The organism is Paraburkholderia sp. SIMBA_030 (genome assembly GCF_046535245.1).
GTDB lineage: Bacteria > Pseudomonadota > Gammaproteobacteria > Burkholderiales > Burkholderiaceae > Paraburkholderia.
In genome coordinates, this window is record NZ_JAWRXB010000024.1 from 1 (window position 1) to 114,660 (window position 114,660).

The 114,660-nt window shown below is 63.4% G+C and carries 104 protein-coding genes, 1 tRNA gene, 1 other RNA gene and 1 riboswitch (1 of these 107 only partly in view); of the genes, 62 read left to right on the plus strand and 44 right to left on the minus strand.

Going from position 1 to position 114,660, the window contains the following annotated elements; genetic code table 11:
* Positions 1-136: 136 nt before the first annotated feature.
* Complete coding sequence (locus tag SB772_RS32410; protein ID WP_410837227.1) at positions 137-763, plus strand: hypothetical protein; 627 nt, start codon at positions 137-139, stop codon at positions 761-763.
* A 770-nt stretch (positions 764-1,533) separates the two neighbouring features.
* Here SB772_RS32410 and SB772_RS32415 read toward each other — a convergent pair.
* The 5 genes from SB772_RS32415 to pepN form a co-directional block, all read right to left on the minus strand.
* Positions 1,534-1,609, minus strand: a tRNA-Thr gene (locus SB772_RS32415).
* A 55-nt stretch (positions 1,610-1,664) separates the two neighbouring features.
* Positions 1,665-2,681: a class 1 fructose-bisphosphatase gene (locus SB772_RS32420; protein WP_410837228.1), complete on the minus strand. Its 1,017-nt coding sequence runs from the start codon at positions 2,679-2,681 to the stop codon at positions 1,665-1,667.
* Between the two features lie 122 nt (positions 2,682-2,803).
* Positions 2,804-3,259, minus strand: a complete 456-nt coding sequence (locus SB772_RS32425; protein ID WP_410837229.1) for a HigA family addiction module antitoxin — start codon at positions 3,257-3,259, stop codon at positions 2,804-2,806.
* 16 nt (positions 3,260-3,275) lie between these two features.
* The gene (locus SB772_RS32430; protein ID WP_410837230.1) at positions 3,276-3,548 is read right to left on the minus strand and encodes a type II toxin-antitoxin system RelE/ParE family toxin; all 273 of its coding nucleotides are present in this window, start codon (positions 3,546-3,548) and stop codon (positions 3,276-3,278) included.
* A 185-nt stretch (positions 3,549-3,733) separates the two neighbouring features.
* The gene (gene pepN / locus SB772_RS32435) at positions 3,734-6,430 is read right to left on the minus strand and encodes an aminopeptidase N (RefSeq protein WP_410837231.1); all 2,697 of its coding nucleotides are present in this window, start codon (positions 6,428-6,430) and stop codon (positions 3,734-3,736) included.
* Positions 6,431-6,677: 247 nt separating this feature from the next.
* Here pepN and SB772_RS32440 point away from each other — a divergent pair, with 247 nt between their 5' ends.
* Entirely contained in the window at positions 6,678-7,370 is a 693-nt protein-coding gene (locus SB772_RS32440; protein WP_410837232.1) for a DUF4136 domain-containing protein, read from the plus strand.
* A gap of 124 nt (positions 7,371-7,494) precedes the next feature.
* Here the strand turns inward: SB772_RS32440 and SB772_RS32445 are convergent, their stop codons facing one another.
* Positions 7,495-8,067, minus strand: coding sequence for a TMEM165/GDT1 family protein (locus tag SB772_RS32445; protein WP_410837233.1), 573 nt, complete (start codon positions 8,065-8,067; stop codon positions 7,495-7,497).
* Between the two features lie 57 nt (positions 8,068-8,124).
* Positions 8,125-8,294, minus strand: a riboswitch (yybP-ykoY riboswitch).
* 166 nt (positions 8,295-8,460) lie between these two features.
* Between SB772_RS32445 and SB772_RS32450 the strand changes: the two genes are divergently transcribed.
* The 17 genes from SB772_RS32450 to SB772_RS32530 all read left to right on the plus strand — a co-directional run bounded on the left by SB772_RS32450 (position 8,461) and on the right by SB772_RS32530 (position 25,258).
* Positions 8,461-8,757 carry a hypothetical protein gene (locus SB772_RS32450; protein ID WP_410837234.1) on the plus strand — a complete coding sequence of 99 codons (297 nt, stop codon included), beginning with the start codon at positions 8,461-8,463 and terminating at the stop codon, positions 8,755-8,757.
* A 129-nt stretch (positions 8,758-8,886) separates the two neighbouring features.
* On the plus strand, positions 8,887-9,639 hold the full coding sequence (locus tag SB772_RS32455; RefSeq protein ID WP_410837235.1) for a beta-ketoacyl synthase chain length factor: 753 nt from the start codon (positions 8,887-8,889) through the stop codon (positions 9,637-9,639).
* The gene (locus SB772_RS32460; RefSeq protein ID WP_410837236.1) at positions 9,623-10,417 is read left to right on the plus strand and encodes a lysophospholipid acyltransferase family protein; all 795 of its coding nucleotides are present in this window, start codon (positions 9,623-9,625) and stop codon (positions 10,415-10,417) included. The genes SB772_RS32455 and SB772_RS32460 overlap by 17 nt, the downstream gene beginning before the upstream one ends.
* Positions 10,392-10,703 carry a phosphopantetheine-binding protein gene (locus tag SB772_RS32465; protein WP_410837237.1) on the plus strand — a complete coding sequence of 104 codons (312 nt, stop codon included), beginning with the start codon at positions 10,392-10,394 and terminating at the stop codon, positions 10,701-10,703. Before SB772_RS32460 ends, SB772_RS32465 begins: the two co-directional genes overlap by 26 nt.
* Before the next feature lie 3 nt (positions 10,704-10,706).
* Positions 10,707-10,958, plus strand: a complete 252-nt coding sequence (locus SB772_RS32470) for an acyl carrier protein (RefSeq protein ID WP_115098760.1) — start codon at positions 10,707-10,709, stop codon at positions 10,956-10,958.
* On the plus strand, positions 10,958-11,620 hold the full coding sequence (locus tag SB772_RS32475; protein ID WP_410837238.1) for a hypothetical protein: 663 nt from the start codon (positions 10,958-10,960) through the stop codon (positions 11,618-11,620). The genes SB772_RS32470 and SB772_RS32475 overlap by 1 nt, the downstream gene beginning before the upstream one ends.
* On the plus strand, positions 11,617-13,326 hold the full coding sequence (locus SB772_RS32480; RefSeq protein WP_410837239.1) for an AMP-binding protein: 1,710 nt from the start codon (positions 11,617-11,619) through the stop codon (positions 13,324-13,326). The genes SB772_RS32475 and SB772_RS32480 overlap by 4 nt, the downstream gene beginning before the upstream one ends.
* Positions 13,326-15,041, plus strand: a complete 1,716-nt coding sequence (locus SB772_RS32485; protein WP_410837339.1) for a glycosyltransferase family 2 protein — start codon at positions 13,326-13,328, stop codon at positions 15,039-15,041. Before SB772_RS32480 ends, SB772_RS32485 begins: the two co-directional genes overlap by 1 nt.
* A complete protein-coding gene (gene hutH / locus SB772_RS32490; RefSeq protein ID WP_410837240.1) occupies positions 15,028-16,626 on the plus strand; it encodes an HAL/PAL/TAL family ammonia-lyase in 1,599 nt (532 codons plus the stop codon). Before SB772_RS32485 ends, hutH begins: the two co-directional genes overlap by 14 nt.
* Complete coding sequence (locus tag SB772_RS32495) at positions 16,623-17,054, plus strand: acyl-CoA thioesterase (protein ID WP_410837241.1); 432 nt, start codon at positions 16,623-16,625, stop codon at positions 17,052-17,054. The genes hutH and SB772_RS32495 overlap by 4 nt, the downstream gene beginning before the upstream one ends.
* Positions 17,042-17,704, plus strand: coding sequence for an outer membrane lipoprotein carrier protein LolA (locus SB772_RS32500; protein WP_410837242.1), 663 nt, complete (start codon positions 17,042-17,044; stop codon positions 17,702-17,704). Before SB772_RS32495 ends, SB772_RS32500 begins: the two co-directional genes overlap by 13 nt.
* Complete coding sequence (locus tag SB772_RS32505) at positions 17,704-20,406, plus strand: MMPL family transporter (protein WP_410837243.1); 2,703 nt, start codon at positions 17,704-17,706, stop codon at positions 20,404-20,406. The genes SB772_RS32500 and SB772_RS32505 overlap by 1 nt, the downstream gene beginning before the upstream one ends.
* Positions 20,403-21,587 (plus strand): beta-ketoacyl-[acyl-carrier-protein] synthase family protein, encoded by a 1,185-nt coding sequence (locus SB772_RS32510; protein WP_410837244.1) that lies wholly within the window; start codon positions 20,403-20,405, stop codon positions 21,585-21,587. Before SB772_RS32505 ends, SB772_RS32510 begins: the two co-directional genes overlap by 4 nt.
* An 8-nt stretch (positions 21,588-21,595) precedes the next feature.
* Positions 21,596-22,081, plus strand: coding sequence for a hotdog family protein (locus SB772_RS32515; protein ID WP_410837245.1), 486 nt, complete (start codon positions 21,596-21,598; stop codon positions 22,079-22,081).
* The gene (locus SB772_RS32520) at positions 22,078-22,803 is read left to right on the plus strand and encodes a 3-ketoacyl-ACP reductase FabG2 (RefSeq protein WP_410837246.1); all 726 of its coding nucleotides are present in this window, start codon (positions 22,078-22,080) and stop codon (positions 22,801-22,803) included. Before SB772_RS32515 ends, SB772_RS32520 begins: the two co-directional genes overlap by 4 nt.
* Positions 22,803-24,029 (plus strand): beta-ketoacyl-ACP synthase, encoded by a 1,227-nt coding sequence (locus tag SB772_RS32525; RefSeq protein WP_410837247.1) that lies wholly within the window; start codon positions 22,803-22,805, stop codon positions 24,027-24,029. The genes SB772_RS32520 and SB772_RS32525 overlap by 1 nt, the downstream gene beginning before the upstream one ends.
* On the plus strand, positions 24,026-25,258 hold the full coding sequence (locus SB772_RS32530) for a beta-ketoacyl-[acyl-carrier-protein] synthase family protein (protein WP_410837248.1): 1,233 nt from the start codon (positions 24,026-24,028) through the stop codon (positions 25,256-25,258). The genes SB772_RS32525 and SB772_RS32530 overlap by 4 nt, the downstream gene beginning before the upstream one ends.
* Here SB772_RS32530 and SB772_RS32535 read toward each other — a convergent pair.
* Positions 25,245-25,973, minus strand: coding sequence for a class I SAM-dependent methyltransferase (locus SB772_RS32535; protein ID WP_410837249.1), 729 nt, complete (start codon positions 25,971-25,973; stop codon positions 25,245-25,247). The genes SB772_RS32530 and SB772_RS32535 overlap by 14 nt on opposite strands.
* A gap of 118 nt (positions 25,974-26,091) precedes the next feature.
* On the opposite strand from SB772_RS32535, the gene SB772_RS32540 reads away from it, so the two are divergent.
* A complete protein-coding gene (locus SB772_RS32540) occupies positions 26,092-27,336 on the plus strand; it encodes an NAD(P)/FAD-dependent oxidoreductase (RefSeq protein ID WP_410837250.1) in 1,245 nt (414 codons plus the stop codon).
* 75 nt (positions 27,337-27,411) lie between these two features.
* On the opposite strand, the gene guaD is transcribed toward SB772_RS32540, so the two are convergent.
* The 10 genes from guaD to SB772_RS32590 all read right to left on the minus strand — a co-directional run bounded on the left by guaD (position 27,412) and on the right by SB772_RS32590 (position 40,277).
* Positions 27,412-28,767 carry a guanine deaminase gene (guaD, locus tag SB772_RS32545; RefSeq protein WP_410837251.1) on the minus strand — a complete coding sequence of 452 codons (1,356 nt, stop codon included), beginning with the start codon at positions 28,765-28,767 and terminating at the stop codon, positions 27,412-27,414.
* 109 nt (positions 28,768-28,876) lie between these two features.
* Entirely contained in the window at positions 28,877-29,923 is a 1,047-nt protein-coding gene (locus tag SB772_RS32550; protein WP_410837252.1) for an adenosine deaminase, read from the minus strand.
* Positions 29,924-30,000: 77 nt separating this feature from the next.
* A complete protein-coding gene (gene xdhC, locus SB772_RS32555; protein ID WP_410837253.1) occupies positions 30,001-31,014 on the minus strand; it encodes a xanthine dehydrogenase accessory protein XdhC in 1,014 nt (337 codons plus the stop codon).
* A 108-nt stretch (positions 31,015-31,122) separates the two neighbouring features.
* On the minus strand, positions 31,123-33,543 hold the full coding sequence (gene xdhB / locus SB772_RS32560; RefSeq protein WP_410837254.1) for a xanthine dehydrogenase molybdopterin binding subunit: 2,421 nt from the start codon (positions 33,541-33,543) through the stop codon (positions 31,123-31,125).
* Positions 33,543-35,090, minus strand: a complete 1,548-nt coding sequence (xdhA, locus tag SB772_RS32565) for a xanthine dehydrogenase small subunit (protein ID WP_410837255.1) — start codon at positions 35,088-35,090, stop codon at positions 33,543-33,545. The genes xdhB and xdhA overlap by 1 nt, the downstream gene beginning before the upstream one ends.
* A gap of 326 nt (positions 35,091-35,416) precedes the next feature.
* On the minus strand, positions 35,417-35,926 hold the full coding sequence (locus SB772_RS32570; RefSeq protein WP_410837256.1) for a disulfide bond formation protein B: 510 nt from the start codon (positions 35,924-35,926) through the stop codon (positions 35,417-35,419).
* 109 nt (positions 35,927-36,035) lie between these two features.
* Positions 36,036-37,415, minus strand: a complete 1,380-nt coding sequence (locus SB772_RS32575) for an amidase (protein WP_410837257.1) — start codon at positions 37,413-37,415, stop codon at positions 36,036-36,038.
* A 28-nt stretch (positions 37,416-37,443) separates the two neighbouring features.
* Positions 37,444-38,124, minus strand: a complete 681-nt coding sequence (locus SB772_RS32580) for a GntR family transcriptional regulator (RefSeq protein WP_410837258.1) — start codon at positions 38,122-38,124, stop codon at positions 37,444-37,446.
* Between the two features lie 106 nt (positions 38,125-38,230).
* Complete coding sequence (locus SB772_RS32585) at positions 38,231-39,583, minus strand: MFS transporter (protein ID WP_410837259.1); 1,353 nt, start codon at positions 39,581-39,583, stop codon at positions 38,231-38,233.
* A gap of 7 nt (positions 39,584-39,590) precedes the next feature.
* Positions 39,591-40,277: a DUF2848 domain-containing protein gene (locus SB772_RS32590; RefSeq protein ID WP_410837260.1), complete on the minus strand. Its 687-nt coding sequence runs from the start codon at positions 40,275-40,277 to the stop codon at positions 39,591-39,593.
* 218 nt (positions 40,278-40,495) lie between these two features.
* Between SB772_RS32590 and SB772_RS32595 the strand changes: the two genes are divergently transcribed.
* The 3 genes from SB772_RS32595 (at position 40,496) to SB772_RS32605 (ending at position 45,108) form a co-directional block, all read left to right on the plus strand.
* Positions 40,496-42,253, plus strand: a complete 1,758-nt coding sequence (locus SB772_RS32595; protein ID WP_410837261.1) for a cation:proton antiporter — start codon at positions 40,496-40,498, stop codon at positions 42,251-42,253.
* A gap of 128 nt (positions 42,254-42,381) precedes the next feature.
* Positions 42,382-43,881: a gamma-glutamyl-gamma-aminobutyrate hydrolase family protein gene (locus SB772_RS32600; RefSeq protein ID WP_410837262.1), complete on the plus strand. Its 1,500-nt coding sequence runs from the start codon at positions 42,382-42,384 to the stop codon at positions 43,879-43,881.
* A 465-nt stretch (positions 43,882-44,346) separates the two neighbouring features.
* The gene (locus SB772_RS32605) at positions 44,347-45,108 is read left to right on the plus strand and encodes a DUF2968 domain-containing protein (protein WP_410837263.1); all 762 of its coding nucleotides are present in this window, start codon (positions 44,347-44,349) and stop codon (positions 45,106-45,108) included.
* 123 nt (positions 45,109-45,231) lie between these two features.
* Here the strand turns inward: SB772_RS32605 and SB772_RS32610 are convergent, their stop codons facing one another.
* Both SB772_RS32610 and SB772_RS32615 read right to left on the minus strand, forming a co-directional pair.
* The gene (locus SB772_RS32610) at positions 45,232-45,756 is read right to left on the minus strand and encodes a GNAT family N-acetyltransferase (protein WP_410837340.1); all 525 of its coding nucleotides are present in this window, start codon (positions 45,754-45,756) and stop codon (positions 45,232-45,234) included.
* Positions 45,757-46,079: 323 nt separating this feature from the next.
* Positions 46,080-47,927, minus strand: a complete 1,848-nt coding sequence (locus SB772_RS32615; RefSeq protein WP_410837264.1) for a tetratricopeptide repeat protein — start codon at positions 47,925-47,927, stop codon at positions 46,080-46,082.
* 160 nt (positions 47,928-48,087) lie between these two features.
* Between SB772_RS32615 and SB772_RS32620 the strand changes: the two genes are divergently transcribed.
* Positions 48,088-49,812 (plus strand): FAD-dependent monooxygenase, encoded by a 1,725-nt coding sequence (locus SB772_RS32620; protein WP_410837265.1) that lies wholly within the window; start codon positions 48,088-48,090, stop codon positions 49,810-49,812.
* A gap of 74 nt (positions 49,813-49,886) precedes the next feature.
* Here the strand turns inward: SB772_RS32620 and SB772_RS32625 are convergent, their stop codons facing one another.
* Genes SB772_RS32625 through SB772_RS32640 form a run of 4 tightly spaced genes read right to left on the minus strand, consistent with a single transcriptional unit; the run spans position 49,887 to position 55,178 of the window.
* Complete coding sequence (locus SB772_RS32625) at positions 49,887-50,144, minus strand: formate dehydrogenase subunit delta (RefSeq protein ID WP_410837266.1); 258 nt, start codon at positions 50,142-50,144, stop codon at positions 49,887-49,889.
* 8 nt (positions 50,145-50,152) lie between these two features.
* Positions 50,153-53,125, minus strand: a complete 2,973-nt coding sequence (fdhF, locus tag SB772_RS32630; RefSeq protein WP_410837267.1) for a formate dehydrogenase subunit alpha — start codon at positions 53,123-53,125, stop codon at positions 50,153-50,155.
* A 14-nt stretch (positions 53,126-53,139) separates the two neighbouring features.
* Positions 53,140-54,696, minus strand: a complete 1,557-nt coding sequence (locus SB772_RS32635; protein ID WP_410837268.1) for a formate dehydrogenase beta subunit — start codon at positions 54,694-54,696, stop codon at positions 53,140-53,142.
* Complete coding sequence (locus SB772_RS32640; protein ID WP_410837269.1) at positions 54,693-55,178, minus strand: NAD(P)H-dependent oxidoreductase subunit E; 486 nt, start codon at positions 55,176-55,178, stop codon at positions 54,693-54,695. The genes SB772_RS32635 and SB772_RS32640 overlap by 4 nt, the downstream gene beginning before the upstream one ends.
* A gap of 134 nt (positions 55,179-55,312) precedes the next feature.
* Between SB772_RS32640 and SB772_RS32645 the strand changes: the two genes are divergently transcribed.
* Positions 55,313-56,392, plus strand: a complete 1,080-nt coding sequence (locus SB772_RS32645; protein ID WP_410837270.1) for a substrate-binding domain-containing protein — start codon at positions 55,313-55,315, stop codon at positions 56,390-56,392.
* A gap of 105 nt (positions 56,393-56,497) precedes the next feature.
* On the plus strand, positions 56,498-56,764 hold the full coding sequence (locus SB772_RS32650; protein WP_410837341.1) for a hypothetical protein: 267 nt from the start codon (positions 56,498-56,500) through the stop codon (positions 56,762-56,764).
* Positions 56,765-56,872: 108 nt separating this feature from the next.
* Here the strand turns inward: SB772_RS32650 and SB772_RS32655 are convergent, their stop codons facing one another.
* Complete coding sequence (locus SB772_RS32655) at positions 56,873-57,241, minus strand: hypothetical protein (protein ID WP_410837271.1); 369 nt, start codon at positions 57,239-57,241, stop codon at positions 56,873-56,875.
* Between the two features lie 410 nt (positions 57,242-57,651).
* Between SB772_RS32655 and SB772_RS32660 the strand changes: the two genes are divergently transcribed.
* Entirely contained in the window at positions 57,652-58,623 is a 972-nt protein-coding gene (locus SB772_RS32660; protein ID WP_410837272.1) for a hypothetical protein, read from the plus strand.
* A 134-nt stretch (positions 58,624-58,757) separates the two neighbouring features.
* Here the strand turns inward: SB772_RS32660 and ssrA are convergent.
* From ssrA to ompA, 4 genes are all read right to left on the minus strand, one after another.
* Positions 58,758-59,127: a transfer-messenger RNA gene (gene ssrA, locus SB772_RS32665) on the minus strand.
* A gap of 123 nt (positions 59,128-59,250) precedes the next feature.
* The gene (gph, locus tag SB772_RS32670) at positions 59,251-59,964 is read right to left on the minus strand and encodes a phosphoglycolate phosphatase (protein ID WP_410837273.1); all 714 of its coding nucleotides are present in this window, start codon (positions 59,962-59,964) and stop codon (positions 59,251-59,253) included.
* A 26-nt stretch (positions 59,965-59,990) separates the two neighbouring features.
* Positions 59,991-60,689: a bifunctional 2-polyprenyl-6-hydroxyphenol methylase/3-demethylubiquinol 3-O-methyltransferase UbiG gene (ubiG, locus tag SB772_RS32675; protein WP_410837274.1), complete on the minus strand. Its 699-nt coding sequence runs from the start codon at positions 60,687-60,689 to the stop codon at positions 59,991-59,993.
* Positions 60,690-60,926: 237 nt separating this feature from the next.
* On the minus strand, positions 60,927-61,574 hold the full coding sequence (ompA, locus tag SB772_RS32680) for an outer membrane protein OmpA (RefSeq protein WP_410837275.1): 648 nt from the start codon (positions 61,572-61,574) through the stop codon (positions 60,927-60,929).
* A 476-nt stretch (positions 61,575-62,050) separates the two neighbouring features.
* Between ompA and gyrA the strand changes: the two genes are divergently transcribed.
* The 17 genes from gyrA to cysM all read left to right on the plus strand — a co-directional run bounded on the left by gyrA (position 62,051) and on the right by cysM (position 81,424).
* The gene (gene gyrA, locus SB772_RS32685; protein ID WP_410837276.1) at positions 62,051-64,687 is read left to right on the plus strand and encodes a DNA gyrase subunit A; all 2,637 of its coding nucleotides are present in this window, start codon (positions 62,051-62,053) and stop codon (positions 64,685-64,687) included.
* A 123-nt stretch (positions 64,688-64,810) separates the two neighbouring features.
* On the plus strand, positions 64,811-65,413 hold the full coding sequence (locus tag SB772_RS32690) for a DUF2059 domain-containing protein (RefSeq protein WP_410837342.1): 603 nt from the start codon (positions 64,811-64,813) through the stop codon (positions 65,411-65,413).
* 270 nt (positions 65,414-65,683) lie between these two features.
* A complete protein-coding gene (gene serC / locus SB772_RS32695) occupies positions 65,684-66,766 on the plus strand; it encodes a 3-phosphoserine/phosphohydroxythreonine transaminase (RefSeq protein ID WP_410837277.1) in 1,083 nt (360 codons plus the stop codon).
* A gap of 64 nt (positions 66,767-66,830) precedes the next feature.
* Positions 66,831-67,913 carry a prephenate dehydratase gene (gene pheA / locus SB772_RS32700; protein ID WP_410837278.1) on the plus strand — a complete coding sequence of 361 codons (1,083 nt, stop codon included), beginning with the start codon at positions 66,831-66,833 and terminating at the stop codon, positions 67,911-67,913.
* Positions 67,914-67,981: 68 nt separating this feature from the next.
* A complete protein-coding gene (hisC, locus tag SB772_RS32705) occupies positions 67,982-69,094 on the plus strand; it encodes a histidinol-phosphate transaminase (RefSeq protein ID WP_410837279.1) in 1,113 nt (370 codons plus the stop codon).
* Positions 69,095-69,147: 53 nt separating this feature from the next.
* A complete protein-coding gene (locus tag SB772_RS32710; protein ID WP_410837343.1) occupies positions 69,148-70,089 on the plus strand; it encodes a prephenate dehydrogenase in 942 nt (313 codons plus the stop codon).
* A gap of 19 nt (positions 70,090-70,108) precedes the next feature.
* The gene (gene aroA, locus SB772_RS32715) at positions 70,109-71,413 is read left to right on the plus strand and encodes a 3-phosphoshikimate 1-carboxyvinyltransferase (protein WP_410837280.1); all 1,305 of its coding nucleotides are present in this window, start codon (positions 70,109-70,111) and stop codon (positions 71,411-71,413) included.
* A gap of 35 nt (positions 71,414-71,448) precedes the next feature.
* Entirely contained in the window at positions 71,449-72,135 is a 687-nt protein-coding gene (cmk, locus tag SB772_RS32720) for a (d)CMP kinase (protein WP_410837281.1), read from the plus strand.
* A gap of 161 nt (positions 72,136-72,296) precedes the next feature.
* Complete coding sequence (rpsA, locus tag SB772_RS32725) at positions 72,297-74,027, plus strand: 30S ribosomal protein S1 (protein ID WP_410837282.1); 1,731 nt, start codon at positions 72,297-72,299, stop codon at positions 74,025-74,027.
* A 22-nt stretch (positions 74,028-74,049) separates the two neighbouring features.
* On the plus strand, positions 74,050-74,373 hold the full coding sequence (locus SB772_RS32730) for an integration host factor subunit beta (RefSeq protein ID WP_007180889.1): 324 nt from the start codon (positions 74,050-74,052) through the stop codon (positions 74,371-74,373).
* A gap of 240 nt (positions 74,374-74,613) precedes the next feature.
* Positions 74,614-74,907, plus strand: a complete 294-nt coding sequence (locus SB772_RS32735) for a lipopolysaccharide assembly LapA domain-containing protein (RefSeq protein ID WP_410837283.1) — start codon at positions 74,614-74,616, stop codon at positions 74,905-74,907.
* A gap of 75 nt (positions 74,908-74,982) precedes the next feature.
* Positions 74,983-76,158, plus strand: a complete 1,176-nt coding sequence (lapB, locus tag SB772_RS32740) for a lipopolysaccharide assembly protein LapB (protein WP_410837284.1) — start codon at positions 74,983-74,985, stop codon at positions 76,156-76,158.
* 144 nt (positions 76,159-76,302) lie between these two features.
* Positions 76,303-77,718, plus strand: a complete 1,416-nt coding sequence (locus tag SB772_RS32745) for a UDP-glucose dehydrogenase family protein (RefSeq protein ID WP_410837285.1) — start codon at positions 76,303-76,305, stop codon at positions 77,716-77,718.
* Positions 77,672-78,679 (plus strand): D-glycero-beta-D-manno-heptose-7-phosphate kinase, encoded by a 1,008-nt coding sequence (gene rfaE1, locus SB772_RS32750; RefSeq protein WP_410837286.1) that lies wholly within the window; start codon positions 77,672-77,674, stop codon positions 78,677-78,679. The genes SB772_RS32745 and rfaE1 overlap by 47 nt, the downstream gene beginning before the upstream one ends.
* Positions 78,680-78,768: 89 nt before the next feature.
* Positions 78,769-79,761, plus strand: coding sequence for an ADP-glyceromanno-heptose 6-epimerase (gene rfaD, locus SB772_RS32755; protein WP_410837287.1), 993 nt, complete (start codon positions 78,769-78,771; stop codon positions 79,759-79,761).
* Between the two features lie 77 nt (positions 79,762-79,838).
* Positions 79,839-80,204: a ComEA family DNA-binding protein gene (locus SB772_RS32760; RefSeq protein WP_410837288.1), complete on the plus strand. Its 366-nt coding sequence runs from the start codon at positions 79,839-79,841 to the stop codon at positions 80,202-80,204.
* 317 nt (positions 80,205-80,521) lie between these two features.
* Positions 80,522-81,424, plus strand: a complete 903-nt coding sequence (gene cysM, locus SB772_RS32765) for a cysteine synthase CysM (RefSeq protein WP_410837289.1) — start codon at positions 80,522-80,524, stop codon at positions 81,422-81,424.
* 95 nt (positions 81,425-81,519) lie between these two features.
* On the opposite strand, the gene mltB is transcribed toward cysM, so the two are convergent.
* A complete protein-coding gene (mltB, locus tag SB772_RS32770; RefSeq protein ID WP_410837290.1) occupies positions 81,520-82,746 on the minus strand; it encodes a lytic murein transglycosylase B in 1,227 nt (408 codons plus the stop codon).
* Between the two features lie 201 nt (positions 82,747-82,947).
* Here mltB and SB772_RS32775 point away from each other — a divergent pair, with 201 nt between their 5' ends.
* The gene (locus SB772_RS32775; RefSeq protein ID WP_410837291.1) at positions 82,948-83,871 is read left to right on the plus strand and encodes a histone deacetylase family protein; all 924 of its coding nucleotides are present in this window, start codon (positions 82,948-82,950) and stop codon (positions 83,869-83,871) included.
* A gap of 38 nt (positions 83,872-83,909) precedes the next feature.
* Positions 83,910-84,710 (plus strand): enoyl-CoA hydratase, encoded by an 801-nt coding sequence (locus SB772_RS32780; protein ID WP_410837292.1) that lies wholly within the window; start codon positions 83,910-83,912, stop codon positions 84,708-84,710.
* 39 nt (positions 84,711-84,749) lie between these two features.
* On the opposite strand, the gene SB772_RS32785 is transcribed toward SB772_RS32780, so the two are convergent.
* Positions 84,750-85,649 carry an alpha/beta hydrolase gene (locus SB772_RS32785; protein WP_410837293.1) on the minus strand — a complete coding sequence of 300 codons (900 nt, stop codon included), beginning with the start codon at positions 85,647-85,649 and terminating at the stop codon, positions 84,750-84,752.
* A gap of 240 nt (positions 85,650-85,889) precedes the next feature.
* Here SB772_RS32785 and SB772_RS32790 point away from each other — a divergent pair, with 240 nt between their 5' ends.
* From SB772_RS32790 to SB772_RS32815, 6 genes are all read left to right on the plus strand, one after another.
* Positions 85,890-86,924, plus strand: a complete 1,035-nt coding sequence (locus SB772_RS32790) for a methionine ABC transporter ATP-binding protein (RefSeq protein ID WP_410837294.1) — start codon at positions 85,890-85,892, stop codon at positions 86,922-86,924.
* Entirely contained in the window at positions 86,914-87,567 is a 654-nt protein-coding gene (locus SB772_RS32795; RefSeq protein WP_410837295.1) for a methionine ABC transporter permease, read from the plus strand. The genes SB772_RS32790 and SB772_RS32795 overlap by 11 nt, the downstream gene beginning before the upstream one ends.
* A 64-nt stretch (positions 87,568-87,631) precedes the next feature.
* Positions 87,632-88,432 carry a MetQ/NlpA family ABC transporter substrate-binding protein gene (locus SB772_RS32800; RefSeq protein WP_410837296.1) on the plus strand — a complete coding sequence of 267 codons (801 nt, stop codon included), beginning with the start codon at positions 87,632-87,634 and terminating at the stop codon, positions 88,430-88,432.
* A gap of 237 nt (positions 88,433-88,669) precedes the next feature.
* Complete coding sequence (locus SB772_RS32805; protein WP_410837297.1) at positions 88,670-89,419, plus strand: electron transfer flavoprotein subunit beta/FixA family protein; 750 nt, start codon at positions 88,670-88,672, stop codon at positions 89,417-89,419.
* A 13-nt stretch (positions 89,420-89,432) separates the two neighbouring features.
* A complete protein-coding gene (locus tag SB772_RS32810; protein ID WP_410837298.1) occupies positions 89,433-90,368 on the plus strand; it encodes an electron transfer flavoprotein subunit alpha/FixB family protein in 936 nt (311 codons plus the stop codon).
* Between the two features lie 101 nt (positions 90,369-90,469).
* On the plus strand, positions 90,470-92,257 hold the full coding sequence (locus SB772_RS32815) for an acyl-CoA dehydrogenase (protein ID WP_410837299.1): 1,788 nt from the start codon (positions 90,470-90,472) through the stop codon (positions 92,255-92,257).
* Between the two features lie 150 nt (positions 92,258-92,407).
* Here SB772_RS32815 and SB772_RS32820 read toward each other — a convergent pair whose 3' ends face one another.
* On the minus strand, positions 92,408-93,694 hold the full coding sequence (locus SB772_RS32820) for a D-amino acid dehydrogenase (protein WP_410837300.1): 1,287 nt from the start codon (positions 93,692-93,694) through the stop codon (positions 92,408-92,410).
* A 158-nt stretch (positions 93,695-93,852) separates the two neighbouring features.
* On the opposite strand from SB772_RS32820, the gene SB772_RS32825 reads away from it, so the two are divergent.
* Together SB772_RS32825 and SB772_RS32830 are read left to right on the plus strand one after the other, a co-directional pair.
* On the plus strand, positions 93,853-94,341 hold the full coding sequence (locus tag SB772_RS32825; protein WP_410837301.1) for an Lrp/AsnC ligand binding domain-containing protein: 489 nt from the start codon (positions 93,853-93,855) through the stop codon (positions 94,339-94,341).
* Positions 94,342-94,450: 109 nt separating this feature from the next.
* On the plus strand, positions 94,451-95,581 hold the full coding sequence (locus SB772_RS32830; RefSeq protein WP_410837302.1) for a PA0069 family radical SAM protein: 1,131 nt from the start codon (positions 94,451-94,453) through the stop codon (positions 95,579-95,581).
* 15 nt (positions 95,582-95,596) lie between these two features.
* Here SB772_RS32830 and SB772_RS32835 read toward each other — a convergent pair whose 3' ends face one another.
* Positions 95,597-96,064: an NINE protein gene (locus SB772_RS32835; protein ID WP_410837303.1), complete on the minus strand. Its 468-nt coding sequence runs from the start codon at positions 96,062-96,064 to the stop codon at positions 95,597-95,599.
* Positions 96,065-96,257: 193 nt separating this feature from the next.
* Positions 96,258-97,358 (minus strand): PQQ-dependent sugar dehydrogenase, encoded by a 1,101-nt coding sequence (locus SB772_RS32840; RefSeq protein ID WP_410837344.1) that lies wholly within the window; start codon positions 97,356-97,358, stop codon positions 96,258-96,260.
* Positions 97,359-97,647: 289 nt separating this feature from the next.
* Here SB772_RS32840 and rpsP point away from each other — a divergent pair, with 289 nt between their 5' ends.
* From rpsP to SB772_RS32870, 6 genes are all read left to right on the plus strand, one after another.
* Positions 97,648-97,902 carry a 30S ribosomal protein S16 gene (gene rpsP / locus SB772_RS32845; RefSeq protein WP_006050280.1) on the plus strand — a complete coding sequence of 85 codons (255 nt, stop codon included), beginning with the start codon at positions 97,648-97,650 and terminating at the stop codon, positions 97,900-97,902.
* Between the two features lie 128 nt (positions 97,903-98,030).
* A complete protein-coding gene (gene rimM, locus SB772_RS32850) occupies positions 98,031-98,756 on the plus strand; it encodes a ribosome maturation factor RimM (RefSeq protein WP_410837304.1) in 726 nt (241 codons plus the stop codon).
* 24 nt (positions 98,757-98,780) lie between these two features.
* The gene (gene trmD / locus SB772_RS32855; protein WP_410837305.1) at positions 98,781-99,548 is read left to right on the plus strand and encodes a tRNA (guanosine(37)-N1)-methyltransferase TrmD; all 768 of its coding nucleotides are present in this window, start codon (positions 98,781-98,783) and stop codon (positions 99,546-99,548) included.
* A 133-nt stretch (positions 99,549-99,681) separates the two neighbouring features.
* Positions 99,682-100,068 (plus strand): 50S ribosomal protein L19, encoded by a 387-nt coding sequence (gene rplS, locus SB772_RS32860; protein ID WP_020069334.1) that lies wholly within the window; start codon positions 99,682-99,684, stop codon positions 100,066-100,068.
* A gap of 92 nt (positions 100,069-100,160) precedes the next feature.
* Positions 100,161-100,868 (plus strand): CoA pyrophosphatase, encoded by a 708-nt coding sequence (locus SB772_RS32865; protein ID WP_410837306.1) that lies wholly within the window; start codon positions 100,161-100,163, stop codon positions 100,866-100,868.
* A gap of 117 nt (positions 100,869-100,985) precedes the next feature.
* A complete protein-coding gene (locus SB772_RS32870; RefSeq protein WP_410837307.1) occupies positions 100,986-101,924 on the plus strand; it encodes a CobD/CbiB family protein in 939 nt (312 codons plus the stop codon).
* An 88-nt stretch (positions 101,925-102,012) separates the two neighbouring features.
* Here SB772_RS32870 and SB772_RS32875 read toward each other — a convergent pair whose 3' ends face one another.
* From SB772_RS32875 to SB772_RS32885, 3 genes are read right to left on the minus strand one after another with little or no spacing between them, the layout of a single operon-like run.
* Positions 102,013-102,333 carry a DUF2007 domain-containing protein gene (locus SB772_RS32875; RefSeq protein ID WP_410837308.1) on the minus strand — a complete coding sequence of 107 codons (321 nt, stop codon included), beginning with the start codon at positions 102,331-102,333 and terminating at the stop codon, positions 102,013-102,015.
* Position 102,334: 1 nt separating this feature from the next.
* On the minus strand, positions 102,335-103,285 hold the full coding sequence (rsgA, locus tag SB772_RS32880; RefSeq protein ID WP_410837309.1) for a ribosome small subunit-dependent GTPase A: 951 nt from the start codon (positions 103,283-103,285) through the stop codon (positions 102,335-102,337).
* The gene (locus SB772_RS32885; protein WP_410837310.1) at positions 103,282-104,541 is read right to left on the minus strand and encodes a M48 family metallopeptidase; all 1,260 of its coding nucleotides are present in this window, start codon (positions 104,539-104,541) and stop codon (positions 103,282-103,284) included. The genes rsgA and SB772_RS32885 overlap by 4 nt, the downstream gene beginning before the upstream one ends.
* Positions 104,542-104,686: 145 nt before the next feature.
* Here SB772_RS32885 and orn point away from each other — a divergent pair, with 145 nt between their 5' ends.
* Positions 104,687-105,304, plus strand: a complete 618-nt coding sequence (orn, locus tag SB772_RS32890) for an oligoribonuclease (RefSeq protein ID WP_410837311.1) — start codon at positions 104,687-104,689, stop codon at positions 105,302-105,304.
* Between the two features lie 19 nt (positions 105,305-105,323).
* Here orn and mog read toward each other — a convergent pair whose 3' ends face one another.
* On the minus strand, positions 105,324-105,965 hold the full coding sequence (mog, locus tag SB772_RS32895) for a molybdopterin adenylyltransferase (protein WP_410837312.1): 642 nt from the start codon (positions 105,963-105,965) through the stop codon (positions 105,324-105,326).
* Positions 105,946-106,557, minus strand: a complete 612-nt coding sequence (gene yjgA / locus SB772_RS32900) for a ribosome biogenesis factor YjgA (RefSeq protein ID WP_410837345.1) — start codon at positions 106,555-106,557, stop codon at positions 105,946-105,948. The genes mog and yjgA overlap by 20 nt, the downstream gene beginning before the upstream one ends.
* A 222-nt stretch (positions 106,558-106,779) precedes the next feature.
* Between yjgA and pmbA the strand changes: the two genes are divergently transcribed.
* A complete protein-coding gene (gene pmbA, locus SB772_RS32905) occupies positions 106,780-108,150 on the plus strand; it encodes a metalloprotease PmbA (RefSeq protein WP_410837313.1) in 1,371 nt (456 codons plus the stop codon).
* Between the two features lie 126 nt (positions 108,151-108,276).
* Here the strand turns inward: pmbA and SB772_RS32910 are convergent, their stop codons facing one another.
* From SB772_RS32910 to SB772_RS32935, 6 genes are all read right to left on the minus strand, one after another.
* A complete protein-coding gene (locus SB772_RS32910) occupies positions 108,277-108,777 on the minus strand; it encodes a dihydrofolate reductase (RefSeq protein WP_410837314.1) in 501 nt (166 codons plus the stop codon).
* Between the two features lie 125 nt (positions 108,778-108,902).
* Complete coding sequence (locus SB772_RS32915) at positions 108,903-110,456, minus strand: sigma 54-interacting transcriptional regulator (RefSeq protein ID WP_410837315.1); 1,554 nt, start codon at positions 110,454-110,456, stop codon at positions 108,903-108,905.
* Between the two features lie 24 nt (positions 110,457-110,480).
* Positions 110,481-111,917, minus strand: a complete 1,437-nt coding sequence (locus tag SB772_RS32920; protein ID WP_410837316.1) for a hypothetical protein — start codon at positions 111,915-111,917, stop codon at positions 110,481-110,483.
* A 102-nt stretch (positions 111,918-112,019) separates the two neighbouring features.
* A complete protein-coding gene (locus SB772_RS32925; protein ID WP_410837317.1) occupies positions 112,020-112,823 on the minus strand; it encodes a peptidase C39 in 804 nt (267 codons plus the stop codon).
* A gap of 7 nt (positions 112,824-112,830) precedes the next feature.
* A complete protein-coding gene (locus tag SB772_RS32930) occupies positions 112,831-113,544 on the minus strand; it encodes a C39 family peptidase (protein ID WP_410837318.1) in 714 nt (237 codons plus the stop codon).
* Between the two features lie 103 nt (positions 113,545-113,647).
* Positions 113,648-114,660, minus strand: the 3' portion of a protein-coding gene (locus SB772_RS32935; protein ID WP_410837319.1) for a hypothetical protein. It continues 571 nt past the right edge of the window; only the last 1,013 of its 1,584 coding nucleotides appear in the window; its start codon lies beyond the right edge, outside the window — the gene reads right to left on this strand; the stop codon is at positions 113,648-113,650.

Sequence of the window (114,660 nt, forward strand, 5' to 3'; positions counted from 1 at the left end):
ACGTCACATCAAAGGGAGGACCCTCACCCGGGCACAATTCAACTACGTAACCGTCCACTGAAGCGGGTCACCCCCAACTCGCCTCAGGAATCGGCGTGGGGCTACGAAACTGAACATTCGAACGGATACTCCGCACATGCGCATATTCATGAAGGCCATAGTTGCTTCAGCGTCGCTGGCATGCCTCGGAAATTACAGCGCGATTGTTCATGCACAAGCGGTGTGCGAGCACTTTGAAATGTCATTGTCCCAGTTGAAACGGCAGCATCCACATGTCGATATTTCGATTTTGGGCTCGCGGGAACTGTGTTTTGATAACTGCACAGCAAAGCAGATTCGGGCTGACCAGTTTTGGGAGAACGCTGCGCCGGGCGCCGCCGACTCCATCCGAACCAAACTGGTTGAATATGCGGATTGGACGGGGTACGTGACTGACATAGCAATCCGCGGAAGAGCTAATCCCATTGTAAGAATCGCCCGTTACGTGGGCACCGCTTCTTGCGTGCGCGATACCTATTTGGACCGCGCTGCGGATGGCTATAGGCTAGTAAGCAATCCAACCCTCGACAGCTTCTCTCAGGAAGCAGGGTACTGCGGGGACGCATTCGTTTACTTCGGGACCTGGCGGGGCGCCACTTATGCAGTCCTCTGGGACCAAGGTGAACGCTACAGGCAAATAGTTGCCTATCGCATGACGCCAATACTAGATGCGGAGAAGGTTTGTGCCGTTCGAAGAACGGGGCAATCGGTGACTGACGAATAGCCGCGAGGAAGGCGTCGGTGGCACGTTTCCGCAGGGCCGCGCAACATTTGGGGCGTCCCTCAGTTTATTCGACGACAACAATCTCTCGTTTCATTCAAGAGGCGCGCGTCCGTTATCGAGGAAGCTGACGGGCCGTAGAGGGTCGGCACGAGACCTTCGCGACGGGTATCGCGTACATCAACGACAATTTCAATCTTCTCCGGTTCGCCCGCCCGTTTGCGACTGAATGACAGTCCGGGACACGCCCGCCGCATAGGGTCACGTCGATCCGTTTGATGAACCCGTTCGGGCATCCTGTACGCCGCATGACCGGATCAGGGAGCAAGGCGCGCCAGTGTGGCCGCCGACTGCGCGGCGCGGGCACGTTCGCCGGGGCGGAGTTTCAACCTGTCGCGTATCGCGTCCGCAGGGAAGCGCGACGTGTCAGGGATGGGCAAGGCAACGTTATGGGGACGCTCGCGTGTCGATGGCGTTGAACCGGCAAGATAGTCGCCGTGGTGCGATGCCTCATGTGACGCAACCAGAACCTCACAGGGCAGGACGGCGGCGCGGGCGATGGTGATCCGGCGTGACTCCGGAAAAGTGAACCACAAGCACGCAGCGCGGCCCCTCGCCAGTCCCTTCCCACAACATGCGAGCGCTTCTTACGATGGAAGACGCGCCTGCTTAGGATGACGCCATGTTGCTCCGCGTGGGTTACATGGCGGTTACATGGCCCGGAAAAACAAAAAGCCCACCTTCGAAAAGGTGGGCTAAGTGCTTGAATCTGTTGGTGCCGGAAAGAGGAATCGAACCCCCGACCTTCGCATTACGAATGCGCTGCTCTACCGTCTGAGCTATTCCGGCATCAGGAGAAACGAGATTATATGGACTTCTTTATGAGCTTGGCAAGTCCCTATACTCACTTTTTTGCTTCGAGGTGGTAGCGCGTGACGCGGTCGACTTCGTTCTTCGAGCCGAGGAACACGGCCACACGTTCGTGCAGGCTCTTCGGGACAATATCCACAATGCGCTTCTCGCCATTGGTAGCCGCACCGCCCGCCTGCTCGACGATGAACGCCATCGGGTTTGCCTCGTACATCAGGCGCAGCTTGCCCGGCTTGTCCGGCGTGCGTTTGTCGGCCGGGTACATGAAGACGCCGCCGCGATTCAGGATACGGTGCACGTCCGCCACCATCGACGCGACCCAGCGCATGTTGAAGTCGCTCTGGCGCGGGCCGTCCTTGCCGGCGTTCAGTTCGCCGATGTACTGCTGGACCGGCTCGTACCAGTGGCGCGCGTTCGACGCGTTGATCGCATATTCACGCGTTTCCACCGGAATGCGCATGTCGCTTTGCGTGAGCACCCACGAGCCGAGTTCACGGTCGAGCGTGAAGCAGTTCACGCCGTTGCCGGTGGTCAGCACCAGCACGGATTGCGGGCCGTACACCGCATAACCGGCCGCCACTTGCTGTGTACCCGGTTGCAGAAACGACTGTTCGGTGGGCTGCTGGCCGTCCGGGCAGCGCAGCACCGAGAAGATCGTGCCGATCGACACGTTGACGTCGATGTTCGACGAGCCGTCGAGCGGATCGAACACCAGCAGGTATTCACCCTTCGGGTAGTTGGCCGGGATCGGGAAGAACTGTTCCATTTCCTCCGATGCCATGCCCGCCAGGTTGCCGCCCCATTCGTTCGCTTCGAGCAGAATTTCGTTCGACAGGATGTCGAGCTTCTTCTGCACTTCGCCCTGGACATTCTCGCTGCCCGCCGTGCCGAGCGCATCGCCCAGCGCGCCCTTGCTGACGTGGTAGCTGATCGCCTTGCACGCCCGGGCAACGACTTCGATCAAAAGGCGTAGATCGGCCGGCAGGTTGTTGGTCTCGCGCTGCTGCTCGATCAAATACTTCGTGAGAGTGGTACGACGTTGCAAAGCCATTGCTGTACTCCAGGGAGGCTTGAGGAATATCTCGATTTTAACCGCTGGTTGTGTCGACTCCATGCTTTTGAGATGCAAGGGAGTGCGGTGATGTCGCCGAGCGCTGTATTGCGCGGCGCAATTCAGGCTTTACGGGGTGTCTTCATGGCCGTGATATTGCCGGTAAGGCTGGCGGCGAGCGCTGCGGCACGGGCATGTTCGGGTGTGATTTTCGGCATTTTTGGCCGGTTCGCCTTCGGCATCGGCTCGATCTCGCGTTCGATCTGCTCGCCGGCTGCCGCGGTGGCGACGCGCAGGTCGTAGCCGATCTGCAGATTCAGCCAGAACTGCGCGCTCGCGCCGAAGTAGCGCTCGAGTCGCAGCGCGGTATCGGCCGAGATGGCGCGCTTGCCGCGCACGATGTCGTTGATGCGCGGCGCCGGTACGCGCAGCGCGAGCGCGAGCGCATTGACGGACATGCCGAGCGGTTCGAGGAACTCGCAGCGCAGAATCTCGCCCGGATGGATTTCCGGTATGCGCTCGCCGGTGTCGATGTCGGAGAAATCGATGCTCTCCAGATCGGAGCGTTTGATGACCATGCCGGTCTCCCAATAATCAGTGATAGTCGACAATCTCGACATTCAGCGCCTCGCCGTCGACAAAATGAAAACAGATGCGCCACTGCGCGTTGATGCGAATGCTCCATTGCCCGCTGCGCTCACCCTGCAAAGCTTCGAGCCGGTTGCCGGGTGGCGTGTGCAAGCTGTGGATCGAATTGGCCGCGTCGATCATCAGCAGCTTGCGCCGTGCGAGTGCCTGCATGTGAAGCGGCAGTGAATGCACGAACCTGCCCTGAAAGATTCTCGCCGTAGCTTTGTTCGTGATCATGGGATGATATAACGCATCGCGTTAAACGTAAACCGTTAAGTGAATGCGTTTACTTTCACCCGGCCGATACGATACGAACAGTCGTCCAGATGGCTAACGCTGCCGTCAAGCCGCCGCGTCAGGACGAAAAAAAGCCGGCAACACGTGCCGGCTCTTTGCATGCCAAAAGTGCTTTCAGATCGTCGTCACGCCAGCGCCTTTTCCACAATCTCCCGCACGTCGCGCGACTTCACCTGCGAAGCGACTTTTTCCAGCGCCGCGCGCATGCCGTCGCGCAGCGTCGGCGTAAAGCGGCGCCACAATTCCAGCGAGCGGGCGAGGCGGGCGGCCACTTGTGGATTGAGTGCGTCGAGCGCGATCACCTGGTCTGCCCAGAACGCGTAGCCCGAGCCGTCTTCGGCATGAAACTGCGCCGGGTTCGCTGCGCAGAAGCTGAAAATCAGCGAGCGAGCGCGATTCGGGTTCTTCAGGTTGAACGCCGGATGCACCATCAGCTTGCGCACGACGTCGATCACCGGCCGTTGCGCGCTACCGCGTTGTGTCGCTTGCAAAGCGAACCACTTGTCGATGACGAGCGGCTCCTTTTCGAAGCGCCGGTAGAAGTCGTCCAGCCCCTGCTGCGCCTCCACGCCGCCGCCGTTGGCCGCCGACGCACTGAGCAGTGCCGAGAGCGCCGCCGAGCGGTCGGTCATGTTGTTGGCCGCGTCGTACTGCGCGGACGCGAGGCGCACGGCTTCTGCCGGATCGTCCAGTTCCGCGAGATACAACAGCGCGAGATTCTTCAACGCGCGGTGACCTGAAGCGGCTGGCGTCGCCTCGTATTCGCCCGGCGTGCGATGTTGCTCGTACACCGTCAGCCAGTCTTTCTCCAGCGCGTTCGCGAGACGCTTGCGCACGAACTGGCGCGCCGCGTGAACGGCAGCCGGATTCGATTCGGTCATCTGTTCGGCCAGGTACGCTTCCGACGGCAGCATCAGCGCCAATTCGCGGAACGCCGGCGAGAGCGTCTCGTCGGTCAGTACGCGGGCGAACGCGGCGACTACCGAATCGTCGAGTTGCAGCGGCGCGCCGGCCGCCGCGCGCCCGGCCAGCGCCAGCAACTCGCGCGTGGCGAGCCGTTGACCGGCTTCCCAGCGGTTGAACGGATCGCTGTCATGCGCGAGCAGGAACGCCAGCTGGTCGGCCGAATAGTCGTACTCGACGATCACCGGCGCCGAGAAATTGCGCAGCAGCGAGGGCAGCGGTTCTTGCGCGACGTTGACGAACGTGAAGGTCTGTTCGGTCTGCGTGAATTCGAGCACGCGCGTGGTGGTGGGGCCGGCCTGGGCTTCGCCCTCCAGTTGCAGTGGCAGATCCGCGCCATCCTTGCCGATCAGGCCGATCGCGAACGGGATCAGCAGCGGTCCTTTTTGCGTGTCGCGCGCGGCCGGCGCGGTCTCGCCATAACCTTGCGCGAGCGTCATGCTGTAGCGTTGCTGTGCGGCGTCGTACCTGGTCCGAACGGACACGCGCGGCGTGCCCGCCTGGCTGTACCAGCGCTCGAATTGCGCGAGATCGCGGCCGTTCGCATCGGCAAGCGCATGACGGAAATCGTCGCAGGTCACGGCCTGCCCGTCGTGGCGCTTGAAGTACAGGTCCATGCCCTTGCGAAAACCGTCGCGGCCGAACAGCGTCTGATACATCCGCACGACTTCTGAGCCTTTCTCGTAGACCGTCATCGTGTAGAAGTTGTTGATCTCGACGTAGCTTTCCGGGCGTACCGGATGCGCCATCGGACCGGCATCTTCGGCGAACTGCATCTGGCGCAGCACGCGCACGTCCTCGATGCGTTTGGTGGCGCGCGCGGCTTCATCGGTCGCACCGCCGGCCATGTCGGCAGAGAATTCCTGATCGCGGAACACCGTCAGGCCTTCTTTCAGGCTCAGCTGGAACCAGTCGCGGCACGTCACGCGGTTGCCGGTCCAGTTGTGGAAGTATTCATGGCCGACCACCGCCTCGATGTTCGCAAAGTCGGTGTCCGTTGCGGTTTCGGGGTTCGCCAGCACATACTTCGTGTTGAAGATGTTGAGCCCCTTGTTCTCCATCGCGCCCATGTTGAAGTCGCTCACCGCGACGATCATGAAGCGGTCCAGGTCGAGTTCGAGCCCGAAGCGCTCCTCGTCCCAGCGGATCGAGTGGATCAGCGAATCCATCGCGTGACGGGTTTTGTCCAGGTCGTGCTGCTCGACCCATACCTGCAACAGCTTGTCCTTGCCCGAGCCGCTCTTCACGCGTTCTTCGAGCGCGACCAGCTTGCCCGCGACCAAAGCGAACAGATAGCTCGGCTTTCTGAACGGATCTTCCCAACGGGCGAAATGGCGGCCGTCCGGCAGATCGCCTTCTTCGAGCAGATTGCCGTTCGACAGCAGCACCGGATAGTCGGCCTTGTCGGCGCGCAGCGTGACCGTGAAGGTCGCCATCACATCCGGGCGATCGAGGAAATAGGTAATGCGGCGAAAGCCCTCGGCCTCGCACTGCGTGAAGAAGTTGCCGCCCGACACATACAGGCCCGACAGCGTGGTGTTCTCCGCCGGATTGCAGATGCTGATGAGCGTCAGCTCGAAAGCGTCGGGCACGTTGTCGAGCGTCAGGCCGTGCTCGTGCGCATGCACATTGGTAAAGGGCGCGCCGTCGATCGCGGCGTTGACGAACTCGAGTTGTTCGCCCATCAATTCGAAATGCGCGGCGCGGGCGGCGTCCGGATTGCGGCGCACACGCATCGTGTTCTTGACGACGGTGCGTTTGGGGACCAGATCGAACTCCAGTGCGACGGTGTCGATCAGGAAGGCGGGCGGCGCGTAATCGGCGCGGCGGATCACATTGGGCGTTGCGGTATCGGCCATGGCGTTCTGTAGTGATGGGACTCGAGCCGTCACGCGCGCGAAGGGCACGCGAGCCGGGCTTGTCGAGCCATTGTACAAAGCCTCGGCGGATCGTGCGGAGCGAACTTTTTACCGAATCGCCAGGTCAGGGTATTATCGGTCGCGCCTTCGCGGGGCATGCTCTGGCGGGGCGTGCCTTGGCGCGCAAAAGCATGCGAACGTACGAACCCGGTCAAGACCGGCGATAACAGGCAACACGAGGTAGACCATGAACATCGATCGATGGACCCGCCGTGCCGCGCTGCTGTTAGGGACGCTGACGGTGCTGCTATCCGGCTGCACGACCTACGTGACCACCGAGGTCACGGCCTTCTCCGACTGGAGCGGCAACGACGCCACCCGGACCTATGCGTTCACCCGGGCGGCGGATCAAAAGAACAACCTCGAGCTCTCCACCTACGAGCGCATCGTCGCCAACGAACTCGCGCCGCATGCGTTCCGTCAGGTCGACGCGTCGCAGGCGCGTTATCTGGTCGGGCTGTCGTATGGCATTCGCTCGGACATGGTGACGGTGGCCGAGCCGGTCTACTACAACCCTTGGCCGGCGCCTTATTGGGGCCGGCCGTTCGACCCGTGGGGACCGTGGGGGCCATACCCGGCCGGGTACGTGAATCAGAGCTACCCGATCTATACGCATCTGCTCGGCGTGCGGATCACCGAGCGTACGACCGGCAAGGAGGTCTATAACGTGACCGCGCGCAACGCCGGCGGCGAATCGTCATTGGTGCGGGCCATGCCTTATCTGGCGCGCAGCGCGTTAGCCGACTTCCCGCTCGGCAACGGCGTCGTGCACACGGTGAAGATTCCGCTCGACAAGAATGGCGGGGCATCGAACGAGGTTGCCGGAACGGTCGCCGCGCCTGCCGCAGCGCCGGCGTCAGGCGCGAAGGTCGTGCAGTAAGCGGCAAGCGCTGCGCCGAACCGTACACGCTGCGCTGCAACAAACACGGCCCGGCAGGTCACGCCTGCCGGGCCGTCCTGTTTGTGAGGCTTGCAAGTGCGGCGAGCGGCCACGGCCGCCGCGCTCAAACGCCGACGCCGAACAACGCCATCGTCCCCAGAATCACGAACATCACGGCGGCGATGCCATGCACGAGGCTGGTCGGCAGCTTATGGGCGAAGCGGTCGCCGAGCAGGATCGCCGGCACGTTGGCGATCATCATGCCGAGCGTCGTGCCCGCCACTACACCGAAGAAATCGTGAAAGCGCGCCGCGAGCGCGACGGTCGCGATCTGCGTCTTGTCGCCCATTTCCGCGAGAAAGAAAGTCACCACGGTCGCGCCGAACACGCCGAAGTGCGTGCGGTTGGTGTTGGCTTCTTCGTCGTCGAGTCTGTCGGGCACCAGAATCCACAAGCCCATCGCGATGAACGACGCAGCCAGCGCCCAGCGCATGATGGTCGGCGTGAGAAGCGAGCCGAGCCACGCGCCGAGGGCGCCGGCGCAAGCATGATTGACGAGGGTGGCGGCCAGCACGCCGAGAATGATCGGCAGCGGCTTGCGATAACGGGCGGCAAGGACGAGCGAGAGCAATTGCGTCTTGTCGCCGATTTCGGCAAGCGCGACCGCTCCGGCAGAAATGAGAAAAGCGTGATCCACGTTTTGGTTTTCCCCGGGCCGAGATACGAACGAGCGACGACCCACGACACGCCGGGCCCTCTTACGGCGCGTGTGGATCATCGGTCTCGCCAGGCCAGAGGCTGCGGCTGCCATGGCCGTACAGGCCAAGTCTGTTGACAGGCGCCCCCGCGAATCGCACGCTCGGCGCACCCAGATCACAGCGGCGCGGACGTGTCGCGGGGCGGCTACTCCCCAATGAGGGACGGAGTATAACAGGCCAGAATGCGCGCGACGCCTGAATCCCGCACTGCCGCCATCCACAAAACGCTGTAACAGTCCATTTACGTGCGCCGAGCGCCCATGGCGCATCGCCGCCGCGGCGAGCGGAATCGTCGAAGTGTGCCGAACTGAAACAGAGGTATGGAAAGGCAAATGAAAGTCTTCGCGCTCGCGTTTGCCGGGTGCTTGGCTGGACAGCCGGCGCAAGAGGCTTTCCAGCGCACAATCGTGGCGCGCAGGAGTGCCGCAGGCGTAGCGATGGCTGACGTCAAGCCACCCGTCGCACCCGCGATACGGATACAGATGGATACGTCTTTTGTGGCTGATTTAATCCACAATATTAAGTATGATTTCGGCGACCACAGGAGCCTTGAACAATCCACCGCAAAGCGGCAGTGGAACAATCCACCGCAAAGCGGCAGTGGCGACTCAATAATTGGGGCCATGTGAACCTTATAAGAAGATTGGATTGAGCCCCGTTTGGAGATTGCCGGTCCGCGCGGCGCGCACATGCTGTGACGGCTGTGTTTCCCGTCAGGCATCCTCAGCCTCTCCTCGCTTCTACGCGCGAACACCGATATGCCCGATCTGCACTGGACCATTCCGGTCGCTCGCTGGTCTAGCTGGCCTGCTGCCGCATCTGCCGCACCCGATATCGGCTTCATCGAGCCGATCGTGCGGCGTCGCCTGAGCACTTTGTCCAGGATCGCCCTGAAGGTGGCGCATGATTGCGTGGCGCAAGACGACGTGCGGGTCGTGTTCGCCTCGCGCCACGGCGAATTGCGGCGCACCACCGACATCCTGCGCTCGATCAGCGCGGGCGAGCCGGTGTCGCCGACCGCTTTCAGTCTGTCCGTGCTGAACGCGATGACCGGCGTGTTCGGCATTGCGCGCGGCGACCGCTCCGCCGCCAGTGCCATCTCCGCCGGCGCCGAAACGCTCGGCTATGCGCTGCTCGAGGCGTACGCACAATATGCGACGCAGCCTGCATCGCCGGTGCTGCTGGTGTACGCCGACGAACCGGCCGATCCCCGGTACGGCACCATTGAAGATGAGGTGCAGGGTGGCGCGATCGCGATCCTGCTGAACCAGGAAACGGCGGCGGGGCAACTCGTCTGCACGCTGTCCGGCGCGGGTGCGGCGGCTGCATCTGTATCTGTATCTGCGTCCTCGCAAGCAAACCCGGCGGAAGCAGGCGCAGATGCGGACGCGGAGGCGCGGTTTGCGACCCAGAGCCAGGCGCTGCAACATTGTCTCGACACTCGCAGGTCCGCTGCGTGGCAAGGTACGGGCGTCACATGGCATTGGAGCTGGCATGACGGCGCGGCTTGATTATGGTTGGCGGTTCTGCGCGACAGGCATGGCGTTCGTGGTGTTCGGCATCTGCGGCGTGCTGTTCTCGGTGCTGGTGTTCCCGTTCGCGTGGCTTTGGCCGCATCGGGTGTCGCGCCAGCGTGCGGTGACGAGCGTGATCCACTGGTTTTTCCGCGCGCTGGTCGCGGTGTTGCAGCGCATCGGCGTGATGGCGCTCGAGGTGTCGGGCGCAGAGGTGTTGCGCGCGGGCGGTCCGGCGATCGTCGTCGCCAATCATCCGACCTATCTCGACGTGATGGTGCTGCTGTCATTGACGCCGCGTGCGTGTTGCGTCGTGAAAAACGCGCATTGGCGCAACCCGTGTTTCTGGGGGATCGTGCGCTCGGCTGAATATGTGAGCAACGCCGATCCGTCGGCGCTCGTCGAAGCCGGCGCGCGGCAGCTCGAGGCAGGCTATACGATGATCATTTTTCCCGAAGGCACGCGCAGCCCCGCGCCGAACCGGTTGCACGCGTTTTCGCGCGGTTTCGCGCATATGGCGCTGAAAGCCGGCGCGCCGATCGTGCCGGTGCTGATGGATTGCGATCCGCCGGCGTTCACCAAGCAGATGCGCTGGTACGACGTGCCGGCGCGTGCTTTCCGGATGCGCGTGAACGTGCTCGAGCCGCTTGGCATCGAGCAGCTTGCGGCCCACGACACTTCACCGTCTCTCGCGGCGCGCAGCGTAACGAGCGCCATCGAAGCACACATTACCCAGCACCTGTTCGATTATGGATTCTTTAAAACTGGAAATTAAACAGCTTCTGATCGAAGCGCTCGATCTGGAAGACCTGAGCCCCGCCGATATCGACGACGATGCCCCGTTGTTCGATACGGACGGCATCGGTCTCGATTCGATCGACGCGCTCGAAATCGGCATCGTGCTGCGCAAACAATACCAACTGGCCATCGCCGCGAACGATGAACGCACGCGCGAACACTTCCGTTCGATCAGTACACTGGCCGCGCTGGTCGCCAGTCAGCGCGAAGCGGTGCACGAAGCGGCGCACGCTGTGCACGAAACCACAAAGAAGGGGGAATAAATCGTGTCCGAGGCAGATATTCTTGAGCGCATCCGCGCCATCTTCAAAGAGAACTTCGCGATCGAGCCGGAACGCGTGACGCCCGAGGCGAACCTGTTCGAAGACCTCGATCTCGACAGCATCGATGCAGTCGATCTCGCGATCAAATTGCAGGAAATGACCGGCCGCCGCATCAAGCCGGAAGAATTCAAGTCGGTGCGCACGGTGGGTGATGTGATCGGTGCGGTCGAATCGCTGCTGGCGGCGCAGGGCTGATGCCTTCAGTGCGCTCGCGCATGCAAGCGGCAGCCAGCCCTCGCGGCGAAGCTGCCCCCGGCGCTGAGCGCCGCTGGGCCACGATTGTTTTACAGGCCGCGTTGAAGCTCGCGTATCCCGCGCTGATTCTGTGCGCGTGGCGTTGGGACACGCCGCGCTATGTCGGCTGCATGCTGTTCGCTATTTTGTGGCTGCAACGCTGGGCGGGCAGCGGCGCGGTCGCGACGTCGCTGCGGCGGCTCTCCCCGATCGATTGGGCCGTGGCCTTGTTGCTGAGCTGCGCGTCGGCGGCGATCGTGCTGACCAATAGCGAGCTGCTGCTGCGCCTCTATCCATCGCTCGTCAATCTGGGCCTGTTGATCGCGTTCGGCGCGACGCTCGTGCGCGGCCCGTCGATGATCGAAAAATTCGCCCGGCTGGGCAATCCGGATCTGCCGCCGTCTGCCGTGCGCCATACACGCCGCGTGACGCAGGTGTGGTGCGTGTTCTTCGTGCTGAACGGCGCATTTTCCGCTTACACCGCGTTGTACTGGAGCCGCGCGAGCTGGTCGCTCTATAACGGCGCGATTGCATACGGGCTGATCGGCGTGCTGCTGGTGGCCGAAGTGCTCTGGCGTTATCTGGTTGTGCTGCCGCGCTCCGCGCGCTCGGAGGCTGCATGATCGCGTTGCACGATCTGCTGTCGGCAGCGCATGACGCCGCGGCCGCTCATGCTCCTGTGAATGCGCCGGTATGCCGCGATGGCGGCGCGGTGCTCGACCGCTCGGCGTTTCGCGCGCGCGTGTCGAGCCTCGTTGCGAGCTTGCGCGAGCAGGACGCGAAACGCTACGCGCTATGCATCGACGATCCGTTCGACTTCGCCTGCGCGCTGTTCGCGTTGCTCGCATGCGGCAAGGAGCCGGTGATCCCGGCGAATGCGACCCCCGGTTATCTTGCCGATCTTGCCGAAGCCTACGATACCGTGTTGACCGGCGCGGACCTGGCGGCGCTTGCGCCGACGCCGAGCGATGCGCAAACAACCGCCGATCACACCGTCGATCCGCACGCCCCGTTGACGCTCTATACCTCGGGCAGCAGCGGCACCCCCAAGCCGATCCGCAAGACGCTCGCGCAGTTCAACGCCGAAGTGCATACGCTCGAAAAGCAGTGGGGCGCCTTGATCGGCGACGCGACGATGCTCGCGAGCGTGCCGCATCACCATATCTACGGGTTGTTGTTTCGCGTGTTGTGGCCGCTCGCCGCGGGCCGCGCGTTCGACCGTGCGATCAGCATCGAGCCGCTGCATTTGCAAACGCAAATCGAGCAATGCGGGGCGACGGTGATCGTTTCGACGCCCGCGCAATTGTCCCGTTGGCCCGCGTTGCCCGGCTTCGCCGCGTGGAACCCCGCGCCGCGTGCCGTCTTCTCATCCGGCGGCCCGCTCGCACTGGAAGCCGCACAGGAATATGCCGCCGCCTACGGCGCCGCGCCGCTCGAAATCTACGGCTGCACGGAAACCGGCGGCATCGCGTGGCGGCGCCAGGATCAGACCGATACGTGGCAACCCGTGGCGGGCATCGAAGTGCGCCGCGACGAAGACGGTGCGCTGAACGTTCGCTCGCCCCATCTCGATCACCGCGGCTGGCATCGTACCGACGACAAGATCGCCTTCGATGCCGACGGCCGCTTCCGCCTGCAAGGCCGTCTCGATCGCGTGCTCAAGCTCGACGGCAAGCGCGTGTCGCTGCCGGAACTCGAAACGCGTCTCGTGCTGCATCCGTATGTCGCGCAAGCGGCGATCGTGCCGTTGGAGGGCGCCTCGCGCGAGCGCGTCGGCGCCGTGGTCGCGCTGACCGAAGCGGGTAGTGACGCATTGCGAGGCGAGGGCCGCGTACTGCTCGCGCAAACCTTGCGCCGTCATCTGGCCGCGTATTTCGACGTGGTGGTGCTGCCGCGCCATTGGCGTTTCCGCATCACGTTACCGTTCGATGCACGCGGCAAGCTGCCCGTTGCCGCCGTCGCTGCCGCTTTCGACGCACGCGCGGACGGCGTCGAAGTGCTCGCCGAAGCGCGCTGCGCCGAGACGCTGCACTACGAACTGCGCGTGCCGCCGACGCTCGTGCATTTCGCCGGCCATTTTCCCGGTCTGCCGATTCTGCCGGGCGTCGTGCAGGTCGACTGGGCAATGCGTCTGGCCGCCGAACACGTGCCGGCCGTGCGTCAGCTTGCGTCGATCGACCGGCTCAAGTTCATGGAGCCGGTGCCGCCGGGCGCGCTGTTGAATCTGACGCTCGCACACGATGCCGCACGGCGGCGCGTGCAGTTCGCGTACCGGCTCGACGGGCGCGAATGCGCATCCGGCTTGATCGTGTATCGGGAGCCCGCGTGATGCGCTTCGTCCCGTGCATTGTCATTCCCATCTATAACCACAAGGACGCGATCGGCGCGACCGTCGCCAATCTGGCGGTGCATGGCTTGCCGCTCTTCGTCGTCGATGATGGCAGCGATGAGGCGACCCGGCAGGTGCTCGCCGCGCTCGCTCGACGCTACGCGGGCCAACTCACGCTGCTGCGCTTGCCGGTCAACGGCGGCAAAGGCGCAGCGGTGATGGCCGGCCTGCGGGCGGCACGTCGAGCGGGCTACACGCACGCGCTGCAAATCGACGCCGACGGCCAGCACGACGCCGCCGACGTGCCCCGCTTCATCGAAGCCGCTCAAGCCGAGCCGGGCGCGGTGATTCTGGGCCGCCCCGTATACGACGACAGCGTGCCGAAGTCGCGCCTCTACGGCCGCTATCTGACGCATGTGTGGGTGTGGATCGAGACGCTCTCGCTGACGATTCGCGATTCGATGTGCGGCTTCCGCCTGTATCCGCTTGCGTTGGTCTGCGAGTTGATCGACAGCGTGCCATTGCCGACGCGGATGGACTTCGACATCGAAATTCTCGTGCGTCTCCATTGGCGGCGCGCGGCGTTCCGCTCGATTCCCACGCGTGTCACCTACGCCACCGATGGCGTGTCGCATTTCGACGTGCTGTGGGACAACGTGCTTATCAGCCGCAGTCATACGCGGCTCGTGTTCGGCATGTTGTGGCGTCTGCCGATGCTGCTCGCGCACAAGGTGATGCCGCGTCGCCCGGTCATGACAAGCGACCAGCAGGAGCAGCACTGGTGGCGTATCGCGGAGCGCGGCAGTCATTTAGGCATGTCCTTGCTCGCGCTCAGCTGCAAGCTCTTCGGCCGGCGTTTCACCGCGCTGTGGCTGCATCCGATCGTCGCGTATTTTCTGCTGACGGGACGCGCCGCGCGCGAAGCGTCGAGCAACTACTTCACGCACCTCAGCCGGGCCGCGCCGCAGGCGCGCACGCCGCGTCCAGGATGGCTGTCCGCCTACCGGCACATGCTGGCGTTCGCGCAATCCGGTTTCGACAAGCTGGCCGCATGGTCCGGCCATGTCAGCAATGCGGACGTCGAATTCGACGATCCGTCGGCCTTCGAAGCACTGGTCGCGAGCGGCAAAGGCGCGCTCGTGATCGGCGCGCATCTCGGCAATCTGGAGATGACCCGCGCACTCGCCGCGCAAGGCGCGCACGCGAAGGTCACGGCGGTTGTCTACACCGAACACGCGCGGCGCTTCAATAGCGTGCTGGCGTCGGCGAACAGCGAGTTCGCGCGGCATCTGCTCGAAGTCAGCGACTTCGGGCCGCAGACCGCGATTATGATGCAGGAGCGCGTCGACGCGGGCGAGTTGCTGGTGATCGTCGGCGACCGCGTGCCCGCACACGAACTGGGCCGCACCACCGAAGCGCAATTTCTCGGCTCGACCGCGCCGTTCGCGCAGGGCCCGTATGTGCTCGCGCATGCGCTAGGCTGTCCGGTCTATCTGTTTTTCTGCCTGAAAGAGCGCGACGGTTATCGTCTTTACTTCGAGCCGTTCGCCGAGCGCATCGAGTTGCCGCGCCGCGAACGCGCGCAGCATCTGGCGGCGTGGGCGCAGCGTTACGCGGCACGTCTCGAACACTATTGCCGCAAGGCGCCTTATCAATGGTTCAATTTTTTCGATTTCTGGGCCAGCCCCAAGCGAGGCGCAAATGGCCGAACATGATCTGATCGACGATACGAATGCCGCCGCGCAGGTGGAGCAGGTGGCGCAGGTAGTTGTGGGCGGTCGCAAGCTGACGATCGAAGAGGTCGTCGCGATCGCGCGGCACCGTGCGCCGGTTGCGTTGAGCGCCGATCCGGCGTGGCGCGAGCGCATCGAACGCGGTGCGGATTTCCTGCGGCGGCATCTCGCGGCGGGCGCCACCGTGTATGGCGTCAACACCGGTTATGGCGACGCGTGCGTGGTCGACGTGCCGATGGAACTCGTCGAAGCGTTGCCGTTGCAACTGACGCGCTATCACGGCTGCGGCATGGGCGCCTATCTCGACGACGCGCAAACACTCGCAGTGATCGCCGCGCGCCTCAACTCGCTGGCCTATGGTTTTTCCGGCGTGCGCACCGTGCTGCTCGAACGCCTTGCCGATCTGATCAATCATCGCGTGTTGCCGCGCATTCCGTCCGAAGGTTCGGTTGGCGCGAGCGGCGATCTGACACCGCTCTCGTATGTGGCCGCGGCATTGGCCGGCGAGCGCGACGTCATGTTCGAAGGCCGGTTGCGCGACGCGCGTGAAGTGTGGGCAGAACTCGGCCACACCCCATTGACGCTCGCGCCGAAAGAAGGCCTCGCATTGATGAACGGCACCGCGGTGATGACGGGCCTCGCCTGTCTCGCCTTCGCGCGGGCCGATCATCTGACGCGGCTCGCCGCGCGCCTCACGGCGCTCTCGACCGTCGCGCTCGACGGCCGCGCCGCGCATTTCGACGCGATGCTGTTCGAAGTGAAGCCGCACGCGGGCCAGGCCGAAGCCGCCGCGTGGATTCGCGCCGACCTGGCAGGACGCGACGATACGCCGGGACATCGTCTGCAAGATCGTTACTCGATTCGCTGCGCGCCGCATGTGATCGGCGTCGCACGTGATGCGTTGTCGTGGGTGCGCCGCGATGTCGAGAACGAACTGAACAGCGCCAACGACAACCCGCTGATCGACCCTGACAACGAACGCGTGCTGCACGGCGGCAACTTCTACGGCGGCCATATCGCGTTCGCGATGGACTCGCTGAAAGTGGCGATCGCCAATCTCGCCGATCTGATGGACCGGCAACTCGCGTTGCTGGTCGATGTGAATTTCAACAACGGCCTGCCGCGCAATCTGTCGGGCGCCGTGCCCGCGCGCGCCGCGATCAATCACGGGTTCAAGGCGGTGCAGATTTCATCGTCGGCATGGACCGCCGAAGCGTTGAAGAACACGATGCCCGCAAGCGTGTTCTCGCGTTCGACGGAAGCGCACAATCAGGACAAAGTGAGCATGGGCACGATCGCCGCGCGCGACTGTTTGCGCGTACTGGAGTTGACCGAGCAGGTCGCCGCCGCGCACACATTGGCAACGGTGCAGGCGGCGCGGCTGCGTTTGCGCATCGACGGCACGACGCCGGTCCCGGCGCCGCTGCAACGATTCATCGATAGCGTGACGGCGCAATCGCCATTCGTCGATGAAGACCGCGCTTTGGAAAGCGAGCTGCGTGCACTGACCGCCCGCATCGCCGATTGCGATCTGATTGAAGGCTATCGCGGAGGCGCCGGCGCATGACTGAATCCCGCAAGGTGCTGACGGCGAGCGCGACGGTCGAAGTGCCGTTTCACGATGTCGATGCGATGAACGTGTGCTGGCACGGCAACTATCTGAAGTACTTCGAGATCGGCCGCGCCGCGCTGCTGCGCAGGTTCGATTACGACTATCGCGAGATGCAGGCCTCGGGCTATCTGTGGCCGATCGTCGAGGTGCATCTCAAGTATGTGCGGCCGGCCATTTACGGTCAGAAGATCGAAGTGCGCACGCAACTGCTCGAACACGAAAACCGCCTGAAAATAGGCTATGAAATCGTCGATTGCACATCCGGCACGCGGCTGACGAAGGGCTATACGATCCAGGTCGCCGTCGACGCCGCGACGCAGGAATTGCAGTTCGTGTCGCCGCCGGTCGTGTTCGACAAACTGGAGCGTGCATGGGCACGATGAATTTCCGCGGCATGGTTGTGGGCGCGTTGCTGGCGTTAAACATGGCGGTAGCCGTGCCCGCGTTAGCGGCGGCAACCACGCCTGACGCGGGCAACCCCGCACTCGTCTCGCAGATCGCCACGCACCTCGCCCAGGCGAAGGGCGTTCGCGCGCAATTCACGCAAACGCAAACGCTCGCCGCAATGAAGCAGCCGCTCGTGAGCACCGGTTCACTGTTGTTCTTCCGCGAGCGCGGCGTGATCTGGCAGATCGACACGCCGTACAAAGCCACCTACGTGATCACCGATGCGGGTGTCGCCGAGGTCAACGCCAACGGCCGGCGCGTGACGGCACATAGCGCGCAAGGCACCCGCGGCGTCGCGCAGGTGTCGAAGATGATGCGCGCGATGCTCGGCGGCGATCTGTCGGCGCTGTACTCGCAATTCGACGTGCAGGCCGAAGGCAGCGCCGCGCAATGGCGCATGCAACTGACGCCGAATCAGCCGCAAATCGCGCAGTCGATCAAAGGTTTGCAGATGAATGGCGGCGACTATCTGCAAAGCCTGCGCATCACGCTGGCGAACGGCGACATCACGAAGCTCGACTTCGCGAAGAGCGCGGCCGTCGCCGAGCCGACGCCTGCTGAGCGCACCTTGTTTGGGGCGCCGTGATGCAGGTGCTGCAACAGCGGTCCGCGAAACAGGCGTGGAGCATCCGCGCCGCGTGGCTGCTGCTCGCGCTCGTCGCGGCGCTGTACTGCGGCTGGCGGTTCGCCGGGCCGTCGCCGTTGCAGACCAATCTGCTCGCGTTGCTGCCGGCTACTGAAGCGGATCCGGTTGCCGAAAAAGCGGTCGATACGCTGGCGAGCGCGCTCGGCGACCGCACGGTATTTCTCGTCACGAGTAACGACGATGCGCACGCGAAAGCGGCGGCGAAACAACTCGGCGCGTCACTACAAAAGAGCGGTGCGTTCGGCTCGGTGACGGCGGAATTGCCGCCGTTCGATCTGTCGCAGATCGCCGCGTTGTACATGCCGTATCGCTTCGGCTTGCTGGCGCCGGCGGACCGCGCGGCGCTGGCAAGCGGTTCGGCGACGTCTTCGCACGACGCCTCGCAGGAAGCCCCCCGCCCCGAAGGAAGTCCCCCGCCCCGAAGGAGGTCCCCCGCCCCGAAGGAAGTCCCCCGCCCCGAAGGAAGTCCCCTTGGGGGATTGGGGGATTGGGGGATTGGGGGATTGGGGGACGCGCTCGCTCAACGCATCTACAGCCCATTACGCGGCGGCCTGACAACGCCGCTCGCCGACGATCCATTCGGCTGGCTCGAACACTGGCTCGGGGGCCTGCCGCTGGCAACATCGAATCTCGAACTCGAAGACAACTTGCTGGTCGCGCATCGTGGCGCCGCCACCAGCGTGCTGATCGTCGCGACGCTGCCAGGCTCCGCATACGAATCGAAGACGCAGCACGCGGTGCTCGACGCGCTCGCGCGCGGCGAAAGCGCGTTGAAACAGTCGTTCCCCGAGGTGTCGGTCGCGAGAACCGGCGCGGTGTTCTATGCGGAATCGGCGCGAAGCGCATCCGAGCATGAAGTACATCTGATCGGCGTCGCGTCGCTGGTCGGCATTGCATTGCTGATGCTGTGGGTATTCCGCTCGCCGCGTTTGCTGTTGTTCGGCTTTGTTTCGACGGCGCTCGGCATCGTCTGCGCGCTGGCCGTGACGATGCTGGTGTTCGGCAAGCTGCATCTGTTGACGCTGGTGTTCGGTGCGAGCCTGATCGGCGAAGCGGTCGATTATTCGATTCAGTACTTCGTGGTCTATCTCGGCGGCGGACGCGATTGGGATGCGCGCCGCGGCGCGCGTGCGGTGCGGCCGGCGTTGACCGTTGCGCTCGTCACGAGCCTGCTCGGTTACGCGATCCTGACGTGGGTGCCGTTTCCCGCGCTCAAGCAGATCGCCTGCTTCGCGATGGTGGGCATCGTGACGGCGTTCGCGTCGGTGCTGTGGTTGTTGCCGGCGCTGCTGGTGCGTGCGCCGAAGCGCAGCCCGCGGCGCTTATTCGCCGGGGCTGCGCGTTTGTTGACGGTGTGGCATCGCGTAATTGGCGGCAAGCGTGCGTGGTTTGTCGCTGCGCTGTTGTTGACCGTTGCGGTTCCGGGCTGGTTGCGGCTGACCAGCGATGACGATATCCATCTGCTGATCCAGCGCGATCCGTCGCTGGTGGCGCAGGAAAACAAGGTGCGCGACGCGGTCGGCGTCGATAACAGCGCGCAGTTCTTTGTCGTGCGCGGCGAGACGCCGGAAATCGTGCTGCAACGTGCCGAAGCGTTGGGCGCGAAACTGGACGCGCTGAACGGCACAGAGAACAAGGTCGGCAGCTATCAATCGGTAACGGCGTTCGTGCCGTCCGCGAAACAGCAGAACGAAGATCGCGCGCTGCTCGCACAGCACGTGTTCAACGATCCGGCGGCGTTGCGCGCCACGTTGTTGCAGGCCGGCTTTAAAGACGAAGTCGCTGACGCGTGGCTCGCCGCGTACGCCAAACCGCAGCCGGTGCTTACGGTCGACCGGTGGCTCGCCGCGCCGTGGTCGCAGCCGTACCGACATCTGTGGCTGGGCGAAGTCGATTCGGCCACCAGAGCCTATGCGGCGGTCGTGATTCCACAAGGCGTGACACCGCAAAACGAGCCGGCGCTGATCGCCACTGCACAGGCCCTGCCAGGCGTTGCTTTTGTCGACAAGGCAGCGAGCGTGTCGAAGCTGTTCGGCGCGTATCGCGTGGATAGCGGCTGGTGGCTCGCGGGTGCATTGGCGCTGGTGCTGGTGTTGTTGACGCTGCGTTACGCCCCGCAGAAAGTCCCCCGCCCCGAAGGAAGTCCCCTTGGGGGATTGGGGGGTGCCCCGCAGGAAGTCTCCCGCCCCGAAGGAAGTCCCCCGCCCCGAAGGAAGTCCCCCGCCCCGAAAGAAGTCCCCTTGGGGGATTGGGGGATTGGGAGATTGACGGACAGCGTGTGCTGCGGCATCGCCGTGACGCTGCCGGTGCTGCTCGCGGTCGGCGTCACGCTGGCGGTATTCGGCTATGCCCACGTGCCGCTCAATCTGTTCAACTGGCTCGCGCTGATGCTAGTGCTCGGCGTCGGCGCAAACTATGCCGTGTTTCTGCGCGAAGGCTGTTTGCGCGCGGACGCCGATCTCGGCGCGGTGTGGACGGGCGTGCTGCTGTCGGCGGCGACGACCTTGTTGTCGTTCGGCATGCTCGGCATGAGCGCGATGCCTGCGTTGAAGAGCTTCGGCGCCACGCTCGCGCTCGGCATTGCGGTGTCGGTGCTGCTCGCGCCGATCGGCATGCCATCGGAATCAAGGAGGGCCGCATGAGCGCGCCATCAGTTTATTTGCACGCGCTCGGCATGATCAACGCGCTCGGCGACGACCTCGAGGCGATTGTTCCCGCGCTGGCTGCGGCGCATGCGCCGGGCATGGCGAATGCACATACCGGCATCGGCGAGGCGTTTGTCGGCAGCGTTTTTACGCCGCTCGAGCTTGCGCCGCCGGCTTCACTCGTACGTTACGACTGCCGCAATAACCGGCTGCTCCTCGCCGCGCTTGCACAGATCGCACCCGAAATCGAAGCGGCCCGCGAGCGTTACGGCGCGCATCGAATCGGCGTGGTGCTCGGCACCAGCACGTCCGGTATCGAAGCGGCCGAGGCCGCGTTCGTCTATCAGGCGCAAGCGGGCGACTTGCCGGCCAACTTCAATTATCGGCAGATGGAAATCGGTACCGCGGCGCCGTTCGCCGCCGCCGCGCTCGGGGTGTACGGGCCCGCGTACACGATCTCGACCGCCTGCACGTCGAGCGCGAAAGCCTTCGTGTCTGCGCGTAGGCTGCTGCAATTGCAACTATGCGATGCGGTGGTGGTGGGCGGCGTCGATTCGTTATGCGAGCTGACGGTGCAGGGCTTTGCTTCGCTCGAATCGACTAGCGCGGTCCGCGCCAATCCGATGAGCCGCAATCGCTGCGGGATCAACGTCGGCGAAGGCGCCGCCGTGTTCCTGATGAGCCGGGACGAAGCCGCCGTGAGACTCGCGGGCGCCGGTGAATCGAGCGACGCGCATCATATTTCCTCACCGGACCCGCGCGGCGTCGGCGGCGAACTCGCGTTGCGCGAGGCGCTGGCCGATGCGGGCGTCGCGCCTTCGGCGATCGGCTATGTGAATCTGCACGCCACCGCCACGCGCAAGAACGACGAGATGGAAGCCAACCTGATGGCGGGCGTTTTCGCCGACGGCGTCGCGACCAGCGGCACCAAGCCGCTGACCGGTCATCAACTCGGCGCAGCAGGGGCCACCGAACTCGGCTTCGCATGGCTGACGCTGGCGCGCGACGGTGTGGCCTTGCCGCGTCATCTGTGGGACGGCGAAGCCGATCCGGCGCTGCCCGCGCTCGACCTCGTCGTCAGCGAACGGTTTTTGCCGCGCGGCACGGGCATGCAATATGTGATGAGCAATTCGTTTGCCTTCGGCGGCAGCAATGTCAGCCTGATCCTCGGCCGATGATGCGCGCAATGACTCAGACGCTCTCCATCCAGGACCTCGTGCGGCAACCGATCGAAACGATCCTGCCGCATCGCGGCACCATGTTGCTGATCGACGCAGTGAGCACGTTCAGCGAAGAAGCGTTGACCGCACTTGCCACCGTGCATGCCGACGCGTGGTACGCGGACGCCGACGGCGCGATGCCGGCATGGATCGGCATCGAACTGATGGCGCAGGCGATTGCCGCGCATGTCGCGCTGCGGGCGATGCGCGCGGGCGGCGGCGCGCGTCCGGGCGTGCTGCTCGGCTCGCGCAGCTACAAAGCGCTCATGCCGGCCTTCGCAAACGGCGCGCAATTGCGCATCGGTGTGACAGAATTGCTGCGCAGCGAAGAAGGCCACGGCGCCTACGAATGCACCATCCATCATGGCGACGTGGGTTGCGCCGAAGCGGTCATCAAGGTGTTTCAACCGCCCGATTTTCGATCATTCATCGAAGGGAGTTTCAGTTCATGAGCCGGCGTGTTCTCGTTACCGGCGCAAGCCGCGGCATCGGCCGCGCGATTGCGTACAAGTTGGCCGCCGACGGTTTCGCGGTGTCCGTGCATTGCCGCACGGGTCGCAGCGAGGCCGAAGCGGTCGCGACGGGCATCGCCGCGCAAGGCGGCGCGGCACGCGTGCTGCAATTCGACGTGCGCGAACGCGCGGTGTGCCGCGAAGTGCTCGAAGCGGATGTTGCCGCGAACGGCCCGTACTACGGCATCGTGTGCAGCGCCGGCGTGACCCGCGACGCCGCATTCCCGGCGCTCACGGAAGAAGACTGGGACATCGTGATCGAAACCGGTCTCGACTCGTTCTACAACGTCGTCCATCCGTTGACCATGCCGATGGTGCGTGCGAAGAAGGGCGGACGCATCGTCACGATCGCGTCGGTGTCCGGCGTCACGGGCAATCGCGGCCAGGTCAACTACAGCGCCGCGAAGGCCGGCCTGATCGGCGCAACCAAGGCGCTCGCGGTCGAACTGGCGACGCGCAATATCACCGTCAATTGCGTCGCGCCCGGTTTGATCGAGACCGGCATGCTCGACGACGTGCCGCTCGAACACGCATTGAGGACGGTGCCGATGAACCGCGTCGGCCAGCCTGCCGAAGTGGCGTCCGTGGTCGGCTTCCTGATGTCGGATGCGGCCTCGTACGTCACGCGCCAGGTGATCGGCGTCAACGGCGGGATGGTGTGATGAAACGCGTCGTCATTACCGGCATGGGCGGCGTCACGGCGTTCGGCGAGCGCTGGGACGAAATCGGAGCGCGTCTGAAGAGCGGCGTGAACGCGGTGCGGCGCATGCCCGAGTGGGATTACTTCGAGTCGCTGCATACGCGGCTCGCGTGCCCGCTGCCGGGCTTCACCGCACCCGCGCATTATCCGCGCAAGAAAACGCGCTCGATGGGGCCGGTGTCGCTGTACGCGGTGCGCGCGAGCGAACTGGCGTTGGCGGACGCCGGCCTCGCCGACGACGAGCGCATCAAAGACGGCCGCATGGGCGTTGCGTACGGTTCGTCGTCGGGATCGATCCAGCCGATTCGTGCGTTCGGCACGATGCTCGAAACCGGCTCGATGAGCGATGTCACGTCGAACAGCTACGTGCAGATGATGCCGCACACCACGGCGGTCAACGTCGGCCTGTTCTGGGATCTGAAAGGGCGCATCGTGCCGACCTCATGCGCGTGCGCCTCGGGCAGCCAGGCGATCGGCTACTCGTTTGAGGCGATCCAGGCGGGCAAGCAGACGTTGATGCTGGCGGGCGGCGCGGAGGAATTGTCGGGCCCGGCGGTCGCCGTGTTCGACACGCTGTACGCGACCAGCACGCGCAATGACGCGCCGCATCTGACGCCACGTCCGTTCGATGCAGCCCGCGACGGCCTCGTGGTCGGCGAAGGCGCGGCGACGCTGGTGCTCGAAGAATACGAACACGCGGTGGCGCGCGGCGCGCGGATTCACGCGGAAATCGTCGGCTTCGGCTGCAACTCGGACGGCGCGCACATGACGCAGCCGACCGCCGAAACCATGGCGCTCGCGATGCAACTCGCGCTTGGCGATGCGCAATTGCAACCGCAGGCGATCGCCTACGTGAACGCGCACGGCACCTCCACGGATCGCGGCGACGTCGCCGAAAGCCATGCGACTGCCCAGACCTTCGGCGAACGCATGCCGATCAGTTCGCTGAAGAGCTACGTCGGCCATACGCTCGGCGCGTGCGGCGCGCTCGAAGCGTGGTGGACCATCGAGATGATGAAGCGCAACTGGTACGCGCCGACCTTGAATCTGACCGACGTCGATCCGGCCTGTGCGCCGCTCGACTACATTGTCGGCAGCGGACGCGCGATCGACGCCGAATACGTGATGAGCAACAACTTTGCGTTCGGCGGCATCAACACGTCGCTGATTTTCAGGCGCGTCCGATGAGCGTGGCGCTGCAACGCGTGGTCGTCACCGGCATGGGAATCGTGTCGTGCCTCGGCAATACGCTCGACGAAGTGTGCGCCGCGTTGCGCGCGGGCCGCTCGCGCATCGAGCGGATCGACGCGTGGCGCGAGCGCGGTTTTGCGACCCAGGTGGCGGGCGTGGCGTCGGTGGCGCACGAGCCACCGTTCGAGCGCAAGTTCGAACGCTTCTTGGGCGATACGGCGCGCTTCGCGTGCCACGCCGCCCGCAAAGCGATCGACGACGCCGGGCTCGACCCGGCCGCGTTGTGCTCGCCGCTCGCGGGCGCGGTGATCGGTTCGGGCGTCGGCTCGCTGGCGAGCTACGATGCGGCGCTCGCGATTGCCGCCGCGCGCGGCGTCGACAGAGTGCCGCCCTATGCGGTGCCGCAGGCGATGAGCAGCACCGCGTCGGCGAATGTCGCCCAGCTGTTCGGGCTCGAAGGCGCGAGCTATTCGCCGTCGTCCGCGTGCACGAGTTCGGCGCTCGCGATCGGCCAGGCCATGCAGTTGATCCAGACCGGCCGCCAGCAGATCGTGCTGGCCGGCGGCAGCGAAGCGCTGCACGACAACATGACGCTGCTGTTCGACGCGATGGGCGCGTTGTCGCGGCGTTTCAACGACACGCCGCAGCGTGCATCGCGTCCCTACGATACGGCGCGCGACGGCTTCGTGATCGCATCGGGCGGCGGCGTGCTGCTGCTCGAATCGCTCGATCACGCGTTGGCGCGCGGCGCGCGCATTTACGCGGAGCTGACTGGTTTCGGCGACTGCACCGACGGGGCCGGCATGGTCACGCCGCATGCGGCCGGCATCGCTCGCGCGATGCGTGGCGCATTGAAAGAAGCCGGCAAGCGTCCCGATTACATCAACACGCATGCGCCGTCCACGCCGCTTGGCGACGTCGAAGAACTCCACGCGTTGAGCGCGGTATTCGGCCGCGACGTGCCGCCGTTTTCGTCGACCAAAGGCCTGGGCGGCCATCCGCTGGGGGCATGCGGTGCGCACGAGGCGATTTATACCTTGCTGATGATGCGCGATGGTTTCATCGCCGGGACAGCGGGTATCGAGACGCCGGATGCGAGCCTCGGCGAGATGCCGCTGGTGCGTGCATCGCGCGACGCGCGCATCGACACGGCCATGTCGGTTTCATTCGGGTTCGGCGGCAGTTGCACGAGCCTGATGTTTGACGCCTGGTCTAATCGGCCTTGATCGCCGCGACGTTGACCAGCGTCTCGCGGCGTTTGCCTGGTTGCGGACGGTACAGGCCGATGCGTTCGAGCAGGCCGAAGTCTTTGGCACGGCTCCACCAGAGATAGGGGAGCGAGACGTTGCGCGGGCCGAACCCGAAACCGGCGTCGCGGATCATGTCGAGGTAGCCGTCAGCGCTCTTTTGCACCTGCATCGGGTGGCGAAACAGCAGGCGGATCACCCACGACTTGATATATGCGTCGGTGGATTCGGCGAACAGCAGGACGCCGCCCGGCTTGAGCACGCGGCGAAACTCGGCGAGCGCGCGGTCCTGCTCGACGAGATGATGGAAGGTTTGATGGCAGAACACGATGTCGGCGCAGGCATCGGGCAGCGGCAGTGTCGCGCAGTCGGCGTGCAGCAGTTCGATATCGGCGACTCTATCGCGGCAGGTGCCGGCGGCGCTGGCAGCGAGTTTCAGCGACGGCCCGTGAAAATCGACGCCGACAATGCGGCGCGGCCTGAATGCTTCAGCGAGCAGGCGGAACGAAATACCTTGCCCGCAACCGACGTCGACGATCATCGGCGCGGTAGGCAGGGGCGTATCGATCAGGCGTTTGAGATCGTTGATGGCGACCCGCAGCACATGATGTTCCCAGGTATGTGTGCGCAGGAACCAAATCCCGAATGCCGTTTCCGGCACGAAAGGCACGCTGGATGTTTCGGATGGCGACACGCTGGGCTCTCCGGCGGAATATTGTTCTTGCTTGTTCTTACTGCGACACGCGTGATTGTAACTAGAAGTAAGCCTGCAGCGTAACGCTGTTACGAGCAGGCAAACGATTGAGGCAAATTTGAGTACACATTCGTCAAAGCACACCGCCGTCGACGTGGCGATTATCGGCGCGGGTCCAGCGGGCGCCGTTGCGGCGGCCTTATTGCGCAAAGCGGGCCGCTCGGTGCTGGTACTGGAGCGCCAGCATTTCCCGCGCTTTTCGATCGGTGAAAGTTTGTTGCCGCAAAGCATGGCGTACCTCGAAGAGGCCGGGATGCTGCAAGCGGTGGTCGAAGCCGGCTTCCAGTACAAGAACGGCGCGCATTTCGTCTACCGGGATCAATCGTCGGCGTTCGATTTCCGCGACAAACATTCGCAAGGTTGGGGCACCACGTATCAGGTCGAGCGCGCGGTGTTCGACGATCTGCTGATTCGCTGCGCGGCGGAGCAGGGCGCCGACGTGCGTTTCGGCCACACGGTCCGCGCACTGCAAACAGGTGACAGACCGGTGCTCGAGGTGCTCGACGAAGCGCAGAATGCGTATGAAGTCGAGGCGCGCTTCGTGTTCGATGCGAGCGGTTTCGGCCGTGTGCTGCCGCGTTTGCTGAACCTCGAAACGCTGACCCGGATGCCGACCCGCGCGGCAATTTTCACGCATGTGCGTGACGGTATTCCAACGGGCGCAACCGATCGCAACAAGATTTGCGTGGCCACGCATCCGGAGCGTCGCAACGTGTGGTTCTGGATGATTCCGCTCGCGGGCGGGCGCTCGTCGGTCGGCTGTGTGGCCGAAGCGAGTTTTCTCGAGGTGCCGGAAGCGGCGCGCGAGGCAAAACTGCGCGCGCTGATCCAGCAGGAGCCGACGCTTTCGGCGTTGATCGGCCAAGCGCCGTTTCTGATGCCGGTGCGCCATATCGGCGGCTACGCGGCGAACGTCGAGCGTTTGCATGGGCCGGGCTATGCGTTGCTGGGCAACGCGGGCGAGTTTCTCGATCCGGTGTTTTCATCCGGCGTGACGATTGCGTTGCGCTCGGCGCATCTGGCGGTGCAGACGTTGGACCGGCAACTGGACGGCGAGCAGGTCGACTGGTCCAGCGCTTACGATGTGCCGTTGCGCAAGGGCATCGATACCTTCCGCGCGTTCGTCGAGCGCTGGTACACCGGCGAGTTGCAGGACATCATCTTTTACCCGAATCAGATGCCTTCGATTCGGCGGATGATCAGCGCCGTGCTGGCCGGTTACGCGTGGGACGAGACGAATCCCTATGTCGCCGATCCGGTGCGGCGGCTGAACGCGTTGCATGAGGTTTGCATGCAGCCGTGATCGAGCGGCGCGGCATGAGCAAAAAAACGGCGCTTCGTTTCCGAAGCGCCGTTTTTATTTGTCGCCTGAATCGAATCAAGCCGCGATCTTCGTCGCACGCGGCGCATGCTGACGCACGTCGTCGCGACGATGCACGCGCTTGCCCGCTGCGTACGTTTCGTAGATCGCGCGATCGTCGCCGAGCAGCGCGAACGCGAACAGCAGTTCTTCGAGCGACTCGGTGCGCGCGGTGCGGCGCGCGAGCAGCGGCGTCGCTTGCGGATCGAGCACGACGAAGTCCGCTTCCGACTTCGGCTTCAACGTGCCGACCTTGTCCGCCAGATCGAGTGCTTCGGCCGCGCCCGCGGTGGCGAGGTAGAACATCCGCGTGGCCGTCAGATGATGGCCGGTCAGACGCGCGATCTTGTGCGCCTCGTTCATCGTTTGCAGCATCGAGAACGACGTGCCGCCGCCGACGTCGGTGGCGAGCGCAATCGGCATGCCGGCCTCGTCGGCCTTGTCGAAGTCGAACAGGCCGCTGCCGAGGAACAGGTTCGAAGTCGGGCAGTGCGATGCCACCGTGCCGGTCTGCGCCATCCGTTTGCGGTCTTCCTCGTCGAGGTAGATGCAGTGGCCGTACACCGCGCGGCGGCGCAGCAGGCCGTAGTGATCGTAGATGTCCAGATAGCTGCGGTGGCCCGGGAACAGATCGGCGACCCATTTCACTTCGTCGGTATTTTCGGCGACGTGGCTCTGGATGAAGATGTCGGGATGCTTGCCGGCCAGCACGCTGCACGCTTCGAGTTGCGCTTCGGTCGAGGTCGGCGCGAAACGCGGCGTGAGCGCGTACATCTGGCGGCCACGGTTGTGCCAGCGGCCGATCAGCTCGGCGCTGTCGTCATAGCCCGATTGCGCGGTATCGCGCAGAAACTCGGGGCAGTTGCGGTCCATCAGCACCTTGCCGGCCACCATCCGCAGATTGCGCGTTTCGCTTTCGGTAAAGAGCGCATCGGCCGATTCCTTGTGGACCGTGCAATACACCAGCGCGGTAGTCGTGCCGCATGCCAGCAGTTCTTCGACAAAAAAACTTGCGGTGTCGCGCGCGTAGGCCGGATCGGTGAAGCGGCGCTCGGTCGGGAACGTGTACGTGTCGAGCCACGGCAAGAGCCCCGGCGCCGGCGACGCGATCATGTCGGTCTGCGGATAGTGGATGTGCGTATCGATGAAGCCCGGCACGATCAGCTTGTCGCGCATTTCCTGCAGCTGGGTGCCGGGCGCGAGTCGCGGCGCGAGTGCCGCATAGGCGCCGGCCGCGACGACATGGCCGTCTTCGACGATCAGCAGGCCGTCCTCGTTGAAGATTGCCGCATTGGACGATTGCGCGGGATCGCCGTTGAAAGTCAGCAATTGCGCGCGGAATGCCGATTGGGCCGATGGTGCCGATTGAGTCATGGGAAAAACCGTCTCCGTTATTTGTGGGGAGCTAAACAGCGCAGACGGCGGCTTTACTTCAGGTTCAAAAACGAACCCTTGCCGCCGCCGGCTGCCTTGATCCGGCCCGTCAGTGCGGGCCGCCTGGATGCCAGTGCGCGTCGAGCTTCGCGATCAGTTCGCTGCGTTCCTCGGGCGTGACGAACGACGCTTCGAAGCTGTTGCGGATGATCGTGTAGACCTCGGCATCGTTGAGCTTCAACGCGTCGATGGTCGCGAAATAGTTGGCGTTGACGTAGCCGCCGAAGTAGGCCGGATCGTCGGAATTCACCGTGACGGCGACGCCGTGATCGAGCAGGTCCTTCAGCGTGTGCCTGGTCATGTCGTCGAACACGCAGAGTTTCAGGTTCGACAACGGACACACGGTCAGCGCCACGCGCGTGTCGGCGAGGCGCGCGACCAGCGCCGGATCTTCGATGCTGCGCACGCCATGGTCGACGCGATCCACTTTCAGCAGATCGAGCGCTTCGTAGATATACGACGGCGGACCTTCCTCGCCCGCATGCGCGACCAGCTTCAGACCGAGCGCGCGTGCCTTGGCGAACACGCGTTCGAACTTCGAAGGCGGATGACCGCGCTCCGACGAATCCAGCCCGACGCCGATCAGACGATGTCTGTATTGCTCGAACAACGGCAATGCTTCTTCGAACGTAGCGAGCGCATCTTCCTCGGACAGATGGCGCAGGAAACACAGAATCAGCTTGCTCGTCATGCCGCGCTTTTCCGCGTCGGCCAACGCGCGTTCGATGCCCGCCACCACGGTGGCGATCGGCACGCCGCGTTCGGTGTGCGTCTGCGGGTCGAAGAAGATTTCACTGTGAATCACGTTATCGGCGAGGCATCGTTCGACGTACGCCGTCGTCATGTCGTAGAAGTCCTGCTCGTGCAGCAGCACGCTCGCGCCGGCGTAATAGATGTCGAGGAACGATTGCAGATCGGTGAACGCGTACGCGGCGCGCAACGCTTCGATCGAGTCGTAGGCGAGCTTCACGCCGTTGCGTTCGGCGAGCGCGAAGATCAGCTCGGGTTCGAGCGAGCCTTCGATATGAATGTGCAACTCGGCCTTCGGTGCGAGCGCTGCTTTCTCAGCAAGCGGCATAGCGGTAGTGGTAGTCATAAGCGATTCTTCTGGAGTTCGTTAGCGTTCGTGGGAGTCGTTTGCGCCGGGATGCAATGCGCCTCAGGTCAGCGCGGTCAGGCCGTCTGCGCCGCATGTGTGCGCGTGTTCGCCTCGACGGCCTGCAGCACCTGCGCGGCCGCCGAGATCGCGATGATCTCCGGCGACTTGTCGACGATGCCGTCGACGCCGAGCGGACATTTCATCCGCGCGATTTGCGACGGATCGATGCCGCGCGCGGCGAGCCGGTGCTCGAACTGCTTGCGCTTGCTGTGCGAACCGATCATGCCGAAGAACGCGAAGTCGCCGCGCCGCAGGATCCGCTCGGCCAACTCGAGATCGAGCGCATGGTTGTGCGTCATCACGATGAAGTACGTGTTCGGCACGGCCTGGTCGATGGCTTCGTCCGGGGCGTCGTTCGGATCGATCTGCACGTTCGGCGCATGCAGCGTTTCCATGGGCGGAAACTGCGCGTCGCGTTCATCGACCCAGCGCACGCGGCAGGGCAGCGTGGCGAGCACACGAACCAGCGCCGCGCCCACGTGACCGGCGCCGAACAGCACGACGGAGAAGTCGCCTGGCGCGATGGTCTCGGTGAGCAGCGCGCTGCTGTCGTCGAAGCCGGCGCCGTCCCACAGCAGACAGTCAGCGACATCGACGCCCGGCTCGGGGTCGGACAGCATCACCGCATCCGGTGCGGGGCCGAATGATACGCTACGCACCGTCGAAAGACCTGCGGCCACGCGTTTCGCGAGCGACGTGATCCAGCCGAGGTCGCCGATGTCGAGCCGCTCGAACGCGAGAATCACCGCGCCGCCGCAGCATTGGCCGAGACTGGGCCCAAGCGCGAAGCGTTCGAGGCGGCGCATGTGCGGCGAGCGCATGCCGTCGCGCAGCACCTGGCGTGCGGTCTCGATGGCTTTCCATTCGAGGTGTCCGCCGCCAATCGTGTGCCTGGCCGAATCGCGCGTGACGATCATCTTGGTGCCGGCTTCGCGGGGCGCCGAACCTTCGACGCGCGCGACCGTCACCAGCACGGCGGCGTCGCCGTGCGCGAGCAGTTGTTGCAGATCGGGTAGCCAGGCTTGCATCCGGCGGTTCTCCATACGTGGCCACGCGGGGTGTCCGTGCGACCGGTTGAGTGTGGCGTGAAGCGTTCGTGTCGCTTCAGGCCTTTGCTTGTTGCTTTGCTCACATGCTTAAACGCTTGTATCGGTGGTGGCCGGTTCGCTTGCTGCCGCGGTAGCCGTAGGCGCTTGCAATGCGTCCAGCGCGTCGAGAATCGCTTCCGGCGTGGCGGGCGCGCGTAGCGGCGGCGCATCGTCCGCGTCCGGCACCGCGGCCGCAATCGCGTCGCGAATCGCGAGAAACACCGAAAACGGCAGCAGCAGAGGCGGCTCGCCCACGGCCTTCGAACGGAACACGGTCGGCTCGGCGTTCCGATTGCGATACAGCTGCACGTGGAACGCCGCGGGCGTATCGCTCACGGCAGGAATCTTGTATGTCGACGGCGCGTGCGTCATCAGGCGGCCATCGCGGCTCCACCACAATTCTTCGGTGGTGAGCCAGCCCATGCCCTGAATAAAACCGCCTTCCACCTGACCGATATCGATCGCCGGATTGATCGACTGACCGGCGTCGTGCAGCATGTCCGCGCGCACCAGTTTCCATTCGCCGGTGAGGGTGTCGATCACCACTTCCGACACCGCCGCGCCGTAGGCGAAGTAATAAAACGGGTGACCGGTCAGCGTTTTCGCATCCCAATGCACTTTCGGCGTCGTATAAAAACCGTCGGACCACAACTGCACGCGCGCCAGATACGCGGCGTTCACCAGTTGTTCGAACGGCATCGCCCCGCCGTTCACCGACACTTCGCCGTTGGCAAATTGAACCGCGTCCGCGCTGCCGCCGAGTTGTTTCGCGGCCAGTTCGGCGAGACGTCCGCGAATGGTGCGCGCGGCGGCTTCGGCGGCTTTGCCGTTCAGGTCGCTGCCGGTGGAGGCGGCGGTCGCCGAGGTATTCGCGACCTTCGATGTATCGGTCGCCGTCACGCGCACCCGTGAGAGCGGCAAACCGAGTTCGCTCGCTACCACTTGCGCGACTTTCGTGTTGAGCCCTTGGCCCATCTCGGTGCCGCCGTGATTGACGAGCACCGACCCGTCTTTATACACATGCACCAGCGCGCCGGCCTGATTCAGAAACGGCACGTTGAACGAGATGCCGAACTTGACCGGCGAGAACGCGATGCCGCGTTTGAGCACCGGACTCTTCGCGTTGAACGCGGCGATCGCGTCACGGCGCGCGCGATAGTCGCTGGTTTCAAGCAGTTCGTCCGTAAGCGGCGCAATGATGTTGTCTTCGACGGGCTGTCCGTACGGCGTCGTATTGCGCTCGCCGATACCGTAGTAATTCGCAAGCCGCACGTCGAGCGGATCGCACTTCAGTTGACGCGCGATGCTGTCGAGCATCACTTCCATCACCAGCGCGCCTTGCGGTCCGCCGAAGCCGCGAAACGCGGTGTTCGACTGCGTATTGGTCTTGCAGCACAACGCGACGATATCGACGTCGGACAGGTAGTACGCGTTGTCGACGTGGCAGACCGCGCGCGTGGCCACCGCGCCGGACAGATCGGCGGAATAGCCCGCTCGCAAAGCGATTTCGACGCGCGCGCCGAGAATCCGTCCGCTCGCGTCGAAACCGGCTTCGTACTCGTAGACGGCGTCGTGCCGCTTACCGGTGATCATGAAATCGTCGTCGCGGTCGGCGCGCAGTTTGACCGGACGGCGCAGCAGTTTCGCCGCCAGCGAGGCCACGCACGCAAACAGCGCCGATTGCGATTCCTTGCCGCCGAAGCCGCCGCCCATCCGCCGGCATTCGCACACGACGTTATGCGCCGGCCAGCCGAGCATATGCGCGACCACCTGCTGCATTTCGCTCGGATGCTGCGTCGAACTGTAGACGAGCATGCCGTCCATTTCTTTGGGCACCGCGTACGCGACCTGGCCTTCGAGATAAAACTGTTCCTGGCCGCCTACTTCGAAGGTGCCGCTGATTCGATGCGGCGCGGCGGCGATTTTCGCCTCCGGGTCGCCGCGTTTCAGATGCAGTGGCGGCAGCACGAATTGCTTGTTGGCCTTCGCTTCGGCGGGCGTGAGGATGGCCTCGAGCGGCTCGTAACGAATCACGTCGTCGCTTCTCGCGAGCGCGGCGGCGCGGCGCGCGAGGTCGTGGCTTTCGGCGATCACGGCGAACACCGGCTGACCGAGGTACAGCACTTCGCCGGCGGCAAGAATCGGGTCGTCGTGCAGCACCGGGCCGCAGTTGTTCTCGCCGGGGATGTCTTCGGCGCTCAGCACGGCGATCACGCCTGGCGCTTGCTTCACCGCCTCCAGATCGATCGACACGATCCGCGCATGCGCATGGCGTGAAAGTCCAAGCGCCGCGTGCAACGTGCCTTGCAACTCAGGGACGTCGTCGGTGTAGGTGGCCTCGCCGCTCACGTGCAGCGCGGCGGATTCATGCGGCAGCGGCGCGCCGATTGCCGTCTCGCCGTCGTGAACGGCGGCGTGTTTTTCAGCGTGCTTCCCAGCAGGTTCGACGAACGCATCGGTCCGGTTCATCACGACGACTCCTTCGCGACGGCCGCGTCCGGCCCGCCGCCTTCGAACGCGAACGCATTCACGTCGAAGAGGGCGAGCGGTGCGTCATCGCGCGTTTCGAGGTGGAAGCGCCACAACAGGTTGCGCGCCACCTTCAGTCGATAGGCGCTCGAGGCGCGCATGTCGGTGAGCGGCTGGTAATCGGCGACGAGTGCGTTCATCGCTTGCCGCGCGGTGCTTGCGTCCCACGTCGCGCCATTCAGCACGGCTTCGGTTTGTGCGGCGCGCCTGGGCGTCGCGGCCATGCCGCCGAACGCCACGCGTGCTTGCGCGATCACGCCGTTTTCGCCGATGTGCAGCGCGAACGCGGCGCACACCGCCGAGATGTCCTGATCGTAGCGCTTCGAGACCTTGTACGTGCGAAAGCGCAACTCGCGCGCCGGGCGCGGCACGCGCAGCGCCGCGACGAATTCGCCGGGCGCGAGCGCCGTCTTCTGATAGCCGAGGTAGAAAGCATCGAGCGGCAGCGTGCGGGCTTTCGGGCCGTGCCGCAGCACGACTTCGGCGCCGAGCGCGAGCAGCGCCGGCATCGAGTCGCCGATCGGCGAGCCGTTCGCGACGTTGCCGCCGAGCGTGCCGGCATTGCGGATCGGCAGCGACGCAAAGCGCGTCCACAGTTCGGCCAGTTCCGGGTAATCGACGGCGAGCGCCGCGTAGCTATCCTCGAGCGTGACGGCGGCGCCGATCGTCAGCGTCTGCGCGTCGCGCTCGATCGTCTTCAATTCGGCTACGTTGCCGATGTACAGAATGTCGCCGAGATCGCGGAACTGCTTGGTGACCCACAGGCCGACGTCGGTGCTGCCTGCCAGCAGGCGCGCGTGCGGATGCGCGGCACGCAGTGTGGCGAATGCGTCGAGCGTGACAGGCGCGTGGAAGGTGGGGGTGCCGAAGGCGGCGCCGCGCGTATCGGGCGCGGTGTATTCGAAGGTGTCGCGGCGCTGGATCGAGCGCAATTTTTCCACGACGGCTGCCCGGTCCAGCGTGACGCGCGGGTATTGCGGATAGTCGAACATCTTCTGTGTCGCGTCGACGATCGGCCGGTAGCCGGTGCAGCGGCACAGATTGCCGGACAAGGCGGCATTGATTTCATCGCGGGTGGGCAGGCCCGCGGCGGCCGGCTGGTTCTCGTACAGCGCCCACATCGACATCACGAAGCCGGGCGTGCAGAAACCGCATTGCGAGCCGTGGCAGTCGACCATCGCCTGTTGCACGGGGTGGAGGGCGCCATCGGCGGCGCGCAGGTCTTCGACGGTGAAGAGGGCTTTGCCATCCAGCGTCGGCAGGAACTGGATGCACGCGTTGACCGCTTTCAGCGCGAGGCCGCCTTGCGCGTCCAGCTCGCCGACCACGACGGTGCAGGCACCGCAGTCGCCTTCCGCGCAGCCTTCCTTGGTGCCGGTGCAATGCAAATCCTCGCGCAGGTGCTGAAGCACGGTGCGCGACGCCGGAATGCCCGCGACCTCACGGACGGACCCCTGGTGATAAAAACGGATGGTTTGCGTTGTCATGGCGAATCCGAAAGACATTGCGGACCGGGCGCGCGTTACGCATGGGGTCGTGCCAAAACCGGCCTCGCGCACGTAGATCGCCATCCATATCCGAAGATATCACCACCTTGTCCCGAAAATATTTCCCGTTTCGCATGAAGCTTATTCGGAAGCGATCATGAGAAAAGTACGATTCGTGACAAGCCGGGAAGTTGCGTGAGGCGGGCGGATGGCGCAAAGCCATGCAGGGCGGGGTGCGGCGGGGGAACGGCTTTGCCGGAGTGGCTTTGCCGGCCTTCGACCCGCCGCGAACGAGACGGTGCAAAGGCCGGTGCGGATCCGAAGGATCAGGCGATCCGGCCGCGATTGCGGTACAGGCTCAACGCCAGCGGCACGAAAGCCACCACGAACGCCACCAGCGACCACGTCGGCAGCGAAAGACCGAGAATCGGCGGATAAGGCGTTTCGCACAGTCCGGCGACCTTGAACACGCCCGGCAGCCACTGCGCGGGCGGCAAGCTGTCGACCAGCGGTTGCAGCGCGTCGAAGCCGCAGCTAAAGCCGGGATTCGCCTGAAGATACACATGCCGCGCGGCGGTCACGATGCCGGCCAGCGCCGACAGCGCCGCCAGCACTTCGAGCAGACGCACGCCGCGCCAGCTATTGAAGCGCGCGCCGAGGAACGCAAAAATCGCGATCAGCAGGAAGAAGTAGCGCTGGATGATGCACAGCGGACACGGGTCTTCATGCTTGAAGTACTGCAGATACAGTGCGCCGGCCACCAGCCCGACGCAGATCAGGCCAAGCAGAACCAGCAGGGAGCGCTCGCGGCGCAGCATTGCATTGTCGTTATTCATGGATCGTGTGGCTGTCGAGGACGGAAAAAGTCGAGAAAGGGCGGGTGCCCGCGATTCTAGCGCGAACCCCCGCCCTGACGCTTATCGCACTTTTACACCGTCATCCCGATCAGCGGATCGCGTTGAGCACGGCTTCGGCGCCGCGGCCGATGGCCAGCAAGGCGTCGTCGGCGTGCGGCGCGCCTGCCAGCATCAGGCCGACCGGCGCGTCGCCGCGCAGATGGCAGGGCAGCGACAGCGCGCAGGTATCGAGGAAATTGAAGGCGCTCGGGTTGCGCAGGATCAGCGCATTGGTGCGGCCAAAGGCGTCGTCGTCGTGTGCCAGATCGGCCACGCGCGGCGGCACGACTGGCACGGTCGGCGCGACAACCGCGTCGAAACGCTGCCACAGCGTGCGCGCGGCTTCGTCGAGCAGCGCCTGGCGTTCGGCGAGCAGGTCCAGATAGTCCGCGGCGCTGGCCGGCTGGCCCTTCAGAATACGGACCAGCACGCGCGGATCGTATTGTTCGCGGTGTTTCTCCAGCAGCGGACGGTGCCATGCATACGCTTCGATCGGCGCAAAGCCGAAGCGGTTGATCTCGGGCAAACGGTCGAGCGGCGCGAAGCGCACTTCGGTGACGATCGCACCGGCCGCTTCCAGATGCTTGAGCGCCGTGTCGATCGCCGCGGCGACTGCCGGTTCTACCCCGTCGGTCACGAAATGGGTGAGCACGCCAAGGCGCACGCCTTCGAGCGGCCGGGCCGCCGGGATGCGCGGCTCGAGGCCGGCCAGCATCCGGTCGACCAGCGCGCAGCACGCCACCGACGCGCCGATCGGCCCGAACGAATCGAGCGTCGGCGAAAGCGGCACGCCGCCATGCTTCGGGATGCGGTCGGCGGTCGGCTTGAAGCCGGTCAGGCCGCACAACGCGGCCGGAATGCGGATCGAGCCGCCGGTATCCGTGCCGAGCGCGACCGCGGCCATGCCGTCCGCCACCGAGGCCGCCGCACCGGACGATGAACCGCCCGAAATCCGCTCATCGCCCTTTACGCCGCGCTGATAAGGCGATAGCGGGTGGCCGTAATGCGGGTTCAAGCCCAGTCCGGAAAACGCGAACTCGCTCATATTGGTGCGCCCGACGATCACCGCGCCCGCCCGCTTCAAACGCGCGACGGCGACCGCATCCGCGGTGGCGGCGGGGGCGTCGGCCAGCACGACCGAACCGGCGCGCGTCACCTGGCCCTGGATATCGAACAGGTCTTTGACCGACACCGGAATCCCGGCGAGCGGCGAGAGCACCGTGCCGGCGGCGCGCAGGCGGTCGTGCGCATCGGCGGCGGCGCGGGCGCTGTCGGCATCGACGTGCATGAAGGCAACCGCGCCCTGGCCGGCCGGATCGGCGATCCGTTCGAGCGCGGTTTCGACGAGCGCGCGGCTCGTGGTGCGGCCGGCGGCGAGATCGGCGGCAAGCTGGGCAAGCGGCGGGAAGGGCGTGAATTCAGTGGCCATGAGGGTCGTCCGGATCCGGTTAATGCGGTTAAATTCGGTTGAACAGGGTCGCGCGGAACGCTTCGATATGCTTTTGCACCGATTGGCGGGCGCCTTCGGCATCGCGGTCGCGCAACAGGCGAAACAGTTCGAGATGTTCTTCGTGGACGTCTTCGAGATGATGCGGCTCGGACAGCGAAATGAACCAGAAGCGCAGCGAGCGTTCGTGCAGCCCGCGCAGAATGTCGGCCAGCACCGGGTTGCGCGAGGCCGCCGAAATCGCCAGATGAAACTCGCGGTCGATATCCATCATGCCTTCGATATCGTGCGCCGCGACGCAGACCGCCGAGCGCTCCAGCAAGGCCTGCATCGCATCGTAATCGTGCTGCTGCGCGTGGCGCGCGGCCAGCTCGACGCAGTAGCTCTCGTTCACCAGCCGCACGTCGATGATCGCCAGCACGTCGTCGAGCGAGACCGGGCGCACCATGATGCCCTTGCGCGGCATGATGGTCAGCATGCCTTCGTGCACCAGCCGGTGCAATGCCTGATGAACGGGCGTGCGGCCGATGCCGGTCAGCGCCATCAATTCCGCTTCGTTGAGCACCTCGCTCGGCCGCAGGCGCATCGTGATGATCTCGCGCTTGACGAACGCATAGGCCTGTTCGGCGAGGCTCGCGCCAGCGCTCTCGCGGGTGGGACTGGAAGGGCGGGCAGTCTGCAGAAGCGTCATGTAAAGAGAGAGCGGGCAATGTCGCACGCATTGTAGAACAAGGTTTTGCGCGGACGGTGCGAGTGTGCGTGGAGCATGAGTCGGCCACCCGCGCTGTCCTTGCATGTCAGGCGCTGCTTGCCGTGACCGCCGCCGCATGCTGCACCTTGACGCGCGGCATCATCAGCGTGACGAGGCCGCCGACGATCAGCGCCCCCGCGATCAGCACCAGCCCGAAGGTCACGCTATGCGTCGCATCCTTGACGATGCCGAGCACATAAGGGCTCACATAGCCGGCGAGGTTCGCAATCGAGTTGATCACCGCGATACCCGCGACCGCCGCAGTGCCTTGCAGGAACGTCGTCGACATCGACCAGAAGATGCCGAAGCCCGCCAGAATGCCGATATACGCGATCGACAAACCGGTGACGGCCAGCGGAATCGAGTCCGTCACCGAGGCGCTGCCGAGCAATCCCGCCGCGCCGATAAAGCAGCACACCGCGTAATGCCAGCGCCGTTCGCCCGTGATATCCGACGAGCGGCCGATCAGTATCATGCCGATGCCCGCCGCCAGATAAGGAATCGCGGTGACAAAGCCATTGGTGACGAGGTTCGTGACGCCGAGATCCTTGACGATCTGCGGCAGCCAGAACGAGAAACCCGCGTTGCCGGTGACGAGGCAGAAGTAGATCAGCGTCAGCAGCCAGAAGCGGCCCGAGCGCAATGCGACCGCGAGACTATGCTCGGCGCCGGCCGCAGCCGCGGCGGCGTTTTCGCGCGAGAGGCGGCTGAGGATCACACGCTTTTCGTCGTCGGTGAGCCAGGCGGCTTCGGCAGGCGTGTTGCGCAGCACGGCCAAAGCCCAGAAACCGGCGAGGATCGACGGAATGCCTTCGATCAGGAACATCCATTGCCAGCCGCGCAAGCCGTGCGCTTCATGCAGCGCCGACATCAGGAAACCGGACAACGGTGCGCCGATGATCCCCGCTACCGGAATCGCCGCCATGAACACGGCGACCATCCGCGCGCGCCGGTCGGACGGAAACCAGAAGGTCAGATACAGCACCACGCCCGGCACCAGCCCGGCTTCGGCGACGCCGAGGAAAAAGCGCAGCACGTAGAACATCGTTTCCGAGCGCACGAACATCATCAGGCACGACAGCAGGCCCCACAGCATCGTGATGCGGGCGATGGTGGCACGCGCGCCGAACTTCTTCAGAAGCAGATTGCTCGGCACTTCGAACACAAAGTAGCCGAAGAAAAAGATCCCCGCACCGAGTCCGTACGCCGCGTTCGATAGCCCAAGATCGCCGGTGAACTGCAGCTTCGCGTAACCGATGTTGACGCGGTCAAGGTACGACAGCACGTAGACGAGAAACAGGAAAGGCATGATGCGCCAGGTGATCTTGCGCAACGCGGCGGCTTCGAGCCACGCGTCGGAAGACGGGGCGGCAGTGGCAGATAGCGAAGGGGAGCTCATGGATGCCTCATTCGACGATGGGTAGCGCTCGCACGCGATAGGCGTGGCGCAGCGTGCGGTTCAGGATGGGGTCGTGGAGTTCGAGTTCGAGCGCGTCGCCGTCGGCCATCCCGACGATGCCGCCTTGCACCGCCAGCGTGCCGCAGAACATCGCGGCGCCTTGTGCGAGCGGCGCGCGCGCCAGCAGATCGGCGGCCGGCAGCAGCGCCGCGACGCTGCCTTGCTGATAGACGCGCCGCTCGCCGTTCGCAATGGCATACGCACGCAATTCCAGTTGATCCCAATGTCCGGCGACGTCATCGAAACGCCATGCGTCTCGGGCGACCGGCTTCGGGCAGACCTGCTTGGAGACGGTGACGCCATAGGCCTCGACTTCGCGGTCGGTGTGGTCGGAGCCGACGGTGACGAGCAATCCCGCGTTCGAGCGCACCAGCACGCACTCCGCTTCGCCGCTGGACTTCACGCCGACCACGTCGATCTGTTCGGCTTGCGTCAACAGTTCGGCGCCGAGGCGGTAGAAGCATGGCGTGGTCGAGGGCCGTTTCACGCCGAGTTCGGCCAGTTCGGCGATGTGATGCTCGATGGCCGCCTGGTCACGCCCGGCCCAACCGGCAATGGTCAGACGATTGACTTCGACGATATCGGCACTACTGCCGCCGGACCGGTCTACGACATTGAACGACACCCGCTGCATCACTCGACTCCCAGGAAAATATTCTGCAAATATTATTGTGATATTTCACAGGCGTCCAGCGTGTCAAAAACATTCTGCGTGGGTGACGCCCTGGGACCCCCTACGGTCCTTTTGCATGCAAATCCAAGGCCCTCCCGACGTTGGCGCGCTTTCGGCGCGTCGCACCCGTGCGGTACACTGCGTTTTTTTGAACATTACTTTTTGTAAGGAACGCATTCATGCATCACGGTATCGGCTTCATTCAGGATCTGGCGGTCGTGATGGCGTTCGCCGGCGTCGTCACCGTGCTGTTCCATCGCCTGAAACAGCCGGTGGTGCTGGGCTACATCGCTGCGGGCGTGATCATCGGGCCGTACACGCCGCCGTTCCAGCTGATCCACGACGAGCAGACCATCCAGACGCTCGGCGAATTGGGCGTGGTGTTCCTGATGTTTTCGCTCGGGCTCGAATTCAGTCTGCGCAAGCTTTTCAAGGTCGGCGCGACGGCGATCGTCGCGGCGCTCTCCGAAATCGTGCTGATGCTGTGGATCGGTTACGAAATCGGCAGCGCGTTTGGCTGGAGTCCGATGGATTCGCTGTTTCTCGGCGCGATTCTGGCGATCTCGTCGACCACCATCATCGTCAAGGCACTCTCGGAGCTCGGGTTGAAACGCGAGAGCTTCGCGCAACTGGTGTTCGGGATTCTGATCGTCGAGGACATTCTGGCCATCGCGATGCTGGTGCTGCTGTCCGGCATCGCGCAGACCGGGCAGCTCAGCGCGGGGGTGGCCGCGATCACGCTCGGCAAGCTGCTGCTGTTCATGACGGTGTCGCTGGTGGTCGGCATTCTGGTGGTGCCGCGCGCGCTCAATTACGTCGCGCGCGCCAGAAGCGATGAAATGCTGCTGGTGTCGGTGCTCGGCTTTTGCTTCGGCTTTTGTCTGCTGGTGGTGAAGCTCGATTACAGCATTGCACTCGGCGCGTTTCTGATCGGCGCGATCATGGCCGAATCGCGCCATCTGCACCGGATCGAGCATCTGATCGCGCCGTTGCGCGACGCGTTTTCGGCGATCTTCTTCGTGACGATCGGCTTGATGCTCAACCCGGCCGTGCTGGTCGACTATGCGTGGCCGATCGCGGTGATTACGGTGGCGGTGATCGTCGGCAAGATCGTCTCGTGCGGGCTCGGCACCTTTCTGGCCGGCAAGGACGGACGCACGGCGATGCGGGTCGGCATGACCGTTTCGCAGATCGGCGAGTTTTCGTTCATCATCGCCTCGCTCGGACTGACGTTGAAGGTGACGAGCGCGTTTCTGTATCCGATCGCGGTCGCCGTATCCGCATTGACCACGCTCTTCACGCCGTACCTGATTCGCGCGGCTGACCCGCTGACCCGGCGCATTGGCCGCGCGATGCCGCGCACGCTTGCCAACGTGTTCGGCATGTACGGGCAGTGGCTGCGCAGCTTGAGCACCGGCAGCGGCGAGCCGACGCTGTTCAGCATGACGCGGGGGATCATCCTGCAGATTGCGGTGAATCTCGCGCTGGTCGCGGCGATTTTTCTGATCGTGTCGTATAGCGCGCCGTACACCGGCAACCTGCTCGCGCACTGGCTGACCTCCGAGCCGATGCAGCGCGTCGTGCTGTGGAGCATCGCGCTAATCGTGTCGATGCCGTTTCTGGTAGCCGTCTATCGCAAGGCCAAGTCGCTTGCGTTGCTGCTCGCCGAGGTGAGTGTGCAGCCGGCGATAGCGGGGCGCTTCACGAGTGCGATCCGCTACGCGATTTCCGACCTCGTCCCGGTGGTTTCGATGGTCGGCGTGTTTCTGCTGGTCGCGGCGCTATCGAGCAGCATCCTGCCGCCGACCGGGCTGCTGAGCGCGGTGCTGATCTGCGCCGCACTGCTGCTGGCGTTGCTCTGGCGCTGGTACGTGAAAATCCACGCGGCGATGCAGATCGCGTTGCGCGAAACCTTCGACGAACAACCGGATCCCTAAGCGAGCCGGGCTTGCGCCGTGGCGCCGAACAATGTGAGCAATTGTGTGCGGGTTTGCCGGGCGTGCCCCGCTGGCGGATAATCAGGGCATATTCATTCGTTCGCGTGGAAGGCGCCTGTCTGACTGTCATGAGCGAAAACAAACCTGAAAATGCCGGCGAGCCCGGCACCCCCCCGTCGCCATCGCCATCGGCGTCGCCGTCCGGCGAAACGCCGAGCGCGCCGAAACCCGACGTCACGCTGGCTGACCCGTCGGTCTCACTGCCTATCTCCCACGAAGATTCCATCCAATCGCCTATCAAGGACGTGATGAAGCCGCACGAGACTTCGACCGCGCTACCGGCTGATTCCTCCGCGACTGGGTCCGCTGCCGAACAGGCGGCCGTGAGGTCGTCGACGGACGACCCGGACAGCGCGTCAACAGTCACCCGCGCCGATCCGCAAACGGCGCGGCAACGCGACGCGGCCGAGGCGCGCAGCTCGGCCGCGGCTTCAACGGCGCAGCAGGAGGCCACCGTCCATGAGCGCGAAGCGCACGACGTGCGACATGCGGCGAAACGTCCCAGCACGCTTGTGAGCAGCGAGCGGGTCAGCGGGAAAGTGACCGTGCCGGCGGACGAGGCCGCCGCGGCGAAAGAAGCGACAGCCTCGTCCGCGCGCCGGGCAGGCTCGCCGCCGCCCGGGTTCGGCGCCGCGCCCGACTTCACTGCGTCGAACCCGCCGCCGCCGAACGCTTTGCCGCCGTCGCCGCCGCGTTACCTGAAGCACAACGATTCGGCGTGGACCGTGTTCGGCCGCATCATCGCGGCGCGCGCGCGTCAATTGTTCGATCGCGCGGGTCAGCGGATCACGCAGCGCACGCTGCGCATCGGCGTGTCGGCGCGCATCTTCCATCCGGAGCCGGGTGCGAAGGGGCTGCGCGGCAAGACGCTGCAATACCTCGAAGAGTCGGTTGCGCACTGGGTGATGTCGCGCGACGTGCTGGTGTTCATGATTCCGACGGTCGGGCACCAAGGCATGCTGCACCCGAGCAATATCCGTTTGCGCGACTATGCGAAGCATCTCGACGGCCTGCTGCTGCAAGGCGGCGCGGACGTCTCGCCGCAGTCGTACGCGGAAGCCGCGGCCAGCCACGAGTGGCCGGGCGACCGGGTGCGCGACATGTACGAACTCGAACTGCTGCATGAGTTCATCGAGTCGGGCAAGCCGGTGCTCGGTGTTTGCCGCGGATGCCAGCTGATCAACGTGGCGTTCGGCGGCACCTTGTACCAGGACATCGCCACCGAGGTGCCGACCGCCGGCGCGCACGTCAACGAAAACTACGATCAGCATCGGCACGGCATTCACTTCCCGGACGGCTCGACGCTGACGAATATGTTTCCGGGCCGACGCGACGCGATCGTCAACTCGATCCATCACCAGGCGGTCAAGACACTGGGTCGCGATCTGAATATCGAGGCGGTATCGGCGTCGGACGGCATCATCGAGGCCGTGCGCTATCGACGCGCACCGTTCGTGATGGGCGTGCAGTGGCACCCGGAGTTTCATCGCGCGGGCGGCCCTGAGTTGCTCGATTGCACGCCGTTGCTCGATACGTTCCTGCGGGTAGCACGCGAAACGCGTTTTTAAATCCGCGCTGTCAAATCCGATACACGCGAGGCGCCGCGCTGTTGTTGTTGGGTGCGGCGCCTCGTGCAGCGGCTTTCCTTGCGCTTCTTTCTCGCTGACTTTTCGGACATCTTGCCGGCAGATTTTCGATTTTCCGGTCATTCGTGTCCGCTTTAATAAGATAGTCAGGTGTGCGAGATAACGCGCGAACCAATCTATTGCGTTATCTCCAAAATGCGGCTGACGATTGGCGTTGGATTCGCGCGAATTCAACGTGGAAGCTGTGCGTTCTCCCGAGTCGGATCGTGGCGTTTTGGGCGTGGATGAAGGCATTTATTGCGCGATTGATGGATTCACTTGACCAAATCGTTCCCTGTCGGTTTATCTCGATTTAAAGTGCGGCCGCGCGACGCTTGAATGCTTCGCTTAACGGCTAATCCGCGCGATAATCCAACGCTGTTTTGGATTCGCATGGAGCATGCACGTATGAAGTATCCCTTAATAGTACGGCGCACCATGCTGCTCGCGACCTCGTGTGCGCTGTTGCAGCATGGTGGCCTCGTGCTGGCAGCGTCGAACGACGAATCCGCACCTCTGGTCGGCACTCGGCCGGCCATGAATACGCTCACGCCGCAGCCGGTCGCCGACGCGCTGCGCAGCGCGGCTTCGGGCGTACCGGCTGTGGGCGTACCGGCTTCGGGCGTACCGGCTTCGGGCGTACCGGCCACGGCCAGCGATGCACAAGGCAACGTCGCCGAATTGATGGAGATGATTCGCGATGCGAAGCTGAGTGAACTGCGCACTACCTATAACGGCAGCTATGGCGCGAGCCTGCTTTTTTATCCGCAGGAGATGACGTATTACGTCTCGCTATTTCAAGACAAACATTTCTGGCGCGTGATCAAGTCGCAAGACATGGCGCGAGCCGAGGCGGTTTATAGCGGCTTTGTCAAGCAAACCGTGCAACTCGCGGATGTGGAGATTCGCCGCACGCAATTGCAGGCGCAGAAGGCATATATCGAGAACATCATCGCGCTGTCTGAAGATCGCGCGAAACGGCTGCAGGCCGATCTCGACGTCGCTCGCACACAGCAGGCCAAGGTTAACGACTATCAACGCCAAACGCAGGGTGAAGCTGCGGCGCTGCACGCGGAAAAGGAAAGGGCACAAGCGCAGTTGCGTCAGGTGCAAGGCGAAGTGATGCAGTTGCAGCGGCAAACCGAGTTGGGGTTGCCAACGCAGAAGTAGGCGAGAAGCGCGTAAAGAAGCCCGGCAACAGAATTGCCGGTTTTTTTGCGCCGCGATTTTGAGATCGCGGAGCGCTTACTTCGCGAATTGATCTGGACAACGATCAAACCCGGCGCGCCGGTTTTATCGATCCAGCCGGTACACATAGCGCAGCGCAGTGATATCCACGCCGCCCATCTGATCCGGTTCAGCGCCGACGAGCTGCCAGCCCTGACGTTCATAGAAGCCGATCGCCGCCGTATTGCCTTCGAGCACGTACAGGTAGAGCTGCGTTTCGCCTCGCGCGCGCGCCCAGTCTTTGGCAGCGCGCATCAGCAGTTTGCCCACGCCGATGCCCTGATGTTCCGGTAGCGCATGCAGGTTATCGAGCAGCACGCCCCACGCCGACTCCGGTTGCTGTTCGACACACACAAAACCGATCGGCTCACCCGCGAGTTCGGCGATCAGCACGCTACGGCGCTCGCCGCCCGGCGCGCTCAGACGCGCTTCCCAATAGGCGGCGCGCTCCCCGTTGACTTCGCCATCGAGAAACGCGTCAGGCAGCAGACCCCGGTAAGTGGCCCGCCAACTGGTGCTGTGGATCGAAGCAATCAGTGCGGCGTCCGCGAGGGTCGCGGGGCGCAACGAAATAGCGTGGGTGGGTTGCATCGGGATGGTAGTCAACGGAAGTGCTCAGTTGCAAAGTGTACTGCGCGGGTCGAAAGGCGGGCTCTGTAATGAAAATGTATGAAATACGCGACAGCACCGGGAACGGTAACATTATGTGCAGCGGGCTCCGCATGATTCACAACGTTTACCCTGATATCGCCGCAATGCATTCGATATGAAAAGGCAGCGCCCCCGGCGCGTCTCATTTTTGCCGTGGCATCCGCCTGCCGACCGCAGTGGATCGTTTCAACTGCCTGATCGCCACGCTGGTGTTGTATCGCACGCCGGAGTCGCGCAATCCGTATCGGGCGGCCTAGCGTCTGCTAGCCCGGCCGCAATTCGTTAGCCACCGCCTCGACCACGTCGCCCCATGCGCCCGGCTGCGGCTGGCGCAACAATGTCGTGCCCGGATACCACGAGCTGTGCGTTTCGCCGACGAACCAGCGCCAATCCGCCGAGAACGGCAGCATCAGCCACAGCGGCTTCTTCAGCGCGCCGGCCAGGTGAGCGATCGACGTATCGATCGACACTACCGCGTCGAGCCGCTCGATGATCGCCGCGGTGTCCGCAAAGTCGCCGATCCGCTCGTCGAAGCGATGAATCGATGTGGCACGCGGATGCGCGTCGAGTGCGGCGCGTTCGTCGGCGCTCAGTGCGGGTTGCAATACGATCCAGTCGATCCCGTCGAGCGCGAAGAGCGGGTCGAGCGCGGCAAGCGGCATCGAACGGTTTTCGTTCTGCTGGATGCGTCCCGACCACGCGATGCCGATCTTGCGCCTGGCGTGGCCGCCGAGCGAGCCGCGCCATTTGCGGCGATAACCCGGCGGCGCGCTGAGGTAGGGCGTGCGGGAGGGAAGCGTGTCGTAGGTCGTGCCGAGCGCCAGCGGCAAGCTTAGCAACGGACATTGCAGATCGGCGGCCGGGCGCGGCGCGCCCCGGGCGATCAGCGTCACGCGCCAGGCTTGCGCGGCCGGCGCAAGCAGCGGCAGCAATTGCGGCTGCACTTCGAGCACGACGCGCGCTGCGCGTTGCGCGGCCAGCGGCACGAAGCGCACGAACTGCAAGGTATCGCCGAAACCCTGTTCAGCGTGCACGAACAGCGTGCGTTGCTCGATCGGCTCGCCGTGCCAGCGCGGCAGCGTCTGCATGACCGGTTGCGCCGTCGTTTGCAGCCGCCATTCGTATTCGGGCAGTCCACGCGCGAAATCACGCAGCGTGAGCCACGCAAGCGCGCGGTTCATGTGCGCGGAGGCGAGGTCGGGGCGCAAGCGCAGCGCCTGATCGAATGCGCGTACTGCCGCAGCGTGTGCACCCAGCGCCTGGTGCGCGGTGCCCAGACTCAGCCACGCGAGCGCGAATTGGGGATCGAGCCCGACCGCGCGCTCGAGATACGGCAGCGCCTGCGCGTGGCGGCCCAATGCCGCGAGCGCGTTGCCGAAGCCGAAGATCGCGGGTGGCAGGTTCGGCTGCAAGGCGAGCGCCGCCTGGAACGAGGCGACCGCTTCCGCGTGGCGGCCGGTGGCGTCGAGCGTATTGGCGAGGTTGAAATGCGCGGCGACGAAGCGCGGCTCGGCGGCCAGCGCGGATCGAAAGCACGGGATCGCTTCATCCGCGCGGCCGAGCGCGTTCAGCGACATGCCCATGTTGTTGAGCGCGCCCGCATGCCCGGGGCGCAATTCGAGCGCGCGCTGGAACGACGCGATCGCTTCCGTGTGGCGTCCGAGCGCATGCAACGCATTGCCGAGATTGTTATGCGACGACGCGTCTTGCGGCTGCAGGCGCAACGATTTCTCGAACGCGTCGGCGGCGTCTTCGTGGCGGCCCGCCGCCGCGTACGCGTTGCCGAGGTTGTAGTGCGCCATCGGGAAGGACGGCGCGAGCGTCAGCGCATTGCGAAATTGCTCGATCGCGTCGTCCAGTTTGCCGAGCGCTTTCAGCGCGTTGCCGAGGTTCAGTTGCAGCGCGGCGTCTTCCGGGCGCAGGTTTACCGCGCGCCGTACGAGTTCGGCGGCTTCGGCGTGCTGGCCCTGCTGGTGGCGCAGTACGCCCAGCAGGTGCAACGCATCGACGTGCGCGGGATTGCCGTCGAGCGTCGCGCGATAGCCGCGCTCGGCGTCGTCGAGCCGGCCGTCACGATGCGCCGCGAAAGCGCGGTCAAATACAGGTTGCATGACGGATGGATGATATTTCGGGTGAGACGAACGCGGCATTTTCCCACACTCGCCGACGTTGCCCCCGAATTGACCTGGTGCGCCAACATCTATACGTATGAATATCGAACGGCGTAAGGGCGGCGTACACTAGAACGCACTGCTGCCTCCGGAGTTCTGCATGGACGCTGCTCGAAACGACGCGTCGCCGGTGCTGATCGTCGGCGCGGGTCCGACCGGACTCGCCGCGGCCATGAGTCTGGCGCGTGCGCACATCCCCGTGCGTCTGATCGACAAAGCGATGCAGCCGAACCCGCACTCGCGGGCCATCGGCATTCAGGCGCGCACGCTCGAACTGTTCGAGCAGCATCGGCTGATCGAGCCGTTTCTCGAACTCGGTCACCGGGCGCGAATCGCCAATCTCTTTTCAAACGGGCAGTGCCTCGCGCGGCTCGATTTCGATCCGCTGCACACGCGCTATCCCTATCTGCTGTTTCTCGATCAGGCGATCACCGAACGCCTGTTGACCGAGCATCTGGCGACGTTCGGCGTGACGATCGAACGGGGCGTCGAACTGACGGTATTCTCGCAAGGCGTGGCCGGCATTCAGACGACGCTGCGTCGCGCGGACGGTCACACGGAGACCTTGCACCCGTCGTACATGATCGCCGCCGACGGCGCGCATAGCGCGATCCGTCACCGGCTCGGTTTGAACTTTACGGGAAAGACTTTCGAGCAAAGTTTCCTGCTCGCCGACTTGCACGCCGAAACCGATTGGCCCGAAGACGAGTTCCATATCTTCGCTTCAAGCGAAGGTCTGGTCGCGCTGTTTCCGATGGGCCACGGCCGCTATCGTCTGATTGCCGATCATCCGCTCGAGCCCGCTGCTGCCGCTGCGCCCGCCACGCCCGCGGTGCTCGGCGAGCCGCCGCTCGACATCGTGCCTGCGCCGCCGCTCGATGCATGCCGGGCGCTGATCGCGCGGCGCGTCAATCAGCGGGTCACGGTGTCGGAGCTGGCGTGGTCGTCGTACTTCCATCTGAACAGCCGGATGGTGGAAAAGCTACGCGTCGAACGCGTATTCCTCGCCGGCGACGCCGCCCATGTGCACAGTCCGGCCGGCGCGCAAGGGATGAACACGGGCATTCAGGAAGCCTTCAACCTCGGCTGGAAGATCGCGCGGGTGCTCAACGGCGCGGCGCCGGATCGCCTGCTCGATACCTACCATCTGGAGCGGCATCCGATCGAGCGTGACGTGCTGCGGCAAACCGGCTTCATCACGCAGATGGCCGAGGCCGATCACGGACCTTTGAAGCTGCTGCGCGAGCGGGTAATGCCGGTGCTGGCCGCGCTCGGTCCGCTGCGCGATGCGGCGCGGCTGACGATCAGCGAATTGTCGATCCAGTATCGGCGCAGTCCGCTGACGTTCGAGCGCGTACTCGACGGCGGCCCGCGCGCCGGCGAACGGGCGCCGGATGCGCTGGTGCATGTGGTGGACGGGCCGCTCGGCCGCGCGCCCGGCGTCGGCTGTATTTTCGATCTGCACGACCCGGCGTTCTTTTCGCTGTTCCTACTGGTGCCGCCTGTCCCCGCCGACGAAACGCCGCTCGATCCGGCCGCCAAACACGCGCCGCCGCCGGATGCGGAACTGGAGCGGCTTGTCGCCGAGGTCGAGAAATTGTTACCGGGCGCGGTGCGGATCTGGCGCGTGACGGATACGACGGGTGAGGGCGGCCCGCCGCTGGCCGAATCGTACGGCCGCACGCGGCCTTCGTTCTATCTGGTGCGGCCGGACGGCTACGTCTGCGCGCGCGGCCGCACCGGCTCGGATTTGCAAGGCTTGCTGCGGCACTGCGAGGCGTGGTTCGCCGTCGGCGGCGTGGTGCCGGAGCAGGCTGCCCTTTAAGCTAGCCGGCTCTGTGGCACAACGACCGCTGAAGCCGCCGGGGCCGCCTTGCGCGTCGCCTGACGCCTTACTCCTTACGCGTGCGCGAACGAAGAAGCGGCCGGCATCAGTTGATCGCGATGTTTGACGAGCGCCTCTCTGACGATGTCCGACATCGCGATGCCGTTCGCATCCGGTCGGTCGAGCGTCGCCAGCAACGCGCGCCGCATGCGCGGCTCCCAGAAGCGGCGAATATGATCGGCGATGCCGGTCAGCGCCTCTTCGCGGTCCGGCATCGAATCGAAAAAATCGCCGATCCGGTTCGCCATGTCGATCAGGTTCTGGTCATCCATGGCTTGCCTCACTTACCCGACGTTGCATTGGCCAACTCACGCTGCTTCAGCAGATCGAGTTGCTCGGTGTTGAAGCGCGAATACTCCTGCTGCCACTGCGACGGCTGTTCGACCGGCATCACCTGAACCGCGGTGACCTTGTATTCCGGGCAGTTGGTGGCCCAGTCCGAGCTATCGGTGGTGATCACGTTCGCGCCCGATTCGGGGAAGTGGAACGTCGTGTACACGACACCGGGCTGTATCCGCTCGGTCACCTTCGCGCGCAACACGGTCTGGCCCGCACGCGATTCGATGCCGACCCAATCGTCGGTCTTGATGCCGCGCTCCTCGGCATCGTGCGGATGCAGTTCCAGACGGTCCTCTTCGTGCCAGCGCGAATTTTCGGTGCGGCGCGTCTGCGCGCCGACGTTGTATTGCGACAGGATGCGGCCGGTTGTCAGGATCAGCGGGAACTTGCGCGTAACCTTTTCCGGCGACGCGATGAACTTCGTGATCACGAACTTGCCCTTGCCGCGCACGAAGGTGCCGATGTGCATCGTCGGCGTGCCGTCGGGCACGTTCTCGTTGCATGGCCATTGAATGCTGCCGAGCTCGTCGAGTTTCTTGTACGAAACGCCGTGGAAGGTCGGCGTGAGGCGGGCGATTTCGTCCATGATCTGCGACGGATGCGCGTAATCCATTTCATAACCGAGCGCGCGTGCGAGCATCACCGTGACTTCCCAGTCCGCGTAGCCGGGCAGCGGCGGCATCACCTTGCGCACGCGCGAGATACGGCGCTCCGCGTTCGTGAAGGTGCCGTCCTTTTCGAGGAACGACGAACCCGGCAGTAGCACATGGGCGTATTTCGCGGTCTCGTTGAGGAAAATGTCCTGGACGACGATGCACTCCATCGACGACAGCGCCGCCGCCACATGATGCGTGTTCGGATCGGACTGTACGATGTCCTCGCCCTGGCAGTAGAGCCCCTTGAAACTGCCGTCCAGCGCGGCGTCGAACATATTCGGAATGCGCAGGCCCGGTTCCGGTTGCAGCGTGACGTTCCATGCTTCTTCGAAGAGCGCGCGCGCGATCGAATCGCTGATGTGACGATAGCCGGGCAGTTCGTGCGGGAACGAGCCCATGTCGCACGAACCCTGCACGTTGTTCTGGCCGCGCAGCGGATTCACGCCGACGCCTTCGCGGCCGATGTTGCCGGTCGCCATCGCGAGGTTGGCGATGCCCATCACCATCGTCGAGCCTTGCGCGTGCTCGGTGACGCCCAAGCCGTAGTAAATCGCGGCGTTGCGGCCGGTGGCGTAAATGCGGGCGGCAGCGCGCACTTCCTCGGCCGGCACGCCGGTGAGTTCCGCAGTGGCTTCCGGCGCATTTTCAGGCAGCGCGACGAATGCTCGCCATTGCTCGAAAGCAAGCGTTTCGCAGCGCTCGGCGATGAAGGCTTCATCGAGCAGGCCTTCGGTGACGATCACATGCGCGAGCGCGTTGATGATCGCGACGTTGGTGCCCGGGCGCAGTTGCAGGTGATGCGACGCCTTCACGTGCGGCGTATCGACGATATCGATGCGGCGCGGATCGACCACGATCAGCTTCGCGCCTTCGCGTATGCGGCGCTTCATCCGCGAGCCGAACACGGGGTGACCGTCGGTCGGATTCGCGCCGATCACCATGATCACGTCGGCTTTATCGACCGAGGCAAACGTCTGCGTGCCAGCCGATTCGCCGAGCGTCGTCTTCAGGCCGTAGCCGGTCGGCGAGTGGCACACGCGCGCGCAGGTGTCGACGTTGTTGTTGCCGAACGCGGCGCGCACGAGCTTCTGCACGAGATACGTTTCTTCGTTGGTGCAACGCGAAGATGTAATGCCGCCGATCGAATCGCGGCCGTGCTTCGCCTGGATGCGGCGGAACGCCGAGGCCGCGTAATCGAGTGCCTCTTCCCAGCTGACTTCGCGCCACGGATCGGTGATCTTCGCGCGGATCATCGGCTTGGTGATGCGGTCTTTGTGCGTTGCGTAACCCCATGCGAAGCGGCCCTTCACGCAGGCGTGGCCTTCGTTGGCCTGGCCGTTCTTGTGCGGCACCATCCGCACGACCTGGTTGCCCTTCATCTCCGCCTTGAACGAGCAGCCGACGCCGCAATACGCGCACGTCGTGACCACCGAATGCTCGGCCTGGCCGAACATGACGACGGACTTTTCCTGCAAGGTCGCGGTCGGGCACGCGGCGACGCACGCGCCGCACGACACGCACTCCGATTCCATGAACGGCTGGTTTTCGCTGGCCGCCACGCGCGATTCGAAGCCGCGCCCGGCGATGGTCAGCGCGAACGTGCCTTGCGTTTCTTCGCAGGCGCGCACGCAGCGATTGCAGACGATGCACTTCGACGGGTCGTACGTGAAGTACGGATTCGACTCGTCTTTCTTGTCCTTCAGGTGATTGGCGCCGTCGAAGCCGTAGCGCACTTCGCGCAAGCCGGTCACGCCCGCCATGTCCTGCAGTTCGCAATCGCCGTTGGCGGGGCAGGTCAGGCAATCGAGCGGGTGATCGGAGATGTACAGCTCCATCACGTTGCGCCGCAGCGATTGCAGGCGATCGGTTTGCGTGCGCACTTTCATGCCGGCTTCGACCGGCGTGGTGCACGAGGCCGGATAACCGCGCTTGCCTTCGATTTCGACCAGGCACAAGCGGCACGAACCGAACGGTTCGAGCGAGTCGGTCGCGCAAAGCTTCGGCACGTTCACGCCGGCTTCCGCGGCGGCGCGCATCACCGACGTGCCGGCCGGCACCGTCACCGCCTGGCCGTCGATTTCGAGCGTGACGTCGACGTCGGCATGACGCAGCGGCGTGCCGTAGTCGGTGTCGTCGAAGAACGAGCGGGTCGCGCGTTGCTGCGCTTGCGATTTGCACGCACAGTTGCCGGAACCGCAGCCACCCCCCAAGGGGGCTTCCTTCGGGGCGCCGGCAGGGGAGTTGAGCACGTCGGACATGTTGGGCTCCTGGGTCAGGCTGCAGCCGCTTTGGGCGCGTGATCGAGACCGAAGTCTTCGGGGAAATGGTCGAGCGCGGACAGCACCGGGTACGGCGTCATGCCGCCCATCGCGCACAGCGAGCCGGACACCATCGTGTCGCACAGATCGCGCAGCAGCTGCACTTGCCGCGTCGAGGTGTCGCCGTTGCGAATCCGTCCGATGACTTCGACGCCGCGCGTCGAGCCGATCCGGCACGGCGTGCATTTGCCGCACGATTCCAGCGCGCAGAAGTGCATCGCGTACTGCGCGAGTTCGGCGAGATTCGAGGTGTCGTCGTGCACGACGATGCCGCCGTGGCCGACCACCGCGCCGACGGCCGCATACGCCTCGTAGTCCAGCGGAATGTCCCACTGGCTTTCCGGCAGATAGGTGCCGAGCGGGCCGCCGACCTGCGCGGCGCGCGCCGGCCGCCCGCTTGCCGTGCCGCCGCCGTAGTCGTAGAGCAGTTCGCGCAGCGTCACGCCGAACGCGAGTTCGACGAGGCCGCCTTGCTTCACATTGCCGGCGAGCTGGAACGGCAGCGTGCCGCGCGAGCGGCCCATGCCGAAGTCTTTGTAGAACGCGGCGCCGCGCGCGAAGATGATCGGCACCGTCGCGAGCGTGATGACGTTGTTGATCACGGTCGGCTGGCCGAACAAGCCGACCAGGGCCGGCACCGGCGGCTTCGCGCGGACGATGCCGCGCTTGCCTTCGAGCGATTCGAGCAGCGCGGTTTCCTCGCCGCAGACATAGGCGCCCGCGCCTTTCGCGACGAACAGCTCGAAGCGATGCGCCGAGCCGAGCACGCTGTCGCCGAGCCAGCCGGCGGCGCGCGCTTTGGCGATCGCGGCTTCGAGCGTCGCGATCGAGTGCGGATACTCGCTGCGCACGTAGATATAGCCGACCGTCGCGCCGGTCACGACGCCCGCGATGATCATGCCTTCGATCAGTACATACGGATCGCTCTCCATCACGAGACGGTCGGAGAAGGTGCCGGAATCGCCTTCGTCCGCATTGCAGACGATGTATTTCTGAGCCGCTTGTGCGCCGCGCACCGTGCGCCATTTGATGCCGGCCGGGAACGCTGCGCCGCCGCGGCCGCGCAGGCCCGATTCGATCAATGCTTCGCAGGCGGCGTCGCCGTCGGTGTTCAAGGCTCGCTGCAAGCCTTCGAGGCCGCCGTGCGCGACGTAGTCGTCGACGGACAGCGGATCGGTGATGCCGATGCGCGCGAAGGTCAGACGCTGCTGCTTCTTCAGATACGGAATCTCATCGACGACGCCCACGCGGCGCGGATGCTCGCCGCCTTCGATGAAACCGGCGTCGAACAGCGCGGCGATGTCGGTCTCTTCCACATTCGCATAGCCGATGCGGCCTGCGGCCGTTGCGACTTCGACAAGCGGTTCGAGCCACGACAAACCGCGCGAACCGTTGCGGACCAATTCGATTTCAATACCGCGGCGCGCGGCCTCGGTTTCGATCGCCTGCGCCAGCGCGTCGGCGCCGAGCGCGAGCGCCGACGAATCACGGGGAACGTAAATATGCGTCATGCTGCTACCTCCACGCATTTGCTGGCGGCGGCGAAGAGCGCGTCAAACTTGTGCGGCGTGACTTTCGCGTGCAGCGTGCCGTTGAGCATCATTGCCGGCGAGAGCGCGCATTGGCCGAGGCAGTACACCGATTCCAGCGCCACCGTCGCGTCATGCCGATGTTCCGCATCGAAACGGCAGCCGGTGTGCGCCTCGATGTGTTGCGCGAGCGCTTCGGTGCCCATGCTGCGGCACGCCTCCGCGCGGCACAACTGCACCGTGACGGGCGCTGCGGGCTGCGTGCGGAAGTGGTGGTAGTAGGTGATGACGCCGTGGACTTCCGCGCGCGACAGATTCATGACGCGCGCGAGCGGCGCAATCGTGTCCGGCGGCACGTAGCCGAGTTCATCCTGAATCGCATGCAGTACCGCGAGCAGCGACCTGCCCGGCAGGGCATGACGTTGCACGAGTTGATCCGGCGCGATGGCGAGGGAATCGTCCAAGTGGGGGCTCCTCCAAAGTCATATATGCACTTGTGATTCATAATGAGCGCATCTATGCTTCATATATTCGATATGGGATAGCGGAACAATAGGCGTGTGAAACGCCTCGCGCAATAGGAAGGAGAAGATCATATATGATCAGGGTCGAGTGCCAGGCGCAACTGGTCGTGAGGGGACCGGACGGCCGTGAGGCAAGCCTGTCGGACGTGGTGCCGCTGCTTGCGCTGGTGGACGAGTCCGGCAGCATCGCGCAGGCGGCGACGCTCAAGGGTTTGTCCTACCGGCACGCGTGGGGTTTGCTGCGCAGCATCGAGGAGCGTTTGGGCGGTCCGCTGATCGCAAAGGAGCGTGGCCGCGGCTCGGTGCTGTCCGAACTCGGGCAAGCGGTGCTGCGTGCGCAGCGTCTGTGCGGCGAGCGGCTCGACGGCAATATGCAGGCGCTCGCCAGCGAGGTCGCGAGCGATCTGAACCGCTGGCTGGCGCCACCCGCCGACGATGTGAGGATTCACGCGTCGCACGGTTATGCCGTTGCTGCGCTGGTGACGGCGCTGGTCGCGAACGATCTGCCGGTCGACATCAAGTACCGCGATAGCGCGGACGCTGTCAGCGCACTGGCGCGCGGCGAATGCGATCTGGCCGGTTTCCATTTGCCGCTCGGCGAGTTTCGCGCGGCGTGCGCCGACACGTATCGACGCTGGCTCGATCCGCAACGCCACGTGCTCGTCCATCTGACGCGGCGCAAGCAGGGCCTGTTTCTCGGCAAGGGCAATCCCAGGCGAATCGGCGGTCTGAGCGATCTCGCGCGCGGCGATATCCGCTTCGTCAATCGTCAACCCGGTTCCGGTACGCGGATGCTGCTCGACCTCGCGCTCAGGCAAGTCGGCGTGGATCCGGATCGCGTCAACGGCTATGCGTCGACGGAACTGACGCATTCGGCGATCGCCGCGTTTGTGGCGAGCGGCATGGCGGACGTGGGCTTCGGCGTCGAGCCGGCGGCGCATCACTTCGGGCTCGACTTCATTCCGATCGTCGACGAAGACTATTACTTCGCCTGCGACCGCGCGCGGCTGGAGCGCGCGCCACTCGCGACGGTGATCGAACTGCTGCGCGGCGACGCGTTTCGCCACAGCGTCGAACAGCTCGAGGGCTACGATCCACACGACTGCGGCAAGCTGCTCGATCTCGATGCGGGGCTCGGCGAGACGACGGTGTAAGCGGCTGTAAACATCAAGGAGCCTTTGGCGCTGCGCAGGGCGGCCGTTTGGGATACTCTCTTGGCTTCCGCTTCCGCCTACCGCGCTGTGCCGCGCCGCTTCGATATGAAAGTTCTTCTTCACGCATGTGCTGCCGTGGCGACGGCCGGGGTGCTTCTCGCCACCGTTTCCGTTGCTTTCGCACAGAATGCGCCGGGTGTGCCGGGTGGCATCCTGCAAGACGAGTTCCGTCTTGCCGAACATCCGCAAATGCCGTTTGCTGCATCAGCGCCTTCGGATAAATATCAGTCCGGCAAAAAATCGGCCATGCGCAAGCGGGGCGATATGGGCGATCCGAACGGCTGCAATCTGCAGTGTCCTAAAGACCAGTGAGTGGACAAATAAGCGAGCGAACAAGCGTTTTCGTTTTTGCTTTCGTTCGCGCGACGCCGGCGTTCTGCCGGCGTCTTCGTTTGGCGCTTCTTGCGCGGCGGTTATCGGTTAGGGTTTCGCCGTATGCCACATGTCCTTGAAGCCGTCCCCCTTCATGTCTCCTGCCTGCTTGTCGGCTGCGTAGCGATATAGCGGATGGCCTTTGTACGCCCATTGCTGTTTGCCGTCGGCGGAAGGGATCAGCGTCCAGTCGCCTGACGGTTTGTCCGAAGGGCTCGCCACCGCTGCAGGCCAGTAGCTCATGCAGCCACCGGTGCAGGCGCTCGTGCCGGGCGTGGTGTCTTTGTCGAACGTGTAGAGTGTCATGCCGTCCGCGGTGACGAAACGGCCATCGACGACTTTCGGCGCCTCGGCAAAAGCGGCTTGTTGCAGTGCGAGCAGCGTGAGCGTGGAGAGGCAGAAGAGAGTCTTGCGCATGATGTCGGCTCCTGATTTTGGTGTTGGTCTCGCGCGGCACGCGGCGTGCGCGCGCGTGAGGAATAAACGATTGAAGCGTGCGTTTATTCCATTCGCGGCCTGTTCGCCGCGTTGATGCTTGCCAGCAAAAAGGCCCGCTCGATGAAGCATTGAGCGGGCCTTCTGTTTTATAGGCGGTTTTCGTGTGTCGCGTTTTGTGAACTACGCGCACGCCGTTCGCCGGATGCCGACGTCTGCGCGAACCTGCGAGCCGGACCTGGTGCACCAGGAAAACCTTGCCGGAGTTTGTATGCTGGATCACCAAAGTGAGGCAAATTTACTCAATAAATGGCGCCACGATGCTATGCTGAAGCGCAAAACCGGCAGGTACCGTTTTCAAAAAATACCTAATTAATAATCCGGAGCCAGGCATGCTGAGAAAGGTAGTCGATCGCGCAAAAAAATTCCGGCGCAGCGAGGGGTTTAAGCATTCCGTGGCCATGCCCAGCCGGATGTCACTCCATGCCAAACAGCGTTTGAACAAGGGCGTATTTGCAATCGAGATTCGGGAGAATTCAGGTTTTTTCTCCGCGATGCAGATGGTCCTGTTTATTCTGATGTATTGCGATGAAAAAAATCTGACTCCGCGCATTTCAGCCCGCGGGGGAATTTATGGTGACCCCGAAGGGAAATTGGACTGGTTTTCAGCCTTCTTCGAGACCGTGCAGACGCCGTCGGGCGCAATGCCGACGCAAAATGTGAGGACGTCGACGGTTCGCGATCTGGTTCAGTTGGGCTTTCGCCAACGGTATGAACACCGGCTTCAACTCAAGAGCGCGAGCGAACTCTTTCACGCACATTTTCGACCGGCCGCGCACATTTTCGCCGAGGTCAACTCGTTCTGTGAACGGCTCGAGATCGGCGCATCAACCCTCGGCGCGCATTTCAGAGGCACGGATAAGAACCTGGAAGCCATGCCGGTTTCATGGGAAAACTTTTGCCGGCTGGTGGAATCGACGCTCGCGGAAAATCCGCATTTAAGCAGCATCTTCGTATCGAGCGACGAACAGGCTTTTATCGACTTTTTCGTCGCGTGGCCATTCAGCAAGCCAATCAAGGTAGCGCCCGCAAAATTACTCGCAAACGGCAGCACGCCCATTCATTTCAGCGGCTACCCAGGACTTGAAATCGGCCGTGAGGCGCTGGTTTCCAGCCTGCTGCTTTCGAATTGCGGGTTTCTCGTGAAAACGCCGTCTTATTTGTCCGCATGGTCGAAAATATTCAATCCGTCGCTTCCGGTGAGGCTCGCGTCGCCCCCACGTCCGGATGCATTCTGGTTTCCCGACAGCCGGCTGTGGATCGAACAGGATGCGCAGAGCGGAGCCCTGTTTGAGGGCCGGTAGCTCGAACATCGGGGAGTCGAGCGCCCTATGGCGGTCGACGGTGATGCATGGGAATCACGGGCAGCAAAAAAACCCCGCGAAGCTTCGGCCTAGCGGGTTTTTTGTGAAGCATTGCTGCCACTTGCACGGTGTTCTGGTGGAGGCGGCGGGAATCGAACCCGCGTCCAGAAGCACTCTACGACTAGTTCTACATACTTAGTTCTGTCTTTTGATTTAACCACCACGACGCGGACGAACACGCTGCGTGACGGCGATTCACTAGATTTTCGACCCGGGCGTCGTGACGCCGCCAAGGCTTAACTGACGTATATGACCTCTGTCGGTATTGCTACCGGTCTTGCGACTCTAACCCGTCAGTGAGCTAGGCAGAGGACGGCGGCCCTTAGGCTGCCAGTGCGAACGTTTCGTCGTTTGCAGTTACGTTTTTCCCATTGATTAACGAGGTGACGGGTCCTCGGTATGCCCTAGCCGCTTCGCAACCCCTGTCGAAACCAGGTCGCCCCCGCGGTTCGTTGCCCAAATTTCTAGGCCAACGCACATTTTACAATAGTTTGACGGCTGAGTCTTTGCTGATTGCCAGGCCGATCGCGGGTTACGATGCTGCGGCGGCGGTGCATCAGGTAAGGGTCAGCCGATCTCGCGCAGCAGCTTCTGCAATTCGGCCGGCGACTGCACGACATGCTGTGCGTGCCACTGCGTCGGTGGAATATCGTTGCCGCAGTAGCCGTACGCAGCGGCCACCGTCTTCATGCCGGCCGCAAAGCCCGCCTGTACATCGCGCAAGTCGTCACCGACATAGATAATGCGTTCCGGCGCCAGATCCAGCTCGCGCGCCGCGTGCAGCAACGGCGCCGGATGCGGTTTCGAATGCGGTGTCGTATCGCCGCTCACCACGCAGCCTGCGCGCTCTTCGAGGCCGAGTTGCGCCACCAGCGGCTCAGTCAGCCGGGCCACCTTGTTTGTCACGATGCCCCAGCGCACGCCGCGTTCATCGAGCTCGTCGAGCAATTCGGAGATGCCGGGAAACAGGGTGGTCTCGATGCACAAGTCCGCTTCGTAATTGGCGAGAAACTCCTCGCGCATCGACGTGAACTCGTGATTGTCGGGGCCGATGCCGAAGGCGCCGCCGATCAGTCCGCGCGCGCCCGCGGATGCGAATGGCCGCAGATCTTCGAGCGGCACCATCTCAAGGCCGCGGTCGTGGCGCATTTTGTTGACGGCGGCGGCGAGATCGGGCGCCGTGTCGGCCAGCGTGCCGTCCAGGTCGAACAGCACAGCCACGAAAAGGCCGAGGTCGGCGTCGTCATCTTCGCGTTGGGGCAGGGGCGTGGGATCGCTCATTGATTGAGGAAAGAGGTCGGGGCGGATCAGACGTCGCGGCGGCAGGCAAGCATATAGTTCACGCTCGTGTCGGCGGACAGCGCGAAATGCTTGCTGAGCGGGTTGTACACGATACCTTTGATGTCGACTGTGCGCAGGTCGGCGGCGCGCACGAAGCTCGCCAATTCCGACGGACGGATGAAGCGCGCGTAGTCATGGGTGCCCTTAGGCAGCATCCGCGCGATGTATTCGGCGCCGATCACCGCGAACAGATACGACTTCACGTTGCGGTTCAGCGTGGAGAAAAACACCCAGCCACCGGGTTTCACCAATGTCTCGCAGGCGGCGACGATGGCGGCCGGTTTAGGCACGTGCTCGAGCATTTCCATGCAGGTCACGACGTCGTATGTGCCCGGTTCGCGGGCGGCGAGCGCCTCAGCGGCGATTTCCTCGTAACTAACGGTTACACCACTTTCAAGGCTGTGAAGATCTGCCACCCCTAGCGCCTGGCTCGACAGGTCGATTCCCTTCACATGCGCGCCCAGTCCCGCCATCGATTCCGACAGAATGCCGCCGCCGCAGCCGATATCCAGAACGCGTTTGCCGGCCAGATGCGCATGCGCGTCGATCCAGCTAAGGCGGATTGGATTGAGTTCATGCAGCGGCTTGAATTCGGCGTTGGGGTCCCACCAACGATGCGCGAGATCGCTAAATTTCTGCAGTTCGTGGGGATCGGCATTGGTCATGGGGAAACTGCCTCGATGAGAGCGGTGAGCGGGCGCTCGAGGATAAACCCTGAGTATATAGGCCGACGGACGGGGCGGCAAAATGCCGCGCCGCGCTGCGCGGCCAGCTGGAGCGTCCGATTCCATTGCATTGCGCTTTTCGTCGAGCGACGCAGGCACGAGCCGTGCAGCGCAAAGAACAACGGCATAAAAAAAGCCCCGCCGAAGCGGGGCTTTGATACTGCGGTAATTTGTAGCTTACTGCTTTGAAGTACCGACAACTTCGACTTCCACGCGACGATCCGGTGCGAGGCAGGCGACGAGTTGCTTGTGGTTCTTCTGGTTGCAGCCGGTCGTGACCGGGTTGCGCTTGCCCTTGCCTTCCGTGTAGATACGGTTGGCTTCGATCCCCTTGCTCACCAGGTACGACTTCACAGCTTGAGCGCGGCGCAGCGACAGACGGTCGTTGTACTTGTCCGAACCGATGCGGTCCGTGTAACCCGTTGCAACGATAACTTCCAGGTTCAAGCCTTGGACCTTCGATGCGAGGTCGTCCAGCTTTTCCTTGCCGGCCGGCTTCAGGATAGCCTTGTCGAAGTCGAACAGCGCGTCAGCTTGATACGTAATCTTTTGGCTCGTGATAGCCGGTGCAGGTGCGACCGGAGCCGGCGGCGTCGGAGCCTGGGCAACCAGGGCGCCATCGCACTTAGCGTTGGCCGTTGCCGGCGTCCAGAATGCATCGCGCCAGCAAAGCTCGTTCGTGCCGTTCATCCACACGTATTCGCCGGTGCCATTCACCCAGTTGTCGTTCGTAGCTTGTCGCGACGCCGGCACCGATTGCGCCATGGCGGATGCAGCCATAACTGCGGTAGCTGCAATGAACGCGAGCTTTGAAAGTTTATTCATATTTCTCCTCTCGAAATTGAGATTACCGCAGGTTTACTGCGAGCCTGTTGACGAAGACAAGTCATACATTGCTCGAAGTATAACATCGGTGTAGAACAAAAAACGTGCTGTGTAGACTTCGAGCAGTGTCTAACTCTTTGTGCGTTGGCATTTTGCCATATCGTTCCCTTCTAACGATAAAAAAATCTGCCCCCGATCAAATCGCCCTCCAATTGTGGTGCATGCGCAACAGAAGCGATCGGCGGAAGGCACCGTCAGTCATGGCTGAGCGGCGGATTGCCCCATGCACGAATCGAGCCTGCCCCGGCTCAATGGCAGGTCGCCCAGGAGCCGATCGCTTGAGCCTGCTAATAGGTATACGTACCCTCGTCGGGAGCGGATGCGCGGCATGTTAGAATCGCGTGATGCATTGCGCCTGCAATGCTTACGCGAAGGCGCGGTATTGCCGTCGTCTTCGCACGTAAAAGATACGGATAATGGATCAATTCGCCAAAGAGACTCTGCCAATCTCCCTAGAGGAGGAAATGCGCCGTTCGTATCTCGATTACGCGATGAGCGTGATTGTGGGGCGTGCGCTTCCCGATGTTCGCGATGGCCTGAAGCCGGTGCACCGGCGCGTGCTGTACGCGATGCACGAACTGAACAACGACTGGAACCGGGCTTACAAGAAGTCGGCGCGTATTGTCGGCGATGTCATCGGTAAATATCACCCGCACGGCGACACGGCTGTCTACGATACGATCGTCCGGATGGCGCAGGATTTCTCGCTGCGCTACATGCTGGTGGACGGTCAGGGCAACTTCGGCTCGGTCGACGGCGACAATGCCGCGGCCATGCGGTACACCGAAATCCGCATGGCGAAGATCGGCCACGAACTGCTGGCCGACATCGACAAGGAAACGGTCGACTTCACGCCGAACTACGACGGCAGCGAAAACGAGCCGGCCATTCTGCCGGCGCGCATTCCCAATCTGCTGATCAATGGCTCGTCCGGTATTGCGGTCGGCATGGCGACCAATATCCCCCCGCACAATCTCAACGAAGTCGTCGACGCGTGTCAGCATCTGCTGAAAAACCCGGAAGCCACGATCGACGAGCTGATCGAGATCGTCCCGGCGCCCGATTTCCCGACCGCCGGCATCATCTACGGCGTGGCCGGCGTGCGCGATGGTTATCGCACCGGCCGTGGCCGCGTGGTGATGCGCGCGCTCACGCACTTCGAGGAAATCGACCGCGGCCAGCGCATGGCGATCATCGTGGACGAGTTGCCGTATCAGGTGAACAAGCGCTCGCTGCTGGAGCGTATCGCCGAACTGGTCAACGAGAAGAAGCTCGAAGGCATCTCCGATATCCGCGACGAATCCGACAAGAGCGGCATGCGCGTCGTGATCGAACTCAAACGCGGTGAAGTGCCTGAGGTCATTCTCAACAATCTGTATAAGGCGACCCAGCTTCAGGACACCTTCGGCATGAACATGGTCGCGCTGGTCGACGGCCAGCCGAAGCTGCTCAACCTGAAGGAAATGCTGTCGTGCTTCCTGTCGCATCGCCGGGAAGTGTTGACGCGGCGCACTGTATACGAACTGCGCAAGGCGCGTGAACGCGGTCATGTGCTCGAAGGTCTGGCGGTTGCACTCGCCAACATCGACGATTTCATCGCGATCATCAAGGCGGCGCCCACCCCGCCGATCGCCAAGCAGGAATTGATGGCGCGTCCGTGGGATTCGTCGCTGGTGCGGGAGATGTTGGCGCGTGCGGAGACGGAAAACGCCTCGGCCGGCGGCCGCGAAGCGTATCGCCCTGACGGTTTGAATCCGGCGTTCGGCATGCAGGCCGACGGCCTCTACCGCTTGTCCGACACCCAGGCTCAGGAAATCTTGCAGATGCGTCTGCAACGCCTGACCGGTCTGGAGCAGGACAAGATCATCGGCGAGTATCGCGAAGTGATGGCGCAAATCGCCGACCTGCTGGACATTCTGGCCCGCCCGGAACGCATTACGGCGATCATCGTCGACGAACTGACGTCGATCAGGGCCGAATTCGGCGATGCGCGCCGTTCGAAGATCGAGCTGAACGCGACCGAACTGAATACAGAAGACCTGATCACGCCGCAAGAGATGGTTGTGACCATGTCGCACACCGGCTATGTGAAATCGCAACCGTTGTCCGAATATCGTGCGCAAAAGCGCGGCGGTCGCGGCAAGCAGGCGACTTCCATGAAGGAAGACGACTGGATCGACACGCTTTTCATCGCGAACACGCACGATCACATCTTGTGCTTCTCGAACCGCGGTCGCGTGTATTGGGTCAAGGTTTATGAAGTGCCGCAAGGTTCGCGGAACTCTCGCGGCCGTCCGATCGTCAATATGTTCCCGCTGCAGGACGGCGAGAAGATCACGGTCGTGTTGCCGGTCAAGGAATTCTCGGCTGACAAGTTTGTGTTCATGGCCACTGCGTTAGGAACGGTAAAGAAGACGCCGCTGGAGGCCTTCAGCCGGCCGTTGCGCAAGGGTATTATTGCGGTCGGTCTGGATGACGGCGATTACCTGATCGGCGCCGCCATCACCGACGGCCAGCATGACGTGATGTTGTTCTCGGATTCGGGCAAGGCGGTGCGCTTCGACGAAAACGACGTGCGTCCGATGGGCCGCGAGGCGCGCGGTGTACGTGGCATGCAGCTCGAAGACGGTCAGAACGTCATTGCGCTGCTGGTGGCTGGCGACGAGCAGCAGTCGGTGCTCACCGCAACCGAAAACGGCTTCGGCAAGCGCACGCCGATCACCGAGTACACGCGCCACGGGCGCGGTACGAAGGGGATGATCGCAATCCAGACATCGGAGCGTAACGGCAAGGTGGTCGCCGCCACACTGGTGGATCCAGAAGCGCAGATCATGCTGATCACCAATACGGGCGTGCTGATCCGCACGCGCGTGTCGGAAATTCGAGAAATGGGGCGTGCAACCCAAGGTGTTACACTCATCAGCCTTGACGAAGGGACCAAGCTTTCAGGTCTGCAACAGGTTGCTGAGGCGGAAGCAGATGTGGATGTCGAAGGTGACGCCGAAGGTCCCGCTGAAAGCGACAACGGCGGTGAAGACGGTGGTGCAGCCTGATCCGCGTCGGCGGCTCTCAGTCTCAGTTATTGGGTGAAAGCTGCGTAGGGAAAAATGGCGTATCGGGCCGATACGTATCCCGCGCGGCTGGTAGTTCAAGTTAATTTCTCTTAGGGAGTGATGATGCAAAAACGATTCAAACAACTGATGTTGCTGGCTGCACTCGTGCCGACCTTTGCTATGGCTCAAGCGCTTCAGGGCCAGGCTCCGGCGGCTCCGGCTGCTGCCGCGGCACCGGTTGACCCGGCCAAGCAGGCTGCCATCAAGGACCTGCTGGACGCAATCGACGCACAGAAGCTCGTCGGCGCCATCGGCAACAGCGCGCAAATGCAAGCCAAGCAACTGGTTCCGGCCATCCTGTCGGACGCCCTGAGCGAAAACAAGACAATGACGGACAAGCAGAAGCAGGCTTCCGTCCCGACGCTGCAAAAGAACGCAGTGCCGAAACTGGTTGACGGTGCGGGCCAGGTGTTCGCAACGGACAGTTTCCGTCAAGATGCCATGCAAGCTCAGTACGACGCATACGCGAAGTACTACAGCACGTCGGAAATCAAGGACCTGACCACGTTCTACAAGAGCCCGACCGGCCGCAAGTTCATCCAGGTGCAAGACCAGGTTGGCCGCGACGTCGTGAACGGCTTGATGCAAAAGTACATGCCGCAATCGATCAAGGCAACGCGTGACCAGGCTGACAAGGAAGTCGCGTCGGTCAAGCCGGCTAAGTAAGCTCAGGTCGAAAGGCTACGGCGACATCGCGCTAGCCGCCGGTCGGTACGCTCTACAGCGTCCGGGTTTGGCGGGTTGGCGGTGACAATGCGATAATGGTCGTTTGCGCACACGCGCAGACGGCCATTATTTTTTTGGGCGCGAAATCGTCGTCAAACTCGCGTGGTCAGATTCGCGATGCCAGCTTCACGATGTTGAGCTTCGCGGTTGCCAACTTCGCGGATTTTTACGCGATTTACGTTTTTCGCGCCTGTTTCCCGGGACCCCACGATGCGCGTCTTTAATTTCTCCGCCGGCCCTGCGGCCATGCCAGAAGAAGTGCTGCGTCAGGCAGCCGACGAGATGCTCGATTGGCAAGGCAGTGGCATGAGCGTGATGGAAATGAGCCATCGCGGCAAAGAGTTCATGTCGATCCACGAGGAGGCGCTAGTCGTTTTGCGCGAGTTGATCGAGGTGCCGGCCAGCCACCGTATCCTGTTCCTGCAAGGCGGCGGCTTGGGCGAAAACGCGATCGTGCCGATGAATCTGCTCGGCGCGAAACCGCGTGCGGACTTCGTCATAACGGGTTCGTGGTCACAGAAATCGTTCAAGGAAGCGCAGAAATACGGCACCATGCATGTGGCGGCGAGCGGCCAGACGGCGGATGGCTTCACGCGCGCTCCGGCGCGCGCCGAATGGCAACTGTCGGACGATCCGGCTTACGTGCATCTGTGCACTAACGAGACGATCCACGGCGTCGAGACTTTCGAGATCCCCGATATGGGCGATATTCCGCTGGTCGCGGACGTGTCGTCGCACATCCTGTCGCGCCCAATGGACATCGCCAAATACGGTGTGCTGTTCGGCGGCGCGCAGAAGAACATCGGCATGGCGGGCGTGACGGTCGTGATCGTGCGCGAAGACATGCTGGATCGGGCGCAGTCGATCTGCCCGTCGGCGTTCGAATGGAAGACCGTCGCCGAGAACAATTCGATGTACAACACGCCGCCCACCTACGCGATCTACATCGCCGGGCTGGTGTTCAAGTGGCTGAAGAAGCAGGGCGGCCTTGCCGCGATAGAAGCGCGTAACCTCGAAAAGTCGAAGCTGTTGTACGACGCGATCGATTCGAGCCGCTTCTATCTGAACAAGGTCGAGCGTGGCTCGCGCTCGCGGATGAACGTACCGTTTTTCCTCGCCGACGAGTCGCGTAACGAAGATTTCCTGGCCGGCGCGAAAGCGCGGGGAATGGTGCAGCTAAAGGGCCACAAGTCCGTCGGCGGCATGCGGGCGTCGATTTATAACGCCGTCCCGCTCGAAGGCGTCAAAGCGCTTGTCGAATACATGAAGGAATTCGAACAGCGCAGCGCCTGATCGTTTCAGACATTCAGGCGCGCGCATCCTTTCCAGTAGTTTCCCGGCAGGGCCGTTTTCACGCATGGACGACGAACTCAATACCCGACTCAAACCCCTTCGCGAGCGCATCGACGCGCTCGACGCGCAGCTGATCGCGCTGCTCAATCAGCGGGCGGCGGTCGCGCTCGAAGTGGGCGAGGTCAAGAAGCATTTCAACGCGCCCGTGTTCCGCCCCGAGCGCGAACAACAGGTGATCGCGCGCTTGCAGGACATGAGCGAAGGGCCGCTCGCGAGCGAGCATATCAGCGCGATCTGGCGCGAGATCATGGCCGCGAGCCGCGCGCTCGAAAAACCCATCAAGGCCGCGTATCTCGGCCCGGTCGGCACCTATAGCGAGCAGGCGATGCACGAGTACTTCGGTCAGTCGATCGAAGGCCTGCCATGTCCGTCGATCGACGAAGTGTTTCGCTCGGTCGAAGCGGGCGCCGCGGAATTCGGCGTCGTGCCGGTCGAGAATTCGACCGAAGGCGCGGTGTCGCGCACGCTCGATCTGCTGCTGCAAACGCAGCTTACGATCGGCGGCGAACTGGCGCTGCCGATTCACCACAACCTGTTGACGCTGAACGGCGGCCTCACCGGCGTGACGCGCGTGTGCGCGCATGCGCAGGCGCTCGCCCAATGCCAGCGCTGGCTTTCCATGAACGCGCCGCATCTCGAGCGCCAGGCGGTATCGAGCAACGCGGAAGCGGCACGTATGGCTGCGGACGATCCGACAGTAGCGGCCATCGCCGGCGATCGCGCCGCGACGCACTACGGCTTGCAGGTCGCATACGCGCTGATCCAGGACGACCCGCACAACCGCACGCGCTTCGTGATGATCGGCAAGGAGCGGACCGGCGTCAGCGGACACGACCAGACCTCGCTGATCGTTTCGGTGGCGAACGAGCCGGGCGCGGTATTCAAGCTGCTCGAGCCGCTCGCGCGCCACAGCGTATCGATGACGCGTTTCGAATCGCGTCCGGCGCGCGTCGGCACGTGGGAGTACTACTTCTACATCGACGTGGAAGGCCATCGCGACGATCCGGCGGTCGCCGCCGCGCTCGCCGAACTCGGCCAGAAGGCCGAGTTCCTGAAGATACTCGGCTCGTATCCGCGCGCCCGCTAATGCCTTGCGAATGGCATTCGAGCGCGCCGGCTGCGCATTCATTTACTAAATAGTCGTTCGGAGATTTCATGACAACGTCCTTCGGTCCTTCCTATGTGCGCGCGATTGCGCCTTACATCGCCGGCAAACCGATTTCGGAACTGGCACGCGAGTTCGGCCTCGACGAAGCGACCATCGTGAAGCTGGCATCGAATGAAAATCCGCTTGGCATGCCGGAGTCGGCGCAGCGCGCCATGGCGCAGGCCGCCAGCGAACTCGGCCGCTATCCGGACGCGAATGCGTTCGAACTGAAGGCGGCGTTGAGCGAGCGCTACGGTGTGCCGGCTGACTGGGTCACGCTTGGCAACGGCAGCAACGATATCCTCGAAATCGCCGCGCACGCGTTGGTGGAGAAGGGCCAGTCGATCGTGTACGCGCAGTATTCGTTCGCCGTGTACGCGCTGGCCACGCAAGGCGTGGGCGCACGCGCGATCGTCGTGCCGGCCGTCAAGTACGGCCACGACCTCGACGCGATGCTTGCCGCGATTACCGACGATACGCGTCTGATGTTCGTCGCGAACCCGAACAACCCGACCGGCACGTTCATCGAAGGCCCGACACTCGAAGCGTTTCTCGACAAGGTGCCGCGTAACGTAGTGGTCGTGCTGGATGAGGCTTACACCGAATATCTGCCGGAAGAAAAGCGCTACGACTCGATCGCGTGGGTGCGCCGTTATCCGAATCTGCTGGTGTCGCGTACGTTCTCGAAGGCGTTTGGCCTGGCCGGCTTGCGCGTCGGCTTCGCGATTGCCCAGCCCGGATTGACCGATCTGCTGAACCGTCTGCGTCAGCCGTTCAACGTGAACACGCTGGCGCAAGCCGCGGCGATCGCGGTGCTGAACGACAAGGCGTTTCTGGAAAAGAGCGCGGCGTTGAATGCGCAAGGCTACCGCCGCCTGACCGAAGCCTTCGACAAGCTCGGCCTCGAGTATGTGCCGTCGGACGGCAACTTCGTATTGGTGCGTGTCGGTAACGACGACGCGGCCGGCAATCGCGTCAACCTCGAATTGTTGAAGCAGGGCGTGATCGTCCGCCCGGTCGGCAATTACGGTTTGCCGCAATGGCTGCGCATCACGATCGGCCTGCCGGAAGAAAACGAAGCGTTCCTCGCGGCGCTTGAAAAGACGCTCTCCATCGCATAAGCGGTACCTTGACCCGCGCGCCTGGACTGATCTGCGGCGCGCTTTTTTCTGTGATCGACGACGTGGCCGCGTTCTCTTTTAACAAGCTGGTGATTTTCGGTGTCGGCCTGATCGGCGGATCGCTCGCTCGCGCGTTGCGCGAGCGCGGCGAGGTGGCAGGCGCGCGCACGGTGATCGGTGTCGGGCGTTCGCCCGCGTCGACCGCGCGTGCGCTGGAGTTGGGCGTAATCGACGGAACTGCGGCGCTCAATGACGATGCCGCGTTGCGCGAAGCATTATCCGGCGCAGATCTCGTGCTGCTTGCCGCGCCAGTCGCGCAGACTCAGCCGCTGCTCGAACGCATCGCGCCGTTTCTCGACGCAGATACGATCGTCACGGACGCTGGCAGCACCAAATCCGACGTGGTCGCGGCCGCCCGAGCGGTGCTCGGTGCGCGGATCGGCCAATTCGTGCCGGGGCATCCGATCGCCGGGCGTGAGTCGAGCGGGGTGGATGCCGCCTTGCCCGACCTGTATGTGAACCGCAACGTCGTGTTGTGCGCGCTGCCGGAGAACGCGCCCGAGGCCGTCGCGCGGGTTGGCGCGATGTGGGCTGCCGCCGGCGCCGCTGTGCACGAGATGACGCCGGAGCAGCATGACCGCGTGTTCGCGTCTGTCAGTCATTTGCCGCACGTGTTGTCGTTCGCGCTAGTCGAGCAGATTCTTAATTCGCCCGACGCTGCGCTGAAATTTTCATTTGCTGCGGGCGGTTTCCGCGATTTCACGCGGATCGCTGCGTCGAGCCCGGAAATGTGGCGCGACGTGTGCGTCGCGAATCGCGTCGCGCTGCTCGACGAACTCGATGCCTACACGGCGGTGCTCGCTCGCTTGCGGGCGGCGATCGAGGCTGCCGACGGCGCCGCGCTCGAAGCCGTGTTCGTACGCTCGCGTGTCGCGCGCACCGAGTGGCAGGAACAGCGCAGTGCGGCTGTCGCGCCCAGCGACGCCTCGAAATAACCGGAAACTGGACTCAATCATGGAATTCCTCGATCTCGGACCGTTTTCCCGTGCGTCCGGCACGATTCGTCTGCCCGGCTCGAAAAGCATTTCGAACCGGGTGTTGCTGCTCGCGGCGCTCGCCGAAGGCGAAACGACCATCACGAATCTGCTCGATTCGGACGACACGCGCGTGATGCTCGACGCGCTCGAAAAGCTCGGCGTGCGCCTGAAGCGCGACGGCGACACCTGCATCGTAACCGGCACGCGAGGCGCGTTCACCGCTCGTACCGCCGACCTGTTCCTCGGCAACGCGGGCACGGCGGTGCGCCCGCTGACGGCGGCGCTCGCGGTCAATGGCGGCGACTATCGCGTGCACGGCGTGCCGCGCATGCACGAGCGGCCGATCGGCGATCTGGTCGACGGTCTGCGGCAGATCGGCGCGAAGATCGATTACGAAGCGAATGAAGGCTATCCGCCGCTGCGGATTCGCCCGGCGCAGATTTCTGCTGACGCGCCGATCCGCGTGCGTGGCGACGTGTCGAGCCAGTTCCTCACCTCGCTGTTGATGACGCTGCCGCTGGTGCGTACCCAAAGCGGCGTAACGACCGTGCAGGTTGACGGCGAATTGATCTCGAAGCCGTATATCGAGATCACGATCAAGCTGATGGAGCGCTTCGGCATCAAGGTCGAGCGCAACGGCTGGCATCAGTTCGTGGTGCCGGCCGGCCAGCGCTATCAGTCGCCGGGCACGATCATGGTGGAAGGCGATGCGTCGTCGGCGTCGTATTTTCTGGCGGCCGGCGCGCTCGGCGGCGGGCCGCTGCGGGTGCAGGGCGTCGGCCGGGCCAGCATCCAGGGCGACGTCGGTTTTGCCGATGCGCTGATCAAGATGGGCGCGAACCTGCAGATGGGCGACGACTGGATCGAAGTGCGCGGCGTCGGCCATGACAGCGGCAAGCTCGAGCCGATCGACATGGACTTCAACCTGATTCCCGACGCGGCGATGACGATCGCCGTCGCCGCGCTGTTCGCCGATGGCACGAGCACGTTGCGCAACATTGCCAGCTGGCGCGTGAAGGAAACCGACCGGATCGCCGCGATGGCAACGGAACTGCGCAAGGTCGGCGCCAAAGTGCAGGAGGGCGAGGATTTCCTCGTCGTCACGCCGCCTGAAAAACTGGTTCCGAACGCCGCTATCGATACTTACGACGATCACCGCATGGCGATGTGCTTCTCGTTGGTGAGTCTCGGCGGCGTGCCGATCCGGATCAACGACCCCAAATGCGTCGGCAAGACGTTCCCCGATTATTTCGAGCGCTTTACGGCGCTCGCTCAACCCTGATTCGTCCCCGAATCGACTGACGTGCGACTTTTTCGATGAGACCGACCCGTCCCTTTCACCAGACGCCCGTCATTACGATCGACGGCCCGAGTGCCTCCGGCAAAGGCACCGTGGCCGCGCTGGTTGCCGCGAGCCTCGGCTTCCACCTGCTGGATAGCGGCGCGCTGTACCGGCTCGCCGCGCTCGCCAGCATCCGCTACGACATTGCGCCGGACGATGCCGACACGCTTGCAAAGCTGATCGACGACCTGCACATCACGTTTCGCGAGGGTCTCGCGCAGCTCGACGGCGTCGACGTATCCGCCGACATTCGCGCGGAGGAAGTCGGCAGCCGCGCCTCGGCGATCGCCGTGCACGCGCCCGTGCGCACCGCGCTGGTGGCGCGTCAGCGGGCTTTCCGCAAGGAACCGGGGCTGGTCGCAGACGGCCGCGACATGGGCACTGTGATCTTCCAGGACGCGATTCTGAAGGTGTTTCTGACCGCCAGCGTCGAGGCCCGCGCCGCGCGCCGGCATAAGCAATTGATCCAAAAAGGATTTTCTGCTAATATTGATAACTTGCTTCGGGATTTGCGTGAGCGCGATGAGCGTGACAGTCAGCGCGCAGCCGCGCCGCTCAAGCCCGCAGCAGATGCAAAGCTGCTTGATACCTCCGCATTGTCGGTCGACCAGGCGGTCGAACAGGTGGTGCAGTGGTATGAAGCTTTAGTCCCGCATGCTTGATGAATGTACGAATTGTGCATAAGCTGCAGGCGCAGTAGAAGTTCTGTTGTCAGTAGGTGCTCCGCGATGGTCGTGGAGCGTGTATTAACCCCTTAACCCCGCGTGGCATTCGCATTCCTGGCCGATGCTGACCGTCCGGCCAGCCGGGCACCGCGAGAACCATGCAAATTTTGATTTTTATGTCCGACCTGCAAACCTCTACCCCGAATACCGAATCTTTTGCGGCTCTGTTCGAAGAGTCGCTGACCAAGCAAGACATGCGCGCCGGCGAAGTGATCTCCGCCGAAGTCGTGCGCGTTGACCACAACTTCGTGGTCGTCAACGCTGGTCTCAAGTCCGAAGCCTACATCCCGCTCGAAGAGTTCCTGAACGACGCGGGCGAGGTAGAAGTGCAGGCGGGCGACTTCGTTTCCGTCGCGATCGACGCGCTGGAAAACGGCTATGGCGACACCATCCTGTCGCGCGACAAGGCGAAGCGTCTGGCTTCGTGGCTGTCGCTGGAAAAGGCTCTCGACAACAACGAACTCGTGACCGGCACGATCACGGGCAAGGTCAAGGGCGGCATGACCGTCATGGTCAACGGCATCCGCGCGTTCCTGCCGGGTTCGCTGGTTGACACGCGTCCGGTCAAGGACACGACCCCGTACGAAGGCAAGACGCTCGAATTCCGCGTCATCAAGCTCGACCGCAAGCGTAACAACGTCGTGCTGTCGCGCCGCGCTGTGATCGAAGCGACCCAGGGCGAAGAGCGCGCAAAGCTGCTCGAAACGCTGAAGGAAGGCGCAATCGTCGAAGGCGTGGTGAAGAACATCACCGATTACGGCGCATTCGTGGACCTCGGCGGTATCGACGGCCTGCTGCACATCACCGACATCGCATGGCGTCGTGTGCGTCACCCGAGCGAAGTGCTGTCGGTTGGCCAGGAAGTCACCGCGAAGATTCTCAAGTTCGATCAGGAGAAGAACCGCGTTTCGCTGGGCATCAAGCAACTGGGCGACGATCCGTGGGAAGGCATTTCCCGCCGCTACCCGTCGGGCACGCGCCTGTTCGGTAAGGTCACCAACATCACCGACTACGGCGCATTCGTCGAAGTGGAATCGGGCATCGAAGGCCTCGTTCACGTGTCGGAAATGGACTGGACGAACAAGAACGTTGCACCGTCGAAGGTTGTTCAGCTGGGCGACGAAGTCGAAGTCATGGTTCTCGAAATCGACGAAGACCGCCGCCGTATCAGCCTCGGCATGAAGCAATGCAAGCCGAACCCGTGGGATGACTTCAGCCGCAACTTCAAGAAGGGCGACAAGCTGCAAGGCGCAATCAAGTCGATCACCGACTTCGGCGTCTTCATCGGTCTGCCGGGCGGCATCGACGGTCTGGTCCATTTGTCGGACCTGTCGTGGAGCGAAACGGGCGAAGAAGCGGTTCGCAAGTACAAGAAGGGCGACGAAGTGGAAGCAATCGTTCTCGGCATCGACGTCGAGAAGGAACGCATTTCGCTGGGCATCAAGCAGCTCGAAGGCGACCCGTTCAGCAACTTCGTTGCAATGAACGACAAGGGTTCGATCGTCGACGGCGTGGTCAAGACGGTGGACGCGAAGGGTGCAGTGGTTCAGCTGTCGGCGGAAGTCGAAGGCTACCTGCGCGCTTCGGAAATCGCCCAGGACCGCGTGGAAGATGCTCGCAACGTGCTGAAAGAAGGCGACAAGGTCAACGCGATGATCATCAACATCGATCGCAAGTCGCGTGGCATCAACCTGTCGATCAAGGCCAAGGACTCGGCCGAACAGCAGGAAGCGATTCGTGGCCTCGCGTCGGACAACAGCTCGGCTGCAACCGGCACGACGAACCTCGGCGCGCTGTTGAAGGCCAAGCTCGACGGCCAGAACCAGTAAGCTCTGAGAGGTCTGCTGCAGTATGACCAAATCGGAATTGGTCGCCCAGCTGGCTACGCGATTTCCGCAACTTGTCCTCAAGGATGCGGATTTCGCGGTGAAGACGATGCTTGATGCGATGTCGGAGGCGCTTGCCAACGGTCATCGCATCGAAATTCGCGGCTTCGGCAGCTTCGGCCTCAATCGTCGTCCTTCCCGTGTCGGGCGTAATCCGAAGTCGGGCGAGAAGGTGCTGGTACCTGAGAAGTACGTACCGCACTTCAAGCCTGGCAAGGAATTGCGCGAGCGGGTCGATCGGCGTGCGGGCGAGCCGTTGAAGGCCGAAGAGCCGGATGACGATCTGTAAAACCTCGCTGTGCAGTTCGTAGCGTGGCATCGGTAGCGTCAGCGGCCAAAGCCAGACGGCAAAAGACCAGAAAAAGCGCCTTCGGGCGCTTTTTTTCGTTTGCAAGTTCGCAATCAGCCAGTTCCTGCCCAGCCGCGAGGGCTTCAATTACAATACGGGTCACTTCGGCGCGGGCAATACCTTGGCGCGACGTGTCATCAAGCCGGCGTCACCTCGCAACTGCCGTCAAGAGACCTATTCATGAAATTTATCGTCTGGCTGATCCGTGTACTGGTGTTCGTGCTGCTGCTGGTGCTCGCGCTCTCCAATATGCAACCCGCTACGCTGATTTTCCTCGCTGGCTACGCCTGGTCGGCTCCGTTGATCCTGATCGGCTTTGCCTTCTTCGTGGTTGGGCTGCTGGCCGGGCTGGTGTCGTCGATGCCGGGCATGGTGCGCTTGCGCATGGAGAACGGCCGGCTCAAGCGCGAGTTGCGGGTAGCGCGCGAAACGCCGGTGGTGGTCGAACAACCGCCGATGCCGCCACTGATCTAAGTTTTCTTCCGCCGCGTGTGCTGACCGTGCGCGCGGCTTTCCGTTTTTGCCTTCCCGTTCGTTTGCATTAATCGCATGGATCTAGACTTCTGGTGGCTGCTTGCCGTACCCGTCGCTTTCGCGTTCGGCTGGATGGCCGCGCGTTACGACCTCAAGACGCTGCTGTCTGAAAGCGCCAACTTGCCGCGTTCGTATTTCCGCGGCCTGAATTTCCTGCTCAATGAGCAGCCGGATCAAGCGATCGATGCGTTCATCGAAGTGGTCAAGCTCGACCCGGAAACGATCGAGTTGCACTTCGCGCTGGGAAATCTGTTCCGGCGCCGCGGCGAGACCGATCGTGCGATTCGCGTGCATCAGAACCTGCTGAGCCGCGCCGATCTACCTGTCACCGAGCGCGATCACGCGCTGTACGAATTGGGCCAGGACTTCCTGAAGGCGGGCTTGCTCGATCGCGCGGAGGAAACCTTCCGCTTGCTCGAAACGGGCGATTATGCGTTGGGCGCGCAGCGCGCGCTGCTGACGATCTACGAAATCGAGAAGGACTGGGTCAAGTCGATCGATACTGCGCGCCATCTGGAAACGATGGGCGCCGAATCGCTCGACAAGGAAATCGCGCAATTCCATTGCGAACTGGCCCAGGAAGCGCTGCAACAGAAGAACCCGGACGAAGCGCGCCGTCAGCTTGGTTTTGCGTTGAAAGCCAACCCGACTAACGTGCGCGCCACGATTCTGTTCGGCGACGTCGATGCGGCAGGCGATGCGCAAGAGGCCGCCATTACTCAATGGCAGCGTGTCGAGGAACAGAATCCGGCGTATTTGCCGCTCGTCGCCGAAAAGCTGATGAAGGCCTACGAAGCGCTCGGCCGCCCGCAAGAGGGTGCCGATCTGCTGACCACGTGGGTGGATCGCTATCCGTCGAATGATCTGCTCGACGTCGCGTATCAGCACGTCGCGGCGTTGCGCGGTCCGGACGCCGCGCATGCGCTGGCGCGTTCGCAGATGCAGAAGTCACCTAATCTGGCAGGTATGACGCGTCTTCTGGAAGCGCAGCAAGCCGTCGCGGAAGAGCCGCGGCGCAGCGAGCTCGAACTGATGCGCACGCTGATCCGTCAGCGCACCAAAAATCTGCCACGGTATACGTGCCAGAATTGCGGTTTTCGGGCGCGGCTTTTCTACTGGCAGTGCCCGGGTTGCAGCGGTTGGGAAACCTATGCGCCGCGTCGCGTCGAACCGATCACGGCGTCGAATTGACACCGCGGCGAGCGCGCCGGCATCGGCCGCGCGGCTGCCTCGCCACGCGCATGGCAGCAGCGCATGCGTGGGCGGACCTCGCAACGTGTTCATAACCGGCCTCATCACCGAAAATCATCACCGGAACCCTCTACCGGAAAGCGTATGAAAATCACTATTATCGGCACTGGCTATGTCGGCCTCGTCACTGGCGCGTGTCTCGCCGAAATCGGCCACGACGTCTTCTGTCTCGACGTCGATCCGCGCAAGATCGAAATCCTCAACAACGGCGGCGTGCCGATTCACGAGCCGGGTTTGCAGGAGATCATCGCCCGTACGCGCGCGGCTCGCCGCATCACGTTTTCGACGGACATCGAAGCGAGCGTCGCGCACGGCGACGTGCAGTTCGTCGCCGTCGGCACGCCGCCCGACGAGGACGGTTCGGCCGATCTGCAATACGTGCTTGAAGCTGCGCGCAGTATCGGCCGCACGATGAACGGCTTCAAGGTGATCGTCGACAAATCGACGGTGCCGGTCGGCACCGCGCAGCGCGTGCGCGCGGTGGTCGAAGAGGAGCTGGCCGGGCGTGGCCTCGCCAACAGCGAGCAGCACCGCTTCTCGGTAGTTTCCAATCCTGAGTTTCTGAAAGAAGGCGCGGCGGTGGACGATTTCATGCGCCCCGATCGCATCGTGATCGGCAGCGACGAAGACGAAGCCGGCCTGCGCGCGCGCGAACTGATGAAGCGTCTGTACGCGCCGTTCAACCGCAATCACGAACGCACGCTGTACATGGACGTGCGCTCGGCCGAATTCACGAAATACGCAGCCAATGCGATGCTCGCCACGCGCATCTCGTTCATGAACGAGATGTCGAATCTGGCGGATCGCGTCGGTGCGGACATTGAAGCCGTGCGTCGCGGTATCGGTTCGGATCCGCGCATCGGCTATCACTTCCTGTATGCCGGTTGCGGCTACGGCGGATCGTGCTTCCCGAAGGACGTGCAGGCGCTGATTCGTACCGCGAGTGAAAGCGGCCACAATCTGAGCATCCTCGAAGCCGTCGAGGAAGTGAACCACAAGCAGAAGGACGTGCTGGTGCGCAAGATCACGCACAAGCTCGGCGAAGATCTGAGCGGTTGCACCTTCGCCGTGTGGGGGCTCGCGTTCAAGCCGAATACCGACGACATGCGCGAAGCGCCGAGCCGCCGCGTGATCGCCGAGTTGCTGGCGCGCGGCGCGCAGGTGCGCGCGTACGATCCGGTCGCGGTGGCCGAAGCGCGCCGCGTGTTCTCGATCGATTTGCACGATGCGCCGGAACAGCTCGCACGTCTGCATTTCGCCGGCACCCAGGACGAAACGCTCACCGGTGCCGACGCGCTCGTGATCGTCACCGAATGGAAGGAATTCAAGAGCCCGGATTTCGTGCATCTGAAATCGGTGCTGAAGTCACCGCTGATTTTCGACGGCCGTAACCTGTACGAACCGGACGCGATGACCGAGTTCGGCTTCGACTATCACTCGATTGGACGTCCTTATGCCCAACCCTCCGAGCTTCCGGCCGATGCCGCAAACCATGCCTGAGGCCGCTCAGTCCAGGTCCACGGCCGAGCTTACCGTGGTGCCGCGCGCGCAGCTCGGCGCCGCGCGTGTGCTGGTGGTCGGCGACGTGATGCTCGATCGCTACTGGTTCGGCGATGTGGACCGCATTTCGCCGGAAGCGCCGGTGCCGGTCGTGCACGTGCAGCGCCAGGAAGACCGGCTCGGTGGCGCTGCAAACGTGGCGCGCAATGCCGTTGCGCTGGGCGCGCAAGCGGGCTTGTTGTGTGTAGTCGGCCATGACGAACCCGGCGAGCGTATCGTGCAGTTGCTCGGCGAAAGCGGCGTGACGCCGCATCTCGAACGCGACCCCGCGCTGCTTACCACGATCAAACTGCGCGTGCTGTCGCGTCAGCAACAGCTGCTGCGTGTCGACTTCGAAAACACGCCGGCACACGAAGTGCTGCTCGCGGGTCTCGCCCGTTTCGACGACTTGCTGCCGTCGCATGACGTGATCCTGATGTCGGATTACGCGAAGGGCGGCCTCACGCACGTCACGCAGATGATCGCGAAGGCGCGTGCGGCGGGCAAGCCGGTGCTGGTCGACCCGAAGGGCGACGACTGGGAGCGCTATCGCGGGGCGACGCTGATCACGCCGAATCGCGCCGAATTGCGCGAAGTGGTCGGCCAGTGGAAATCCGAAGAAGATCTGATCGCGCGCGTGACCAGATTGCGCGCCGATCTCGACTTCAAGGCGCTGCTGTTGACGCGTTCGGAAGAGGGCATGACGCTCTTCTCCGACGACGGCATCCTGCACGCTTCGGCCGTAGCACGCGAAGTGTATGATGTATCGGGCGCGGGCGACACCGTGATCGCCACGCTCGCCGCGATGCTCGGCGCGGGCCTCACGCTGGTCGAGGCGGTTGGACTCGCGAACCGCGCGGCCGGCATCGTGGTCGGCAAGCTCGGCACTGCTACCGTCGACTACGACGAACTCTTTCATTGATGCGGCCCGCCCGGTCTCCTGTTTTTCGCCCGGTTGCGGCGCGAAACAGGTGAGTCGCGGGGCGTCAATCTCATTAGCGCAGGACCATCATGACCCTCATCGTCACCGGCGCGGCCGGCTTTATCGGCAGCAATCTCGTGAAGGCGCTCAACGATCGCGGCGAGCAACGCATCATCGCGGTCGACAACCTCACGCGCGCGGACAAATTCAAGAATCTCGTCGACTGCGAAATCGACGACTATCTCGACAAGACCGAATTCGTCGAACGCTTCAAGCGCGGCGACTTCGGCAAAGTGCGCGCGATTTTCCACGAAGGCGCCTGCTCGGACACGATGGAAACCGACGGCCGCTACATGATGGACAACAACTTCCGCTATAGCCGCGACGTGCTCGACGTGTGTCTCGCGCAGAACATCCAGTTTCTGTATGCGTCTTCGGCGGCGACGTATGGCGGCTCGAGCCGTTTCGTCGAAGAGCGCGAAGTCGAGCAGCCGCTGAACGTATACGGCTATTCGAAGTTCCTGTTCGACCAGGTGATCCGCCGCGTGTTGCCCACCGCGAAGAGCCAGATCGCGGGCTTCCGTTACTTCAACGTCTACGGTCCGCGCGAAACGCATAAGGCGCGCATGGCGTCGGTGGCATTCCACAACTTCAACCAGTTCCGCGCCGAAGGCAAGGTCAAGCTGTTCGGTGAGTACAACGGTTATGCCGCGGGCGAGCAGACGCGCGATTTCGTTTCCGTCGAAGACGTGGTGAAGGTCAACCTGTTCTTCTTCGACAACCCGGACAAGTCGGGCATCTTCAACCTGGGCAGCGGCCGCGCGCAGCCGTTCAACGACATCGCGAGCACGGTGGTCAACACGCTGCGCGCGCTGAACAACGAAGCGCCGTTATCGCTCGCCGATCAGGTGCAGCGCGGACTGATCGAATACATTCCGTTCCCCGACGCATTGCGTGGCAAGTACCAATGCTTCACGCAAGCAGACCAGTCGAAGTTGCGGGCGGCGGGCTACGACGCGCCGTTTTTGAGCGTGCAGGAAGGCGTCGATCGTTACGTACGTTGGCTATTCGGCCAGGTGTAAATCTTTCGCATCCCTCTTTAAACTGGAATCTCCCGGTTGGTGATGGTCGCCAACCGGTTGTACGAGGGAGATTCCATATGTTTCGAAAAATTCTGGTTACCGCGGCCATGCTCGCCGCTTTCGGCCACGCGTATGCGGCGGTTGACGTCAACACGGCTAACGAGGATGCGCTGCGCGGCATCAAGGGCATCGGTGCTGCCAAAGCGAAAGCCATTCTCGAAGAGCGTACAGCGCATGGTCCATTCAAGGACCCGACCGATCTCGGCAAGCGCGTCAAAGGCATGGGCGGGCATACCGTCGAGCGCCTGCAGGCGGAGGGTCTCGCTATCGGTCCGGCTGGCGCGGCTGCTGGCGCGCAGGCTGCGGCGCCTCTCCAGACCAAAGGCGCGGCCACTGCGGCCAATGCGCAGAAGAGCAACACCACTGTCGCGGTGAAGAAATAGCCTGACGCGGGCCCTGCGCGGAGGCTAGTCATCTGCGCGCGGGGTCCGCTCACGTAGTTTTCCTTCATGGTCGGAGTTGGCAAGCACACTCCTTCAGCTGTCATGCAGATGACTGGCTCCCGCGGTTCTCAGCCGCGGGTTTTTTGCGTGGTTTTTTGCACTGTTTTTGCGCGCTGATGAGCGCCGAATGAGCGCAATGCAGTAGCCGCTCGGCATCGCTGATCCATGCGGGCAGAAGGGCCGCGCGGCAGCCGCGCGCACGGTGGTTTAGAATCGATGGATTGAAGACTCCGCGCATCGACAGCACTAGAACCGATATGGCTTACAAAACGATTGAAGACACGATCGGCAACACGCCGCTCGTGCAACTCGTCCGGCTTCCTGACGACGATATCCGCAACCGCAACAACGTGATCCTTGCGAAGCTCGAGGGCAACAACCCTGCGGGTTCGGTGAAAGACCGTCCGGCGCTGTCGATGATCAAGAAAGCGGAAGCGCGCGGCCGTATCAAACCAGGTGACACGCTGATCGAATCGACCAGCGGCAACACCGGCATCGCGTTGGCGATGGCAGCTGCGATCCGCGGCTACAAGATGGTGCTGATCATGCCGGAAGATCTGTCGGTGGAGCGGCGTCAGAGCATGGCCGCCTACGGCGCGCAGATCGTGCTGACGCCGGTGACGGGCGGCATGGAATACGCGCGGGACCTCGCCGAGCAGATGCAGCGCGAAGGCAAGGGCGTCATCCTCGACCAGTTCGCGAACCCGGACAATCCGGCCTCGCACGTCGAAGGAACCGGCCCGGAAATCTGGCAAGACACCGAAGGGCGCATCACGCACTTCGTGTCGTCGATGGGCACGACCGGCACGATCATGGGTGTGTCGACGTATCTGAAGGAAAAGAATCAGGCGATCGAAATCATCGGTGCGCAGCCGGAGGAAGGCTCGCGCATTCCCGGCATCCGCAAGTGGCCGGAAGCGTATCTGCCGAAGATTTTCGATCGCAGCCGCGTGGACCGCGTCGAGAACGTGAGTCAGGCCGCAGCCGAAGCAATGGCGCGGCGTATGGCGTCGGTTGAAGGCATCTTCGCCGGCATTTCGTCGGGCGGCGCTTGCGAAGTGGCGCTGCGGGTCGAGCGCCAGGTCGAAAACGCGACGATCGTGTTTATCGTCTGCGATCGCGGTGACCGTTACCTGTCGACTGGTGTGTTTCCGGCTTGAGCGCGCGTAGCTGGCGTTAAGTCGTTTTAGCCATAAAAAAGCGCCGGTTCAGCCGGCGCTTTCTGTTTCACTTTTTGCTGGTGTCGCAGCGCAGCTTACTGTGAAGCCGCACCTGGCGGCGCCGCATTGTTGCCGTTCGCCGCATCGCTCGCCGCCATCTGCGCCTTGACCTGCTCACCTAGCTGATAAACCGCGAGCGCATAAAAGAAGCTGCGGTTATAGCGCGTCAATACATAGAAGTTCTTCAAGCCCAGCATGTACTCGGTGCCCTGCCCCGGCGAGGGCAGATCGACCACGGTCACCGGCGTACCCGCTTCGGACGCGATATCGAGCCCCGGTTCGTTCACCAGCAGCCCGGCGCGCAGCAGTTGCTGCAACGGCCAGTGCGGTTCCGGCTGACCGTCGGCGGCGGCTTGCGCAACGCCCAGGCTGCCCGCGTCCGCGCCGATCTTCCACACCACGGGCCGGCCGTTTTCCCAACCGTTCTGACGCAGATAGTTCGCCACGCTGCCGATCGCATCCGCCTCGCTCGTGCGCAGATCGATTTGCTTGTTGCCGTCGTAGCTCACCGCGTATTGCACGATGCTGCTCGGCAGGAATTGCGGAATGCCGATCGCGCCGGTGTAGGAGCCGAGTACCGTGGTCGGATCGATCTGCGAATCGCGCGTCCACACCAGATAGTCTTCGAGATTCTTGCGGAAGGTTGCCTGGCGATCCGCGCGATTGGCGGTGTTCGGGTAGTCGAAGCTAAGCGTGGTCAGCGCGTCGAGCACGCGGAAGTTGCCCATGAAGCGGCCGTAGATCGTCTCCACGCCGATAATGCCGACGATCACCTCCGGCGGCACGCCGAACTCTTCGTAAGCACGTTGCAGCGTTGCCTGGTTGGCGCGCCAGAAGCGCACGCCCGCGTTGATGCGAATCTGGTCGAGAAAGCGCGACTGATACACGCGCCAGTTCTTGACCGACGGCGAGGGCGATGGCGTGACGAGCTTGACCGCGGTCGCCGAATAGCTCACGCGTGCGAACAGCGCGTGCAGCGCGGCCTGGTCGAAGTCGTAGCGCGCGGACACGTCGTTGATGAACGCATCGACGTTCGGATTATTCGCGTAGCGCTGCGGGATGATTTCTTCTTCGAAGGTTTGCCCCTGCGGCGCCGGCTGTTGCGGCTGGCTTTGCGCGACCTGCAGCGGCGGCTTTTGCGCGGTGCTTTGCGCGATTGCCGGACTGGCTGCTGTGAACGCGCACCATGCGACGGACAGTGCGGTGGCGACGCTCGTTGCGCGTAGCCGGTTTCGTGCAGACAGAGCAAGCTTGACGGTCATAGTGAGCGAGGGCGCAGTGCAAAAGAGACAGGAAAAAAACGGATCGGGGCAGTATACCCGACGCTTTCCGCAAAACCGTGCCCCGCACGTGACAGCCGCATCGTGTGGTAACTTGACGATAGTTGGCGCGCCGAGGGCGCGCGCCCTTGGACGGAGACACGCCGCGCACGCCTCGAAGGCGCCGCGCCGCAGAAGAAAATCATGGCAACAGGCTTTTATACTCACGCCGACTGTCTGCTGCACGATATGGGGCAATGGCATCCCGAATGCCCGGCGCGCCTGCAGGCAATCGAAGATCAACTGATCGCAAGCCGCATCGACTCGCTGATCGAACGCGAGTCGCCGCCGCTGGCCGACCAAGCCTCGTTATTGCGCGTGCATACCCAGGCGCATGTCGATTACATCCGCAGCCGCTCGCCCGCCGAAGGCCTTGCCGAAATCGACCCCGATACCTCGATGAATCCGTACACTTTGCAGGCCGCGTTGCGTGCCGCGGGCGCCGCGGTGGCCGCCACCGACGCCGTCATCGAAGGCCGTTACGACAACGCGTTTTGCAGCGTGCGCCCGCCCGGCCACCATGCCGAGCCGGCGCGTGCGATGGGCTTCTGTTTCTTCAACAACGTTGCGATTGCCGCCCGCCATGCGCTCGAAGTGCACGGTATGCAGCGCGTCGCGATCGTCGACTTCGACGTCCATCACGGCAACGGCACCGAGGCCGCCTTCTCGGGCGATTCGCGCGTGCTGATGTGCAGCATCTTCCAACATCCGTTCTACCCGTTCACCGGCGCCGACAATCAGGCGCCCAACATGTGCAACGTGCCGATGCCGGCGCGTTCGAAGGGCATGGCAGTGCGCGAGGCAGTCGATATGCTGTGGCTGCCGCGTCTGCACGAATTCAAGCCGGAGATGATCTTCATCTCGGCCGGCTTCGACGCGCATCGCGAGGACGATCTCGGCAACATGGGCCTCGTCGAGGACGACTACGCGTGGATCACCGATCAGGTGCGTGGGATCGCGAATCGCTATGCGCATGGGCGTATCGTCAGTTGCCTGGAAGGCGGGTACAACCTGTCGGCGCTCGGGCGCAGCGTGGTCGCGCATGTGCGCGCGCTGGCCGGGATCTGAGGCGCGGCGCGACAGCGAACTTCAATGAGGAGTAAGCCATGAATGCCGATGTGCGCAACGCTTCACTGCTGCAGATCGAACGCGACGCTTATGGTGTGGCGGGCACCGTGCTGGTGACGATGAACCGGCCGGACGCGTTCAACGCGTTGTCCGAAGCCTTGCTCGACGAGTTGCAGACGGTATTGGCGGAACTCGCGCGATCCGAAGCACGGGTGGTCGTGATTGCCGGTGCTGGCCGCGCCTTCTGCGCTGGACACGATCTGAAGGAAATGCGTGCGGCGCCGTCGCTTGCGTATTACCAGGCATTGTTCGCACGCTGCACGAAGCTGATGCTGACGATTCAGCGCTTGCCGCAGCCGGTCATCGCACGCGTGCACGGCATCGCGACGGCGGCCGGTTGCCAGCTTGTCGCGATGTGCGATCTCGCGGTCGCCGCCGATACAGCACGGTTTGCGGTCTCGGGCGTCAACCTTGGCCTGTTTTGCGCGACGCCTTCGGTGCCGCTGTCGCGCAACCTGTCGCGCAAAGCGGCGCTCGAAATGCTGCTGACGGGCGATTTCATCGACGCACCGGAGGCGAAGCGCCAGGGTCTTGTGAACCGCGTCGTGCCGGCGGACGCGCTCGACGCCGAGGTCGCGAAGCTCGCCACCAGCATCTGCGCGAAACCGGTCGAAGCAGTCAGCGCCGGCAAGGGCCTGTTCTACCGTCAGCTCGAAATGGGCATCGAAGCGGCTTATCAGCTCGCTGGCCAGACGATGGCCTGCAACATGATGGACGACTCCGCGCTCGAAGGCGTGCAGGCATTCATCGACAAACGGCCGCCCGACTGGCAACACTAGGCGTGCGCTGCCGTTCGCGCCGGGCCTTCGCCGGCGCGCTCAGACTTTCGAGGCCCGCACCTCGATCCACGCGATCAACTCTCCGATCACCCGGTCGCGGTCCAGATCGTTCATTGTCTCGTGATAGCTGTCCTCGTACAGCGTGAGCGTCTTGTCCGGCGAGCCCGCGTGCTGGCCGAAATTGCGGCTGCCATCGGGCTCGGTGAGCTTGTCCGCGGTGCCGTGGTACACCAGCAGCGGCACACGCAAGCCCGCGCGGCCGCGCTCGATGCGCGCCATCGCCAGCAGAAGCTCCGCGCCGGTGCGCGCGGGGATCGCACCGTGATGAACCAGCGGGTCATTGCGATTGGCGTTGACCACTGACGGAAGGCGCGACAGCAAAGCCGCGTCGATCTTCATGGCCGGGAAACCCGGCCAGAGGCGGCTGATCACCTGGCTCAGCTTGAGCATCCAGCGCGGCACGTCGTGACCGGGCGCGAGTGCAGGGCTCGACAGGATCAGGCCGCTCAGTCGCCGGCCGGTCGCGTCAAGGCGCTCGATCGCGTAGAGCGCGGCCACTGCGCCGCCCATGCTGTGCCCCATCAGGAAGAGCGGGGCGCAACTCTGCGCCGCGGCGTCGAGCAAGGTTTGCGCATCCAGCAGATAGTCGTCGAAACGCTTCACGTAGGCGCGTTTGCCGGGCGCATGGCCGTGGCCGCGCAAATCGATCGCGACCAGTTCGATGCCGGCCGCATTCAGACGCGCGGCCAGCGCGGCGTAGCGCCCGGCGTGCTCCGCGAGCCCGTGCACCAGCGCGACCGTGGCGCGCAACGGCGTAGTGGCCGGCCAGCGATATAAGGGCAGTTCTAAGCCGTCGCTCGTCGTGACCGTCGAGCGCAGCGGGGCGCCGCTGCGGATGCCCCCGGCGGAACGCGCATTGCTGGGTTGGGTTGTCTCCATAGCCGCCATTTGTCCTGTTTTTGATCCGCCCGATCATAGTCACAGCGGTCGAGCGTACGCGAGAGCCGCTTACCGAGCGCGCCTCTAATTCTCTTTGGTTATGAAAAGATCGTAATTGATTATTAAAGGGTATGTCGACGCTGCGGTAGAATTGCGGGCTCAAATCCCAATAAAAGCAACGGCGGCTGCTTGTCGGGAGCGCGAAACGCTCGCAGGCAAACTCCGCCGTTTCGTTTTTTCATGATCGAAATACGCAATATTTTTCAGCGCTTCGCAGGGCCCCGGGGCTGGGTCGAGGCGCTGCACAACGTCAATCTGTCGATTCCGGCGGGTGAGGTGTTCGGCATTATCGGCCGCAGTGGCGCGGGCAAGAGTACGCTCGTGCGCACCATCAACCTGCTGACTCGCCCGACCGAAGGCAACATCGTCGTCAACGGCCGCGATCTGACGACGCTGCCCGCCGCGCAATTGCGCGAGGCGCGCCGCGAGATCGGCATGATCTTCCAGCACTTCAACCTGCTGTCGTCGCGCACGGTGTTCGACAACGTCGCGTTGCCGCTCGAACTGGCCGGCATGAAGCGCGCGGAGATCGAGGCGAACGTGCTGCCCTTGCTCGATCTGGTCGGGTTGTCGGCGCAGAAGGATCGTTATCCGGCGCAGATCAGCGGCGGGCAGAAGCAGCGCGTCGGCATCGCGCGTGCGCTGGCGAGCAATCCGAAGGTGCTGCTCTCCGACGAGGCGACCTCCGCGCTCGATCCCGAGACGACCCGCGCGATTCTCGATCTGCTCAAGCGTATCAATCGCGAACTCAACCTCACCGTCGTGCTGATCACGCACCAGATGGACGTGATCAAGCAGGTTTGCGACCGCGTTGCGGTGCTGGATGCGGGCCGTGTCGTCGAGCAGGGCAAGGTCATCGACGTATTCCTGCAACCGCATCACGAAGTCACGCGCGCGCTGATCGGCGACGTGATCGCGCAGGAACTGCCGCCCGCGATGAAGGCGCGCGTCGCCGAGCGCCTGAAGACCGGCAGCGGCCATTTGCTGCGTCTCGCATTCACGGGTTCGGGCGTCGATCAGCCGATTCTGTCCGAGACGATTCGCCGCTACGAACTCGACTTCAACATTCTGCATGGCCAGATCGACGAGATCCAGGGGCGGGCGTTCGGCTCGCTCGCCGTGCTCGCCGGCGGCGAACCGGCGAAGGTCGCACAGGCGCTGACGTATCTGCGTGAACAGGGTGTGGTGGTAGAGGAGCTGTCGTATGTTGAGTGAAATGTTCGATATGTTCGTCCAGTCGTTCTGGGAAACGCTCGTGATGGTGGGCATTTCCGGACTGGTCGGCGCGGCTGTCGGCTTGCCGCTGGGCGTACTGTTGTATTTGACGGACCGTCAGGGCGTGTTGCAGAACATCGCCGCGAACCGCGTAATGGGCGTGATCGTCAACGCCGTGCGTTCGACGCCGTTCATCATCTTGCTGGTCGCGGTGATTCCGTTCACGCGGCTGGTGGTGGGTTCGTCGATCGGGACGGCCGCGGCCGTGGTGCCGCTGACGATCGCCGCCGCGCCGTTCATCGCGCGTCTGGTCGAAACCGCTTTGCGCGAAGTCGATCGCGGCCTGATCGAAGCGGCGCAGGCGATGGGCGCGACCACCCGTCAGATCGTCTTCAAGGTGCTGTTGCCGGAGTCGTTGCCGGGCGTGGTGGCCGGTTTGACGATCACGTTCGTGTCGCTGGTCGGCTATTCGGCGATGGCCGGTGCGATCGGCGGTGGCGGGCTCGGCGATCTGGGCATCCGTTATGGATATCAGCGTTTCTTGCCGGAAGTGATGTTGACAGTCGTGGTGATTCTGATCGTCTTCGTGCAACTGGTGCAGTCGTTCGGGGATTGGCTCGTGCGTCGTTTGAGCCATAAGTAACACGCGATAACACGGGTCATCGGAACCCGCTCAACAGAATCGATAGAATCGGAAAAGGTCCATCATGCAACGTCGTTTCATTCTCAAGCTGGCCGCCACGCTCGGCGCCGCGTCGCTGTTCGCCACGGCCACCGCTGCGCACGCCGACGATTCGATCAAGGTCGGCGTGACTGGCGGTCCGCACGCGCAGATCATGGAAGTCGTGAAAACGGTCGCGGCGAAGAACGGTCTGAACATCAAGATCGTCGAGTTCTCCGACTACGTGCAGCCGAACGCGGCGCTGGCCGGCGGCGACCTCGACGCCAACAGCTACCAGCACGACCCGTACTTGCAGGCGCAGGTGAAGGATCGCGGCTACAAGCTGATCCGCGTCGCCGACACGGTCACGTACCCGATGGGCATCTATTCGAAGAAGGTGAAGTCGCTGGCCGAATTGCAGCCGGGCGCGAAGATCGCCGTGCCGAACGATCCGACCAATGGCGGCCGCGCACTGTTGCTGCTGCAAAAGCAGGGTCTGCTGAAACTGAAGGCGGATGCCGGCCTGAAGGCGACGCCGCTCGACATCGTCGACAACCCGAAGAAGCTGAAGATCGTCGAACTCGACGCCGCGCAAATCCCGCGCTCGCTGAACGACGTGGACGCTGCCGCGATCAACACCAACTTCGCGATGGAAGCGGGCCTGAAGCCGAAGCAGGACGCCATTGCGATCGAAGACCCGAAGGGTCCGTACGTGAACATCATCGCGATCCGCGAAGCCGACCGTAACAAGCCGTGGGTCGCCAGGCTGGTCGCGGCGTATCACTCGCCGGAAGTGAAGCAGTTTGTCGAAAGCAAATTCGGCGGGTCGGTGATCACCGCCTGGTGATCTGACGACCACCTGACGTAGCAAGACATGGCGGCAAGGCAAAATTAGAGTCGTAGGTCTTAACCCGGGGTTGCCGCCCGGGTTTTTTAGAGATTAAAATAGAACGATCGTTCGATATTGCCGTCACGCCGCTGAGGAGCGATATCCTCCTGCTAAAGCGCCCGCGACGCGGCTGCCGTAAGGGCAGTCGCTATAATGTCCGCTGGGTTGACGTATTCGTAACTTTGGAGCGTGTGCATGAAAATCCTGGTGCCAGTCAAGAGAGTGGTCGATTACAACGTGAAAGTCCGGGTCAAGTCGGACGGCACGGGCGTCGACATCGCGAACGTGAAGATGTCGATGAATCCGTTCGACGAAATCGCGGTTGAAGAAGCGGTTCGTCTGAAGGAAGCGGGCGTGGCGACCGAAGTGATCGCCGTGTCGGCAGGCGTCGCGCAATCGCAGGAAACGCTGCGCACGGCGCTGGCGATCGGCGCGGACCGCGCGATCCTGATCGAATCCAATGAAGAACTGCAGCCGCTGGCGGTTGCCAAGCTGCTGAAGGCGCTGGTCGACAAGGAACAGCCGCAACTGGTGATCCTCGGCAAGCAGGCGATCGACGACGATTCGAACCAGACCGGCCAGATGCTCGCCGCGCTGGCTAATCTGCCGCAGGCGACGTTTGCCTCGAAAGTTGTGGTCGCGGACGGCAAGGCAACGGTGTCGCGTGAAGTGGACGGCGGCGCTGAAACGCTGTCGCTGACGCTGCCGGCCGTGGTCACGACCGACCTGCGCCTGAACGAGCCGCGCTACGTGACGCTGCCGAACATCATGAAGGCGAAGAAGAAGCCGCTGGAAACCCTCAAGCCGGAAGACCTGGGTGTCGACGTCACGCCGCGCCTGAAGACGCTGAAGGTCGCCGAGCCGCCGAAGCGCTCCGCCGGGGTGATGGTGCCGGATGTGAAGACGCTGGTCGAGAAGCTGAAGACCGAAGCCAAGGTGCTGTGAGGAGACAGAGCAAATGACGAATCTGGTAATTGCTGAACACGACAACGCATCGATCAAGGCCGCGACGCTGAACACGATTGCAGCCGCGCAGAAGATCGGTGGCGATATTCACGTGCTGGTGGCGGGTCACAACGCACAAGCTGCTGCGGATGCCGCAGCGAAGATTGCTGGTGTTTCCAAGGTGCTGCTCGCCGACGCGCCGCAACTCGAAGCGGGCCTCGCGGAAAACGTCGAAGCGACGGTGCTGAACATCGCGAAGGACTACTCGCATATCCTCGCGCCGGCTACCGCCTACGGCAAGAACATCGCGCCGCGTATCGCAGCGAAGCTCGATGTGGCGCAGATCAGCGACATCACGGCAGTGGATTCGGCGGATACGTTCGAACGTCCGATCTACGCCGGTAACGCGATCGCTACCGTGCAATCGGCTGATCCGATCAAGGTCATCACGGTGCGCACGACCGGTTTCGACGCCGTGGCAGCCGTTGGCGGCAGCGCAACGGTGGAAAAAATTGAAGCGGCAGCAGACTCGGGCATCTCGCAGTTCGTCAGCCGTGAAGTGACGAAGCTGGACCGTCCGGAACTGACGTCGGCGAAGATCATCGTGTCGGGCGGCCGGGGTCTGGGCAACGGCGAGAACTACACGAAGGTGCTGGAGCCGCTGGCCGACAAGCTGAACGCAGCGCTGGGCGCCTCGCGTGCGGCAGTGGATGCGGGCTTCGTGCCGAACGACTACCAGGTTGGGCAAACCGGCAAGATCGTCGCACCGCAACTGTACGTGGCAGTCGGTATCTCGGGTGCGATCCAGCATCTGGCCGGCATGAAAGACTCGAAGGTGATCGTGGCGATCAACAAGGACCCGGAAGCGCCGATTTTCAGCGTCGCCGATTACGGTCTGGTGGGCGACCTGTTCACGCTCGTGCCGGAACTCGTTAGCGAGCTCGGCTAACCACCACGGCGTGCTGTAAAAAGGCGTCTGGCAGCAAATGAAGGGCGCGGGACCGATCAAGTCCAGCGCCCTTTTTATATCGAGGCAGGAGGAGAACTGACATGTATAACGCGCCCATCAAGGACATGCTGTTCGCGATGAAAGAGCTGGCCGGTCTCGAAGAGATCGCCAAATTGCCCGGCTTCGAAGACGCGAATCTCGACACGGCTCAAGCCGTGCTCGAAGAATCGGCGAAACTGTGCGGCGAAGTGCTGGCGCCGCTGAACGTCGAAGGCGACCGCAACCCGAGCAGCTGGAAGGATGGCGTGGTGACCGCGACGCCCGGGTTCAGGGACGCGTTCCGCCAGTTCGCGCAAGGCGGCTGGCAAGGCGTGCAACACCCGGTCGACTACGAGGGCCAGGGGCTGCCGAAGCTGATCGCCACGCCGTGCATCGAGATGCTCAATGCGTCGAACCTGTCGTTCGCGCTGTGTCCGCTGCTGACCGACGGCGCGATCGAAGCACTGCTCACCGCCGGCACCGAAGCGCAAAAACAGACCTATGTGCCCAAGCTGATTTCCGGCGAGTGGACCGGCACGATGAACCTGACCGAGCCGCAGGCCGGCTCCGATCTCGCGCTGGTGCGCACGCGCGCCGAGCCGCAAGGCGACGGTTCGTTCAAGCTGTTCGGCACGAAGATTTTCATCACGTGGGGCGAGCACGATATGGCGAAGAACATCGCCCATCTCGTGCTGGCGCGCACGCCGAACGCGCCGGAAGGCGTGAAGGGCATTTCGCTTTTTATCGTGCCGAAGTTTCTCGTCAACGAAGACGGCTCGCTCGGTGAGCGCAATGACGTGCATTGCGTGTCGATCGAGCACAAGCTCGGCATCAAGGCGAGCCCGACAGCGGTGCTGCAATTCGGCGATCACGGCGGTGCGATCGGTCACCTGATCGGCGAAGAAAATCGCGGCCTCGAATACATGTTCATCATGATGAACGCGGCACGTTTCGCCGTGGGCATGCAAGGCGTCGGCGTGTCGGACCGCGCGTATCAGAAAGCGGTCGCGTACGCGAAGGATCGCGTGCAAAGCCGTCCTGTGGATGGCTCCGCGAAGCAATCTGTTGCGATCATTCAGCACCCGGACGTGCGCCGCATGCTGTCGACGATGCGTTCGCTCACCGAAGCGTCGCGCGCATTGGCCTATGTTGCCGCGGCTCACTGCGACATCGCGCATCGTCATCCGGACGAAGCAAAACGCGCTGAACATCAGGCGATCTACGAATACCTCGTGCCGATCGTGAAAGGCTGGAGCACGGAGTTGTCGATCGACGTGACGAGCCTCGGCGTGCAGGTGCACGGCGGCATGGGCTTCATCGAAGAAACGGGCGCCGCGCAGTACTATCGCGACGCGCGCATCCTGCCGATCTACGAAGGCACGACCGCGATCCAGGCGAATGACCTGATCGGCCGCAAGACGGTGCGAGACAGCGGCGCGGTGGCGAAGTCGCTGCTGGCTGACGTGGCTGAAACCGTCGACGCGCTCGGCGCACAGCAAGGCCCTGCGTTCGAATCGATGAGGAAGTATCTGGCGCAAGGGCATCGGTCGCTGGGCGCCGCGGTCGATTTCGTCGTCGCTCATACGAAATCGGATCCCAATGCGGTGTTCGCCGGCAGCGTGCCGTATCTGAAGCTCGCGGGCATCGTGCTGGGCGGCTGGCAGATGGCGCGCGCGTTGCTCGTGGCTGCTGAAAAGCGCGCCGAAGATCCGTCGTTCTACGGCGCCAAGATCGCCACCGCGCAGTTCTATGCCGAGCACGTGTTGCCGCAAGCGTCGGCACTGGAAGCTTCGATCGTTAGCGCGAAGGGCGGCGAGGGCGTGCTGGCGTTGTCGGAAGATCAGTTCTGATGCTTCACTTATCCCGAGCGATGTGGCGAAAGCTCGTGCGTAAAAAGACAAACGGCGCCTTGTGAGGCGCCGTTTGTCTTTGTCAGGCCGGTCTGTTTGCGATAGCAATCCTGCGCAGACCGGCTCAACCGCTCGCGGAAGCGTTAAAGCTTAAGCATAAGCCGGGCGATGCGCTTCGGCACTCTCGCCGAGATAGCGGTGCACCGACAGGTCGTCCGCCTTGATCGCCGGTTGCTTGCCCGACATCACATCGGCCAGCAACTGACCCGAGCCGCATGACATCGTCCAGCCGAGCGTGCCGTGGCCGGTGTTCAGGAACAGGTTCGGCACCGGCGTGCGGCCGACGATCGGCGTGCCGTCCGGCGTCATCGGGCGCAGGCCGGTCCAGAAGGTGGCCTTCGACGTATCGCCGCCGCCCGGGAACAGGTCGTTCACGCACAGTTCGAGCGTTTCGCGGCGCGCCTGGCGCAACGACTCGTCGAAGCCGACGATCTCCGCCATGCCGCCGACGCGAATCCGGTCGTCGAAGCGCGTGATCGCGATCTTGTAGGTTTCGTCGAGCACGGTCGACACCGGCGCCGCCGCCGCGTTGATGATCGGCGCGGTGATCGAATAACCCTTGAGCGGATAGACCGGAATCTTCACGAGGCCGGACAGGAATCTGGTCGAGTACGAACCGAGCGCGACGACGAACGAATCCGCGCGCACCAGTTCGCTGCCGCACTGCACGCCGGCGATGCGCTCGCCCGCCATCGCGAGCGCATCGATCGGCGTGTTGTAGCGGAATTTGACGCCCAGTTGCTCGGCCAGCGCGGCGAGACGCGTGGTGAACATCTGGCAGTCGCCGGTTTCGTCTCCCGGCAGACGCAGGCCGCCCGTCAGCTTGTGCGAGACCGCGGCGAGCGCCGGTTCGGCCTGCGCCAGTTCGGCGGCCGACAGCAGTTCGTACGACACATTGGCGTCTTTCAGCACCGCGATGTCTTTCGCGGCACCGTCGAATTGTTGTTGCGTGCGGAACACCTGCAGCGTGCCGCCGGTGCGGCCTTCGTACTGGATACCGGTGTCGGCGCGCAGCGCTTGCAGACAATCGCGGCTGTATTCGGCGAGACGGACCATGCGGCCCTTGTTCACCGCATAACGCGACTCCGTGCAGTTCTGCAGCATCTGCCACATCCATTGCAACTGGAATTGCGTGCCGTCGAGGCGGATCGCCAGCGGCGCATGCTTCTGGAACATCCACTTGACCGCCTTCAGCGGCACGCCGGGCGCCGCCCACGGCGATGCATAGCCCGGCGAAATCTGGCCGGCGTTGGCAAAACTGGTTTCGAGCGCCGGGCCGGCCTCGCGATCGATCACGGTCACGTCATGACCCGCACGCGCCAGATAATAAGCACTCGTCACCCCGACGACGCCACTGCCCAAAACGACGACTCGCATGATTGCTCCGGAAAGATTTGAGGGCGGTGTGCTCGTCGATTCGTTTGGATTCGTTCGATTCACGAGGTGTAACGCGGTTCGCCCAGTGTTAACCGCTATACTATTAGCAGTCAGGTAGGTTTTGTTATTGTATTTTCAAGATTTTCAGCAAAAACACCATGCGTACACAGCGCCACCCGGTTCGCACCCTCGACAAACTCGATCGCAGGATCCTGCGGTTGCTGCAGGAGGACGGCCGCATGGCCATGAAAGACCTCGCCGAGCAGGTCGGGCTGTCGGTCACGCCGTGCATTGAGCGCGTCAAGCGCATGGAGCGCGACGGTGTGATCACCGGCTATCACGCGCGGGTGAATCCGGCGGAATTGGGCGCGGCGTTGCTGGTGTTCGTCGAAATCACGCTCGATCACAAAAGCGGCAACATGTTCGACCAGTTCCGCCGCGAGGTGCAGAAGATCCCCGAGGTGCTCGAGTGCCATCTCGTTTCGGGCGATTTCGACTATCTGATCAAGGCGCGTATCGGCGAAATGGCCGACTACCGGAAGCTGCTGGGCGACATCCTGCTGCAACTGCCCGGCGCGGTGCAGTCGAAGAGCTACGTGGTGATGGAAGAGATCAAGGAAACGCTGACCATCGCGGTCGGTGACTAAGCGGTGCGGCAGGGCGAGACTGGGCTCGACAAACGGCGTAAATACTGTATATTTATACAGGTATTCTGCGTCGTTTTTGTTTGCCGTCGTCGTTTTGCCCGTTCGAGCCGTGACCCATCCCGACACCGAATTTCCGATCGCTCCGCCCGCGCCTCGCAAAGGGCGCGGTGCGGTGACGAACCTGCAGGGCCGTTATGAAGTCGACCAGCGCGAGGCGGTGGACGACGGCTGGCTGCCATGCAGCGAGGACGAAGGGCCGAAGGTCTTGCGCACCCAGGTATTCGAAGAGCAGGCCAAGACCATTCTCACCCGCAATGCGTCGCCGGATATCCCGTTTAGCGTGTCGCTGAATCCGTACCGCGGCTGTGAACACGGCTGTATATATTGTTTCGCGCGACCCACGCATAGTTATTTAGGTCTGTCGCCCGGGCTCGACTTCGAAAGCCGCATCTACGCGAAGGTCAATGCGCCGGAATTGCTCGAGCGCGAACTGTCGAAGAAGTCCTATGTGCCGGAGCCGATTGCCCTTGGCGTCAATACGGACGCATGGCAGCCCGTCGAACGCGACTTGCGCCTTACGCGGCGGGTGATCGAGGTGCTCAGCGAGCGTGGCCAACCGTTTGCGGCGATCACAAAATCATCGCTGATCGAGCGCGATATCGATCTGCTCGCGCCGATGGCGGCGCGTGGGCAATTCATGGCGGCGATCACGATCACCACGCTGGATGCGGAGGTTGCCCGCACGCTCGAACCGAGAGCGGCCACGCCGTCGCGTCGCTTGCGCACGATTCGTACATTGAGCGAGGCGGGGATTCCGGTGGGCGTGAGCATCGCGCCGGTGATTCCGTTCGTCACCGAACCGGATATGGAGCGCGTGCTGGAAGCCTGTGCAGAGGCTGGCGCGAGCAATGCGAGCTATATCGTGCTGCGCTTGCCGTGGGAAGTCGCGCCGCTATTCAAGGATTGGCTCGCGGCGCATTTTCCCGATCGTGCGGATCGGGTGATGAGCCGCGTGCGAGATATGCGGGGCGGGAAGGACTACGACTCGTCGTTCGCGCATCGAATGAAGGGCGAGGGCTTGTGGGCGGATCTGCTCAAGCAGCGATTCCACAAAGCGGTGCGCCGTCTTGGTCTGAACGAGCGAGATCGCGGGATTCTGGATATGTCGCACTTTCGCCGTATCGAGCCGTTGCGCCCGGCGCAGCCGGTGCGCGACGATCCGCAACTCGATCTTTTTTAGCGCAGCGGCGGCGCGTTATTGCGACAGCGCTTTGGCCGCTTGCACCTGGCTTTCGAAGTATGTCTGGAACGAGATTGCGAGGCCCGTCATCAGCAGGAACGCGCCGATCAGCAGCGAAAAGATCACGACGAAAATGACTGTCCAGCCAGAGCGGCTCTTGCGTTGGGTTTGCGCGTTGAACTGCGCATCCCATTTTTCGTCAGGACGCAGGCCGTAGACGATCGCAGCGAGAAACGCCGCAAGCAGCGAAACTGCGCCGGGCAATGCCAGCGCCCACCCGAGCATCGAGGTGCGTTCGCTTGCCACCACCAGCATCGCGCCTGGAATGCCGATCAGCGTGCCGATCAGATGCGCCCAGCCGTAGATGTCGCGCAGTCCATAGAGATAGAAGCGATGTGCACCGAGGCTGCCGAAGAAGAACGCCAGCGCAGCGGTAATCGTCTTGGATCTGAAACGCGGGGAAGTCGAAGCAAGGGTGAACATGTAGGCGAGAGCAGAGTGACAGGCGGTCGAAAGGAGCGGAGCGCCGGTGGACGCGGACCGACGCGCATTCTACGCCCGCCGCGCGTCGGCGGTCACGCGACGTGCGGCCACATCCGCGGCGCGGGTGACGGGTCGGCGCCGATTTGCGCCAGCTTCGGCGCTTGTGTGCTCCGCGAGGAGGTCAGCGCACGGCTCACGGTGCTTTATACGTCACGCGATAGACCGCGCCCGCGTAATCGTCGCTGATCAGAAGCGACCCGTCGGGCATCGGCAGTACGTCGGCAGGGCGGCCCCATACCGCCTCACCTGGTTGAAGCCAGCCTTCGGCAAATACTTCCTGACGACCGTTGCTGCCGTCCGGACTGGCGATCACCCGTACGACGCGGTAACCGACCTTCGTGCTGCGATTCCACGAACCGTGCTCGGCGATGAAAATATTGTCGCGATAGGCGGCCGGAAACATCGGACCGCTGTAAAAGCGCATGCCGAGCGAAGCGACGTGGGCGCCGAGCTTGACCACTGGCGGGGTAAATGAGCTGCACGGGTGGTCTTTGCCGAATTCGGGGTCGGGCGTGTCGCCGCCATGGCAGAACGGAAAGCCGAAATCCATGCCGGCGCGCGGCGCGTGGTTCAGCTTGTCGTCCGGCGCGTCGTCGCCCATCAGGTCGCGGCCGTTGTCGGCGAACCACAGCTCATGCGTGACCGGGTGCCACGCGAAGCCGACCGTATTGCGTACGCCGCGCGCCACCACCTCGTAATGGCTGCCGTCCGGGTCCATTCGTCCGATCATTGCGAAGCGGTCGCGGTCTTTCAGGCAGACGTTGCAGGGCGCGCCTTGCGGCACGTACAGTTTGCCGTCGGGCCCGAAAGCGATGAATTTCCAGCCGTGGTGAGTCCCGGTGGGCAGTTTGTCGGTCACGACGACCGGCGTCGTTGGATCGTTCAGGTGGGCGTCGATCGCGTCGAAGCGCAGAATTTTCGACACCGCGGACACATACAGCGAGCCGTCCCGCCACGCGACGCCCGCCGGCATCTGCAGCCCGGAAGCGATCACATGGCGAGCCGTTACGCGCCCGTTCTGCAGTTCAAGCGCGTAGACGTGGCCGTCGAGGCTACCTATGTAGAGCGTACCCTTCGGCGAGAGCGCCATCGCTCGCGCGCTCGGCACCGCGTCCGACAATACCTCGATGTGGAAGCCGGGCGGCAGTTTGATGCGCTCGACCGGCAACGCGGCCAGCGCTGGCAGGGCGGTGGCGGCGAACCACAATGCTGCGACGATGCGTAGGGATTGCATGCGCGCGGCACGGGTGAAGCCGGTCGGCGGAGCTAATCGGGTAAAAACGGCAAAAAGGGTGAACAGCGGCAACGGCACAAGCGCGGCGAACAAAAAGGCAGGCAGCAGGCGGTCCACGGGCGCTCCGTCAGGTAATTCGGGCGTTTCCACGTTGTCTGGCGCGCCCGTCTGTATGGCCGGCGCAACCCCGTCGCCCAGTTTATCCCGGTAAGTGTTTGTTATGGCGTTGGTTTCCCGCTATAATCGCGTGTTTCAGTCGTTCCGCACCCCGGTTTTCAAGGATTTTAATATGGTCATCATCCGCTTGGCTCGTGGCGGCTCCAAGAAGCGCCCGTTCTACAACATCGTCGCAACTGATTCGCGTAACCGTCGTGACGGCCGCTTCATCGAGCGCGTTGGCTTCTACAACCCGGTCGCTACGAAGGGTGAGTCGCTGCGTATCGCTCAAGACCGCCTGACGTACTGGCAAGGCGTTGGCGCACAACTGTCGCCGACCGTCGAGCGTCTCGTGAAAGAAGCGCAGAAGGCGCAGCCGGCTGCTTAATGGTAGCTGGATACGTATCGTCGTCGGTTCGGCCGGCGGCTCGCGCAGCTTGCGTGAGCAGTCCGATGCGCGAGTTATTTTGCAGTTCGTGCTGAAGCAGGCGTCGAAGTTTGCAGCGAGGTTCTCTCATGTCCGAGCGTGATTCCGGCAGTTCAGGTCTCGCCAAGGCGGCTCCGCGCGCGAAGACGTCTGATCAGGCGCCGTTCGGTGCATTCGTCCGCAAGCCGGTCGAACGGGCCGAAGGCAAGGCGAAAGCCAATGTTGCAAGCGCTGGTTCCAACGCAGCAGAAATGCGCGCGGAAACGGCGGAAAGCTGGCCGGCCGATGCGGTCGAGGTCGGCGCAATCGTCGACGCTTATGGCCTCAAAGGCTGGGTCAAGGTAGCCGCGCATGCGGATGCCGGCCACGGCGGCGATGCGATGCTGAGCGCGAAGCGCTGGTGGCTCATGAAAGGCCACGAGCGCAAGTCGGCGCCGTCTCTGCAGGCGAAAACGCATAGCGACAGTGTGGTTGCCCATCTGGGCGGCGTCGCTGACCGCGATGTGGCGCTGGCACTGCGCGGCTCCCGCGTCTATATCAGCCGCAGCGAATTCCCAGCCCTCGAGGCCGACGAATTCTATTGGGTCGATCTGCTCGGCCTGGATGTGATGAACGTTGCCGGGGTCGCCCTCGGCAAGGTTGCAGACATGATCGACAACGGCGCGCACTCGGTGTTGCGCATCGAATACCCGGCCACCGATAAAAGCGGTAAGCCGGTCACCGGCGAGCGTTTGATCCCGTTCGTCGGCGTCTTTGTCAAAACGGTGGATCAGGCGGCGAAGCAGATCATCGTCGACTGGGAAGCCGATTACTAAATGAGTCGCTGACCGGAGAGAGCGATGCAGTTCGATGTCGTTACGCTCTTTCCCGACATGTTCCGTGCGCTGACCGACTGGGGTATCACCAGCCGTGCGGCGAAGCAGGAGCGCTACGGTTTGCGTACGTGGAATCCACGTGATTTCACTACGGATAACTACCGCACGATCGACGATCGCCCGTACGGCGGCGGCCCCGGCATGGTCATGCTGGCCAAGCCGCTCGAAGACGCGATCAGCGCGGCGAAAGCGGCGCAGGCGGAGCAGGGCATCGGCGCCTCGCGCGTCGTGATGATGTCGCCGCAAGGTGCCACGCTGAATCACGATCGTGTTATGCAGTTTGCTGCCGAGCCCGGTCTGATTCTGTTGTGCGGGCGCTATGAAGCGATCGATCAGCGTTTGCTCGACCGCGTCGTCGACGAAGAAGTCAGCCTCGGCGACTTCGTGCTGTCAGGCGGCGAGTTGCCTGCCATGGCGTTGATGGACGCCGTCGTGCGCCAGTTGCCCGGTGTGTTGAACGATTCGCAATCGGCGGTGCAGGACAGTTTCGTCGACGTGCTGCTGGATTGCCCGCATTACACGCGCCCGGAAGAATACGCCGGCGTACGTGTGCCCGATGTGCTGCTCGGCGGCCATCATGCGGAAATCGAAGCGTGGCGCCGGCGTGAAGCGTTGCGCAACACGTTGAATAAACGGCCCGATCTGATCGTGAAGGCCAGAAAGAACAAGATGTTGAGCCGTGCCGACGAGGCATGGCTTGCGAGTCTCGCGAAGGAAGCGTCGAAGGCGTAAAGCCTTGGTCTTTCGAGCGGACATAGGCGGCGCCGCACATGCGTGTACGGCGCCTGATGTGAACCCATCCTCTATCGGGGCCGTCGCCGCAAGGCAGGTACGAACGCCGACAAGATGGACTTAGGAGTAAGTGATGAATCTGATTGCAAAACTCGAGCAGGAAGAAATCGCGCGCGCCCTCGGCGAGAAGACCATCCCCGAATTCGCCCCCGGCGACACGGTGATCGTCAGCGTGAATGTGGTTGAAGGTACGCGTAAGCGTGTTCAGGCTTACGAAGGCGTCGTGATCGCCAAGCGTAACCGTGGTCTGAATTCGTCGTTCATCGTCCGCAAGATCTCGTCGGGCGAAGGCGTCGAGCGTACGTTCCAGACGTACTCGCCGCTGCTGGCAAGCATCGTCGTGAAGCGTCGTGGCGATGTGCGTCGTGCGAAACTGTACTACCTGCGCGACCGTTCGGGCAAGTCGGCCCGGATCAAGGAAAAGCTGGTCTCGAAAGACCGCGCTGCTTCCCAAGCGTAAATGCTGTAAGAAAAAGCACCCTTCGCGGGTGCTTTTTTGTTTGCTAGGTCAAAATAGAGGCATGCCCCTATCCGCTCGTTCCGAGAGACCCGTTGACCCGCCCTGTCTTTGAGCCTGAAACTCTGCCTGTCGAAGCGACGGGCGCCGATCTGCCACCGGTGGCTGCCGGGCGTCTGACGCCCGATGGCCTGCGCGCGCGGTTCGAGCAGCGTCTCTCCTGGACGCCCGAGCCGGTTATCGAAGCGCCCTGGCGTGACACCCATGCCGATCCGCGCGTCGCCGCGGTACTGGTGCCGTTGGTGGTCCGCGATAACGGCTTGACCGTGCTGCTGACGCAGCGCGCCGACCATCTGAACGATCACGCCGGCCAGGTGAGCTTTCCAGGCGGCCGCCACGAACCATTCGATGCCGACACCATCGCCACCGCGCTGCGCGAAGCAGAGGAAGAGGTCGGTCTCGATCCTTCACGCGTCGAGATTCTCGGTGCGTTGCCCGACTATCTGACGGGCACCGGTTTTCGTGTGACACCGGTGATCGGCCTCGTGCATCCGCCGTTCACTTTGAAAGCCGATTCGTTCGAGGTGGCCGAAGTCTTCGAAGTACCGCTTGGTTTTCTGATGGACCCGGCGCATCACGAAGAGCGCGTGTTCCGTTGGGAAGGCGGCGAGCGCCGCTTTTTTGCGATGCCGTACCCGCGTGCGGCATCGGCGGATATCGGGAATCAGACGGGCGGCCATCATTTCATCTGGGGCGCGACAGCCGCGATGCTGCGCAACTTCTATCGTTTCCTCGCGGCGTGAGCCGCACCAGGGGCCGTGCAGTTGTTGGCTGTTTGTCAACGTCTGCGCTCAGACTCATCCGACCCTGTGCTATCGTTATAAAACAATTGTAAAAACTCGAAAAGCACGGCGCATCGCATGACTTTTTTCTCTGTATTGCTGGCTCTGATCATTGAACAGGTGCGCGCGCTGTCGCCGAACAATCCGGTGTCGGCGTTGCTTCAATACCATGCGGAGTCGGCGGCGCACGGATTCGATGCCGGCAAGCCCAAGCATGGCTTGCTCGCGTGGCTGGTGGTGGTGGTGCCGTGGACGCTGGCCGTCGCGCTTGTCTACTACGTGCTGTACCACATTCACTTTGCGCTCGCCTTCCTGTGGAACGTCGCGGTTCTTTACTTCACGCTCGGCTTCCGGCAGTTCAGCCATTACTTCACCGATATCCACCTCGCGTTGAACAACGACGATGTGCCGCGCGCGCGTGAAATTCTCAACGAATGGACCGGTCTCGATACGGTCGATTTGCCGGTCAGCGAGATCGTCCGTCATACGCTGATCCATGCAGTCGTCGCGTCGCATCGGCATGTGTTCGGTGTGTTCTTCTGGTTCCTGATTCCGGTCGGGCCGGCGGGCGCTGTGCTGTATCGGATCGCCGAATATCTGGCGCGCACGTGGGCACGGCCGGTCGACGATCGTACCGTCGCGTTTTCGAGCTTTGCGCAGCGGGTGTTCTTCGTGATCGACTGGGTGCCGTCGCGGCTGACGTCGCTCGGGTTTGCGATCGTCGGCAATTTCGAAGACGCGATTTATGCATGGCGCAACCATGTGCGTCAGTGGCCGGATGCGAACGACGGCGTGTTGCTCGCCGCGGGCAGCGGGGCGCTAGGTGCGCGTCTGAGCGGCCCGCTGGCCGAGCCGTCGAGTCTGGACGCGCTTGCCACCGGCGACGGCGGCCCGATGCAGGTCGGCGACGACTGCACGCCGCGCACGCTGCAATCCGCAGTCGGCCTGGTGTGGCGCGCGGTGGTGCTGTGGATGATCTTGCTGTTGATGCTGACGATCGCGGTATGGCTGGCTTGAGCGCCGCAAGCCGACACTAGCGCAGCCGCATAAAAGAAAGGCCGGGCAAAAACCCGGCCTTTCTTTTTGTCAACTCGGTAACCCTGCTTTACCCATCGAACGGATCGCGCGCCGTCCCACATTGCCAGCACACCGTGAACTGCGCTTCGAGCGTCTCGCCGCAATGCCCGCAGCGCCACGTTGGCGCGTCCGCCGCCGGCCCATGCGAGGCCGCTTCGATCAAGCGCCGGGCCAGCGCCTCATCGCGCTCGTCGACGAGCCACAACTCGGGCGCGCACTGATCCGCCGGGATATCGCCGAGCGCACCGTTCAGATAACGGTTGTGCAACTCGCAGGCGATGCCCGCTGCCGCCAGCAGGTTGACCCAATGCTGTCCGATGATCAGGTTCGGCGCGCGCATCAATTTCATTTCAGCGCACGATCTGACTGGCTTCGTGCACGAGTTGCGCGTAAAGCGCATGCCGTTCGCGCCGGATGCGGCCATCCGCGAGCGCTTCGAGAATCGCGCAGCCCGGCTCGTGCAAGTGATGACAGTTGTAAAAGCGGCAGTTCGCCAGCAGCGGACGAAACTCGGGAAACGCGCGTTCGAGCCGGCCTTCGGTCAGGTGATGCAGGCCGAATTCCTGGAATCCCGGCGAATCGATCAACGCGCCCCCATCGCCGTCTGGACCGCCCGGTAACGGATAGAGCCGCGTGAAGGTCGTGGTATGACGCCCGCTGTTCAGCGCGGTCGAAATTTCGCGGGTCGCGACTTCGGCGTCTGGAATCAGCAGATTCACCAGCGTCGATTTGCCCATCCCGGACTGGCCGAGCAGCAACGTGGCATGGCCATGCAGATGCTCGATCAAAGCGGCGCGGGCGGCGTCAGGCTGCGTCTTGATCGACACTTCGACCACCGTGTAGCCCAGCGCGCGATAGCGTTCGAGCCGCGCCCGCGCGCCTTCCAGTTCAGCGACAACGTCGATCTTGTTCAGCACGATCAACGGCTTCAGTTCGTTCGCTTCGGCGGCGACCAGTGCGCGGCCGAGCAGGTCTTCGCTGAAATGCGGCTCGGTGGCGAGCACGATCAGCAGCTGATCGAGATTCGCGGCAAATAGCTTCGACTTGTACTGATCCGAGCGATACAGCAGATTGCGCCGTTCGCCGATCTCGACGATCACGCCCTGGTCTGCCGAGGTCGGCTCGTAGATCACGCGATCGCCAACTGCCACTTCGCTGCGCTTGCCGCGCGGGAAGCATTGCAGCATCGCGCCGCCGTCTTCGGGGGCGACCAGGTAGTGTCGCCCGTGGGCGGCGATCACCAGGCCGCCCACGCGCGTGCTGGACGGCGCGCGCGCCGCTTTCGGGGAGCGGCCGCTCATGCGTGCCGCAGCAGACGGTCGATCCGCTGCGACGCCGGCGGATGCGAATAGTAGAACGCGGTGTAGAGCGGATCGGGCGTCAGCGTGGACGCGTTGTCCTCGTACAGCTTGACGAGCGCGTTGACGAGGTCTTGCGCATCGGTTTGCGTCGCGGCGAACGCGTCGGCTTCGAACTCGTGCTTGCGCGAGCTGAGGCTGCCGAGCGGCGTGACGAAGAACACGAACACCGGCAGCGCGAGGAAGAACAGCACCAGCGCAAGGCCGCTATTGCCGCCTATTAGCGACGGCCGCACGCCCAGCCCTTCGTAGAACCACACGCTTTCGTTGAGCCAGCCGAGCAGGGCGAGCATCACGAGGCTGAGCGCAAACGTCACGAGCATCCGTTTGATCACGTGACGGCGCTTGAAGTGCCCGAGTTCGTGCGCGAGCACGGCTTCGATCTCGTTGCCCGACAGGCGCGCCAGCAGCGTATCGAAGAACACGATCCGCTTGGCCGCGCCGAAGCCGGTGAAATACGCGTTGCCGTGCGCCGAACGGCGGCTGCCGTCCATCACGAACAGGCCCTTCGCGGCGAAACCGCAGCGCTGCATCAGCGCTTCGATACGGCTTTTCAGCGCTTCGTCCCTGAGCGGCTCGAACTTGTTGAAAAGCGGCGCGATAAAGGTCGGATACAGCACCAGCACAAGCATCTGGAACGCGACCCACACGATCCACGTCCACAGCCACCACAGGCTGCCGGCCTGGTTCATCAGCCACAGCACGACGAATAGCAGCGGCAGGCCGAACGCCGCGCCGAGCAGTACGCCTTTGATGCGGTCAAGGAAGAAAATGCCCTTGCTCATCCGGTTGAAGCCGAAGCGTTGCTCGACCACGAACTGACGGTAGTAGTCGAACGGCAGGTCGATCACGCTGGTGATCGCGATCACCGCGGCGACCAGTGCGATCTGGCCGGCGTAGCCGCGGCCGAGCCAGTCGGAGATCGCCAGATCGAGCGCCTGCACGCCGCCGAGCAGCGTCAGGCCGATCAGTACGGCGGCGCTGACGACGATCTCGAGCATCGTCAGCCGCGTGCGTTCGACGGTGTAGTCGGCGGCGCGCTGGTGCGCGGTGAGCGCGATGGTACCGGCAAACTGGCTCGGCACCTGCTCGCGGTGGCCGGCGACGAAGCGGATCTGCCGCGACGCGAGCCACAATTTGGTGCCGACCATCGCCACGACGGCGACGACGAACAGAACGGTGAAGTACAAGGTAGGCATCCGGGGATTCCGTGGTATCTATGCGAGAATTATATGTTTCTTCCCGCCTGCCGGCGGGGACACGCTCAAACCAATCTCAAACGAACATTCGCCGTGGCGCCAGCGCTTCCAGCAAGCCTGTTGCCCGGCCACCAAGGCTGCTTTCATGACTGACATCCTCGCCTCCACCGAACAGCCGCCGCTGGTACGCAGCGACATGAACCTCATCTGGCTGGACATGGAAATGACCGGGCTCGAACCCGACACCGACCGCATCATCGAAATCGCGGTGGTGGTGACGAATTCGACGCTCGACAGGATGATCGAAGGCCCCGTGCTGGCGATTCATCAGAGCGACGAGACGCTCGCCGGGATGGACCAGTGGAACCAGAACACGCATGGCCGCTCGGGGCTGATCGACCGCGTGAAGGCGTCGACCGTCAGCGAGGCCGATGCTACCGAACAGATCCGCGATTTTCTGAGCGCCTATGTACCGCCGGGCAAATCGCCGATGTGCGGCAACTCGATCTGCCAGGACCGCCGTTTCATGGCGCGCTGGATGCCGGACCTCGAGCGCTTCTTTCACTACCGCAATCTCGACGTCAGCACGTTGAAGGAACTGTGCCGCCGCTGGCAGCCGGCCATCTACAAGGGCTTCCAGAAGCGCGCGATGCATACCGCGCTGGCCGACATTCATGAATCGATCGACGAACTGAAGTACTACCGCGAGCACTTCCTGATTCCGTCGGCCGCGGCGGCTCCGGAAACGCCGGCAGCGGAATAAATCGTCTGCAGTTTCGGATTCAGTCCTGGCGGGGCGCGCGTTGCGCGTTCTTCGGCCGGAACGCCTTCACCACGTCGGCGTTGGTTTCCACGTACGGGCCGCCGATCAGGTCGATGCAATAGGGCACTGCGGCGAAAATGCCCGGCACTTGCACCGCGCCGCTTTCACCGTCGCGCAGCCCTTCCAGCGTTTCCCGGATCGACTTCGGCTGACCCGGCAAGTTGACGATCAGCGCCGCGTGCTCCGCCGTTTCGCGGATCACCGCCACCTGGCGCGACAGAATCGCCGTCGGCACGAAATTCAGGCTGATCTGCCGCATTTGCTCACCGAAACCCGGCATTTCCTTCGTGGCCACCGCCAAAGTCGCCTCGGGCGTCACGTCGCGGCGCGACGGGCCGGTGCCGCCGGTGGTCAGCACCAGATCGCAGCCCGCTTCGTCCACCAGCTCGATCAGCGTCGCGGAAATGGTCGGCGCGTCGTCCTGAATCAGGCGCGTGACGACCTGCCACGGCGAGCTCAGCGCTGCGCCAAGCCACGCCTGCAAGGCCGGAATGCCTTTATCCTCATAGACGCCGGCGGATGCGCGGTCGCTGATCGACACGAGGCCGATCACGATTTCGTCGGGGTGATTACGCGTCGGCTTATGCGTCGCGGTCGTCATCGTCGTCTTCCAGGCCTTCTTCAGCGTCGGAATCGGTGTCGGCGGACGGGCCGTCCGCATTCTTGATCCACTGGAACAGCTCGCGGAAGTAGCGCGGCGGCTTGCTTTGCTGCGCTTCCTTGCGGGCGTTGCGGATCAGCGTGCGGCCCTGCTGCGGGTCGGCGTTCGGATGCTGGCGGATGAACTCGGTCAGCGCGGCGTCGTCGGCAAGCAGTTTTTCGCGGGTGCGCTCGATCCAGTGCAGCTTGGCGGTTTCCGCTTTGTTGACGCCGTTGTAGGTGTCGAGCGCGGTGCGCAGTGCGGCGGTTTCCTCGTCGAGCAGCGAGCGCATCACGCGGCCGACGTACTGCACCTGGCGGCGCTTGCCTTCGTGGTCGGTGATGCGGCGTGCTTCGCGTACCGCGTCGTCGAGCTTTTCAGGCATCGGCATGCGCTTGAGCGCGTCTTTCGGCAGCGCGATCAGCGCTGCGCCCAGTTCCTGCAACTCGTGCATTTCGCGCTTGAGCTGGGACTTGCTGGGACGGTCGTAGCCGTTCTCGTCGACTTCGGGCTCGACGGGTTCAATGGGTTGAATGCGGGTTTTGCGTGTCATATCGATATTGTAGCGTGCCGCGCCCGCCGAACCCGCGGTGCTGCCGTGCACAAGGCCTCGCGCCTTGCGAAGCCGCGGCAATCCAGAGCTCAGCGAATGCCAGGTACAGCGTCGCGTACCTTGCTATGATCGCGGGATGCGTAAGTAAGCAAATGAGCACGCAGGTGCGCAGCATGTGCGAACACACAGGGCCGCTCGGCCCCGAACAGGACGGCAACGACAATGGCAGCAGACATGGACGTCAAGCAGCGCTTTTTTCCGCATACCCAGGATGAACTGAAGGAAATCGCCTCGGACATCCTTCGTCACGCGAAGTCGCTCGGCGGCACCGACGCCGCGACCGAAATCTCCGAAGGCGACGGCCTGTCCGTCTCCGTGCGGCGCGGCGAAGTCGAGACGATCGAACACAACCGCGACAAGATGGTCGGCGTGACGGTATTCATCGGCAACAAGCGCGGCAACGCGAGCACCTCGGACTTTTCGTCGCAGGCCTTGAAGGATACGGTCGCGGCGGCGTACAACATCGCGCGCTTTACCGCCGAAGACGACTGCGCGGGTCTCGCCGAAGCCGAATTGCTCGAAACCGCGCCGCGCGATCTCGATCTGTATCACCCGTGGAACCTTTCGGCCGACGAGGCGGTGGAAATCGCCCGTCGCGCGGAAGACGCCGCATTCGCGACCGATCCGCAGATCAAGAACTCGGAAGGCGCGAGCGTTTCGGCGCAGCACTCGCAGTTCGTGCTGGCCACCTCGCGCGGTTTCCTCGCGGGCTATCCGTATTCGCGCCACTACATCGCGTGCGCGCCGATCGCCGGCAGCGGCCGCAACATGCAGCGCGACGACTGGTACACGTCGACCCGCAGCGCGGATGAGCTCGCCGATCCGGAAGCGGTCGGCCGTTACGCGGCGCAACGCGCGCTGGCGCGCATCGGTGCGCGTGGTCTCGACACCCGCAAGGTGCCGGTGCTGTTCGAAGCGCCGCTCGCCGCCGGCATTCTCGGCGCGTTCGTGCAGGCGACCAGCGGCGGCGCGTTGTACCGCAAGACGTCGTTCCTCGTCGACAGCCTCGGCAAGCCGGTGTTCGCGCCGCACGTGCAGGTGGTCGAAGATCCGCACGTCGCGCGTGCAATGGGCAGCGCGCCGTTCGACGAAGAGGGCGTGCGCACCAAACGGCGCTCGGTGGTGAAAGACGGCGTGGTGGAAGGCTATTTCCTGTCCACCTACTCGGCGCGCAAGCTCGGCATGCAGACCACCGGCAACGCGGGCGGTTCGCACAACCTGTCGCTGCGCAGCTCGAACACGCGTCCTGAAGACGACTTCGAGGAAATGCTGAGGAAGCTCGGCACGGGCCTGTTGCTGACCGAGTTGATGGGGCAGGGCGTGAACTACGTGACGGGCGACTATTCGCGCGGCGCGTCGGGTTTCTGGGTCGAGAACGGCAAGATCCAGTACCCGGTCGAGGAAATCACGGTGGCGAGCACGTTGCAGGAGATGTTCCGCCATATCGTCGCGATCGGTGCGGATACGATCACGCGCGGCACCAAGCAGACCGGTTCGGTGCTGATCGAACGGATGACGATTGCTGGGCAGTGAGCGCCGGTTTTAGCCGCTGGTTTTAACCGCGGGCTCTACAAACAAAAACGCCACGCAAGCCATTGCGTGGCGTTTTTTCATGCGCATGCGAGGCGTGCTCGATGCGTCAGGCACTGGGCCGCAACCTCAAGCGCCCTTGCGCCGATAGGTGACGAACGCGTAGTCGAAATCGTTCGGTGCGTGCGCGCGATGCGTTTCATGCGCGACTTCTTCCCATTCGTTTTCGTCGAGCTCCGGGAAGGTGGCGTCGCCCTCGAAGTCCGCCGAAATCTCGGTGATGATCAGCTTGTCCGCCTGACGCAGACCCTCGCCATATAGCTGCGCGCCGCCGATCAGAAACGCTTCCGGCGCCTGATCCTGCGCGGCCAGCTTGAGCGCGTCTTCCAGGGTGGTCGCGGTATCGCAGCCCTGAAAGCGCCGCGTGGCATCCCGCGTCACAACGATGTTGCGGCGTCCCGGTAGCGGCCGGCCGATCGATTCGTGCGTCTTGCGGCCCATGATGATGGGCGCGCCCATCGTGGTGCGCTTGAAGAACGCGAGGTCTTCGGGAAGTCGCCAGGGCAACTGGTTGTCGCGGCCGATCACGCCGTTATTGGCGCGAGCGACGATCAGGGTGAGCGTCGTCATCGAATGGAAAGGTGAACGTAACCGGACCGATTCTACCTGACGCGCAGGCCGGGTCCGCTGCTTCTGCCGGACGGCGGGCCGCAACACCGCGCCGGGGAGGCGGACGCACCCTGACCGGCGCGGCGTCATTCCTGCGTGGGCTCGTCGGGCGCACCTATTTCGCGCAAGCCGTGTTGGATCATCAAGCGGTACAGCGTGACGCGCGAAATATTCAGATCCACCGCCGCCTCGTTCAACCGATGACGATGACGCAGCAGCGCGGCTTCGATCGCGCGCTTCTCGGCGGCATCGCGCGCTTGCGACAGGCTCATGGTCTGCTGCTCGGTGAAGTCGGCGAGGTCGAGGTCGTCGGCGGAAATCAGCTTGTTCTCCGCCATCACGATCGCGCGGCGCACGCGGTTGATCAGTTCGCGCACATTGCCCGGCCAGTTGTAGTTGTACATCGCCTCGATCGCCGACGGCGCGAAGCCGCGGATCTTGCGCGCACTGTCGACCTTGAACTTGCGAAGAATGTGGTGCGCGAGGATTTCGATGTCTTTGCCGCGCGCGCGTAACGGCGGCTCGTCGACGCGCAACACGCACAGGCGGTGGAACAGGTCGGCGCGGAACCGCCCGTCGCGCATCGCGGTTTCCAGATCGACGTGCGTGGCCGAAATGATCCGCACGTCGACCGGAATCGACTCGCGGCCGCCGAGCCGCTCGATCTTGCCTTCCTGCAGGAAGCGCAACAGGCTCGCCTGGCTTTCGAGCGGCAGATCGCCGATTTCGTCGAGCAGCAGCGTGCCGCCGTCGGCCGCTTCGACCCGGCCGATCTTGCGCTGATTGGCGCCCGTGAATGCGCCGCGCTCGTAGCCGAATAGTTCGGACTGCAACAGGTGATGCGGGATCGCGCCGCAATTGATCGCGATGAACGGCGCCTTGCTGCGCGGCGAGCGTTCGTGGATCGCCAGCGCGGTGAGCTCCTTGCCGGTGCCCGACTCGCCGGAGATGAACACGCTCGCGTCAGTGTTCGCCACCTTGCGGATGGTGCGAAAGAGTTGCTGCATCGCTTCGCAGGTGCCGACCATTTCGTCGTCCCTGGACTCGTCGGCGGGCCAGGCGAGTTCCGGCTCGCACAAGGTCACCATGCCGAACGCGTGGCTCACCAGGTAGTCGATTGTCTCGTTCGCCACCGGCATCTTCACGTAGTCGAAGCAGTAGTGGCGCACGAGCCGCCGCACCTCCGGATCGGTCAAATGTTCGCCGGTGGCAAGCGCGATCCAGCCGACCTGCTGCTGGCGCAAGCTCGCTTCGAGTCCGCCGAGATCGCGTCGCGCAAAGCTCGCCAGATCGACGATGCCGGCACACGTCACGTCCGGTTTCACGAGTCTGCCGAGCTCGTGCGCCGAACGCGCCACGGCGACGTGCCAGCCGCGGCTTTTCAGATGCGCGGCGAGGGTTTCGTCCGGCGTGCGCGCGACGTACAGCAGCATGCGCTCCGTTTGTGCACGGGCAGCCGTCGCGCCGGCAATCGCAGTAGCCGCAGTAACCGGCGTAACCGGTGCAACAGCGGCACGGTTCGTCACGGCTTCGACGGGACGGCTCACGGGCAGGTCGTTCGGCAGTGCGAGCGTCATATGCGATCCCGCTGCGGCTCCGGCACCCGGCGTCACACTAGTCAGATGAGGTGATTCACGCACGTTCGTCCTCGTATCGTTGACACGTCAGAAGGTATAGGGAAACCGCATGCCGACCACGAAGTTCGGCGCATCGGGCGTCAAGCCGACCGACACCGAGCCGTTGATGGTCAGGTGCTTGTTCACGACGTGGTTCAGGCCAAAATTCAGCGCCGCGGCGGTGGTTTCGCTGCCCGGCACTTTTTCGTATGAGCCGCCCGGTGCACGGGTCTTCGATTCGGGTTCCAGCGCCATCGTGTATGAGATGCTGGCCGAGTCCTTATCGGAGAACGCCAGCGCCACGCCGCCGCCGAATTGCACGATGTCGCCGAGTTTGACCGTCGCCGGCTGGGTTTGCCCCTGCACCGACGAGATGTCCGCAAACGACCGCGCGACGTTGTAGGTGTACGAAAGACTGCCGAACAGCACCACCGGGTCATAGGTTTTCAGCAGCGAGACGCCGGCCGTAATGTTCCAGAAGCCCGTGCCGGTGGGCAGCCTGGTCGGGGCAACGAGGTTGGTGTTGTTGCTGTCGAGTTGCACCAGCTTGTCGCCGAATGGCGACGTGCCGGTCGGCGCCCTGATGCGCAGGCTGCCCACTACGTCAGGCAGGCTGTAGGTCTCTTTCAGGAACTGGTAGTAGATCCCGAAGTTGACGTCGCCGATATTGCTGTCGTTTACCGACGCGTCCGACAGCGTATTCGCTGCGCCGCCCGCGCCGCCGACGATAAAGTTGCTATGCCGGTAGACGTACGGCACGTCGACGTCGATGCTGATGCGGTCGGTCAGACCGTAGCGCGTATCGAGATCGGCCATCACCTGGTGCGATTTGGTCTCGCCCAGGTTGATGTTGCCGAGGAAAATCGCGTCGAGCGCGAGGAAGCCCGACAACTGCAACTGGCGGCGATCGTAGTAGGTGTCGCTGATGCCCCAGTCCATCGTTAGCTTGTGATCGAAAAGCGGTGCATGTTCGCGCTGCACGACCGCCTGCTCGGCTTGCGTGCGCACCGGCTCGGCGGCCTTCTGGGTCTGGCCGATCGCGCCGCTGCCGTCGGTGGCGGGCGGCAAGCCGCCTGCGGTACGGCCCTCGGGCACCGGCGGATAGACCGGCACGCCGGTCGCCGTGCCGGTGTTGCCGCCCGTCGCGGGCGTGCCCGGATTGACCTGCGCGAGCGGCGGCAGCGGCATTGGCAGGTCGTCGGCGCCGGGTTGCCCGGCCACGGCTTCGCTGCCCGCAGGCGTACCGTAGCCCGGCGCGCCGCGGCCGCGTTGCGCCATTTCGAGTTCGGTAACCTGTCGTTCGAGTGAGTGAATCTGCCGCTGCTGTTCGTCGACCACACGCATCAGCGTGTTCAGACGTTCTTCGACCGATTGCCCAGCGAGCGCCTGGGCTCCTGCCCCTTGCGACAGTGCGAATAGCATGACGGCGGCCGGAATGGCCGCGAGCGCTATTCGTCGCACCTTTGTCGATCTGATGTTGTTCATTTTGTGTTCCCCCGGTGTTCCGGCCGCGCGCCGCCTGTCTGCTGACATTGCGCCGCCGTATCAGCACTGCATTTGCTGCAATTAGCGGCTGGCGGCCCGTCGTTATCTCCTGGCGTTTTGCAGGGCTTGTAGTACGCCAAGCTGACGGATCATTGCGGCCGACATTTGCTGCGTCTGCAAATGCAACTGCAACTGGTTGGCGACTTGCTGGTTATTGCCTGCAATCTGGAGCAACTGGGCGATTTGCCCGTTGCCCGGCGTGATGGTCTGGGTGGCGAGCCCAGCGGGTGTTTGCAGCACGACGCTTACGCCGCTGCTGCCGAAGGAAATGCCGGCTTTGATCGAACCGGTCGAATTGCTGGCCGCCGCTGACGGTGCGTTGGCGGCGCTTGTCGGCGACACGGCGTTATTGTTGAAATCGACGAGTGCCGAGTTGGCGCCGATGTTTCGATCGCCTGCCACTTGCGTCACCTGCGAGACGCCGTTGACCGATATGCTTTGTCCGCCGTTTGCTTGAGCATTGGGATTCGCTCCTGCATTGCCGAAGCCGCCGTCGTTCACGCGCGCAAGCGTGTTGACGGTGCCGACTAACTGGCCGGCCGCGCTCTGCACGGCGGCGAGCGTGCCCTGGGCGAGGGCGTTCGCGCCGTTGGGCAGCTGCCACTGCGAAATCACATTCAGAACGAAGCCGGAAATCATGGTGCCGCCGGCATATTTGCCGGTCTGATTGGCGAGGACCTCGTCGTCCACCATCTGCACCTTGATAGCGGCGGAGTCGATGTCGCGCGACGCGAGAAATTCGGGCACCGGTGGCGAGCCGGCGCCTGGTGACGCGTAGGCGCTGCTGGTCAGGCCGCACACCGTGGAGCAGATCGCGAGGCCTAACTGTGAGAGATGACGCTTCATGGTTGGGTCAGAACAGGTCTGCCTTGATCAAGCCGTACTCGACAAAGGGAGTCGCCGCGGTGCCGTTGGCAAGCGCGCTTGCGCGCAGCTTGAGAGCGAGCGACTCGTTGTCCTGCAACAGCGGTGAATCCTCCCGGAAGGGTTTGCCGAGGACTGCGAACACAAGGCCGTTCCAGGTCCTGGCGAAGTCCTCTTCGAGCAAGATGCGATTGCCGAGCGCCGGGTCCGCAATGAACACGCGGCCGTCCTGGGCATGCTTGACGATGACGAAATGCTGATACCCGTCGATGTTCATCAGAACCATCACGGGGATTTGAAGATGGTGGAATGCTTCGGCGCTGACCCGGAAGCCGCGGCCGCGCAAGCCGATGGTCTCGACGAATTTCTTCATGTCGAGCATCGAGAAGCCGTTCTTGACAACGACTTCGGGGGTGGAGAACACCATCATCCGGCGGATCAGTTCGGTTTCCGGAATATCGATGCCGTAGCCGAACTTGAGGAGGGTCGCGAGCGCCGCCGCACCACAGCTGTAGTCGAACTGCTGATTGACGACGTGGTTGTACCGGATGTCCTTCATCGAACGAACCGTCTTGGTCAGCGGAACGCCCGCCAGCGTGGACGTGTCGATGGTCGCCTGCGCGTAGCTGTTGCCCACGCACAACGTACAACTTGCCAGCGCTACGGCGAACTGTAGCGCCGGGAACCCCTTGAACCCGGACATGCTGGTCTCCCGCTCTGCACGCGCCGGCCGCTGCAATGGCCGCCGGCGCGTTCCCGTCTGACTACTTTCTGGCTTCTTCTGCTTTCGTCTGCCTGCCGGCGGCTTAGTGACCGCTGTTCAGGGCGGCGATCGCAAGGCCGTTGTGTTGCAGGTTGCCTGCGCCACCGGCGATGTTCACGCCGATGTTGCCGGTGGCACCGTAAAGCGCGCCTGCGCCCAGCATCGCGGTGCCCTGGAATCGACCCTTCACGGTCATAGCGGCCGATTGTGAGTTGTCATCCGTGGCGACCATTGCCGTGGTCAACGCATTGGCCGGCGTGGTTGTCGTCACTGCACCGGCGAGGCTGTTGTTTTGCACGTTGCCGATACCCGATGCGACGTTCACGCCAACATTGCCCGTCACGCCCGACAGCGAGCCATCACCGATCGACGCATTCAGATTGAAGTTGTTGATCCTGGCGTTGCCGGCCGACGATTGCACGTTGAAGACCTGCGCGTTGCCGAACACGTTGCCGATATCGACGGAGGCGAGCGCGACGTCGTTGCTTTGCGCGTTGCCGATGCCTTCGGCGATGTTGATGCCGAGGTTGCCCGACACACCGTTAGCCGCATTGGCGCCGGTGGTTGCGTTCAGCGTGCCTGCCGCTTGCGTGTTGATGTGCTGCGTCACGCGGCCGGTGGTCGTCTCATCGGTAACGCTCAGCGTGTCGTTCACGCTATAGCCGGACGTGTACGTGGAGGCCGACGCTGTCGAGTAGTTCGACGAGAACGAATGCGAGCCGCTTTCCGAACGCGACTTGCTTTCCGACGCGCTCTTGCTGGAGCTCGACGACCGGTTGCCCGAGCCGCTCTCCTGAGCCGTGGCGGTCCAGCTTTGCGAGCCGTCCTTGTAGGAGGTTCTGGCGTCTCCGTACGAGTGCGTCGAGTTCGACGTGTTCGACGAGCCTGACGAGTTCGATTCCGTCGCGCCCTGGTTCGCCACAATTGAACCGCTTGCGCCCGACGAGGTTTGCTCGTAGCCCGAGACGCCTACGCTTGCATGACCATTGGCGAGCGTGCCGCCGCTCGAGGTCACAATGGCGGCCCCAGCGGAGCCGGATGCGCCTTGCGAGTGCG

Bases quoted from the DNA above. Each gene is read 5' to 3' on its own strand.
- pepN (WP_410837231.1), bottom strand. From the start codon at position 6,430: ATGGCCGATACCGCAACGCCCAATGTGATCCGCCGCGCCGATTACGCG.
- SB772_RS32650 (WP_410837341.1), top strand. From the start codon at position 56,498: ATGAAAGTTCTTCTTCACGCATGTGCTGCCGTGGCGACGGCCGGGGTG.
- rplS (WP_020069334.1), top strand. From the start codon at position 99,682: ATGAATCTGATTGCAAAACTCGAGCAGGAAGAAATCGCGCGCGCCCTC.
- SB772_RS32790 (WP_410837294.1), top strand. From the start codon at position 85,890: ATGATCGAAATACGCAATATTTTTCAGCGCTTCGCAGGGCCCCGGGGC.
- SB772_RS32645 (WP_410837270.1), top strand. From the start codon at position 55,313: ATGATCAGGGTCGAGTGCCAGGCGCAACTGGTCGTGAGGGGACCGGAC.
- SB772_RS32465 (WP_410837237.1), top strand. From the start codon at position 10,392: ATGGATTCTTTAAAACTGGAAATTAAACAGCTTCTGATCGAAGCGCTC.
- SB772_RS32760 (WP_410837288.1), top strand. From the start codon at position 79,839: ATGTTTCGAAAAATTCTGGTTACCGCGGCCATGCTCGCCGCTTTCGGC.
- mltB (WP_410837290.1), bottom strand. From the start codon at position 82,746: ATGACCGTCAAGCTTGCTCTGTCTGCACGAAACCGGCTACGCGCAACG.
- cysM (WP_410837289.1), top strand. From the start codon at position 80,522: ATGGCTTACAAAACGATTGAAGACACGATCGGCAACACGCCGCTCGTG.
- SB772_RS32795 (WP_410837295.1), top strand. From the start codon at position 86,914: ATGTTGAGTGAAATGTTCGATATGTTCGTCCAGTCGTTCTGGGAAACG.
- SB772_RS32515 (WP_410837245.1), top strand. From the start codon at position 21,596: ATGACTCAGACGCTCTCCATCCAGGACCTCGTGCGGCAACCGATCGAA.
- SB772_RS32455 (WP_410837235.1), top strand. From the start codon at position 8,887: ATGCCCGATCTGCACTGGACCATTCCGGTCGCTCGCTGGTCTAGCTGG.
- SB772_RS32530 (WP_410837248.1), top strand. From the start codon at position 24,026: ATGAGCGTGGCGCTGCAACGCGTGGTCGTCACCGGCATGGGAATCGTG.
- SB772_RS32410 (WP_410837227.1), top strand. From the start codon at position 137: ATGCGCATATTCATGAAGGCCATAGTTGCTTCAGCGTCGCTGGCATGC.
- SB772_RS32800 (WP_410837296.1), top strand. From the start codon at position 87,632: ATGCAACGTCGTTTCATTCTCAAGCTGGCCGCCACGCTCGGCGCCGCG.
- SB772_RS32690 (WP_410837342.1), top strand. From the start codon at position 64,811: ATGCAAAAACGATTCAAACAACTGATGTTGCTGGCTGCACTCGTGCCG.
- SB772_RS32480 (WP_410837239.1), top strand. From the start codon at position 11,617: ATGATCGCGTTGCACGATCTGCTGTCGGCAGCGCATGACGCCGCGGCC.
- SB772_RS32635 (WP_410837268.1), bottom strand. From the start codon at position 54,696: ATGACGCATATTTACGTTCCCCGTGATTCGTCGGCGCTCGCGCTCGGC.
- SB772_RS32660 (WP_410837272.1), top strand. From the start codon at position 57,652: ATGCTGAGAAAGGTAGTCGATCGCGCAAAAAAATTCCGGCGCAGCGAG.
- SB772_RS32835 (WP_410837303.1), bottom strand. From the start codon at position 96,064: ATGTTCACCCTTGCTTCGACTTCCCCGCGTTTCAGATCCAAGACGATT.
- ubiG (WP_410837274.1), bottom strand. From the start codon at position 60,689: ATGACCAATGCCGATCCCCACGAACTGCAGAAATTTAGCGATCTCGCG.
- xdhA (WP_410837255.1), bottom strand. From the start codon at position 35,090: ATGACAACGCAAACCATCCGTTTTTATCACCAGGGGTCCGTCCGTGAG.
- SB772_RS32460 (WP_410837236.1), top strand. From the start codon at position 9,623: ATGACGGCGCGGCTTGATTATGGTTGGCGGTTCTGCGCGACAGGCATG.
- gyrA (WP_410837276.1), top strand. From the start codon at position 62,051: ATGGATCAATTCGCCAAAGAGACTCTGCCAATCTCCCTAGAGGAGGAA.
- yjgA (WP_410837345.1), bottom strand. From the start codon at position 106,557: ATGACACGCAAAACCCGCATTCAACCCATTGAACCCGTCGAGCCCGAA.
- lapB (WP_410837284.1), top strand. From the start codon at position 74,983: ATGGATCTAGACTTCTGGTGGCTGCTTGCCGTACCCGTCGCTTTCGCG.
- trmD (WP_410837305.1), top strand. From the start codon at position 98,781: ATGCAGTTCGATGTCGTTACGCTCTTTCCCGACATGTTCCGTGCGCTG.
- SB772_RS32840 (WP_410837344.1), bottom strand. From the start codon at position 97,358: ATGCAATCCCTACGCATCGTCGCAGCATTGTGGTTCGCCGCCACCGCC.
- SB772_RS32920 (WP_410837316.1), bottom strand. From the start codon at position 111,917: ATGAACAACATCAGATCGACAAAGGTGCGACGAATAGCGCTCGCGGCC.
- SB772_RS32825 (WP_410837301.1), top strand. From the start codon at position 93,853: ATGCGTACACAGCGCCACCCGGTTCGCACCCTCGACAAACTCGATCGC.
- SB772_RS32600 (WP_410837262.1), top strand. From the start codon at position 42,382: ATGAGCGAAAACAAACCTGAAAATGCCGGCGAGCCCGGCACCCCCCCG.
- SB772_RS32730 (WP_007180889.1), top strand. From the start codon at position 74,050: ATGACCAAATCGGAATTGGTCGCCCAGCTGGCTACGCGATTTCCGCAA.
- SB772_RS32615 (WP_410837264.1), bottom strand. From the start codon at position 47,927: ATGCAACCTGTATTTGACCGCGCTTTCGCGGCGCATCGTGACGGCCGG.
- SB772_RS32655 (WP_410837271.1), bottom strand. From the start codon at position 57,241: ATGCGCAAGACTCTCTTCTGCCTCTCCACGCTCACGCTGCTCGCACTG.
- pmbA (WP_410837313.1), top strand. From the start codon at position 106,780: ATGGCAGCAGACATGGACGTCAAGCAGCGCTTTTTTCCGCATACCCAG.
- mog (WP_410837312.1), bottom strand. From the start codon at position 105,965: ATGACGACCGCGACGCATAAGCCGACGCGTAATCACCCCGACGAAATC.
- SB772_RS32580 (WP_410837258.1), bottom strand. From the start codon at position 38,124: ATGACGCTTCTGCAGACTGCCCGCCCTTCCAGTCCCACCCGCGAGAGC.
- hisC (WP_410837279.1), top strand. From the start codon at position 67,982: ATGACAACGTCCTTCGGTCCTTCCTATGTGCGCGCGATTGCGCCTTAC.
- SB772_RS32625 (WP_410837266.1), bottom strand. From the start codon at position 50,144: ATGGATGACCAGAACCTGATCGACATGGCGAACCGGATCGGCGATTTT.
- rimM (WP_410837304.1), top strand. From the start codon at position 98,031: ATGTCCGAGCGTGATTCCGGCAGTTCAGGTCTCGCCAAGGCGGCTCCG.
- SB772_RS32570 (WP_410837256.1), bottom strand. From the start codon at position 35,926: ATGAATAACGACAATGCAATGCTGCGCCGCGAGCGCTCCCTGCTGGTT.
- SB772_RS32805 (WP_410837297.1), top strand. From the start codon at position 88,670: ATGAAAATCCTGGTGCCAGTCAAGAGAGTGGTCGATTACAACGTGAAA.
- SB772_RS32885 (WP_410837310.1), bottom strand. From the start codon at position 104,541: ATGCCTACCTTGTACTTCACCGTTCTGTTCGTCGTCGCCGTCGTGGCG.
- rpsA (WP_410837282.1), top strand. From the start codon at position 72,297: ATGCAAATTTTGATTTTTATGTCCGACCTGCAAACCTCTACCCCGAAT.
- pheA (WP_410837278.1), top strand. From the start codon at position 66,831: ATGGACGACGAACTCAATACCCGACTCAAACCCCTTCGCGAGCGCATC.
- SB772_RS32910 (WP_410837314.1), bottom strand. From the start codon at position 108,777: ATGACGACGCTCACCCTGATCGTCGCTCGCGCCAATAACGGCGTGATC.
- SB772_RS32870 (WP_410837307.1), top strand. From the start codon at position 100,986: ATGACTTTTTTCTCTGTATTGCTGGCTCTGATCATTGAACAGGTGCGC.
- SB772_RS32780 (WP_410837292.1), top strand. From the start codon at position 83,910: ATGAATGCCGATGTGCGCAACGCTTCACTGCTGCAGATCGAACGCGAC.
- SB772_RS32525 (WP_410837247.1), top strand. From the start codon at position 22,803: ATGAAACGCGTCGTCATTACCGGCATGGGCGGCGTCACGGCGTTCGGC.
- SB772_RS32785 (WP_410837293.1), bottom strand. From the start codon at position 85,649: ATGGAGACAACCCAACCCAGCAATGCGCGTTCCGCCGGGGGCATCCGC.
- SB772_RS32475 (WP_410837238.1), top strand. From the start codon at position 10,958: ATGCCTTCAGTGCGCTCGCGCATGCAAGCGGCAGCCAGCCCTCGCGGC.
- gph (WP_410837273.1), bottom strand. From the start codon at position 59,964: ATGAGCGATCCCACGCCCCTGCCCCAACGCGAAGATGACGACGCCGAC.
- hutH (WP_410837240.1), top strand. From the start codon at position 15,028: ATGGCCGAACATGATCTGATCGACGATACGAATGCCGCCGCGCAGGTG.
- SB772_RS32420 (WP_410837228.1), bottom strand. From the start codon at position 2,681: ATGGCTTTGCAACGTCGTACCACTCTCACGAAGTATTTGATCGAGCAG.
- SB772_RS32550 (WP_410837252.1), bottom strand. From the start codon at position 29,923: ATGACTACCACTACCGCTATGCCGCTTGCTGAGAAAGCAGCGCTCGCA.
- SB772_RS32605 (WP_410837263.1), top strand. From the start codon at position 44,347: ATGAAGTATCCCTTAATAGTACGGCGCACCATGCTGCTCGCGACCTCG.
- SB772_RS32585 (WP_410837259.1), bottom strand. From the start codon at position 39,583: ATGAGCTCCCCTTCGCTATCTGCCACTGCCGCCCCGTCTTCCGACGCG.
- rfaD (WP_410837287.1), top strand. From the start codon at position 78,769: ATGACCCTCATCGTCACCGGCGCGGCCGGCTTTATCGGCAGCAATCTC.
- xdhB (WP_410837254.1), bottom strand. From the start codon at position 33,543: ATGAACCGGACCGATGCGTTCGTCGAACCTGCTGGGAAGCACGCTGAA.
- SB772_RS32590 (WP_410837260.1), bottom strand. From the start codon at position 40,277: ATGCAGCGGGTGTCGTTCAATGTCGTAGACCGGTCCGGCGGCAGTAGT.
- SB772_RS32610 (WP_410837340.1), bottom strand. From the start codon at position 45,756: ATGCAACCCACCCACGCTATTTCGTTGCGCCCCGCGACCCTCGCGGAC.
- SB772_RS32510 (WP_410837244.1), top strand. From the start codon at position 20,403: ATGAGCGCGCCATCAGTTTATTTGCACGCGCTCGGCATGATCAACGCG.
- xdhC (WP_410837253.1), bottom strand. From the start codon at position 31,014: ATGCAAGCCTGGCTACCCGATCTGCAACAACTGCTCGCGCACGGCGAC.
- SB772_RS32575 (WP_410837257.1), bottom strand. From the start codon at position 37,415: ATGGCCACTGAATTCACGCCCTTCCCGCCGCTTGCCCAGCTTGCCGCC.
- aroA (WP_410837280.1), top strand. From the start codon at position 70,109: ATGGAATTCCTCGATCTCGGACCGTTTTCCCGTGCGTCCGGCACGATT.
- SB772_RS32595 (WP_410837261.1), top strand. From the start codon at position 40,496: ATGCATCACGGTATCGGCTTCATTCAGGATCTGGCGGTCGTGATGGCG.
- SB772_RS32810 (WP_410837298.1), top strand. From the start codon at position 89,433: ATGACGAATCTGGTAATTGCTGAACACGACAACGCATCGATCAAGGCC.
- SB772_RS32735 (WP_410837283.1), top strand. From the start codon at position 74,614: ATGAAATTTATCGTCTGGCTGATCCGTGTACTGGTGTTCGTGCTGCTG.
- rfaE1 (WP_410837286.1), top strand. From the start codon at position 77,672: ATGCCCAACCCTCCGAGCTTCCGGCCGATGCCGCAAACCATGCCTGAG.
- cmk (WP_410837281.1), top strand. From the start codon at position 71,449: ATGAGACCGACCCGTCCCTTTCACCAGACGCCCGTCATTACGATCGAC.
- SB772_RS32500 (WP_410837242.1), top strand. From the start codon at position 17,042: ATGGGCACGATGAATTTCCGCGGCATGGTTGTGGGCGCGTTGCTGGCG.
- fdhF (WP_410837267.1), bottom strand. From the start codon at position 53,125: ATGTCCGACGTGCTCAACTCCCCTGCCGGCGCCCCGAAGGAAGCCCCC.
- SB772_RS32875 (WP_410837308.1), bottom strand. From the start codon at position 102,333: ATGAAATTGATGCGCGCGCCGAACCTGATCATCGGACAGCATTGGGTC.
- SB772_RS32425 (WP_410837229.1), bottom strand. From the start codon at position 3,259: ATGGTCATCAAACGCTCCGATCTGGAGAGCATCGATTTCTCCGACATC.
- SB772_RS32775 (WP_410837291.1), top strand. From the start codon at position 82,948: ATGGCAACAGGCTTTTATACTCACGCCGACTGTCTGCTGCACGATATG.
- SB772_RS32520 (WP_410837246.1), top strand. From the start codon at position 22,078: ATGAGCCGGCGTGTTCTCGTTACCGGCGCAAGCCGCGGCATCGGCCGC.
- SB772_RS32925 (WP_410837317.1), bottom strand. From the start codon at position 112,823: ATGAAGCGTCATCTCTCACAGTTAGGCCTCGCGATCTGCTCCACGGTG.
- orn (WP_410837311.1), top strand. From the start codon at position 104,687: ATGACTGACATCCTCGCCTCCACCGAACAGCCGCCGCTGGTACGCAGC.
- ompA (WP_410837275.1), bottom strand. From the start codon at position 61,574: ATGAATAAACTTTCAAAGCTCGCGTTCATTGCAGCTACCGCAGTTATG.
- guaD (WP_410837251.1), bottom strand. From the start codon at position 28,767: ATGACTCAATCGGCACCATCGGCCCAATCGGCATTCCGCGCGCAATTG.
- SB772_RS32485 (WP_410837339.1), top strand. From the start codon at position 13,326: ATGCGCTTCGTCCCGTGCATTGTCATTCCCATCTATAACCACAAGGAC.
- rpsP (WP_006050280.1), top strand. From the start codon at position 97,648: ATGGTCATCATCCGCTTGGCTCGTGGCGGCTCCAAGAAGCGCCCGTTC.
- SB772_RS32745 (WP_410837285.1), top strand. From the start codon at position 76,303: ATGAAAATCACTATTATCGGCACTGGCTATGTCGGCCTCGTCACTGGC.
- SB772_RS32820 (WP_410837300.1), bottom strand. From the start codon at position 93,694: ATGCGAGTCGTCGTTTTGGGCAGTGGCGTCGTCGGGGTGACGAGTGCT.
- SB772_RS32930 (WP_410837318.1), bottom strand. From the start codon at position 113,544: ATGTCCGGGTTCAAGGGGTTCCCGGCGCTACAGTTCGCCGTAGCGCTG.
- SB772_RS32815 (WP_410837299.1), top strand. From the start codon at position 90,470: ATGTATAACGCGCCCATCAAGGACATGCTGTTCGCGATGAAAGAGCTG.
- SB772_RS32450 (WP_410837234.1), top strand. From the start codon at position 8,461: ATGAAAGTCTTCGCGCTCGCGTTTGCCGGGTGCTTGGCTGGACAGCCG.
- SB772_RS32620 (WP_410837265.1), top strand. From the start codon at position 48,088: ATGGACGCTGCTCGAAACGACGCGTCGCCGGTGCTGATCGTCGGCGCG.
- SB772_RS32440 (WP_410837232.1), top strand. From the start codon at position 6,678: ATGAACATCGATCGATGGACCCGCCGTGCCGCGCTGCTGTTAGGGACG.
- SB772_RS32430 (WP_410837230.1), bottom strand. From the start codon at position 3,548: ATGATCACGAACAAAGCTACGGCGAGAATCTTTCAGGGCAGGTTCGTG.
- SB772_RS32505 (WP_410837243.1), top strand. From the start codon at position 17,704: ATGCAGGTGCTGCAACAGCGGTCCGCGAAACAGGCGTGGAGCATCCGC.
- SB772_RS32495 (WP_410837241.1), top strand. From the start codon at position 16,623: ATGACTGAATCCCGCAAGGTGCTGACGGCGAGCGCGACGGTCGAAGTG.
- serC (WP_410837277.1), top strand. From the start codon at position 65,684: ATGCGCGTCTTTAATTTCTCCGCCGGCCCTGCGGCCATGCCAGAAGAA.
- rsgA (WP_410837309.1), bottom strand. From the start codon at position 103,285: ATGAGCGGCCGCTCCCCGAAAGCGGCGCGCGCGCCGTCCAGCACGCGC.